Origin of the sequence: Variovorax terrae (genome assembly GCF_022809125.1) — a bacterium.
Lineage (GTDB): Bacteria > Pseudomonadota > Gammaproteobacteria > Burkholderiales > Burkholderiaceae_C > Variovorax_A > Variovorax_A terrae.
In genome coordinates, this window is the sequence record NZ_JALGBI010000002.1 from 576,937 (window position 1) to 690,118 (window position 113,182).

Here is a 113,182-nt window from a genome sequence, read left to right on the forward strand (position 1 = left end):
GCTCCTGACCACGCCGGCGTAGCGCGACACCTCGCTGCGCACATAGCTGTCGAAGGCCTCTCGGCTGCGCGTGTCGGGCTCGGCGCCGAGGTCGCGCAGCCGCTTTTCCATCTCGGGCGTGCGCAGGATGGCGGCGAAGGCCGCGCCGAGCTTGTCCAGCACGGGCGCGGGCAGGCCCGCGGGCGCGAAGATGCCGAACCAGGCGCTGACCTCGTAGCCCGGCAGGCCGCTTTCGCCCACCGTGGGCACCTCGGGCAGCAGCGCGCTGCGCTGGGTGCCGGTGACCGCGATGGCCTTGAGCTTGCCGGTGCGGATGTTGGGCACGGCCGTGCTCTGCAGGTCGAACATCAGCGGCACATGGCCGGCCAGCACGTCGGCCAGCGCGGGCGCGCTGCCGCGGTAGGGCACGTGCAGCAGCTTCACGCCGGCCGCCGAGGCCAGCAGCTCGCCCGCCAGGTGGTTGGAGGTGCCGGGGCCGGCCGAGGCGTAGCCCACCGCGCCCGGCATGGCCTTGGCCTGCGCGATCACCTCGGCCACGCTGCGCATCGGCGCGGCCGGGTTGGCCACCAGCACGAAGGGGATGGAGGCCAGCGGCGACACGGTGGCGAAGTTCCTGAGCGGGTCGTAGCCCACCTTGGTCATGGCCGGGTTGATGGCCTGCGAGCTGACGGTGCCCAGCAGCAGGGTGTGGCCGTCGGGTGCGGCGTCGGCCACCGCCTTGGCGCCGATCGCGGTGCCGGCGCCGGCCTTGTTCTCGACCACCACGGTCTGGCCGAGCTGGTGGCCGAGCCTTTCACCGACCATGCGGGCCAGGATGTCGGCGGAGCCGCCGGGCGGGTAGGGCACGACCAGGGTGATCGGGCGGCCCGGCAGCGGCGTCTGGGCAGCGGCCGCGCAGGCCAGCAAGGCCAGGGCCGCCGCGCTGGCCCGGCCCCGGTGCAGAAGGCTCGACAAAGAGATCATGAAAGGCTCCGTGGGGTGGGAATGGCTGCAGAGGGGCAGAAAGCGCGGGGATGGTTTCTCATGGGAGGGCCAGCGGCGCCGCCTGGTCCACCTCGCGCACCTCGGGAATCTCGACGCCGTAGGGCGCGATGTCCTCGCGGATCTGGTCGAGTGCGCGCTTGATGATGGCGATCTCCTGGTCGGGGTGGGTCGCGCCCAGGCCGTATTCGGCGGCCAGCGCCCGGTTGCGGCCGGCGCGCGCGCGCTCCTCGGGCGGCAGGTTGACCACGGCGTAGACGCCGTTGAGCAGGCTGCCGCGCAGCTTCTTGGCGACCTTCTCGCCGATCAGCCGGCGCTCGGCCGCCGAGAGCGAGGAGAAGAAGCGCCGCATGATGATGCGGCCGAACTGGATGTGCCGCGCCTCGTCGCGCAGGATCAGCTGGCAGGCGCTGCGGATCGAGGCGAAGCGCGCGTTCTCGTAGCGCGCCTGCAGCAGCTCGCCCGAGAGCTGCTCGAACAGCGTGTTGACGGCCAGCCCCGCGTAGAAGCTCATGGCCTTCTCGTCGCTCTCGTCGTGAAAGCGCGGGATCACCTGCTTGAAGTAGTCGGCGCGCGGCTCGTCCTGGTAGCCGGCCAGGCCCTGGGCGATCAGGAACGAGGCCTCGTGGTGGCGCAGCTCCTCGGCGATGAAGTTCACGATGTGCTGCTTGATCTCGAACGGCTGGTGCGAAAAGATCGCCTCGCGCAGCCGCTCGGCGCCGTAGGGGATGGCGCCATGCTCCATCCAGGCGCGCAGGCTCCACCACTCGGCGCCGGCGGCGCGCACCTCGGCGGGAAGATCGGCCGCCGCGAGGTCCGAGAAGTCGATGTCGCGCGGGTCCCAGGCCAGCTCGCGCGACTGCTGGCACAGGCGCCAGGCCTCGGGGTATTCGAGTTCCGAGCGGATCGGGTAGGGGTTGGGCACCGGGGTGAGTTCTTCCAGAAGCGAGGCTTGCATCGGCGTGTTCCTGCACAGGTCATCGGGGGCCGCGGCGTGGGGCGGGCCGTCTCCGCCGCGGCGCGCAGCCTCGGCGTTGGACCCATGCTCGGGGAAGGCCGAGGCTCAGTCAAATACCATTTGCAGGGGCTGGTGATAGCATCTTCGTATCACCGGGCCGATCAAGGAACTCGCATGGACCTGCGCCAGCTTCGCCAGTTCGTCGCCGTGGCCGAGGAGCGCAGCTTCCGCCGCGCGGCCGAGCGCCTGCATGTCTCGCAGCCGCCGCTGAGCGTGGCGGTGCAGCGGCTCGAAGCCAGCCTGGGCGTGACGCTGCTGGACCGCTCGCGCCACGGCGTGCGTGTGACGGCCGCGGGCGAGGCCTTTCTGCGCGAGGCGCAGCGCACGCTGCACCATGCGCAGGTGTCGATGGACGTGGCGCGCCGCGCGGCGGCCGGTAAGTTCGGCACGCTCGGCCTGTCGTTCGTGCCGAGCGCGGGGCTGGAGGTGGTGCCCCGACTGCTGCGCGCCTTTCGCCGCGACTACCCCGACGTCAAGCTGGTGCTGCATGGTGCCACCACCTCGCAGCAGATGGAGGCGCTGGTCAGCGGCAGCACGGACCTCGGCGTGGTGGTGCCGCCGCTGTACGACGCGCAGGATTTCCGGGTGGAGAGCTTTGCCGAGCAGGAACTGGTGCTGGCCGTGCCGCAAGACCACCCGCTTGGCGGGCAGAAGCGGGTGCAGCTGGCCAGCCTCGCGGCGGAGAGTTTCGTGGGCTTCACCTTCCAGGAGGGGCCGGGCTTCGAGAGCGTGGTGGTGGCGGCCTGCCGCGAAAGCGGCTTCATCCCGAACTTCGTGCAGGTGGCCTCGCAGATGCAGACCATCCTCGCGCTGGTGGCCAGCGGCCTGGGCGTGGCGCTGGTGCCGCAGGCCATGCGTTCGGTGCAGATCGGGCAGGTGGCCTACCTGCAGGTGCGCCGTGGCCGCGCGCCGGTGCGCTACCAGCTCGGGCTGGCCTACCGGCCGTCCAACGACAACCCGGCGCTGCATGCCTTCGTCGCCATGGCGCAGCGGCTGGCCCGCTGAGGCCGGGCGCGCTCAGGCCGGCGGCGTCAGCACCGTGGGCTGGCCCAGCGGCTCGGTCTGCGGGTAGTCGCGGCTGAAGTGCAGGCCCCGGCTCTCGTGGCGCGACTGGGCCGAGCGCACGATCAGCTCCGCCACGGTCACGAGGTTGCGCAGCTCCAGCAGGTCGCGCGTGACGTGGAAGTTGGCGTAGAACTCCTGGATCTCGCCCTGCAGCAGCGCGATGCGGTGCGCCGCGCGCTCCAGCCGCTTGTTGGTGCGCACGATGCCCACGTAGTCCCACATGAAGCGGCGCAGCTCGTCCCAGTTGTGCGAGATCACGACCGATTCGTCGGCGTCCGTCACCTGGCTGTCGTCCCAGGCGGGCAGCGCCGGGGGCGTGGGCAGCGCGGTGGCCAGGATGTCCTGCGCGACCGAGCGCGCGAACACCATGCATTCGACCAGCGAGTTGCTGGCCAGCCGGTTGGCGCCGTGCAGGCCGGTGTAGGCGGTCTCGCCGATCGCGTGCAGGCCGGCCAGGTCGGTGCGGCCCTGCAGGTCGGTGTGGATGCCGCCGCAGGTGTAGTGCGCGGCCGGCACCACGGGAATCGGCTGCTTCGAGATGTCGATGCCCAGCTCCAGGCAGCGCGCATAGATGTTGGGGAAGTGCTGCTGGATGAAGGCCAGCGGCTGGTGCGAGATGTCCAGGTGCACGCAGTCCAGGCCATGCTTCTTCATCTCGTAGTCGATCGCGCGCGCCACGATGTCGCGCGGCGCCAGCTCGGCGCGCGGGTCGTGGGCTAGCATGAAGCGCGTGCCATCGGGCAGCAGCAGCCGCCCGCCCTCTCCGCGCACCGCTTCCGAGATCAGGAAGCTCTTGGCGTGCGGGTGGTACAGGCAGGTCGGGTGGAACTGGATGAACTCCATGTTCGTCACGCGGCAGCCCGCGCGCCAGGCCGCGGCGATGCCGTCGCCGGTGGCAGTGTCGGGGTTGGTGGTGTAGAGGTAGACCTTGCCGGCGCCGCCCGTGGCCAGGATGGTGTGCGGCGCGCGGAAGGTCACGACCTGGTCGATGCGCTCATCCAGCGCGTACAGGCCCAGGCAGCGGTTGATCGGCAGGCCGCGCTTCTTGCCGGTGATCAGGTCCACCAGCGTGTGGTGCTCGAACAGCGTGATGTTGGGCGTGCGCCGCACGTGCTCGATCAGGGTCTTCTGCACCGCCGCGCCCGTGGCGTCGGTCACGTGGGCGATGCGGCGCGCGCTGTGGCCACCTTCGCGCGTCAGGTGCAGCTGGCCGTCTTGCAGTGAGAACGGCACGCCCAGCTCGCGCAGCCAGGCGATGCTCCCCGGAGCATGCTCGACCACGAAGCGCGTGGCCGCGGGGTCGGACAGGCCGGCACCGGCCACCAGGGTGTCGTCCACGTGCGAGTCGAAGCTGTCGCCCTCGTTCAGCACGGCGGCGATGCCGCCCTGGGCCCAGCCGCTGGAGCCGTCGGCCATGGCACGCTTGGTGAGCACCGCCACGCGGTGGGTGGGGGCCAGGTGCAGCGCGGCCGACAGGCCGGCCAGGCCGCTGCCGACGATCAGCACGTCGAAATCGCGGTGCGGGGAGGGGGAGGGTTTCACGGGGGATGACTTCGTTACCGCCGCCGCTGCCGGGCTGGCGGTCGGCTAGGTGGGAGTGAAGGCCAGGCGCACGTAGATCGGCGCGAAGGCCTCGGCCTGGGTGATGTCGATCAGGGTTTCCTTGGCGAGTTCGAGCATCGCGATGAAGGTCACGATCATCACCTGGACGCCGCGCGCGGGGTCGAACAGGCTCTCGAACTCGATGAACTTGCGGCCCTGCAGCGCGCGCAGCACGATGCTCATGTGCTCGCGCACGCTGAGCTCTTCGCGGGTGATCTTGTGGTGCTGCACCAGCTTGGCGCGCTTGAGGATGTCGCGCCAGGCCTCCTGCAGGTCGGCCAGGTGGACGTCGGGAAAGCGCGGCTGCAGCGACTGCTCGATGTAGACCTGCGCGCGCAGCACGTCGCGGCCCAGCTGCGGCACCTCGTTCAGGCGCGCGGCGGCCAGCTTCATCTGCTCGTACTCGAGCAGGCGGCGCACCAGCTCGGCGCGCGGGTCTTCGGGCTCCTGGCCCTCGGCCGTCTTCTTGGGCGGCAGCAGCATGCGCGACTTGATCTCGATCAGCATGGCCGCCATCAGCAGGTATTCGGCCGCCAGCTCGAGGTTGTGGCTGCGGATCTCGTCCACGTAGGTCAGGTACTGGCGCGTCACGCCGGCCATCGGGATGTCGAGGATGTTGAAATTCTGCTTGCGGATCAGGTAGAGCAGCAGGTCCAGCGGGCCCTCGAAGGCCTCCAGGAACACTTCCAGCGCGTCGGGCGGGATGTAGAGGTCGGTCGGCAGCGCGAACAGCGGCTCGCCATAGAGCCGGGCCAGCGCCACCTGGTCCACCACCTCGGGCATGCCCGGCGCGAGCGGGGCCTCCGCGGGCGCCAGATCGGCGGTGTCGGTGGGGGAAGTCATGAAATCGCTATCAAATCAATAGCATGAAATGTCCACGGGACGAGGACATCTGCCATTTTTGATGGCTGTCAGGCATGGGTCTGGTAGACGTAGGGCTGTTGCGGCACTTCGGCCTCGCGGTACTCTTCCCAGGCGCTGCGGTCCACGCTCTTGTCCCACAGCAGGGCGCGTCCGGCGCGCTGCTGGGCTTCCAGGTCGGGCTTTTCGGCCTTGAGCTGCTCGATGAACTGGGTGACTTCGGACTGGTAATGGGGGCGGCGGAAGATGGACATAAACTGGACCTCGTTTGCTCAATTTTACCGGGGCCACCATGTGGACGAGGATTTGCACCATGGGATTGATTTCTGCGCTGCTGGGACTGGTGGGCTGCGACCCCCAGCGCATCAGCGAACTGGAGGAGGGCGTTTCCACCGAAGCCGACGTGCGCGCGCGCTTCGGCGAGCCCGAAAAAGTCTGGGACGAGCCCGGCGGCGCCCGCACCTTCGAGTACAACCGCCAGCCCGCCGGCCACAAGAACTACATGATCACCATCGGCGCGGACGGCAGGATGAGCGCGCTGCGCCAGGTGCTGACGCCCGAGAACTTCGCCCGGGTGCAGCCCGGCATGACGCTGGACGAGGTGCGGCGCAGCCTGGGCAAGCCGATGAAGGTCACGCCGTTCCTACTGAAGAACGAGACCCACTGCGACTGGCGCTACGCGGACGGCCCGAACCAGGCCGACGCGAAGATCTTCACCGCGGTGTTCAATGCCGAGCTGCGGGTGGTTTCCACGCAGTCGGTGCTCGACACCACGCCCGGGCAGGGCAACAGCGGGCCGTAGCGCCAGCGGGAAATTTATAATCGGCCCATGCATCGCCCCGTATCGCACCGACGCCTCACGCCCTGGACGTGGCTGGTGCTGCTGTTGGTGCTGCTGCAGGTGCTGGGGCCCCTGGTGCACGGCCATTTCGGCGCGTCGCGGCTGGCGGGCTGGCATGTCCACCTGAGCAAGGCGCCGACCTACCAGGCGCCGCGCAGCGCCGAGGCGGCGGCAGCAGTTCCTTCGTCGCCCGGCGATGCCTCCGAGGGCGCCGCCGTGAGCGTGGAGCCCGGGCTGCGCGCCGTGTTTGCCTCTCCCGCCATCTTCCTCGCGCTGGCGCCCGCGTTCTTCGCCGTGCTGGCCCTGCTGCCCGGCCTGTACCTGGCGGCGACGGCGCGGCGGGCCGCCCGGGTTCGGCGCGTGCTGTTCACGCCGCGTTCGCGCCCGCCCAACGCGCCGCCGCCCGCGCTGGCGCCTCCCGTTTTCTCCTGAGCTTTTCGTGAGTCCGCGCGGCTCCCTGTGACGGGGCGCCGCGGTCGTTTTGCTTTTGTCAGGAGTTTTTCATGTTGAAGTCTCTGGCGCCCCTGTGGGCGCTGCCTTGGCTGGCCTGGTGCTGTGCCGGCCAGGCCCAGACCGTGGCGCCGCCTGCGCCCCCCGCCGAACTGCGCATCAGCGCCGCCCAGAGCCAGGCCCTGGGCATCGCCCTGGTGCCCGCCAAGGCGGTGCAGAACCTGGTGGTGGCGGCCACCGGCCGCGTGCAGCCGGCCCTGGGCGCGCAATCCGCCGTCGCCGCCCCGTTTGCCGGCGCGGTGTCGCGCCTGCTGGTGGCGCCCGGCAGCGCCGTGCGGGCCGGCCAGGCCCTGGCCCACTTCAACAGCCCGGACTGGTTTGAAGCCCGGCGCGCCCAGGCCGAGGCGCGCGCCCAGGCCGATCTGGCCGAAGGCACGCTGCGCCGCGATGCCGCCCTGTACGAGGAAGGCATCATTCCCGCGGCCCGCTGGCGCGCCGCGCAGGCGCGCGTGCAGGAAACCCGCGCCGCGCTGCTGGCGCGCACCCAGGTGTTGCAGGGCAGCGGCATCCAGGCCGCAGCGCAGGCCCAGCCCGTGCTGGTGGCGCCGGCCGCCGGCACCGTGATCGAAGTCAATGCTGTGGCCGGCCAGCGTTTCGCGGCCGGCGACACCCTGTTCCGGCTGGCCCAGGGCCAGCAGCTCGAGGTGGAAGCCCTGCTGCCGGCCACCGCGGCGCTGCCGCGTGCCGGCGACGCCGCGCTCATGCCGACCCACGAGGCCGCCGGCACGGTGCTGGCCGTGGTGCCCGCGCTCGACGGCTCGGCCACGCAGCGCGTGCGCATCGGCGTGACCCAGGCCGGCCGGCTGCAGGCCGGCCAGTCGGTGCCGCTGCAGCTGCGCCTTGCCGCGCCGTCCCAGGCGCTGCCCGCGGGCCAGGCCCTGGTGCAGGTGCCGGCGCGCGCGGTGTTCCAGTGGCGCAACCAGCCGGCCGTGTTCGTGGCCTCGGGCGACACGGTGCGCCCGGTGGCCGTGCGGCCCTGGTCGGCGGATGACGACACGGCAGTGGTGCAAGGCGCCCTGGGCGCCGGCAGCCGCGTCGTGGCGACCGGCATCGCGGCCCTCAAGGGCCTGCTGCAGGGAGAGCCATGATGCTGAACCGATGGATGGAGGCCAGCCTGCGCCAGCGCTGGCTGGTGCTGGCGCTCGCCCTGGCGGCGGCCGTGATGGGCGCGCTGGCCTACCTGCAACTGCCGATCGACGCGTTTCCCGACATCTCGCCGACCCAGGTCAAGGTGATCCTCAAGGTGCCGGGCATGACGCCGGAAGAGGTGGAGCAGCGGGTGGCCACGCCGATCGAGATCGAGATGCTGGGCATCCCGCACAAGCGCATGGTGCGCTCCATGGCCAAGTACGGCATCGTCGACGTGACCATCGATTTCGACGAGGGCACCGATGTCTACTGGGCGCGCCAGCAGGTCAGCGAGCGGCTGGCCGGCGTGATGCGCGAGTTGCCGCCCAGCGCCGCGGGCGGGCTCGCGCCCATCGCCACGCCGCTCAGCGAGATGTTCATGTTCACGCTGGAGGGCGAGGGCCATTCGCTGGCCGAGCGCCGCCGCGTGCTCGACTGGGTGATCCGGCCCGCTTTGCGCACCCTGCCGGGCGTGGCCGAGGTCAACGCGCTGGGTGGCGAGGTGCGCAGCTACGAGGTCATTCCCGACCCGCAGCGCCTGGCCGGCCGTGGCGTCACGCTGGCCGAGCTGCGCCAGGCCCTGCTGGCGAACGCGCGCAACGACGGTGCCGGCCGCCTGGACAGCGGCGAGGAGGCGCTGGCGGTGCGCGTCGAGGGCGGCATCCTCGGCACGCAGGACGCGGCGCAGATCGTGGTGGCGCAGCGCGAGGGGCGTGTCGTCACCGTGGGCGATGTCGCCACCGTGCGCCTGGGCGCGGCCACGCGCTATGGCGCGGTGACGCGCAACGGCACCGGCGAGACCGTGCAGGGCCTGGTGCTGGGGCTGCGCGGCGCCAACGCGCGCGAGGTGGTCGCAGCGGTCGGGCAGCGCCTGGCCGAGCTGCAGCCGCAGCTGCCCCCGGGCCTGCGCATCGAGGTGTTCTACAACCGCGGCGACCTCGTGGAGCGGGCCGCAGGCACGGTGCTGCGCGCCCTGCTGGAGGCCTGCGCGCTGGTGGTCGTGATGCTGTACCTGTTCCTGGGCGGGCTGCGGCCGGCCCTGGTGGTGGCGGTGACGCTGCCGCTGACCCTGCTGGTCACGTTCTTCCTGATGGGCCGGGTGGGGCTGACGGCCAACCTGATGAGCCTGGGCGGCCTGGTGGTGGCGATCGGCATGCTGGTCGACGCCGCCGTGGTGGTGGTGGAGAACGTGGAGGCGCGGCTGGCCCAGGAGGCGCAGGCCGTCGCGGGCCCGGTGCCGCGCGCCCGGCTGCTGGCCCTGGTGGGCGAGGCGGTGCGCGAGGTGGCCGTGCCGGTGCTGTCGGGCGTGGCCATCATCGCCATCGTGTTCCTGCCGCTGCTGTCGCTGCAGGGGCTGGAGGGCAAGCTGTTCGCGCCGGTGGCGCAGACCATCGTGCTGGCGCTGGCGGTCTCGGCCGTGGTGGCCTTTGCCGTGGTGCCGCCGCTGTGCGCCGTGCTGCTCAAGGCTCACGGCGCCGAGCCGCCGTGGCTGATCCGCTGGCTGCAGCGCGGTTTTGCGCGGCTGCAGCAGGCCAGCTTCGCGCACCCGCGGCCGGTGTTCGGCGCCGCGGGGCTGCTGCTGGCCGCGGCCGCCGTGCTGTATGCGCTGACCGGCAAGACCTTCATGCCGACGCTGGACGAGGGCGACCTGATCGTGCAGCTGCAGAAGCTACCCTCGATCTCGCTGGGCGCTTCCACCACGCTCGACACCCGGGTGCAGCAGGCCCTGCTGGCCGGCGTGCCGCAGGTGCGCTCGGTGGTGGCGCGTGCCGGTGCCGACGATCTGGGGCTGGACCCGATGGGCTTCAACGAGACCGACACCTTCCTGGTGCTCAGGCCCAAGGAGGAATGGGGCGGCAGCAAGGAGGACATCATGGACGGTGTGCGGCGCGTCATGGCGCAGTTCCCCGGCGTGGCGTACAGCTTCACGCAGCCGATCGAGATGCGGGTCTCGGAAATGCTGACCGGCAGCCGCGGCGACGTGGCGCTCAAGCTGTTCGGCAACGACCTGCACCAGATCGACCAGGCCGCGCAGCAGGTGGCCGCGCGCCTGCGGCAGCTGCGCGGCGCCAGCGAGGTGATCGCGCCGCGCAACGAGGGCATGCAGTACCTGTCGCTGCGGGTGGACCGGCTGGCCGCGGGCCAGGCCGGCTTCAGCGCCGACCAGCTGCAGGAGACGCTGCGCAACCAGATCGAGGGCGAGACCCTGAGCCTGATCGCCGAGGGCGTGGTGCGCACGCCGCTGGTGCTGCGCGGCAGCGAGCAGGTGCGCGAGGCGCCGCAGAACCTGGGCGCGCTGGTGGTGCGCTCGCCAGCGGGCCAGAGCTGGCCGCTGTCCAGCCTGGCGCAGTTGCGCCAGACCGAGGGGCCGGTGCGCATCGACCACGAGAACGGCAGCCGCTTCGCCGTGATCCAGATCAACGTCGAGGGGCGCGACCTGGCGGGGTTCGTCGAGGAGGCCCAGGCCGCCGTGGCCACGCTGGGCCTGGCCCGCGAGATCCGGCTCCAGTGGGGCGGCCAGTTCGAGAACCAGCAGCGCGCCGCCGCGCGGCTGGCGCTGGTGGTGCCGGTGGCGCTGGCGGCGATCTACGCGCTGCTGTTCCTCACCTTCCGCTCGGCGCGCCAGGCCGCGCTGGTGTTCGCCAACATCCCGTTCGCGCTGGTCGGCGGCATCGCCGCGCTCAAGCTTTCGGGCGAGTACCTGTCGGTGCCGGCCTCGGTGGGTTTCATTGCGCTGCTGGGCATCGCGGTGCTCAACGGGCTGGTGCTGGTGTCGTACTTCAACCAGTTGCTGCAGCAGGGCGAGCCCATGCACCGCGTGGTACGCGAAGGCGCCCGGCGCCGGCTGCGGCCGGTGCTCATGACGGCCGGTATCACGGCCCTGGGGCTGATTCCGCTGCTGTTCGCCAGCGGGCCGGGCTCGGAGATCCAGCGGCCGCTGGCCATCGTGGTGTGCGGCGGGCTGGTGACCTCGACGGTGCTCACCCTGCTGCTGCTGCCCATGCTGTTCGAGCGATTCGGGCGGCCGCCACCAGACCGTGACCATTCGCTCCCCGTCGATTCCCAGGAGGTGCAGGCATGAACACGCTGTTTGTCATGCGCCGTGCTGTGGCGGCGGTTGTGGCCTGGCATGCGGCTCAGGCCTGGGCCCAGGCGGGGCTGCCCGACGAAGCCGCGGTGCGCCAGGCGCTGGAGAACCATCCGGCGATCGCCAGCGCCGATGCCGAGCGCGCGTCGCAATCGGCCCATGCCGACGCCCTGCAGCGCGGGCCGCACGAGTTCGTGCTGCGGGCCACGCCGCAGCGGCGCATCGTGCGCAATCCGCAGGAGCGCTTCACCGAAGGCCAACTGATGATCGAGCGCCCGCTGCGCCTGGGCGGCAAGGCCGCCGCCGATGCCGCGCTGGCCGAGGCCACGCGCGCGCAGGCCGGGGTGGCGCTGGAAGATGCGCGCCATGAGCTGGCACGCGAGCTGCTGCAGCAGTGGTTCGCGGCGCTGCGCCTGCGCATCGAGTGGCAGGCCCAGTTGCGCGCGCAGTCCCAGGCGCAGGCGCTGGCGGCCGCCGTGGAGGCCCGGGTGAAGCAGGGCGATGCGGCGGCGCTGGACCTCGCACTGGCGCGCGCCGACCTGGAGCGTGCACGCGCGGCCGGCCTGGCGGCGGCTGCGGCGGCCCGGGCCGGCGAGGCCGCCCTGCAGGGCCAGTTCCCGGGGTTGCGGTTGCCGCCGCCGGACGCTGCGCCGGGCGAGGCGCAGCGCCTGGGCGAGCTGCTGCCGCGCGAGGCGCCGGGGTCGCCGCAGGACCTGGGCCCGCGCTATGTGCAGGCGAGCCACGAACTGCGGCTGGCCCGCGCGGACTACGAGCGGCTGCAGCAGCAGGCCGTGCGCACCGGCCTGGAGCGCCGTCCCGATCCCACGGTCGGCGCCTTCATGTCGCTCGAGCGCGCCGGCGCGGAGCGCGTGATCGGCGTCAGCCTGTCGATTCCGCTGGGCGGCGGCTACCGGGACGCGCAGGCGGCGGCGGCCGAGGCCGATGCGCGCGCCGCCCAGGCGCGCCACCAGCGCGTGGAGCGCAAGGTGCAGGCCGAGTTCGAGTCCCTGTGGGCGACGCTGCAGGGTGGGCTGGAGTCCGCCCGGGCGCTGCAGGAGGCCAGCCGCCAGCAGCAGGCCGCGCTGGCCCGCATGACGCGCGCCTATGCACTGGGCGAGGCCGGGGTGGCCGAGCTGCTGGCGGCGCAGCGTGCCGGCGATGACACCCGCCGGCAGGCGGATGTGGCCACGGTGGAGGCGCTGCACGCGTACCACCGGCTGCAGCTCGACCTGCACCGGTTGTGGGATTTCGACTAGGCCCGGCTCAGGCCGGCTGCGCCGCCAGCCTGGCGGCGAAGCCGGTGCGCTCCATCAGCGAGCGCGGCTGTTCGTTGAGGTGCAGCAGGTGCAGGGTGCCGCCGTGCTGGTGGATCACCTTGAGCAGTTGCTCCAGCGCGTCCAGCCCGCTGGTGTCCAGCGAGATCAGCTGCGCGGCATCGAGCTCGACCCGCAGCGGCGCGGGGGAGGTTTCCACTGCCTGCACCACCGGGTCGATCTTGGCCACCGCGCCGAAGAACAGCGAGCCGTAGAGCCGGTAGGTGACGGCGCCGTCCGAGCGCGCGGTCTCGCGCACCTGGAACAGCGAGCTCATGCGCCGCACGAACAGCGCGCAAGCCAGCAGCAGGCCCACCTCCACTGCCACCGTGAGGTCGAACACCACCGTGAGCGCGAAGGTGCCCAGCATCAGCATGCGGTAGTGGCTCGAGTAGTGCCGGAGCCGGCCGAACGCGTGCCATTCGCCCATGTTCCAGGCCACGAACAGCAGGATGCCCGCGAGCACCGCCAGCGGCACCGCCTTCGCCAGCGGCGCAGCCACCAGCACGATGGCCAGCAGCGCCAGCGCGTGCACCATGCCGGCCACCGGCGAACTGCCGCCCGAGCGGATGTTGGTGACGGTGCGCGCGATGGTGCCGGTGGCCGGCATGCCGCCGAAGAACGGCACCACGAAGTTGGCCACGCCCTGGGCCATGAGCTCCTGGTTCGGGTCGTGGCGCGTGCCGGTGGTCATCTGGTCGGCCACGCGCGCGCACAGCAGCGACTCGATGGCGCCCAGCAGCGCGATGGTCAGCGTGGGGGTGACCAGCAGCTTGACGGTCTCCCACGAGAACGCGGGCAGGGCGAAGGCGGGCAGGCCCTGCGGAATGCCGCCGAAGCGGCTGCCGATGGTCTCCACCGGCAGGTCGAGCGCCCAGGCCAGCAGCGTGAGCGTGGCCAGCGCCACGATCGGGCCGGGGATGCGGCCGGTGGTGCGCACCGCGCGGTGCATGCCCGGGATCGGCAGGTTGAGCGCCTGCTGCAGGCGCGACTGCTCATGCCACAGCCGCGGCCAGACGAACAGGCCGAGCAGGCAGGCCGCGCCCAGGCCCAATGCGTACAGGTTGAGGCTGTGCAGGTGCAGGGCCAGCGTGTGGATCTGCGAGAAGAAATCGGCCGGCATGTGCTGGATGTCCAGGCCCAGCAGATCCTTGAGTTGCGACAGCGCGATCAGCACCGCGATGCCGTTGGTGAAGCCGATCACGATGCTCACCGGCACGTAGCGCACCAGGGTGCCGAGCCGGAAGAAGCCCATCAGGAACAGCAGCACGCCGGCGCAGGCGGTGGCGATCAGCAGGTTGGCCAGGCCGTAGCGCTCGACGATGCCGTAGACGATCACGATGAAGGCGCCGGCCGGTCCGCCGATCTGCACGCTGGAGCCGCCCAGGGCCGAGATCAGGAAGCCCGCGATGATCGCCGTCCACAGGCCGGCCTCGGGCTTGAGGCCCGAGGCGATGGCGAAGGCCATGGCCAGCGGCAGCGCGACGATGCCCACGGTCAGGCCGGCGCCGATGTCGCGCGCCAGCCGCTCGCGGTCGTAGCCGCTCAGCGCCTTGAGCAGCCTGGGCCGGAATTCGAAAGAAGGGGAAAACATGAAACCTCCGGGGTTGAACTGAACAGAAAACGGTTCAGTGCAGCTCCGGAGGCCCGCAATGGTGCAGCCGCGTGATGAACAGGCGCCGCCGCGACAACAGCAGCGGGCCGAACGGGGGGTGGTGCAAAGGCATGACTGGCTGCAGTGTACGCTTGCGCCCATGCTTGGTACAGTGGCGCTGCAGGCGCTGGAGTGGCCTGATGGAGGGCTTGATGATCAGTGACGGGATGGGATGTCGGCGGTTCGTGGCCTTCCTGCTGGCGGCCTGCCTGTGCCTGCTGGCCCAGGCTGCCTCCGAGCCGGCCCCGGCCTGGCCCGGTGTGCAGGTGCCGGCCACCTACTGGGTGGACGATTCGGGCCAGCTCAGCCTGGACGAGGTGCTGCCCCGCTTTCAGCACGGCGACGCCCGGCCGGTCGACCCGGACAAGACCCTGCCCACCGGCGAAGGGCATGCCGTCTGGTACCAGCTGCAGCTGCCCGACGTGTCCAGCCCCCGGGCTGCGATCCTGACCGTGCCGCATCCGGGCATGGACGGGGTGGATCTGTACCGCCCCGACAGTGCGGGAGGCTGGCAGGTGGAGCGCGCCGGCGACATGGTGCCGGTGGCGCGCTGGCCGGTGCGCTACCTGCACCCCGCGTTCAAGTTCGTGCTGCAGCCGGACGAAACCCGCCCCACCTACCTGCGCGTGCAGCACAGCCATCCGATCGGCGTGCGCTGGCTGCTGTGGGATGCGCACAGCTTCGACGAATCGAGCAAGCTGTGGCACATGCTGCTGGGTGGCTACGTGGGGTTCATCGTGCTGGTGGTGGTGCTCAGCTGCACCAACGCGGTGTCCTGGCGCGATCCGATTCATCTGTACTACGCGGCCTATGTGGTGGTGCTCGGCCTGGGGCAGCTCTCGCTCACGGGGCTGGCCGGCGAGTATTTCTGGCCGCACAACGCCTGGTGGAACGACATCGCCTCGGTGGTGCTGCCGATGATGGCGGCGGTGCTGGCCAGCCTGCTGCTGCGCGAGCTGGTGGCCGAGCGCGGCTCGCGCCTGCTGACGCGCCTGCTGCTGTCGGCCGGCATCGCCGGCGCCCTGATCTCGCTGGGCTTTCTGGTGGTCGGGCGCGACCCGTTCTTCCTCCTCTCCAATATCTTCTACCTGCTCACCTTCGTGCTCACGCTCGGCACGCTGGGCTGGTTCGCCTGGCGCCGTCCGCGCGTCGGGCTGTGGGTGCTGGCGGGCTTCCTGATGCTGATCGTGGGCTCGATGTTCTCGATCCTGCGCAATCTGAGCGTGCTGCCCATGACGTTCGCAACCCAGTTCGGAGCGCAGATCGGCGCCGCGCTGGAGATCCCGCTGCTGCTCACCGGGCTGTACTTCCGCAGCCGCGAGCGCCGCGACAACCAGGTGCGCCTGGGCGCGCTGTCGCGGGTCGACCCGCTGACCGGGGTGGCCACCCACCGCGTGCTGGTGGAGCGGCTGGAGCACCTGCTGCAGCGGCATCACCGCGACCCGACCATCGGGGCCGTGCTGCGCGTGCGCGTGAGCAACGGCCCGGCGATCCGGCAGGAGCATGGCCTGGAAGGCGCCCAGGCCGCGCTGGTCAAGGCCGGTGCCTGCGTGGCCCGCTGCGCGTCCGAGGGCGACACCGTGGCGCGCCACCGCGATGGCGACTTCGTGCTGATCCTGGAGGGGCGCGTCACGCGTGACCAGGCCTCCGAGGTCGGGCAGAGCATCATTGCCCGGGGCCTGGCCTACAGCCGGCGCCTGCCGCCGGGCGTGACGCTGGCCCTGCACGTGGCCTATGCCTGCGCGCCGCTGCCCGGCGACAACGCCGAGGAGCTGCTCGACAGGCTGGATGAGACGCTGGACGAAATCGCGCAGCATCCCGCCCGGGCGCTGCGCTTCGCCGGCGAGGCGGCGCAGGTCGTGATGCTGCACCGGGCCTGAAGCCCGGCCGCCGGGGCCGCCGTTCGAGGCCGACGGCGCGATGCGTTCTCAGCGCACCCGCATGCCCGGCTCGGCGCCGGGCCAGGGGTTCAGCACGTGGATACCCGGCCGGGCCTGCTCGTCGGCGTGGCTGGCGGCCAGCACCATGCCTTCGCTGAGGCCGAACTTCATCTTGCGCGGCGCCAGGTTGGCCACCATCACCGTGAGCTTGCCGACCAGGTCTTGCGGCTGGTAGGCGCTGGCGATGCCGCTGAACACGTTGCGGGTCTTGCCTTCGCCCACGTCGAGCGTCAGGCGCAGCAGCTTGGTCGAGCCTTCCACCGCCTCGCAGGCCACGATCTTCGCGATGCGCAGGTCGATCTTGGCGAAATCATCGATGGTGATGGTGGGGGCGATGTCCTCGCCGCCGGGTGTGAGCTTCTCGGGCTCCGGCGCGGCCGGCGGCTCGAACAGCGCGTCGAGCAGCTTCGGGTCCACGCGCTGCATCAGGTGCTCGTATTTACTGACAGCGTGGCCGGCCCCCAGCGGCGTGGCGGCGTTGGCCCAGTCGAGCGCGGCGCAGTTCAGGAACTTCTCGGCCTCGGCGGCCAGCGCGGGCAGCACGGGCTTGAGGCAAGCCGTCATGACCTTGAAGGCTTCCAGGCATTCGGAGCAGACTTCAGCGGCTTCGGCGGTCTTGCCTTCCTTGACCAGCTTCCACGGGGCGGCGCCGTCGAAGCGCAGGTTCACCTCGTCGGCAAAGGCCATGATCTCGCGCAGCGCCTTGCCGTATTCGCGGGCTTCGTACAGCGCGCGCACCTGGGCAACCAGTTCCACGGCCTTGGCGTTCGCGGGCGTGGCGAGCAGCTTGCCCTCCGGCACGAATTTCACCGCGCGGCTCGCGATGTTGACGTACTTGCCGATCAGGTCGCTGTTGACCCGGGCCATGAAGTCCTCGGGGTTGAAGTCGATGTCTTCGTTGCGGCCGTTGAGCTTGGCCGCCAGGTAGTAGCGCAGCCATTCCGGGTTCATGCCCAGGCTCAGGTACTTGAGCGGGTCCAGGCCGGTGCCGCGGCTCTTGCTCATCTTCTCGCCGTTGTTCACGGTCAGGAAGCCGTGCACGAACACCTTGTTCGGCACCTTGCGGCCGCTGAAGTGCAGCATCGCGGGCCAGAACAGCGTGTGGAAGGTGATGATGTCCTTGCCGATGAAGTGGACCTGCTCCACGGCCGGGTCGGCAATGAAGGCGTCGTAGTCCACGCCGATCTTGCCCAGGTAGTTCTTGAGCGAGGCCAGGTAGCCCACCGGCGCATCCAGCCACACGTAGAAATACTTGCCCGGCGCGTCGGGGATCTCGATGCCGAAGTAGGGCGCGTCGCGGCTGATGTCCCAGTCGCCCATCGCGGTCTTGCCATGCTCGTCGGGCCGGAGCCATTCGCTGATCTTGTTGAGCACCTCGGGCTGCACCGCGCCGCTGGTGGTCCAGCGGTTCAGGAATTCGAGGCAGCGCGGGTCCGACAGCTTGAAGAAGAAATGCTCGGAGCTTTTGAGCACCGGCGTCGCGCCCGACAGCGCCGAGTAGGGGTTGATCAGGTCGGTCGGGCTGTAGACCTTGCTGCAGACCTCGCAGTTGTCGCCGTACTGGTCCTTGGCGTGGCAGTTGGGGCACTCGCCCTTGATGAAGCGGTCGGGCAGGAACATGTTCTTCTCGGGGTCGAAGAACTGCTCGATGGTCTTGCTCGAGATCAGGCCGTTGGCCTTGAGGTCGCGGTAGATCTGCTGCGCCAGCTCGGTGTTCTCGGGGCTGTCGGTGGAGTGCCAGTTGTCGAAGCGGATGTGGAAGCCGTCCAGGTACTCCTTGCGGCCGGCCGCGATCTCGGCCACGAACTGCTGCGGCGTCTTGCCGGCCTTCTCGGCCGCGATCATGATCGGCGCGCCATGCGCGTCGTCGGCACCCACGAAATGCACCGTGTGGCCCTGCATGCGCTGGAACCGCACCCAGATGTCGGCCTGGATGTACTCCATGATGTGGCCGATGTGGAACTTGCCGTTGGCGTAGGGCAGGGCGGTGGTGACGAAAAGCTGGCGGGGTGCGGGCATGGTGTTTTTCCGGGGGAACCTGCGATTTTATGGGTTGTGGCTACACTGCACCCGGAACAGGAAATAGGACTATGCCCACTCAGGAACAGTTGTTGCAGGCCCTTCAGGCCGTCACGGACCCGAACACGGGCAAGGATTTCGTCAGCACCAAGGCCCTCAGGAACCTCGCGGTCAGCGGGGGCGACGTGTCGTTCGAGGTGGAACTGGGCTACCCGGCCAAGAGCCAGATCCCGGCCCTGCGCCGGGCCCTGATCGCCGCGGCCAAGGGCGTGCCGGGCGTGGACAACGTCTCGGTGAACATCGGCACCCAGGTCATTGCCCACTCGGTGCAGCGCGGCGTCCAGCTGATGCCCAATGTGAAGAACATCATCGCCGTGGCCTCGGGCAAGGGCGGCGTGGGCAAGAGCACCACCGCGGTCAACCTGGCGCTGGCGCTGGCCGCCGAGGGCGCCAGCGTGGGCCTGCTCGATGCCGACATCTACGGCCCGAGCCAGCCCATGATGATGGGCATCGACGCCCGCCCCGAGAGCGAGGACGGCCAGACCATGGAGCCGCTGGAAAACTACGGCGTGCAGGTGATGTCGATCGGCTTCCTGGTGGCCCAGGACGAGGCCATGATCTGGCGCGGCCCGATGGCCACCCAGGCGCTGGAGCAGCTGCTGCGCCAGACCAACTGGAAGGACCTCGACTACCTGATCGTCGACATGCCGCCGGGCACCGGAGACATCCAGCTCACGCTCTCCCAGCGCGTGCCCATGACCGGCGCGGTGATCGTCACCACGCCGCAGGACATCGCGCTGCTCGATGCCAAGAAGGGCATCAAGATGTTCGAGAAGGTGGGCGTGCCCATTCTCGGCATCGTCGAGAACATGGCGGTGCACGTGTGCAGCAACTGCGGCCACGTGGAGCACATCTTCGGCGCCGACGGCGGCAGGAAGATGGCCGCCGAGTACGGCATGGACTACCTCGGCGCGCTGCCGCTGGACCTGCAGATCCGCCTGCAGGCCGACAGCGGCAAGCCCACGGTGGTGGCCGATCCCGACGGCGAGGTGGCCGGCATCTACAAGGCCGTGGCGCGCCAGGTGGCGGTCGGCATCGCGGCCAAGGCCAAGGATTTTTCCGCAAAGTTCCCGACCATCACCATCAGCAAGAACACCTGAGGGCGGCGCCCCGCCGTTCGCGCCATGAACCAGCTTGCTCCGCTGCGCTACCTCGTGGCCCTGAGCGAGCACCGCCACTTCGCGCGGGCCGCCCAGGCCTGCCACATCACGCAGCCGGCGCTGTCCAACGCGCTGCGCGCGCTCGAGAAGGAGTTCGGCGTCGCCATCGTCAGGCGCGGGCGCACCTACGCCGGGCTCACGCCCGAGGGCGAGCAGGTGCTGGCCGCGGCCCAGCGCATGCTGCACGAGCACGAGTCGCTGCAGCAGGCGCTGCGCGGCAGCGCGCAGCAGCCCGTGGGGCGCCTGCGGCTCGGCGTGGTACCAACCGCGCTGCCGGTGGCCGCGCGCTTTGCTGCCCAATTGCGCGCGCTGCACCCGGGCATCGTGCCGGTGGTCAGCTCGCTGAGTTCGCAGGAGATCGAGGCCGGGCTCGACAGCCTCGCGCTGGACCTGGGCCTGGGCTTCACCGAGCGGGTGCACCCGCGCGCCGGCCGCGCCGCGCCCTTCGCGGTGCTGCCCCAGTACACCGAGCAGTATTTCCTGCTGCGCCGCGCCGCGCCGGCGCACGCGCGCTTTCGCCTGGGGCCGCCGCTGCCGTGGCGCGAGGCCGCGGCGTTGCCGCTGTGCCTGCTGACGCCCGACATGCACAACCGCAGCATCGTCGACGCGGCCTTCGCGCGCGCCGGCGTGGCGGTGGCGCCGGCCATGGAGACCAACTCGGTGCTCACGCTGGCGCTGAGCGTGCAGGCCGGCGAGCTGTGCAGTGTGCTGCCCGGGGCGCTGGTGGCCGCGGTGCGCGGCCACGGCGGGCTGCAGGCGCAGCCGCTGGTGCGGCCCGAGGTCGGCACGCCGGTCGGCTTCATGCTGCCGGCGCAGGCCCGGCCGGCGCGCGTGCTGCAGGCGGCGCTGGCGTTCGCGCAGGAGCCGCGCTGGCTCCATGATGCGGCGCAGCACAGCGGCGCCCTGCAGCCGGCCGGCTGAGAGGCCGAGATTCAGCGGCTGAATCAGCCGATACAACGATTCAATTTGACGCCCCGCACGGGCCGCACGACAGTTCCAACCTATGAACGACATTGCACAAGCCCCGGTGGTGGGGCGGGCCACGCCGGACGAGTTGCGCGCCCGCATCCGCCGCAAGAGCCAGCTCAAGGGCCGCCAGCCCGAGGACCGCGCGCGAGAAGAGGTGCGCACCCTGGTGAGCGCCGAGGCGCTGGCCCGGCGCGACCTGCTGATCGAGAACCTGCACGCCCTCAACGACCACTACCGCGGCCTGCACGAGCGCCACCTGGTGGCGCTGGCGGCCGAGATGAACCTGCCGATGGCCGAGGTCTACGAGGTGGCGAGCTTCTACCACCACTTCGAGATCCTGCGCGGTGACGCGCGGGCGCCGGGCCTGACCGTGCGGGTCTGCGACAGCCTGGCCTGCGAGCTGGCCGGCGCGCAGGACCTGCTGCAGCGCCTGCCCGCGCTGCTGGGCGGGCGCGACGTGCGCGTGCTGGCGGCCCCCTGCCTGGGGCGCTGCGAGCAGGCGCCGGCCGCGGCGGTGCAGCAGCGCGCGGTGCCGTTCGCCACGGTCGAAAAACTGCTTGAAACCCTGGATTCAGAGGGAAAAGTGCCTGATGTCCAGGTGCAGCGGTCGTTTGCAGCTATCAATTTTGTAGCGTCCGAGTTGGCGCAGCGCAGCGTCCCGCCCGCGCCGGACCCGGTGCAGGCGCTGCCCGGCTGCACGGACTACGCCACTTACCGCGCCCACGGCGGCTACGCGCTGGCGGCGGCCGTGGTGAACGGCGAGGAAGACGCCGAGACGGTGCTCCGGGCCATGGAGGATTCGGGCCTGCGCGGCCTGGGCGGCGCGGGCTTTCCCGCCGGGCGCAAGTGGCGCATCGTGCGCGAGCAGCCGGCGCCGCGCCTGATGGCCGTGAACATCGACGAAGGCGAGCCCGGCACCTTCAAGGACCGGACCTACCTCGAGCGCGACCCGCACCGCTTCCTCGAAGGCCTGCTGATCGCGGCCCAGGTGGTGGGCACCGAGGCCTGCTACGTTTACCTGCGCGACGAATACCACGACTGCCGCCGCCTGCTCGAGCGCGAGCTGCAGCGGCTGCAGGCCGACCCGCCGTGCGCGCTGCCGCGCATCGAGTTGCGCCGCGGCGCCGGCGCCTACATCTGCGGCGAGGAGTCCGCGATGATCGAGAGCATCGAGGGCAAGCGCGGTGAGCCGCGCATGCGCCCGCCCTACATCGCGCAGGTCGGCTTGTTCGGGCGGCCCACGCTGGAGCACAACTTCGAAACCCTGTACTGGGTGCGCGACATCGTCGAGAAAGGCCCGCAGTGGTTCGCCGGCTTCGGCCGCCACGGGCGCCAGGGGCTGCGCTCGTTCAGCGTGAGCGGGCGCGTGAAGCGGCCCGGCGTCAAGCTGGCGCCGGCCGGTATCACGGCGCGGGAGCTGATCGACGAGTACTGCGGCGGCATGCTCGACGGCCACCAGCTCTACGCCTACCTGCCCGGCGGCGCCTCGGGCGGCATCCTGCCGGCGCGGCTGGCCGACGTGCCGCTGGACTTCGACACGCTGCAGCCCCATGGCTGCTTCATCGGCTCGGCCGCCGTCATGGTGCTAAGCCAGCACGACCGCGCGCGCGATGCCGCGCTCAACGTGATGCGCTTCTTCGCGCACGAAAGCTGCGGCCAGTGCACGCCCTGCCGCGTCGGCACGGCCAAGGCGGCGGCGCTGATGCAGGCGCCGCGCTGGGACCGGGCCACGCTCGACGATCTGGCGCAGGTGATGGGCGATGCCTCGATCTGCGGCCTGGGCCAGGCCGCGCCGAATCCGATCCGCAGCGTTCTCCAGTATTTTCCGCAGGAGGTCGCATGAACGCCCCCGCCTCATCGGCCGAGCTGGCACCGCAGAGCGTCGATTTCACGCTCGACGGCCGGACGCTGCAGGCCTTCGAGGGAGAAACCATCCTGAAGGCGGCCCGGCGCCACGGCGTCGACATTCCGCACCTCTGCTACCAGGATGGCTACCGCCCCGACGGCAACTGCCGCGCCTGCGTGGTCGAGATCCAGGGCGAGCGCACGCTGGCGCCGAGCTGCTGCCGCACGGCCACCGCCGGCATGCAGGTGCAGGCCCGCAGCGAGCGCGCGCTCCGGAGCCAGAAGCTGGTGGTCGAGATGCTGCTGTCCGACATGCCCGACGAGGGCTACCGGTGGATCGACGGCGACGCCGCGCAGCCCCACGGCGAACTCAGCGCCTGGGCCGCGCGGCTCGGCATCGCGGTGCGCCCCGAACTGCGCGCGCTGCGCCGCGAGCCGCCTGCGGCCGATGCGTCGCACCCCGCGATGGCCGTCAACCTCGACGCCTGCATCCAGTGCAACCGCTGCGTGCGCGCCTGCCGCGAGGAGCAGGTCAACGGCGTGATTGGCTATGCGCTGCGCGGCGAGCACAGCCAGATCGTGTTCGACCTCGGCGACGCCCTGGGCGAGAGCAGCTGCGTGGCCTGCGGCGAATGCGTGCAGGCCTGCCCCACGGGCGCGCTCAGCCCCAAGACCCGGATCGGCTCCCAGGTGGTGGACCGGCAGGTCGATTCGGTCTGCCCGTTCTGCGGCGTGGGCTGCCTGCTGACCTACAACGTCAAGGACGAGCGCATCGTGAGCGTGGACGGCCGCGACGGCCCGGCCAACCACGGCCGGCTGTGCGTCAAGGGCCGCTTCGGCTTCGACTACGCGCACCATCCCCAGCGCCTCACGAAGCCGCTGATCCGCCGCCCCGGCGTGCCCAAGGACCCCGGCGCCGCGCCGCGCCCGGGCGACTGGGGCGCGGTGTTCCGCGAGGCGAGCTGGGACGAGGCGCTGGCCCTGGCCTCGGGCGAGCTCGCACGCCTGCGCGACACCCATGGCAAGAAGGCGCTGGCCGGCTTCGGCTCGGCCAAGGGCAGCAACGAGGAGGCCTATTTGTTCCAGAAGCTGGTGCGCACCGGCTTCGGCAGCAACAACGTGGACCACTGCACGCGGCTGTGCCACGCCTCCAGCGTGGCGGCGCTGCTCGAGGGCGTGGGCTCGGGCGCGGTCAGCAACCAGGTCAACGACGTGGCGCACTCCGACCTGATCTTCGTGATCGGCTCCAACCCCACGGCCAACCACCCGGTGGCGGCCACCTGGATGAAGAACGCGGCGCAGCGCGGCGCGAAGATCGTGCTGGCCGATCCGCGCGTGACCGACATCGGCCGGCACGCCTGGCGCACCCTGCAGTTCAAGGCCGACACCGACGTGGCCATGCTCAACGCGCTGATCCACGCCATCATCGAGGAAGGCCTGGCCGACGAGGCCTTCCTCCGCGAGCGCGCCAGCAACTACGAGGCGCTGCGCGAGAACGTCCGCGGCTACAGCCCCGAGGCCATGGCGCCGATCTGCGGCATTGCGGCCGAGACGCTGCGCGAGGTGGCGCGCGCCTACGCCACGGCCCAGGGCGCGATGATCCTCTGGGGCATGGGCGTGAGCCAGCATGTGCACGGCACCGACAACGCGCGCTGCCTGATCGCGCTGGCCACGGTGGCGGGCCAGATTGGCAAGCCCGGCTCGGGCCTGCACCCGCTGCGCGGCCAGAACAACGTGCAGGGCGCGAGCGACGCCGGGCTGATCCCGATGATGTTCCCGAACTACCAGCGCGTGGACGACGCCGGCGCGCACCAGTGGTTCGAGCAGTTCTGGGGCATGCCGCTGGATCGGGCGCCCGGCTACACCGTAGTCGAGATCATGCACAAGGCGCTGGCGCCCGACAGCGATCCGCACAAGGTGCGCGGCATGTACATCATGGGCGAGAACCCCGCCATGAGCGACCCCGACCTGAACCACGCTCGCCATGCGCTGGCCAGCCTGGAGCATCTGGTGGTGCAGGACATCTTCATGACCGAAACCGCCTGGCTGGCCGACGTGGTGCTGCCCGCCACGGCCTGGCCCGAGAAGACCGGCACCGTGAGCAACACCGACCGCATGGTGCAGCTCGGCCGGCGGGCCGTCGCGCCGCCCGGCGAGGCGAAGCCCGATCTGTGGATCATCCAGCAGCTCGCGCAGCGCATGGGGCTGCGCTGGAACTACGAAGGCGAGGAGTCGGGCGTGGCCTCGGTCTACGAGGAGATGCGCCAGGCCATGCACGCCGCGATCTCGGGCATCACCTGGGAGCGGCTGCAGCGCGAGTCCAGCGTCACCTACCCCTGCCTGGACGCGGACGATCCCGGCCAGCCCACGGTCTTCATCGACCGCTTCGCAACCGCCGACGGCCGCGTGAAACTGGTGCCGGCCGACATCATCCCGGCCGCCGAGCGGCCCGACACGGACTACCCCTTCGTGCTGATCACGGGGCGCCAGCTCGAGCACTGGCACACCGGCAGCATGACGCGGCGCGCCAGCGTGCTCGACGCCATCGAACCGATGGCCACGGCCTCCATGAACCAGCAGGATCTGGACACCCTGGGCCTGGAGGCCGGCGACGTGATCACCGTGCGCTCGCGCCGTGGTGAGGTCGCCATCCATGTGCGGCGCGACGACGGCACCCCGTGCGGCGCCGTGTTCATCCCGTTCGCCTACTACGAGGCGGCCGCCAACCTGATGACCAACCCGGTGCTCGACCCGTTCGGCAAGATCCCCGAGTTCAAGTATTGCGCGGTGTCGGTGCAGCGCGGCGGCGTGCCCGTGCGCGCGGCGGGCTACGGCGCGGGGGCGGTGGCCTGACGCGGGGGCATTTGCGGGGGCGGTAGTACAGTGGGGCCATCATGACCTCGCCCCATCCCTCCGTCCAGGTTGCCGTGGTGATGCGCCAGGAGCGCATCCAGGGCGCCATGAGCCGCTGGCAGACCTGGCGCTGGGTGCTCGATGACGTGGTGCCGCAGGAAGACGCCTTCGGCAGCGAGCCGCGCTGCCTCTACCGCGACGAGCACGGGCAGCGCTGGCTGCATCCGGGCTTCACGGTGGAGCTGTTCAGCGACGATGCCGAGGGCTATTACCTCAACGCCACCACGCCGGCCCCCTGCTGGTTCGTGCTGTGGCGCATGGAAGAAGAAGCGGCGCTGTCGGACGAACCCGTGGCCCGGCCCCAGATCGTGACGCTCAGCTACCACGACGCGGGGCGCTGGCTCGATGCCCAGGAAACGGTGGAGCAGGTGCCCGCGCCGGCCGCCGTCGTGGCCTGGCTGCAGGCCTTCGTGGACGAGCACCATGTGCCCGAGCCCAAGCGGCGCCAGCGTCCGCAGAGCTTTAAGCCGCTGCTCGACCGCTTCGGCAATCCGGCCTCGGTGACGACGGCCAAGAAGTACGGCGGCGGTCATGGCTGACGGATTCCTGGGACGCTGGTCGCGCCGCAAGCAGGAGGCGCGCAGCGGCCAGGCCGCGCCTGAGGAGACCCTTGCGCCGCAGGCCCCCGAGGCCGTGCCGGTGCAGCTCTCGACGAGCGGCAGCGCGCCGCCGGCCGCACCCGCCGCAGAACTGCCGGCCGCCGCGCCGGCCCTGACGCTGGACGACGTGCAGGCGCTGACGCCCGCCTCCGACTTCAAGGCCTTTGTCGCACGCGGCGTGGCGCCCGAGGTGCGCAATGCCGCGATGAAGAAGCTGTTTGCCGATCCGCATTTCAACGTGATGGACCGGCTCGATGTCTACATCGACGACTACTCGCAACCCGACCCGCTGCCGCTGGCCGCGCTGCGCCAGATGGCGAGCGCCAAGGCCCTGGGCCTGGTGGACGACGAGGCGCCGGCGAAAGACCCCGAAGGCCCGGATGCTGGGGTTGATGCCCAGACACTCCCGGCCCCGGACGTGGCACAGTCGGGGGTATGCAATGAACTTCCTAGCCCGCTGGTGAATCCTGTTTTGCCGGCAAGCCAAGACCACGATGCCCACGCTGATTTGCGACTGCAACCAGACGATGCCGCTTCAGCCCCGAGCGATCGGCGAAGCGCTTCATGAAGACCTGACGCTGCATTCCACGCTGTGCCGCCGCGAGGCCGGCGCCTTCCAGAAAGCCATCCAGTCGGGCGACGACGTGGTGGTGGCCTGCACCCAGGAAAAGCGGCTGTTCGCCGAACTGGCTACCCAGACCGAGGGCGCGGTGTCGGCGATCAGGTTCGTCAACATCCGCGAGACCGGCGGCTGGAGCCGCGACGCCGCCAAGGCCGGCCCCAAGCTGGCCGCGCTGCTGGCGGCCGCCCACCTGCCCGAGCCGGAGCCGGTGCCCACGGTCACCTACAAGAGTGCAGGGCGGCTGCTGATCGTCGGCCGGCTGGATGAGGCCGAGCGCGCGGCGGACCTGCTGGGCGAGGGGCTGGATGTGACGATCTTTTCCCTGGGCGGGCAGGGCGCGCAGGAGCGCCGCTACCCGGTGCTGGGCGGCACCGCGCCCCGCCTCACGGGCTGGCTCGGGGCCTTCGAGTTCAGCTGGTCGAACGACAACCCGATCGACCTCGACCTGTGCACCCGCTGCAATGCCTGCGTGGCCGCATGCCCGGAGGGCGCCATCGGGCTGGACTACCAGATTGACGGCAGCCGATGCACTGCCCATCGCGATTGCGTCAAGGTCTGCCAGGTGGCCGGCGCCATCGACTTTGAGCGGGCGCCGCGCAGCCAGCGCGAGCCGTTCGACCTGGTGCTGGACCTCGGCGCCACGCCGTTGATCGACCTGCACGCGCCGCCGCAGGGTTATTTCCGCGGCACCGAGCCTGCCACGCTGATCCGCCTGCGCGACGGCGTCGGCGAGTTCGAGAAGCCGAAGTTCTTCGTCTACAAGCAAAAGCTCTGCGCCCACAGCCGCAACGAGCAGGTGGGTTGCAACGCCTGCATCGACGTCTGCTCGGCGCAGGCCGTCAGCAGCGACAAGGCGCGCCAGCAGATCCAGGTGAATCCGCACCTGTGCGTGGGCTGCGGCGCCTGCACCACGGTCTGCCCCACCGGCGCGCTGACCTATGCCTACCCGCGTGCCGGCGAGCAGGGCCTCAAGCTCAAGACCTTGCTGTCCACCTATGCCGGCGCGGGCGGGCGCGATGCCGTGCTGCTGCTGCACAGCCAGGAGCGCGGCCGGGCCCTGGTGGAGCAACTGGGGCGCGCCGCGCAGCTCAAGCTCAAGAAGGTGCAGGGCGTGCCGGCCAACGTGATCCCGGTGGCCTTGTGGCACACCGCCAGCACCGGGCTGGACCTGTGGCTGAGCGCACTCGCCTTCGGCGCCTCGCAGGTGGCGGTGCTGACCACGGACGAAGAGGCTCCCGCCTACCTGGCTGGCCTGCAAGCCCAGATGGCGGTGGCTCAAGCCCTGCTCAGCGGCCTGGGCTACGGCGGCATCCATCTGCGGCTGCTGCGCGCGAACACGCCCGAGGCGCTCGATGCGGCCTTGCAGGCGGCCGCGGCGGCGCCGGCCCAGGGCCCGCGCGTGCCCGCGCGGTTCGCCGTGGCGCAGGAGAAACGCAGCACGCTGGACCTGGCGCTGGACCACCTGGTGGCGCAGGCGCCCGGCCAGCCCGCCGAGCAGATTGCACTGCCCGCGGGCCCCGCCGGCCTGGGCGCGCCGTTCGGCACGCTGGAGATCGACAAGAACGCCTGCACCCTGTGCCTGAGCTGCGTGAGCGCCTGCCCGGCCAGCGCCTTGCAGGACAACCCGCAGCTGCCGCAGCTGCGCTTCATCGAGAAGAACTGCGTGCAGTGCGGCCTGTGCGCCAGCACCTGCCCCGAGCAGGCGATCACCCTCCGGCCGCGCCTGCTGCTCACGCCGCAGCGCAAGGAGGCCCGGGTGCTCAACGAGGCCCAGCCCTATGCCTGCATCCGCTGCGGCAAGCCGTTCGGCACGCTCAAGGCGGTCGAGGCGATGGTCGGCCGGCTGTCGGGCCATGCGATGTTCCAGGGCGCCGCGCAGGACCGGCTGCGCATGTGCGGCGACTGCCGGGTGATCGACCTGCACACCGCACAGAACGAAACCCGGATCACCGACCTATGACGCAACGCCCTCCCGTCACCTCGGCGCTGGACGAAGAAACCGCGCGCGCCGAACTCTACGGCCTGCTGGCGCTTCTGTACTACGCACCGCCGCCGGCCTCGCTGCTGGCGCAGCTGCGGGTGGCGGCCACCGAGGCCCCGGCCGCCGGCGCCTTTCTCGAAGAGCCCTGGCGCGCCCTGGTGGCCGTGGCGCGCGACATGGCGGACGAGGCGGTGGCGCGCGAATACGACGCGCTGTTCGGCGGCGTCGGCAAGCCCGAGGTCTACCTGTTCGGCTCGCACTACCTCAGCGGCTTCCTCAACGAGAAGCCGCTGGCGCAACTGCGCGGCGCGCTGGCCGGCCTCGGCCTGGCGCGCGACGAAGCCATGCCCGAAACCGAGGACCATGTGGCCTACCTGTGCGAGGTGATGCGCTATCTCATTGCCGGCGACGAGGTGGAGGTGGCCAACCTGGCGCGCCAGCGCGAGTTCTTCGGCGACCACCTCCAGCCCTGGATCGTGCCGATGTGCAATGCCATCGCCGCCCATCCCAAGGCCCGCTTCTACGCTGCGCTCGCGGTGTTCACACGGGCCTTCGCCGAGGTGGAGTCGCAGGGCTTCGACATGCTGGACTGATCCGGCGCGGGCGGTGCCTCGCGGAGTTGATACTTTTCGGTACAAAAAGCCAGCCACTGGCCACGAACCCATGTTTACCCTAGGTGCGGCAGGCCGGGTTTTCCGGCCCCGCCCATTGCGGCCAGGGCCGGGCTCGACTAGAGTAGCTGAAGTAAGTATGCAAATCAGTTCATAAGCAGCCAGCCCCTCCTGGAGACCAGCATGCAGGACAGCCAGCCCCAACCCTCCCGGCGAGGGTTCTTCGTCGGTGCCGCAGCCGCAGGTGCTGCCGCCGCAGCGGTGACCGCCTTGCCCCGCATCCAGGCGCCCGCGCCGGTAGAGCCAGAACCCCGGCCGGCGCCTGAAAGAGGCGGCGGCTACAGCCTGACGGACCACGTCAAGCGCTACTACAAGACCACCCTCGTTTAACTTCCCGGAGCGCGGCCATGTTGCTCACCAAGAAAACCGGCAGCGTCCACGGCGACGGGGCCTCGTCCGCGTTCGTGCACAGCCTGCGCCGAGGCCTGTCGCAGGCGCTGCCCACCATGGACCGGCGCGCCTTCCTGCGCCGCTCGGGCCTGGGCGTCGGCGTCGGCATGGCCGCATCCCAGCTCACGCTGGTGAAGAAGGCCCAGGCCGCCGAACGCCCCTACGTGGGCCTGGGCAACGGCAAGATCGAGGTGCGGCGCACGGTCTGCAGCCACTGTTCGGTGGGCTGCGCGGTCGACGCCGTGGTGGAGAACGGCGTCTGGGTGCGCCAGGAGCCGGTGTTCGACTCGCCCATCAACCTCGGCGCGCACTGCGCCAAGGGTGCCGCGCTGCGCGAGCACGGCCACGGCGAGTTCCGCCTGCGCTACCCGATGAAGCTGGTCAACGGCAAGTACGAGCGCATCGGCTGGGATCAGGCGCTCAACGAGATCAGCGCCAAGCTGCTGGAGCTGCGCAAGGCCAGCGGTCCCGATGCCGTGTACTGGGTCGGCTCCTCCAAGCACAACAACGAGCAGGCCTACCTGCTGCGCAAGTTCGTGAGCTTCTGGGGCAGCAACAACTGCGACCACCAGGCCCGCATCTGCCACTCCACCACGGTCGCCGGCGTTGCCAACACCTGGGGCTACGGCGCGATGACCAATTCGTACAACGACATGCAGAACAGCAAGTGTGCGATGTACATCGGCTCCAACGCCGCCGAGGCGCACCCGGTGAGCATGCTGCACATGCTGCACGCCAAGGAAACCGGCTGCAAGCTGATCGTGGTGGACCCGCGCTTCACCCGCACGGCCGCCAAGGCCGACGAGTACGTGCGCATCCGCTCGGGCTCGGACATCCCGTTCCTGTTCGGCCTGCTGTACCACATCTTCAAGAACGGCTGGGAAGACACGAAGTACCTCAACGACCGCGTCTACGGCATGGAGCAGGTCAAGGCCGAGGTGCTTGCCAAGTGGACGCCCGACAAGGTGCAGGAGGCCTGCGGCGTGGACGAGGCCACCGTGCTCAAGGTGGCCACGATGATGAGCCAGAACCGTCCGAGCACGGTGGTCTGGTGCATGGGGCAGACGCAGCACACCACGGGCAATGCGATCGTGCGCGCCTCGTGCATCCTGCAGCTGGCGCTGGGCAACGTGGGCAAGTCCGGCGGCGGAACCAACATCTTCCGCGGCCACGACAACGTGCAGGGCGCGACCGACGTGGGCCCGAACCCCGATTCGCTGCCCGGCTACTACGGCCTGGTGGAAGGCTCGTGGCGGCATTTCGCCAAGGGCTGGGGCGTGGACTTCGACTGGATCAAGGGCCGCTATGCCTCGCCCGCGATGATGGGCAAGCCCGGCATCACGGTCTCGCGCTGGATCGACGGCGTGCTGGAGCAGAACGAGCTGATCGACCAGGACTCCAACCTGCGCGGCGTGTTCTTCTGGGGCCATGCGCCGAACTCGCAGACGCGTGGCCTCGAGATGAAGCGCGCCATGGACAAGCTGGACCTGCTGGTGGTGGTGGACCCTTACCCCTCGGCCACGGCCGCCATGGCGGCGATGCCGGGCAAGGCCGAGGACCTGAACCCCAACCGGGCGGTCTACCTGCTGCCGGCCGCCACGCAGTTCGAGACCAGCGGTTCGTGCACCGCGTCCAACCGTTCGCTGCAATGGCGCGAGAAGGTGATCGAGCCGCTGTGGGAAAGCCGCAGCGATCACATGATCATGCATCAGTTCGCCGAGAAGCTGGGCTTCGCCAAGGAGCTGTCGAAGAACTACAAGATGCAGAAGGTCAAGGGCATGGACGAACCCATGCCCGAGGACATCCTGCGCGAGATCAACAAGACCTGCTGGAGCATCGGCTACACCGGCCAGAGCCCGGAGCGCCTGAAGGCGCACATGCGCAACATGAACGTGTTCGACGTCAAGACGCTCAAGGCCCAGGGCGGCAAGGACAAGGACACCGGCTACGACCTCGCGGGCGACTACTTCGGCCTGCCCTGGCCCTGCTACGGCACGCCGGAGCTCAAGCACCCCGGCTCCCCCAACCTGTACGACACCTCGAAGCATGTGATGGAAGGCGGCGGCAACTTCCGCGCCAATTTCGGCGTGGAGCGCGATGGCAAGAGCCTGCTGGCCGAGGACGGCTCCTATTCCAAGGGCGCCGACATCACCACCGGCTACCCGGAGCTGGACCACATCCTGCTCAAGAAGCTGGGCTGGTGGGATGAGCTGACCGAGGCCGAGAAGCCGCAGGCCGAAGGCAAGAACTGGAAGACCGACAACTCGGGCGGCATGATCCGCGTCTTCATGCAGAACCACGGCTGCCACCCGTTCGGCAACGCCAAGGCACGCGCGGTGGTGTGGAACTTCCCCGACCCGATTCCGCAGCACCGCGAGCCGCTGTACGGCACGCGCCCGGATCTGATGGCGAAGTACCCGACACACGACGACAAGAAGGCGTTCTGGCGCCTGCCCACGCTGTACAAGACGATTCAGCAGAAGAACATCGCCGACGGGCTCGACAAGAAATTCCCGCTGATCATGACCTCGGGGCGGCTGGTCGAGTACGAAGGCGGCGGCGAGGAAACGCGCTCCAACCCCTGGCTGGCCGAGCTGCAGCAGGACATGTTCATCGAGCTCAACCCTAAGGCCGCGGCCGACCGCGGCATCCGCAACGGCGAGCAGGTCTGGGTCCGCACGCCGACCGGCGCGCAGCTCAAGGTGATGGCGCTGGTGACCGAGCGCGTCGGCCCCGACACGGTGTTCATGCCCTTCCACTTCTCGGGCCGCTGGCAGGGCGCCGACCTGCTGGCCTACTACCCGGCCGGCGCGGCGCCAATCGTGCGCGGCGAGGCGATCAACACCTCGACCACCTATGGCTACGACAGCGTGACCATGATGCAGGAAACCAAGACGACGATCTGCAACGTCGAGAAGGCCTGAGGCCAAGGAGACCGCAATGGCACGAATGAAATTCATCTGCGACGCCGAGCGCTGCATCGAATGCAACGGCTGCGTCACCGCCTGCAAGAACGAGAACGAGGTGCCCTGGGGCGTGAACCGCCGCCGCGTGGTCACGCTCAATGACGGCGTGCCCGGCGAGAAATCGATCTCGGTGGCCTGCATGCACTGCTCGGACGCGCCCTGCATGGCGGTCTGCCCGGTCAACTGCTTCTACCGCACGGAAGAAGGCGTGGTGCTGCACGACAAGGACGTCTGCATCGGCTGCGGCTACTGCTCCTACGCCTGCCCGTTCGGCGCGCCGCAGTTCCCGGCCCAGGGCACTTTCGGCGTGCGCGGCAAGATGGACAAGTGCACCTTCTGCGCCGGCGGCCCGGAAGTCCACGGCAGCGAGGCCGAGTTCGAGAAATACGGGCGCAACCGCCTCGCCGAAGGCAAGCTGCCGGCCTGCGCCGAGATGTGCTCGACCAAGGCCCTGCTGGCCGGCGATGGCGACGTGGTGGCCGACATCTTCCGCAACCGCGTGGTCCAGCGCGGCAAGGGCGCCGAGGTCTGGGGCTGGGGCACGGCCTACGGCTCGAAGCAGGCCGGCCAGCCGGGCGGAGCCAAATCGTGAGCCGCGCACTGCTTATGGCGGCGGCCCTGCTGGCGCTGGCCGCCTGTACCGAAAAACCGCAAACCGCCGGGGGCGGCCACCATGGCGCCCCGGCCTATGCCGGCACCGGCAGCAACTTCACGGCTGCCGGCTGGAAGCCCGGTGACAAAACCAGCTGGGAACAGGAAATCAAGGCCCGGATGCAACGCGGCCAGAACGAGTACAACAAGACAAACTGAGCTGGAGTCCTTATGAAACAAGCGATGGCAGCTATTGTTTTGGTAGCAAGCAGCGTGCTGGCATCGGCTTGGGCGCAATCCGTGGCCGCGCCGGCCACGGATGCGAAGGCGCCACCGGCAGGGGCCGCACCGGCAGCGCCTGCTGCAACGGGCGGCATCCAGGGCCAGAATATCTTCGAGGTCAAGCCAGACGCCAGTTCCGAGCCAAATTATGCGAGCCAGACCAATGCCGAGCGTGCCAAGGTGCAGCCCGGCAACAACGCGCCGATGTGGCGCCAGGTCAACTCGGGCACCGCGGGCTACAGCAGCCTGCCCATGCGCGAGGCGCCCGAGGCCGGCGTCCTGATCCAGCCCTTCGTGCAGTACCCGGGCTCGCGCCTGACCAATGCCGGCGAGGCCTGGCGGCAGGTGCGCAACCAGTGGATCATTCCCTACGGCGGCTCGCTGCTGCTGATCGTGGTGGTGGCGATCGGCCTGTTTTATGCCACCAAGGGCCCGATGGCGCTGCACGGGGCGAAGACCGGCCGCGTGATCGAGCGTTTCACCTATTTCGAGCGGGCTGCCCACTGGGTCAATGCCATCGCGTTCAGCGTGCTGGCGATCTCGGGGCTGGTCATGGCCTTCGGCAAGTTCTTCCTGCAGCCGGTGATCGGCGGCGCGCTGTTCGGCTGGCTGGCCTATGCGCTGAAGACCCTGCACAACTTCGCGGGCCCGCTGTTCGCGGTGTCGCTGGTGGTGGTGTTCTTCACCTTCCTGCGCGACAACCTGCCGCGCCGCGAGGACCTGACCTGGCTGCTCAAGGGCGGGGGCATGCTGTCGGGGCGCGAGGTGCCGTCGCACCGCTTCAACGCTGGCGAAAAGCTGGTGTTCTGGGGCGGCGTGTTCGCGCTGGGGATCGTGGTGGTGGGCTCGGGCTTCATGCTCGACAAGCTGATTCCCGGCATCGACTACACGCGCGGCGTGATGCAGGTGAGCCACATGGTCCACGCCACGGCCACCGTGCTCATGATGGCGCTGTTCCTCGGGCATATCTACCTCGGCACGATCGGCATGGACGATGCCTACCAGGGCATGAAAACCGGCTACGTCGACGAGACCTGGGCCAGGGAGCACCACGAGCTCTGGTACGACGACATCCAGGCCGGCAGGATTCCGGCCCAGCGCAGCGCGGAGGGCGCGCAGGCAGCCGGCGGCGCGCCGGTGCAGGTTTGAGGGGACACCATGAAGACGCTTGCAATTTCCGTCCTGTGCGCACTGGCCGCCACCGCCGCGCTGGCCAAGCTGCCGCCCCTGAGCGACGAGGCCAAGGCCAAGGCGGCCGAAGCCGCGGCCAAGACCGCCTGGAGCGGCAAGGTGGACGCCTGGCAGCTCTGCAAGGCCCAGGACCAGGTGGCGGCCTCCTATTTCAAGGCCGCCAAGGCCCAGGGCAAGGAGGCCAAGCCGCCCGCGGCCACACCCGCCTGTGCCGATCCCGGGCCATTCGCCTACGTGCCGCCCGAGGCCAAGCCGCCGGCAGCGCCAGTGGCTCCGTCGCCGCCGGGCAAGATGCCCTGAGCTGCGAGGGCTTCCCCCATGCTGAGGGGCTGGCCCAAGGCCACGCCGCGCGGCGGCCCTGCGTTTTGCAGTAGTCTCGCCCCATGCATCTGCCCGCACTGACCCAGGCGCGCGCGCCGCTGACCCGCGAGATCGACGTGGTCAACGAGCATGGCGAGCGCGAGACGATTTCCATTCCCGCCGAGCGAGCGCTCACCGTCTACGTGGACAAGCAGGAGCTGGTGACGCTGATGACCCTCGGCGCCTACCCCGAACTGCTGGTGCTGGGCTATCTGCGCAACCAGCGGCTGGTGCGGTCGGCCGGGCAGATCGAGTCGATCACGGTCGATTGGGAGGTCGGCGCCGCGGCCGTCAAGACGCGCTCGGGCATCGAGCGCCTTAAGGAGCGCACGGCCCGGCGCGTCATCACCACCGGCTGCGGCCAGGGCAGCGTGTTCGGCGGGCTGATGGATGAGGTCGATGCCATCCAGTTGCCCGAGGCCGTGCTGACGCAGGCGCAGCTCTACGGCATCGTCAATGCGATCCGCCTGCAGGAGAGCACCTACAAGTCGGCCGGCTCGGTGCACGGCTGCGCCCTGTTCCGCGGCGAGGAGATGCTGATCTTCGTGGAGGACGTGGGCCGCCACAACGCGATCGACACCATCGCGGGCTGGATGTGGCTGCAGGACGAGGCCCCCGCGCCCGGCGCTGAGAGGCCCTCGCCGGCTGCCGGCATGCAGGGCGGCGACAAGGTGTTCTACACCACGGGACGGCTCACCAGCGAGATGGTCATCAAGTCGGCGCAGATGGGCGTGCCCGTCGTGGTCTCGCGCAGCGGTATCACGCAGATGGGGCACGAGGTCGCGCAGCGGCTCGGCCTGTGCGCGATCGGCCGGGCGACGAACCGGCACTTCCTCTGCTACTCGGGGGCGCAGCGCCTGCGGCTGCAGCCCGAGCTGGCCGGCGCCAAGCTGCGCGCCGCGGCCTGAGACCGTCAGAGCGTTCTGGGAGAGCGTGACAGGCCCTGAAGCCCCGGGGCCTGGCAGGCCAAGTGATTTGAGCTAAGGTAGCGCCCATGAAGACTTCCTCCTGGCGCCTGGGTTGGCGCACGCTGTGGCGCGACCTGCGCGCGGGCGAGTTGCGCCTGCTGATCGTGGCCGTGACATTGGCCGTGGCCGCGCTGACGGCGGTCGGCTTCTTTGCCGACCGGCTCAAGGGCGGCCTGCAGCGCGATGCGCGCCAGCTGCTGGGCGGCGACGCCGTGGTGTCCAGCGACAACCCGACACCGCAGGCCTTCATTGACCGCGCCCGCGCGCAGGGGCTGCAGGGCGTGACCACGATCGGTTTCCCCACCATGGGGCGGGCCAGCGATGCGCAGGGCGGCGCCAGCAAGCTGGTGGCGCTCAAGGTGGTGGAGGCCGGCTACCCGTTGCGCGGCAACCTGAGCGTGGCGTCCGAACCCGGCTTGCCCGGCGCGGCCACGCGCGACATCCCGGCGCGCGGCGAGGCCTGGATCGATGCGCCCCTGCTCGATGCCCTGGACCTGAAGATGGGCGACTCGCTGCTGCTGGGCGATGCGCAGTTGCGCATCGGCCGCATCATCGTGGTCGAACCCGACCGCGGCGCCGGCTTCATGAGCTTCGCGCCGCGCGTCATGATCAACCGTGGCGACCTGGACGCCACCCATCTGGTGCAGCCGGCAAGCCGCCTGACCTGGCGTTTTGCCGTGGCCGGCCCCGAGCGGGAGGTCAGGAGCTTTTCCCTGTGGGCGACGGAGCAGGCCAAGCAGCCCGAGGTGCGCGGCGTGCGCGTCGAGTCGCTGGAAGGCGGCCGCCCCGAGATGCGGCAGACGCTGGACCGCGCCGAGAAATTCCTCAACCTCGTGGCGCTGCTGGCGGCGCTGCTGAGCGCGGTGGCGGTGGCGCTGGCCGCGCGCGGCTTTGCGGCCAACCACCTGGACGATTGCGCCATGCTGCGCGTGCTGGGGCAGAGCCAGCGCACCATTGCGCTGAGCTATGCGTTCGAGTTCGCGCTGATCGGCCTGTTCGCCAGCGGCCTGGGCGTGGCGCTGGGCTTCGCCGTGCACTACGTGTTCGTGGCCTTGCTGGCCGGCCTCGTGGAGGCCGCGCTGCCGGCGGCGAGCCTGTGGCCGGTGGCGTTCGGCCTCGGCATCGGCCTCACGCTGCTGTTCGCCTTCGGCCTGCCGCCGGTGCTGCAGCTGGCCCAGGTGCCTCCGCTACGCGTGATCCGCCGCGACGTGGGCGGCCTCAAGCCCGCCTCGCTGGCGGTGCTGGGCATCGGCGTGGCCGGCTTTGCGGCGCTGCTGGTGGCCGTGAGCAGCGACCTGATGCTGGGCCTGATCGCCGTGGGCGGCTTTGCCGCGGCGGTGGCGGTGTTCGCCTCCCTGAGTTGGCTGGCGGTCAAGCTGCTGCGCGCGAGCGTCAACGAGGCCACGGCGCCGCGCTGGCTGGTGCTGGCCACGCGCCAGATCTCGGCGCGCCCGGCCTATGCGGTGGTGCAGGTCAGCGCGCTGGCGGTGGGCCTGCTGGCGCTGGTGCTGCTGGTGCTGCTGCGCACCGACCTCATCAGCAGTTGGCGCCAGGCCACGCCGCCCGATGCGCCGAACCGCTTCGTCATCAACGTGATGCCCGAGCAGAGCGATGCCTTCCAGCGGGCACTGCGCGACGGCGGCGTGAAGAAGTTCGACTGGTACCCGATGATCCGCGGCCGGCTGGTGGCCGTGAACGGCAAGACCGTCACGCCCGACGACTATGCCGAAGACCGCGCCAAGCGGCTGGTGGACCGCGAGTTCAACCTGTCGAACAGCGCCGCGCAGCCGCCGCACAACGAGATCGTGGCCGGCCGCTGGGCGCCGGAGGAGGCGGGCGCCATCAGCGTGGAGGAGGGCATTGCCAAGACGCTGGGCCTGCGCCTGGGCGACACGCTGCGCTTCGACATCGGCGGCCAGCAGATGGATGCCAGGATCACCTCGCTGCGCAAGGTGGACTGGGGCTCGATGCGCGCCAACTTCTTCGTGATCTACCCGGTGAGCCAGCTCGAGAACGTGCCCGCCACCTACCTGGGCGCGTTCAAGGCGCCCGACACCAAGGGCTTCGACAACGCCCTGGTGCGGGCTTTTCCCAACATCACCAATGTGGACATGACCAGCACCATTACCCAGGTGCAGCGCGTGCTCGACCAGGTGATTCGCGCCGTGGAGTTCCTGTTCGGCTTCACGCTGGCGGCCGGCCTGGTGGTGCTGTTCGCCGCCGTGACGGCCACGCGCGAGGAGCGCGCGAGAGAGTTCGCCATCATGCGCGCGGTCGGCGCCCGGGGCAGCCTGCTGCGCCAGGTGCAGCGCGCCGAACTGGCGGGCGTCGGCCTGCTGGCGGGTTTTCTGGCCAGCCTCGTGGCCATGGCGGTGGGCTGGGCCCTGGCCCGCTATGCCTTCGAGTTCACCTGGACCGCCTCGCCGCTGGTGCCCGTGGCGGGCGCGCTGGCGGGCGCCGTGCTGGCGCTAGCCGCCGGCTGGTGGGGCCTGCGCGAGGTGCTGCGCCGCCCCGTGGTGGACACCTTGCGGCGGGCCGCTGAATAAAGGTTTGGGAGTTGGTTGCTATGAATTGAATAGCATGAAATGACCGCCCGACAAGGACATCGACCACTTTTCATCATGAATCTGCAAGAAAAACCGCCTTTTGCCACGCCCTTCGAATGGATCGGGGGCGAAGAGCGCGTGCGCCTGCTGGTGGACCGCTTCTACGACCTCATGGACCTGGAGCCCGGCTACGCCGCCCTGCGCGCCGCGCACGGCAGCACGCTGAGCAACGCCCGCCAGCGCCTGTTCTGGTTCTTGTGCGGCTGGCTGGGCGGCCCGCAGCACTACACCGAGCGTTTCGGGCATCCGCGCCTGCGCGCGCGCCACCTGCCGTTTGCCATCGGCATCAGGGAGCGCGACCAGTGGCTGGGCTGCATGGACCAGGCCATGGGCGAAACCGGCGTGGACGAAGCGCTGCGCGCGCGGCTGCGCGAGAGCTTCTTCCAGACGGCGGACTGGATGCGCAACCGGGGCGAGCACCACGAGCAGGCCGCCAGCGCCTGAGGCTGCCGGCTGACGCGCAGGCGATCCGCCTGGCTGGGCGGTCTGCGGTACACCCCTTCCGAAGAGCCCTCGCGGCCGAGCCTGCCTCGGCAGGGGGGGGGGGGGCCATTGCGCCTGATCTATCGCCATCCGCCGCGGGCCGCTTGCCTCCAGCCGGAGCCGGGATGGCTCGATCTCAGCTATTTTTCAAGAAACCTGATTGCATGCTGACTTGATTCAGTCAAGCCCCTGAGTGAACCGTTTGGCGGTCAAGAAGAACCGCTTGTCTGGTTTCTGATGTTTCGGGGCGTTTGTCCTTTAAATGGAAAAATTACCCATTTATACTTTTTGACATGACTGCCCGTGGCGCCCACCTCTTTTTTCGAGAATCCATGCGCGAAGACGACGATCCGCGGGGCGTGACCAACGACCCCTCTTTTCTTCCCGGCCGGTCCGTGGATGTGCAGGCGCAGACCGTGATGCGGCCGCTGGTGACCTGGCTGCTGCGCTCGGGCGTGGGCTACGCCGAATTTGCGCGAGCCCTGAAGCCGCTGTTCCTGGAATGTGCGCAGGCTGAGCTGGCCCAGATCGGCGGCAAACAGACGGACTCGGCGATCAGCCTGCTGTCGGGCCTGCACCGCAAGGACGTGCGGGAGCTGCTGGCCCGGGGGCCGTCCGAGGCTGCGCCGGAGCTGCCGTCCGTGGGACGTTCGACGCCGGCCAACGAGGTGGTGACGCGCTGGCTGGTCAGTGGCTGGCCGGAGGCGCTGCCTTTCGTCAGCCCCGACCCGGGGCTGGAGCCGTCTTTCACCGAGCTGGTCCGCTCCGTGTCGCGGGACACCCATCCCCGCTCCCTCCTGAAGGAGTTGCTGCGGCTGGGCGTGGCCGAGGAGGCCGACGGCCTGGTGAGCCTGCGGCGCCAGGCGTTCGTGCCCGATGCCAAGCACGAGGAGGCGCGCCAGCTGCTGGCCGAAAGCGTGGCCGACCACCTTGCCGCGGGCGTGCACAACCTCACGGCCCCTGGCGCCAAAAAATTCCTGGAGCAGAGCGTTTTCGCCGACGGATTGAGTGCCGAGTCGGCCCGGGCGCTGGAACAGCTGGCCAACGGCCTGTGGCGCGATGTGCTGAAGGCCATGGTCGAGGCGGCCGTGCCCCTGTGCGAAAAGGACGAGCCTCGGGGAGGCAGCCACCGCATCCGGCTCGGCATGTTCTGCCTGAGCGCGCCGATGCAGCCGGCCGCAGCCGATGGGCCGGAGGCTGAGCCGGCAGCGCCCGCTGCGCGGTCTGAGGGGGAAGGGGTGGCGCCATGAGCGCGGTCTACTTCCTTTGCCATGGCATCGAGGCCATCGCGCGGCGCTGGCCGGTGTGGACGCGGTTCGGCGCCTGGCTGAGCCTGGCGGCGGTCGTGCTGCACGGCTGCGGCGGCGGCATGACGACCGCGGGCGTGGGCAGCGGCGGCAGCGGCCTGGCCGAAGGCACGGTCAGCGGCTTTGGCAGCGTGATCGTCGATGGCGTCGAGTACGACGACTCCGGGGTGGCGGCGCAGGCCGCGGATGGCAGCGGCGGGTTGCGCACGGCCGATCTCAAGCTGGGTCAGCGGGTGCGGCTGGTGTACAACGACAGCCGGCAGATCGACAGCATCCAGGTGCTGCCGCAGCTGGTGGGGCCGGCAAGCTCTGCGATCGATGACCATGGCTGGATGCAGGTCATGGGCCAATGGGTGCGCGTGGTCAAGAGCCAGCAGGATGCGAGCCGCAGCGGGCCCACCGTGCTGTCCGGCTATTCGGAAGCCGATCGCATCATGGCTGGCGACGAACTCGAGGTCCATGGCACCTGGGTCTACGACGAACGCAAGGCCAGCCACGTGCTGGTGGCCACGCGGGTGGAGAAACTGGCGGCGCCGGCCGACTCCGTCCAACTGGCCGGGGTGGTGCGCGGGCTCACGGACGGCAGCTTCCGTCTGAATGCCAGTAACGGCACGCTGGTGCAGCCCAGCCAGCCACTGCCGCCCGCCTTGGCCAACGGGCAGGTGGCGCATCTGTGGGTGGCACGCGGGCGGCTGGGCAATGCCGCCCTCGATGCCACGCGGGTCGAGAGCGTCGTGCTGGATCTCCAGGAGGTGGCCCGGCACGCGCAGGTGATCCTCAGCGGGCTGGTCGCGGGTTACGACCCCGCCACCCGCGTGGTGGAGATCCAGGGCATGCGCATCCGGCTGGCGCCGGGGCTCCAGGTCGACGAGGCCGCTCTGGCCCGCGGCGAGTTCGCCAGCCTCAAGGTGAGCCAGGCCGACAACATGCTGGTGGCCAGCGACATGACTCTGCGCAGCGCGGCGGCGGGGGGGCTGGGGGCCACGGTGGAGGTCAAGGGCGAGGCCAGCGGCATCGACTGGACTGCCGCCACCGTTGGCTTTATCCTGCGCGGCGTGGCCATCCAGGCCGCCAGCGCCGTGGTGGACGCCTCTTGCCGCGCCATGCCCGCCGATGTCCGTCGGCGCGTGGAAGTCAGGGGGCAGAGCGAGGCGCCGGGCCGGCCGGTGACCGCGTCGCAGGTGACATGCAGTTCCGATACAGCGGGCAGTGCCGGCCACACAGGCAACCCGCTGCAGCCTCGGGCCATGCTGGGAATGCCCGTTCCTTCACTGGCTTGAACACCATGAAAACCCTTTGCACGCACCGACCCGAACGCGGCTTCACCCTGATCGAGGTGATGATCGTCGTGGCGGTGATCGGTATCCTGAGCGCGATCGCACTGCCGGCCTACACCGACTACATCATCCGCGGGCGGATTCCGGAGGCCACGGCGAATCTCGCGACCAAGCAGGTCAAGATGGAGCAGTGGTTCCAGGACAACAAGAACTACTACGCCACGGGCACCACGTCGACCTGTGCCATCGGCGCCTCGGACACCACCTCGAGCAAGTATTTCTCGTTCAGCTGCGTGGTGTCCTCCACGGCGGCGACCTACACCGTCACCGCCACGGGCACCGGCTCGATGAACGGCTTTGTGTACACCGTCACTCAGGACGGCAGCAAGGCAACCCCTGGCGTGCCGGCCAAATGGACCAGTTCCACCAACTGCTGGATCACCAAAAAGGGGGGCGTGTGCTGACGCAGCCGACCCGGCCGATCCGAGCTGCGCGGCGGCGTGCGCCGTCGCGCGGTTTCAGCCTGATCGAGCTGATGGTGGGGGTGACGCTGCTGGCCATTGCGCTGACGATGGCGGCGCCGTCTTTTTCGGAGTGGATCAGGAACACGCAGATCCGAAGCACGGCGGAGTCCCTGCAGAATGGCCTGCAGTTCGCGCGGGCCGAAGCCGTGCGGCGCAATACGGCGGTGCGTTTCCAGTTGACCAGCTCCCTGGACAATGCCTGTGTCCTGTCCACCACAGGAACCTCCTGGGTCGTCAACCTGACCTCGTCGACCTCGCCGGCCACGCAGTGCGCCACCGCCTTGAGCGACAGCACCACCCCGTTTCTCCTGCAACTGAGCCCGACTGTCACGACCGCGTCGAGCATCAGCATGACGGCTTCGCAGTCGGCCGTCAGCTTCAACGGTCTGGGCCGCCAGGTGGCCACCACCAATCCGGCCCTCAACGTGGCAACGCTGACCATCCAGGTTGGTTCCTCCCAGGGGAGCTGCCTGGCGGGCGGGGGCACGCTGCGATGCCTGAACGTGATGGTCATGCCCGCAGGCCAGATCCGCATGTGCGATCCGAGCCTGACCAGCACCACCACCAACAACGATGCCATGGCCTGCTGAGATGAAGCACATGCACGCCCACGCCGTCCGCCGTTCTGCGTTTCGCCAGCAAGCCGGCATCATGCTGCTGGAGGCGCTGGCCGCGATCCTGATCTTCTCTGTGGGCATCCTCGCCGTGATCGGGCTGCAGGCGGCCTCGGTCAAGCAGGCCGCGGCGGCCGAGTTCCGCTCCATTGCAGCCTTGCAGGCCAACGATCTGGTCAGCCGCATGTGGATCAGCGACCACACCGCGGCCACGCTGCAGACAGTCTACGGTAGCAGCGGCTCCGGCGCGGGCTACGCCAGCTGGCTGGCTCATGTGAAGGCCTCGGGCCTGCCGGGCGTGTCGTCGGTGTCTCCGACGGTGGTCTTTGGCGATGGCGTGACGGCGCCGGCCAACCAGGTGACGATCACCGTCAACTGGATCGCGCCGGGAGAGACCACGGCGCACAACTATGTCGTCATCGCCCAGGTGAAGTAGGAGAAGGCCTTGACTTCGAATCCCATTCGCCATCCGCACCGAGCCCGCGGCTTCAGCTTGATCGAGATCATGGTGGGCCTGGTGATCGGCATGCTGGCGGTCGTCATTATCATGCAGATCTTTGCCTCGTCGGAAGCCAGCAAGCGGACCACCACGGGCGGGGACGATGCGCAGATCAACGGCACGATCGCGCTTTATGGCCTGGAGCGCGACATCCGCGCGTCCGGCTACGGCCTGAGCACCTACAACCTGCTGGGCTGCAGCCTGAGCTACACACCGAGCGGCGAATCCGCGGCCGTCACGCTGAGCGCCATCGCCCCGACCACCATCAATCCCGCCACCAGCCTGGTGCCTGCGGGCGATGCCAGCACCGACACCCTGCTGGTGATGTATGGCAACTCCAACAGCCCGTCGGAGGGCGATGTGATGATCGCGGCCTCCACGGCCGGCATCTACCAGGTTTCGGTGCCGGCGCCGCCCGCCTTCAATGCGGGCGACTATGTGATTGCACAGGTGGCCACGCGCCCCTCACCCTGCAACCTGACGCGCGACAAGATCGCCAGCATCACGGGCTCCAGCCTTGCGGTGTCGCCGGGCACGGCCGGCATGGCGATCAACAGCATCGTCTACAACCTCGGCCCGGCGCCCGTGGTCCGGGCCTACGCCGTGCGCAACGGCAACCTGACCGTCTGCGACTACATGGTCTACAACTGCGGCAGCACCAGCTACACCGGCACCCTCAACTCGGCGGTATGGGTGCCGATCGCCAGCAACATCGTCAGCCTGCGCGCTCAGTATGGGCGCGATGCATCGACGGGTGCCACCATGCTCGGAGCCGTCAGCACCTACGATCAGATCACGCCCGGCAGCGCGGCCGACACCAGCGGCCTCAGCGTGTTCTGCAGCTGGGCGCGCGCGCTGGCGGTGCGCGTGGCGGTAGTGGCCCGCAGCGCGCAGTACGACAAGGCCATGCCGACCGCGGCGGCTCCGCTTTGGGACGGCTCCACCGTCAACGCGACCAGTCCGACCAACCCGACGGCGGTCACCATCGACCTGACCGGCAACACCAGCTGGCAGTACTACCGGTACAAGCCCCTGCAGACCACCATCCCCTTGCGCAATTCGATCTGGCAGGGCTCGCAGCCAAGCTACCAGGGGGGGGCCGGAGGATGCTGATCCATCGTCATGCGCAGGCAAGGCCCGGCCCGGTGCGCCGGCAGGGCGGCGTGGTGCTGGTGCTGGCCCTGATCGTGCTGGTGGCCCTGACGATGGCCGCCGTCGCCCTCACGCGCTCGGTCTACACCTCCAACATGATCGCGGGGAACCTGGCGTTCCAGCAGTCCGCTACCAACTCGGCCGATGCCGGCGTCGAGGCCGCGGTAACCTGGCTGCAGACCAACAATGGTGCCGCCAGCTCCACCACGGCAACCACCTGCAGCACCAGCGTCGGCAGCACGGTCCTGGCCTGCGACCAGGCCAGCTATGGCTACATTGCGCACCGGCAGGACCCCGCCAGCGGCACGACCTGGGCCGACTTCTGGACCAATACCCTGACGGCGAGCGGCAGCAACTATTCCAAGACACTGCCCGCCGACAGCGCCGGAAACACGGTGTCCTACGTCATCCAGCGCATGTGCACCGGTGCCGGCGATGCCAGCAACACCAGCATCGACTGTTCTTCCTCGCCTACATCGAGTGGCGGCACCTGCGCCGGCGGCAGCAGCTGCGACGCCCAGCGGGTCAACCTGTTTTCCACCAGCCAGGTGTATTACCGCATCACGGTGCAGGTGCTGGGGCCACGCAACACCCGGAGTTATGTGCAGGCCATGGTGGCCATGTAGCCACCGGACGCGGCGCACCCCTGTCCGGTCTGAGCAATGAACAACAAGGCCAGCATGCATTCGAGAGGTTTCCCATGACGAACAAGTTCAAACTCAAGCCTATCTGTTATGCCTGTGTTTGCTGCATCACCTGGCTGTCGATGGCCAGCCCGGCGCATGCGGGCCTCACCGACCTGGCCAGCGCACCGCTGGAAACCTCAACCTCGGTGCTGGTGAAACCGAACATCTTCTACGTGCTCGACGATTCGGGCAGCATGGGCTGGGACTACCTGCCCGACTGGGCGAACAGCACCGACGTGACGCTGGGGCGCAATGGCGGCTACAACGGCGTCTACTACAACCCCGCGACGACCTACACGCCCCCGACCAAGTACGACGGCAGCAGCTACAACAGCATGACCTCGGCCAACAGCACGGCGTGGACCAAGGTTCCCTACGATGGCTATGGCGTGCAGATAGCCGGGGAGCGGCCCGAAAACATCCTGACCACGTCCAGCTCGGGCACCACGCAGAACCTGATCGGCAACGCCTACTACTACACCTTCATCCCGGGCGAATACTGCACCGCGCTGAACCTGAAGACCTGCAACACCCAGACGGCGGCCTCGACCACCTATCCCTATCCCGCCAAGCTGCGCTGGTGCAGCGATGCCCTGCGGTCGAGCTGCCAGGCCAGCCGCATCGAGACGGCCCCCACGGGCGGAACGACCTACACCTACGCCCGCTACCCGGGCTACAGCGCGGGTGCCTCCGCGACACTGACGCTGAGCGGCAGCAGCTCGACCGCGGTCAGCGGCATCACGGTCAATGGGGCGCAGATTCTTTCGGCGGCCACCTCGGCCTCGTCCACCGCCAGCACGGTGGCCAGCTCCATCGTGACGAGCATCAACGCCTGCACCAGTGCCGTGACCGGGAGCTGCACTGTGGCCGGCTACAGCGCCACGCGCAGCGGCAGCACCGTGACGATCACGGCGCCGGGTTCCCTGGGGGCGATCACCTACACACCGGTGGTGACCAAGTCCGGCTCCATGGCGATCACGCCAGCGGCCTTCGCCAACGGCGTTCTGGCGCCGGGCTCCAATGTGCTGACCACCCTCGTGTCGACGACCAACAGCTATGCCTATCCCGGCACCGCGGCCAAGGCCAGCACCCGCACCGATTGCGCGGGCACCACCTGCACCTATGCCGAGGAGATGACCAACTACGCCAACTGGTGGGCCTACTACCGCACCCGCATGCAGATGACCAAGACGGCGGCCAGCCTCGCGTTCTCGGTGCTGACCACGAGCTACCGGCTGGGCTACATGAGCATCAACAACAACACCGGCAGCGATTTCCTGAACGTGTCGGACATCACCACCACCAGCAGCGGGCAGAAGGCCGCCTGGTACACCAAGTTCACCAGCGCCAAGATCGGCAACAGCACGCCGCTGCGCATCGCATTGTCGACCGCCGGCCGCTACTATGCGGGCAAGTTGACCAAGGTGAACACTGTCAGTGCGACCGATCCGATGCAGTACGCCTGTCAGAGAAACTACTCGATCGTTTCGACCGACGGCTACTGGAACGAGACCGCCAGCGCCAGCACGGTCACCCAGATCGACGGCAAGACGGCCATCGGCGATCAGGACGGCAGTGAATCGCGCCCCTACTACGACGGGACCGCGACCGCCAATACGCTGGCTGATGTGGCCGAGTACTACTATGCGACCGACATCCGTGCGTCGGCGTTCTCCAACACTACCAACGCCAACAACGTCGATGTGTCCAGCAACAACGTGGCAGACAAGCAGCAGCGCATGTACACCTCCACGGTCGGGCTCGGGGCCTCGGGCTACATGCTGTACCAGTCGAACTACGCCACGGCCAAGAGCGGTGACTTCTACGACGTGTCGCAGGGCACGCTGGCCAGCACCACGGCTGCCAGCAACGGCACCTGCAGCTGGCAGACCTCGGGCAACTGCAACTGGCCGGCGCCGGTCAGCGACACCCAGACCACGATCGATGACCTCTGGCACGCCGCCGTCAACGGCCGGGGCACCTACTACAGCGCGGCCAATCCGGCCGACCTGAAGAGCGGCCTGAGCAGCTTTCTGCAAAGCGTCACGGCCGCGACCAGCAACGCCGCCGCGGCGACCACCAGCAACCCGAACGTGGCTTCCGGCGACAACTATGTGTTCAAGTCCACGTTCCGCTCGGTCAACTGGTATGGCGAGCTGGCGCGCTACACGATCGACACCACCTCGGGCACGCTGTCGCCCAATGCAGACTGGTCCGAATCGGGAACGGCCTATGCTAATGCCACGGCCCAGACCTACACGCCGCCGCTGCTCGACAACATGGCCTACACCTCGCGCGCCATCTATACTTATGACCCGACCAACACCACCAGCTCCCTGATCCCGTTCCAGTGGACCTCGCTGACGACGGCGATGCAGGGGTATTTCAAGATCGGAACTTCGGCGATCTCATCCCTCTCGCAGCTTTGTGCCGTGGGCACTGCCTGCCTGCCGAGCGCGGCCCAGGTCGACAGCACGACGGCCGGTTCGAGCACCGGCGCCGGGGGCATCAACCTCGTCAATTTCCTGCGCGGCGACCGCAGCAACGAAGGGCCCGATGCCTCCACCTACTACTATCAGCGGACCCATGTGCTGGGCGACATCGTCGACTCGCAGGCGGTCTACATCAAGGCACCGCTGTTCAGCTATGCCGATACCGGCTATGCCACCTTCAAGAGCAACAATGCCTCGCGCCAGGGCACGGTCTATGTCGGCGCCAATGACGGGATGCTGCATGCCTTCAATGCGACGACGGGCGCCGAAGCCTGGGCCTACATCCCGTCGATGGTGCTGCCGAGCCTCTACAAGCTGGCGGACAAGAACTACAGCGCCAACCATGTCTATTTCGTGAACGCCACGCCGCGCCAGGGGGATGTCTATTTCGACAGTGCCTGGCACACCATCCTCGTGGGCGGCCTGGCCGCCGGGGGGCGCGGGTTCTACGCACTGGACGTGACCACGCCGTCCAGCCCCAAGGTGCTGTGGGAGTTCACTTCCGACACCACCAAGGGCACAGGCTACACGACCGACGCCGACCTGGGCTATTCCTATGGAACGCCCGCCATCACCAAGCTGTCCGACGGCACCTGGGCCGTCCTGGTGACCTCGGGCTACAACAATGTGTCACCGGGTAGCGGCCACGGCATCCTGTGGGTACTCAACGCCAAGACCGGCGCCGTCATCAAGAAGATCGACACCGGGGTGGGAAGCTCCAGCACCATGACCGGCTGCACCGCGGCGCCTTGCCCCAGCGGCCTGTCGAAGATCAGTGCCTATGTGAACAACGGGACGAGCAACAACACGGCGTCGCGCGTCTACGGCGGCGACCTGTATGGCAACGTCTGGCGTTTCGATATCGGCAGCCTGACCGCCAGCGGCGGCACCGCGACCGTGCAACTGCTGGCGACGCTGGCCGACGCCAGCGGCAACCGGCAACCCGTGACGGCCCGGCCCGAGCTGGGCAACAACAACGGCAACGTCATCGTGTACGTCGGCACGGGCAGCTACCTGGGCCTGACCGATGTGAGCAACACCAATGTGCAGTCGATCTATGCGATCAAGGACCCCCTGACGACCAGCACTGCCACCGGCGGGATCTACGGCAGCCCGCGCTCAAGCACCTGCACCGCGACGACCAAGACCGCCTGCTTCGTCAAGCAGATCCTGACAGACAGCGCGGGCGTTCGGACGGCGGCTAGCAGCGTGAGCTACGGCGTGGATTTCAGCAGCATGAACGGGTGGTTCGAAGACCTGCCGGAAAGCGGCGAGCGCGCCTACACCGATCCGGATCTCCAACTGGGCACGCTGGCCTTCACCTCCAACATCCCGAGCACCTCCAGCGCCTGCAGCATCGGCGGCTCGAGCTACATCAACTACCTGGACTACAAGACCGGCCTGGCCGTCTCGGGCACCAACAACGTGGGAACCCTGCTGTCCAATGGCACCAGCACCGCGCTGGCCAGCGCAGCCACCCTGGTGCGCCTGGCCAATGGCAAAGTGATAGCGATCACCAACCTGTCGGACGGCACGACCGCGACGACGACGGCGCCCATCAGCGCCTCGGCCACCAGCACGCGGCGCATTTCCTGGCGCGAACTGATCACGGGGCAGTAAGCCCGCCAGACCCGGGCGACGGCTTTCAGGGAAGCGAAGGCTTGAGCAGCACCACCAGCGCCCCCGCCCCGCCCTCGGCGGGGCGCGCCTGCACGAAAGCCAGCACCTCGTTTTTCTGGATCAGCCAGCCCTGCACCATGCTTTTGAGCACCGGCGTCCTGCCGGGCGAGCCCAGGCCCTTGCCGTGCACCACGCGCACGCAGCGCAGGCCCTGGCGGTGCGCCTCGCGGATGAAGGCGGCCAGCGCCTCGCGCGCCTCGTCGCGGCGCAGGCCGTGCAGGTCGATCTGGCGCTGGATGCTCCAGTCGCCACGACGCAGCCGGGCGGTGACGTCGGTGCCGATGCCGGGGCGGCGAAAACTCAGCGCGTCGTCGGTGTCGAGCAGCGTGCTCACGTCGAATTCGTCGCTGATGGCCTCGCGCAGCACACGCTGCTCATCGAGCTGCCGCTGCACCGGGATCGGCGCGGGCTGCTCGCGCGCCAGCCGTGCGCGGCGGCCATCCGGCAGCGGCGTGACGGCGCCTACTGCTTTGGAGAACAGGTTCTTTTCGGCCTGGCTGCGGCGCTCGGCCTGCCGGCGCGCCGCAAGCTCGGCCACCTGCCGGGCTTCCTGCGCGGCGAGGGTTTGCCGCAGCAGCTTGAGCTCGGCCAGCGAAGCGACCCGGACGGGCGCCTTGCCATGCGCCTTCACAGCAGGCCCTGCTCGGCGAAGGACATCGCCTGGCCGGGCGCAACGATCACGTGGTCCAGCACCCGGACGTCCACCAGCGCCAGTGCGGCCTGGAGGGTGCGCGTCAGCGCTTCATCGGCGCGCGAAGGCTGCACCGTGCCGCTCGGGTGGTTGTGGGCCAGCACCACGGCGGCGGCCTGGCGGTGCAGGGCGCGCAGTACCACTTCGCGCGGGTACACGCTGGTCTGCGTGAGGGTGCCGCGAAACAGCTCCTCCAGCGCGATGAGCCGGTTCTGCGCGTCGAGGAACAGCACGGCGAAGACTTCGTGCGGCTTGGCCGCCAGGTGCAGCTGCAGGTAGTGCTGCACGGCCCGGGGCGTGTCGAAGACCTCGCGTTCCTGCAACTGCTGGGCCAGCGCGCGGCGTGCCAGTTCGAGCACGGCCACCAGTTCGGCGCGCTTGGCCGGGCCGCCCAGGCCCTTGATGCTTCGCAGGTCCTCGGCGCTGGTGTGCAGCAGGCCGGCCACGCCGCCGAAGGTGTCCACCAGCTCCTGCGCCAGCGCCAGCACGCTCTTGCCGGCCATGCCGGTGCGCAGCAGCAGGGCCAGCAGCTCGGCATCGCTCAGGGCGCCGGGGCCGCGCGTGAGCAGTTTTTCGCGCGGGCGCGCATCGGCGGGAAGGTCTTTCAGGGCCATGGTCGGGCGCGGGAAACCAGGGTTTCTACAATGGAGGCCAGTTTATCGGTACTTTCATGCCCACCATCCAACCCGGTTCCTTCCTGACCCTGCACTACCGCCTGGCCGGGCCCGGCGGGGACATCATCAATACCTTCAACGACAAGCCGGCCACGCTGTCGCTGGGCACCGGCGAGCTGTCGCCGGCGGTCGAGCAGCGCCTGCTGGGACTGGAGGAGGGCGCGCGTGCGCGCTTCGACCTCCCGGCTGGCGAGGCCTATGGCGAGCGCAACCCCGACATGCAGCAGTGGGTGGCGCGCAAGCTGCTCAACGAGCTGGGCGATCCCGACGAGCAGTACCAGGCGGGCGACGTGGTGCAGTTCCCCACGCCCGACGGCCTGGGCTCCTATGCCGGCGCGGTGCAGCAGGTGAAGGCCGACGCGGTGCTGTTCGACTTCAACCATCCGCTGGCGGGCCAGCCGGTGACGTTCGAAGTCCACGTGATTGGAGTGCTGTAGCCATGGCCGCCCCCAACGACAAGCGCGCCGACGGGCTGGCCCCCGGGGTCAGCGAGGTCATCCTGGCCGAGCCGCGCGGCTTCTGCGCGGGCGTGGACCGGGCCATCGAGATCGTCGAGCGCGCGCTGCAGAAGTTCGGTGCGCCGATCTACGTGCGCCACGAAATCGTGCACAACACCTATGTGGTCAACACGCTCAAGGGCAAGGGCGCGATCTTCATCGAGGATCTGGCCGACGTGCCCGCGGGCGCGACGCTGGTGTTCTCGGCGCACGGGGTGAGCAAGGTCGTGCAGGCCGAGGCGCAGGTGCGCGGCTTCCAGGTCTTCGACGCCACCTGCCCGCTGGTGACCAAGGTCCATGTGGAAGTGGCCAAGCTCGCCAAGGAAGGCTACGAATTCATCATGATCGGCCACAAGGGGCATCCCGAGGTCGAGGGCACCATGGGCCAGCTGTCCAGCGGCATCTACCTGGTGGAAGACGTGGCCGACGTGGCGCGCATCGAGCCGGCGCAGACGCAGCGCCTGGCGGTGGTGACGCAGACCACGCTGAGCGTGGACGACGCCGCCGAAATCACGGCGGCCGTGGTGGCGCGCTTTCCCGACATCCGCCGGCCCAAGCAGCAGGACATCTGCTACGCCACGCAAAACCGGCAGGACGCCGTCAAGCTGCTGAGCCCGCAGGTGGACGTGCTGATCGTGGTGGGCAGCCCCACCAGCTCCAACAGCAACCGGCTGCGCGAGCTGGCCGCCAAGCTCGGTACGCCGGCCTGGATGGTGGACGACGCGGCCGAGCTGCAGCCGCAGTGGCTCGCAGGCAAGGCCCGTGTCGGCCTGACCGCCGGCGCTTCGGCGCCCGAGGTGCTGGTGCAGCAGGTGATCGAGCGCGTGCGGGCCCTGGGCGCGGTGTCGGTGCGCCGCATGGACGGCATCCAGGAGACCGTCAAGTTCCCGCTGCCCAAGGGGCTCAAGCTCGACGCCGCTGACGGGGCACCGCCGCCGGAGCACCTGCATTGAATCGCTCTGAAATTGATAGCGCCTTACATCGACTGGACGCGGACTTCGGCGTGTTTTTGCGTAAAACTCCGCTGTGGAAGCTGTCCGGCGCCGCGCTTGGCCTGGACTGCGCCGAGATCTGGCTCAAGCTCGAGCATCTGCAGGTGGGCGGCAGCTTCAAGGCGCGCGGCATGCTCAACCGGCTGCGCGCGCAGCCGATTCCCGCCAGCGGCGTGATCGTGGCCTCGGGCGGCAACGCCGGCATCGCCACGGCTGCCGCCGCCCGGGCGCTGGGCGTGCCCTGCGAGGTGTTCGTGCCCGTGGTGTCGCCCGAGGCCAAGCAGGCCCGCCTGCGCGCACTGGGCGCGCGCGTGGTGGTGACGGGCGCGGCCTATGCCGAGGCGCTGCAGGCCTGCCTGGCGCGCCAGCAGGACACCGGGGCGCTGCTGACCCATGCCTATGACCAGCCCGAAGTGGTGGCCGGCGCCGGCACGCTGGCGCAGGAGATCGAGCAGCAGGGCGGCTTGCCGGATTCGGTGCTGGTGAGCGTGGGCGGTGGCGGGCTGGTGGCCGGTATCGCGGCCTGGTTCGAGCAGCGCGTGCGTGTGGTGGCGCTGGAGCCCGAGCTCGCGCCCACGCTGTACCGGGCGCGCGAAGCCGGGCAGCCGGTGGACGTGGCAGTAAGCGGCGTCGCCGCCGACTCGCTGGGAGCCGGGCGCATCGGCGGCATTGCCTGGGAGGTGACGCAGCGCCATGTGAAAGACGCCCTGCTGCTGTCCGACGAGGCGATCCGCGCGGCGCAGCGCTGGCTCTGGAAGGAGATGAAGCTGGCCGTCGAGCCCGCTGCGGCCCTGCCGCTGGCCGCGCTGCAGACCGGCCGCTACCGGCCGAGGGCCGACGAAAAGGTCTGCCTGATCGTCTGCGGCGCCAACCTCGATCCGGCCACCCTGGCCTGAGCCGCTGGCCGGGCCGGAATCACGGCCCGGGGGAGGCGGTTTCGCAATTCACCATCCAGCCCAGGCCGAACTTGTCGACCAGCATGCCGAAATGCGCTCCCCAGAACGTGGTGGCAAACGGCATGGTGACCATGCCGCCGGTGGCGAGCGCCTTGAACACCTTCTCCCCGCGCGCCGCATCGCCGGGGATGTTGACCGACATCGAAAACCCCGCGTGGCCGGCGAACGGCTGGCCCGGCATGCGGTCGCTGGCCATGAAACGATGGCCGCCGGCCTCGAACGTGGCGTGCATCACCTTGTTCTTCCATTCCGAGGGGAGCTGCGTCTCCATCGGCGAGCCGGCGTAGCGGTGCAGGGTGACGATCTTTCCATCCAGGCATTGCTGGTAGAACGCCAGCGCGGTCTCGCAGTTGCCGTCGAAGAAGAGGTAGGGTTCGATCTGCATGGTGTCCTCCGGATGGGGCGATGCTAAACCCGAATCCCCCCGCAGGCAAAACCGCGGCGATCGCTCCCCTTAAAATTCGGGGATGCTTGATATCACTTTGTTACGGAAAGACCTGGACTCGGTCGTGGCGCGGCTCGAAACCCGCAAGCGGCCGCAGGCCTTTCTCGACGTGGACGCCTTCAGGGCGCTCGAGGCCGAACGCAAGACGATCCAGTCTCGGACTGAAGAACTGCAGGCGCAGCGCAATGCCCTGAGCAAGCAGATCGGCCAGCTCAAGGCCAAGGGCGAGTCCACCGACGCCGTGATGGCCCAGGTGGGCGCGATCAAGGCCGAACTCGACGGTTCGGCCGCACGGCTGGAACAATTGCAGCCCGAATTGCAGACGCTGTTGCTGGCCGTACCCAACCTGCCGCACGAGAGCGTGCCGGTGGGCGCGGACGAAACCGGCAACGTCGAGGTGCGCCGCTGGGGCACGCCGCGCAGCCCGGACTTTGCGGTCAAGGACCATGTGGACATCGGCACGCCGCTGGGCTTGGACGCGGAAACCGGCGTCAAGCTCGCGGGCTCGCGCTTCACCTTCATGCGCGGCCCGGTGGCGCGGCTGCACCGCGCCCTGGCGCAGTTCATGCTCGACGTGCAGACGCAGGAGCACGGCTACACCGAGTGCTACACGCCCTGCATCGTCAACCCCGAAACCCTGCGCGGTACGGGCCAGCTGCCCAAGTTCGAGGCCGACCTGTTCGCGGTGAAGAAGGGCGGGCAGGAAGGCGAGGGCGAGGCCTTCTACCTGATCCCGACCTCGGAAGTCACGCTCACCAACACCGTGCGCGACGAAGTCCTGGCCGAGTCCGAGCTGCCCATCAAGCTCACGGCGCACACGCCCTGCTTCCGCTCCGAAGCCGGCAGCGCGGGCCGCGACACGCGCGGCATGATCCGCCAGCATCAGTTCGACAAGGTCGAGATGGTGCAGATCGTCCACCCCGACAGGAGCTACGAGGCATTGGAAGACATGACGCGGCATGCCGAGGCCATCCTGCAGAAGCTCGGCCTGCCCTACCGTGTGATGGCGCTGTGCACCGGCGACATGGGCTTTGGCGCGGCCAAGACCTACGACCTGGAAGTCTGGCTGCCCGCGCAGAACACCTACCGCGAGATCAGCTCGGTCTCCAACTGCGAAGCCTTCCAGGCGCGGCGCCTGCAGGCCCGCTTCAAGAACGCCCAGGGCAAGAATGAACTGGTGCACACGCTCAACGGTTCCGGTCTGGCCGTGGGACGCACGCTGGTGGCGGTTCTGGAGAACTATCAGAACGCGGACGGCTCGGTGACCGTGCCGGAAGTGCTGCGCAACTACATGGGCGGCGCCGAGGTGCTGCGGACCTGATATAGAATACGCAATTCGACAGGAGAGATGGCAGAGTGGTCGAATGCGCCGGACTCGAAATCCGGTATACGGTTATACCGTATCTAGGGTTCGAATCCCTATCTCTCCGCCAGTCTGTTAATAAAATCAACGACTTATAAGAGTTTTTGATTTTTGTACCACATAGCATCCCAAAAAAAGCCGCCTCGATGAAGGCGGCTTTTTTATGTCTCATCATCCGAGCGAAGCTCCAGTTCATACCTCACTCCGGCCGCATGTCGAAAGCGTTCAGTGTGCAGGTTGCCAGCGCGTAGTAGCCGAGGATGCCGACGACCTCGATGCTCGATCGGTAACTCAAGACCTCGCTGGCCGAGCTGTTTGCCAAATGGCGGACTTGCGGCCTGGCCATACCCCGGTCTGCCACGCCCGCAGCCAGTCCACTAGGAACTCGGTGAATGCTTCAGCAGCGGGCGGCATCGCACGAGCGGTAGGGCGATAGACGCACACCTGGCGAATCGTCTCGGGCTTGGTGACGCGCCGCATCACCAGGCCCAGCCGTTCCGCCAGCACACCGACGTAGGCCGGCGCGAGCGTCACGGACAAGCCTTCGGCAGCGAGGCCGAGGGCCGTGGACACGTTGTCGACGACGTGCACAGGCCGCACACGCTCTCCTTCGGGCGCATTGACATGCATCTGTGCCACGCTGCGCTCATGGTCGCGGCCAGCCGCCACCAGCGCCACATCGTGCAACTGATCCCAGTGCAGCACCTTGAGGGCGGCCAGGGGATGCGTGGGAGCGCACCAAAGGACCCAGGGACTGTCGAAGACCATCTCGCGCGCCACGCCGGCGCCGGGCGCACGATCCGGCCCCACGGCGAGGTCAACATCGCCCGTTGCCACTGATTCGGCCAGCGCGTCCACCGCGGTGTCGCGGATGCGAATCACCACCTTGGGGCGCTGCTCGCCAAAAGCCCGGATCGCCGCCGGCAGGACCGAGCCGGCCAGAACGAGCGGCGCGCCGACCCGCACCACGCCCGCGGCGCGGTTGCGGACGTCGGTAGCCGCGGACTCGGCAAGCTGCACGTGGCGCAGAACGGTCTCGGCTGAAGCCAGGAAGTCGCGCCCCGCGCTGGAGAGGTTGACTTTGCGCGTGCTGCGGTCGAACACGCGAAAGCCGATGGTGGATTCCAGTTCGGCAACCAATTGGCTTACGGCAGAGGCGGTCATCCCGAGCCGCTCGCTGGCTGCCGCGAAGCTACGCATGTCCGCGACGGCAACAAAAGCTTCGAACTGGCGCAGGGTAATTCGGGTCAGCGGCATTCCGCGATTATCAACTTCCGCTTAGTAATTGGCCAGAATCGATCGTTTGTCCTTAAGAGGGCCTTTGGTGAAACTTGACCGAAACCAAGAACTCCCAAGGACAGCCCCATGCTCGGCCCCGAAGTACATGCCGCACTTGCCCGCGAACTGCAGGAGTCCGAGCGCACCGGCGTGCAGCTGCGGCAGTTCTCGCTGCGTCATCCCGGCATGACGATCGAGGACAGCTACGCCATCCAGCGCGCCTGGATGGACCTGAAGCGCGCGGCCGGGCGCACCGTCATCGGCCACAAGATCGGCCTCACCTCGCGCGCGATGCAGATCGCCTCGCAGATCACCGAGCCCGACTACGGCACGCTGCTGGACGACATGCTGGTGCAAAGCGGCGCCGAGCTGGAGGCTGCGCGTTTCATCGTCCCGCGCTTCGAGGTGGAGTTCGCTTTCATCCTCGCCAAGCCACTGAAGGGACCGGGCGTGACGCTGTTCGACGTGCTCAACGCCACCGACTATGTCACGCCGGCGCTGGAGCTGATCGACGCGCGTATCGAACAGGCCGACCGCGAGACGAAGGCGCCGCGCAAGGTGCTGGACACGATCGCCGACAACGCCGCCAACGGGGCCATCGTTCTGGGCGGGCGGCCGATGAAGCCGGACGCGGTTGACTTGCGTTGGGCTGGCGCGCTGCTGTTCAAGAACGGCGTGATCGAGGAATCCGGGCTGGGCGCAGCGGTCCTCAACCATCCGGGCAACGGAGTGGCCTGGCTGGCCAACAAGCTGGCAGCCCACGATGAAGGCCTGGCTGCCGGTGAGATCGTGCTGGGTGGCTCGTTCACGCGTCCGGTGGCCTGCGCCGCCGGCGACGTCTTCCACGCCGACTACGGCCCGCTCGGTGCCATCGCAGTGCGCTTCGTCTGAATCCGTGCAATGAAGACGCCCGAAAACACATTCAAGTCCGCTCTGGCCCGCGGGGATCTGCAGTTGGGCCTGTGGCTGGCACTGGCCGACGCCTATGCCGCCGAACTGTGCGCCGGCTGCGGTTTCCATTGGTTGCTGATCGACGGCGAACATGCGCCGAACGATTTGCGCAACATGCTCGCGGCGCTGCAAGCGGTGGCACCGTATCCAAGCCACCCGGTGGTGCGCATTCCCAAGGCCGACGACACGCTCATCAAGCAGGTGCTGGAGTTGGGTGCAACCACACTGCTCGTGCCCATGGTGGAGTCGGCCGACCAGGCGCGGCAACTCGTTCGCGCGATGCGCTATCCGCCGCAGGGCATCCGCGGCGTCGGCAGCGCCATCGCGAGGTCGGCGCGCTGGTCGCGCTACCCGGACTACCTGCACGAAGCGAACGAACGAATGTGCCTGCTGGTGCAGGTGGAGACCCACGAAGCGCTCGCGCGCATCGAGGAGATCGCGGCGGTCGAAGGCGTCGATGGCGTCTTCATCGGGCCGGCCGACCTGTCGGCTTCCATGGGCTTGATCGGCCAGCCCGCGCATCCCGAAGTGAAGGCCGCCATCACGGAGGCGTTGCACCGCATCGCCCACGCAGGCAAGGCGCCGGGCATCCTGTGCGCGGACGAGGCGCTGGCCCGCCACTACATCGAAGCCGGCGCGCGCTTTGTCGCGCTCGGCGTGGACACTTCCCTGCTGGTCAAGGCCGCCACCGGCCTGGCGTCTCGCTTTGCCGGTGCGGCGCCCGAAGCGCGAACCTTGGCGGCGTACTGAGCATGGCCGAGCCTAACCTCGAAACATTGCGTGCCGCGTTCGCCGGCCGCCTTCTCGTCGATGCGGCCGACACCGCACCCTTTCTCACGGACTGGCGGCGCAAGTGGACTGGCCGTGCGCTGGCTGTGGCACAACCGGACACCGCCGCCGGCGTTGCGGCGGTGCTGGCCTGGTGCCATGTTCACGAAGTGCCGGTGGTTCCGCATGGCGGCAACACCGGCCTGTCGGGCGGCGCCACGCCCGATGCGAGCGGGCGCGCGCTCGTACTCTCGCTGGCACGGCTGAACCGCATCCGCAGCATCGACCCCGTCAGCAACACGCTGGTCGCGGAAGCCGGCGTCACGCTGCAGCAGGTGCAGGACGCCGCGCGCGAAGCCGGGCGGCTGTTTCCGCTGAGTTTGGCCGCCCAAGGTACCTGCACCATCGGCGGCAACCTGGCCACCAACGCAGGCGGTGTGCAGGTACTGCGCTACGGCAATGCGCGCGAGCTGTGCCTGGGCCTGGAAGTCGCCACGCCGCAGGGCGAGATGTGGGGCGGCCTGCGTGGCCTGCGCAAGGACAACACCGGGTATGATCTGCGCGACCTGTACATCGGCAGCGAGGGAACGCTGGGCGTCATCACTGCTGCGACCCTCAAGCTGTTCCCGCTGCCTGCCGCGCAGGTGGTCGCGTTCGTTGCCGTGCCCGCGCCCGGCGCAGCGCTCGCGTTGCTGCAGCTCGCCCAGGCGCAGCTGGGTTCCGGCCTCACCGCCTTCGAGCTGATGAGCGAGCAGTGCCTCCGCTTGGTGGAAAAGCATGTGGCGGCGGCGCGCCGCCCGCTCGAGTCCGTCTCACCCTGGTATGTGCTGCTGGAAGTGAGCGACAGCCAGGACGAAGCGCATGCCGCCGCGGCCATCGAAGGCCTGCTCGAATCCGCGCTGGAGCAGGATCTGGCCACCGATGCCGCGCTGTCCGCCAGCGGCGCGCAGTTCAAGGCGCTGTGGGCGCTGCGCGAGGACATCTCGGAATCGCAGGGCGCCGAAGGCAAGACCATCAAGCACGACATCTCGCTGCCGATCGCGCGCATCCCCGAGTTCATCGAGCGCACCGGCGCTGCTATAGAAAACGGGTTCCCTCAGCTGCGCCTGGTGGTGTTCGGCCACATGGGCGACGGCAACCTGCACTACAACGTTTCGCCTGCCGAAGGTTCGCGCGGCGACGATCAATTCGCGGCGCTCGAAGCGCCGCTCAATCGCCTGGTGCACGACGCGGTCGCTGCTTTCAACGGCTCGATCTCCGCCGAGCACGGACTGGGCGTGCTGCGCCGCGACGAAGCCGCGCGCTACAAGAGCCCGGTGGAGTTGCGCCTGATGCGCGCGGTCAAGGCCGCGCTCGATCCCAAAGGACTGATGAATCCCGGCAAGGTACTTGTCAATGATTCGATGGAAAGACTATGAACTCACCCTTGCTTGACGTTGTCGACGTTGCTGTTTCACCGGACCATTACATTGGCGGCCTCAGGGTCGCCTCTGCCGAAACCTTCGACCTGTTCTCTCCGATCGACCAGAAGCCGCTGGGCCGTATCGCCGAAGGCACTGCAGAACATGTGGACGCCGCGATCCGCGCCGCGCTGCAGGCCTTTCCAGCCTGGAGCGCGATGACTGCGGCTGAGCGCAAGCCCTATCTCGACCGCTTCGCGCAAGAGATCGGCAAGCGCGCCGATGCCTTCTGCGCGCTGGAGAGCACAGATGCCGGCGTACTGCTCTCGCGCATGCGCCATGGTGTGGTACCGCGCGCGATGCTCAACATCACGTGGTTCGCGCAGCACGCCCTCACGCTGCAGGACCGGCCGATGGATACCGACCAGGCGCACCACATCGTGAGGCACGACGCCGCCGGCGTGGTCGTTGTCATCACGCCCTGGAACGCGCCGTTGATGCTGTCCACATGGAAGCTGGGCCCGGCGCTGGCGGCGGGCAACACCTGCATCCTGAAGCCGCCCGAGTGGGCGCCGCTCACCTGCTCGCTGTTGGCCGATGCCGCGCACGCGGCCGGGCTGCCGCCCGGCGTGTTCAACGTGGTCCAGGGTTCGGGCGCGAATACCGGAGCCAAGTTGGTGAGCGACCCGCGCATCGCTCGGGTATCGTTCACCGGCAGCGTGACCACCGCGAAGTGGATTGCGCAGGCCGCGGGCGCCAACCTCGTTCCGTGCAGCCTGGAGCTGGGCGGCAAGAGCCCGTTCATCGTGCTGGAAGACGCCGACCTGGACAACGCTGCGGCCACCGGTGCGCTGATGTACCGCAACGCCGGCCAGGTCTGCCTGGCGGGTACGCGCTTCCTGGTGCACGAGAAGGTTGCGGAGAAGTTCATCGCCGCCATGCGCGGCTATGTCGAGAAACTGAATGTAGGCGACCCACGCGACGAGGCCACCGAAGTCGGCCCAATCATCCATCCGCGCCAGGTGGACCGGGTGATGGGGTTCATCGATCGCGCGAAAGCGGATGGCGCGCAAGTCCTGTGGGGCGGCGCAAGGCATGCCTACGGCGCACAGTACATCCAACCAACCATGGTGACCCACCTGGAGCAGGACGACGAGATCGTGCAGAACGAGGTTTTCGGGCCCGTGCTCACGCTGCAGACCTTCTCGGACGACGAGCAGGCCGTGCAGATGGCCAACGGTACGGACTACGGCCTGGGCGGCGTGTGCTACGGCGAAACCCGGCACGCCACCGAGGTCGCGCAGCGGGTGCGCACCGGCTTCATCTGGGTCAACAGCTTCGGCATCCGCGATCTGGCCGCCCCCTTCGGCGGCATCAAGCGATCGGGCGTCGGGCGCGAGGGCGGCGACTGGAGCTTCGAGTTCTTCTGCGACGTGAAGGATGTGGTCGTTCCGAAGAAGCCCTTCCGCGCCAGTTTCAGCCACCGCTAGATTTCAAGAGAGGAGCCACCATGGGAAAAATCGTCGGCGCGGCCATCGTGTCGCACCACCCCGGCCTGATGCAATGCGAGGAGTTTCGCGTCTACATGGGCGCGGGGGCGGATTCGGATCTCATTGCCGGCTACGGCCGATTGCGCAAGAAAATCGAAGCGGTGAAACCGGATGTCGTGATGATCTTCGATTCGCACTGGTTCACCACCGGCTACCACCTGGTGGACGCGGGTGAGCGCTACAGCGGAACCTACATCTCGGACGAAATGCCGTGGTACCTGCACGGCGTGCCCTACGACTACCGCGGCCACCCCGAGCTGGCGCTGGCCATCGAGGCCGTGTCGCGCGAGCGGGGCGGCTACAACCGCGCCATCCGGCATCCGGAGTTGGGACGCCACTACCCCACCATCAACCTGGTCAAGCAGCTTCGGCTGGAAACCATGGACTTGCCGGTGGTCGCCGTCAGTTCGTGCCAGAACTGCGACTGGGAGCAGTTCCTCCCATCGGGTGAGGCGATCGGCGAGGCGATCCGGCGCAGCGACCTGCGCGTGCTGCTGTTGGCTTCCGGTGCGCTGAGCCACAAGTTCAACGGCATCGACTGGAAACCCAGGAACCCGCGCATCTACCACGAGAGCAATGTGTCGCGGCCAGAGAACATCGAGAGCGACAAGCAGGCCATCGCACTGATGAAGGAGGGCCGGCATGACCTGATCCTCGAACGTTGGGATGAGGACTACCGGCGCAAGCCCTGGGAAGCCTTCGGCGCGCACTACCTGCAGATGCTGGGCGCGCTGGGCGGCACGGCCTGCCGCTTCAAGGGCGAGACGCTCTCCGACTACGAAAACGCCCGCGGCACGGGCAACATCCATGTGTGGTTCGAAACGCAGCCACACCTCGACACGCAGGATGCTCGCGGCCTCAGCGAGTACACCCCCATCGTCACGGCATAACCCGGATCACCCATGAAGTTTGACTTTCCGCTCAAAGAATTGCCCGCCGTCATGCGCGGGCCCCGCATGGAGCGCCGCCGTGTGCTGGTCGGCGGCAGCGCCTTCTGGGGCACGATGATCGATGAGGGCGCCGAGGCAGGTTGCCTGCGGCTCGACGACGGCCGGCGGGTGGACCCGGATACCCTGCCCCATCTGCCTCCGGTGAGTCCGAGCAAGATCATTGCCGTGCACATCTCGTACAGCTCGCGCAGCCTGGAGACGCGCAACAAACCCCGGCCGACGGAGACGCCGACCTACTTCACCAAGCCACCGACTTCGTTGAATGGGCATCGCGGCCAGATCCTCAAGCCGGCCGATTGCAAGTACCTCAACTACGAAGGTGAGTATGCGGTGGTCATCTCGCGCACCTGCCGCAATGTGACCCCGGATGAAGCGTGGGACTTCATCGAGGGTTTCTGCCCCGCGCTTGATATGGGTCTGCAGGATTTTCGCGACACCGACCAGGGCTCCATGCTGCGCGTGAAGGGTGCGGACACGCTGCTGCCCATCGGGCCGGGGATCGTGCGCGGCGTGAACCTGTTCGAGCAGACGCTGCGCACCTTCGTCAATGGCCACATCGTGCAGGAGGCGCACATCGGCGAGGAGACGGTCTGGGGGCCGCACTACGTCATCGCCGACATCGCGCGCCACATCACGCTGGAAGCGGGCGACGTCATCCTGATGGGCACGCCTTGCCACTCGCGCTCGGTCGATCCGGGTCAACTGGTCGAATGCGAAATCACCGGCATTGGCCGCATCGGCGGGACCGTGACCGCGATCCCCGCGCCGCGCGCGAGCGCGCTGGGCGTGGGTCACCAACCCACCGACTCGCCCGAGGTGCGCCGCGTGGCGCTCGGCTTCGATGAGCGGGTACCAGAACATTTCAAGGAGGCGCTGCGCCTTGCGAAAGAGGCGCATCAATGAAGGTCTGCATCGTCGGCGCCGGTGCGATCGGTGGATTCATCGGCACCCGCCTCGCAGCGGCCGGGCAGGCCGAGGTCAGTGCGGTGGCGCGCGGCGCCACGCTGGAGGCGTTGCGCCGGCACGGCTGGCGCATGAACACGGCGGCCGGGCTGGTGCAAGCGCCCGCGAACGCGAGCGACGACGCGGCCGCGCTAGGCCCGCAGGACCTTGTTGTCATCGCAGTCAAAGGGGCGGCTCTCACTTCGGTCGCGCGCGGCATTGCCCCGCTGATCGGTCCGAACACGCTGGTGCTGCCAGCCATGAACGGTGTGCCCTGGTGGTTCTGCCATGGCGTGGCGGGCTTTCCCGGCGGCGCGCTGCAGAGCGTGGACCCCGGAGCCGAGATCGAAATAGCCATCCCTTTTGGGCAGGTGCTGGGTTGCGTGGTGCATGCCAGCACCTCGACGCCCGAGCCCGGCCTGGTACAACACAAAATGGGCCAGGGCCTGATCGTGGGCGAAGCCAGCGGCGGCAGAAGCGAACGGGCGCAGCGCGTCGTGAACCTGCTCTCAGGTGCGGGTTTCGACGCCACGCACTCGGCCGATGTGCGCTATGACATCTGGTACAAGCTGTGGGGCAACATGACCATGAACCCGGTGAGTGCCATCACCGGCGCCACGGCCGACCGCGTCCTGGCCGACCCGCTGGTGCGGGGCCTTTGCTCCGCGGCGATGGCCGAAGCCCAGGCGATAGGCGCGCGCATCGGCTGCTCCATCGAGCAGGATGCGGAAGCCCGCCATGCGATCACCGCCAAGCTAGGCGCCTTCAAAACGTCCATGCTTCAGGACACCGAGGCAGGCCGCCCCATCGAGCTGGACGCCATCGTCGGCGTGGTGCGCGAGATCGGGCAGCGGCTGGATATCGCCACACCACACACCGACGTGCTATTCGGTCTTGCCCGACTTTTCGCGCGCGTGCGCGGCCTTTACCCAAAGGAAGATTGATAGCCAGCTCTGCGGTGAAGACAGCAGAGACGGTACGACGCGGCAAGCTGCCTTGACGTTCCTGTATCAAGTGCCAATGGAATATAGAGGAATACAGAAAGGGCGACACCAACCATTCGAACTGTTGGGTTTTCGTCGCAGTCCCTGGCCCGGCGGAATTCCCGGAATCCAATGACCGTACCCAGGTTCGGTCCATTGTGGATGCGTACAAGCCTCGTGCATGGCAGCAATGCAGTACCCTCGATCGTCGTGTGCAAGGGGACGCCCAAGCCAACTATGTGGACGACATGCCATCGAAGCTTGGTCAGGCATGGTCGTGGCACGAGCGTCAGGCGGGCCAAAATGCGCAGTATCGGTTCGAGATCCGCTAGATCTGGCTTGGCCCCCATGCAACCGGGCTGACGCTGTGCTGGGCGGTACTTCAGCTCTGCCGGTCAGAGGCCGGCATCGCTGCCGGGTCCATCCAAAAGGCTCCCCACAGGTTTCCGTCGCGGTCAGCGAGGTCACGGCCGTACATGAAGCCCAGCTCCTGCACAGGGTTCACGTCGGCCTGCCCCCCGTGGGCCGCAGCGGCATTGTTCATCGCATCCACGGCGTCGCGGCTGTCCAAGGCCAGCGAAAGCATCACACCGGTGGACCCGTGCGGCGGGAGCGGCCGATCCGTGAACGTGCGCCACTTGGCGTGCGTGAGCAGCATCGCGTAGATCGCCTCGCTCCACACCATGCAGGCGGCGGTGTCGTCGCTGAATTGCGGGTTTTGCTGGAATCCCAGCGCCTTGTAGAAGGCGATCGAGGCTTGAAGGTCGGTGACTGGGAGGCTGACGAAAATCATCTTGGTCATGGCGTTTCCTTGGTGGCGGCGTCCTGAGCGTGGACGCTTCACCAGTACGACGAACGACCATAGCCTGAATCGACACGGTGACCCGGGGCCATGCCCCAGGCCTTCAGTGAACCCGCGTCTCTTGGCGGCTGTGCCCCTCGGCTTGCACGACCCTTGCAGGGACGAACGGTACGGAAGCCTGAGACAGGGGCAGTCGATGCGCCGCTGCACCTGCGCAGCGCAAGGGCTCACGGCAAGCGCCTTACTCCGGATAGGCTTCGACGTTGATCGATAACCTGACTTCATCGGCGATGGCCGGCACGCCGAATTTCATGCCGAAATCCGTGCGTTTCAAAGTACCCACGGCGTCAGCGCCGCACATGGGTTTCTTGGTGAAGGGATGAGGGCCGCATTTGAATGCCGTGACGGAGAGCTTGAGCGGGCGAGTCACCCCCAGCAACGTCAGGTTTCCGTCGATGCTTTCAACGGCGTCGCCCTTGAAAACGAAGCGGGTCGACTTGTAGCTCATCTCGGGGAATTCGGCGCTGTTGAAAAAGTCGGACCCGCGCAAATGCTCATCGCGCGAGCGTGTTCCGTCGCTGCGCCGGGCGTCGCCCGACGAAACGGATGCCGTCGCGATCCTGACGTCCAGCGAGCCCGATTTCGCCGCCTCGTCGAGCACGATGCGCCCGGTCATCTTGTCAAAACGGCCCTGGATCGTCGACATGCCGAGGTGGTTGACCGCGAAGCTCGGAAACGAATGCAGGGCGTCGATGGCATAGTTCTGCGGCGCCGCGCTGGCGGTGGACGCCAGGAAAACGGCTGAAAGTGCGAGTGAAGAGCGCAGCATGGTGAGAATCCTTTGCAATCTGAAGTGAAGGGGAATGAGCCGCCAGGCTGAGGTGGGCAGCCTCAGGAGGCTCGCGCGGTCCACAGCGAGATGAACACAGCGAGCAGCATGGGAATGGATGCCGTTGCGGTGGCAACGAAGCTGCGCAGCCAGAAGGCGCGGCCTGGCATGGTCTTGATGCGTGCGCAAGCCGGAACGGCCAGCATCGGCAGGAGGCCGTACCAGGGAAGCGAGCCTGTTGCAACGGCCAGCGTGCCCACCAGGCCCGCGGCCACATGGGCGGGCAGCGCCAGGGTGTGGCCGGTGGGGGCGCTTTTGGGCTTGAGGGCCAGCACAAGCCAGGCGGCTCCCGCACCCGCCGCGGTGGCGATGCCCAGTTGAGCCAGCAGTGCGGAAGCGCCCGCGAGCGCCAGGGCGCCGCTGCCGAGACCGAGGACCAAGGCTGAAGCCGATGCGGGCGCCGCGTCTTCTTCCGAAGCGACGGCGGTATAGGCCAGCGCTGCCACGAAAAGCGCGGCCGCGGCTCCAGCAAGCAGCGCCGTGGCGAGCTCTTGCTGTTGCAGCACACGCCATGCAACCCATATGGCAGACAGGCCTGCCGCACCGGCGAGCCCCATGCGCAGCCTCCCCGGGGCGATACGCGCCGCCAGCAACTCCAGCGGAACGATCAACGCAATCAGCAGCATCTCAATCGTGATCAGCTTCTGGAGGGAGGTTGATGCCGTGAATGAGAAACCGATCGTCAGCGCGACGGCGAGGGTAAAGGCAGCGCCGGTGGCCAGCCCGAGAAAACGCGTCCGGGACAACGGCCAGGCGACTGCCAACGCTGCGAGGAAAGGGGCGACACCCGCCTGTATGGCGGGATGGTCGAGCAGTTCGTTCATGCCGCCGTCAGCCCGCGTCGGCGATCAGGCCGGCCTGTTCAATACCCGCAATGGCGCATCGCTCGTCGTTGTCCGGTATGTCGCCGCTGATCCCCACGGCGCCGATGACAGCGTTGTCGGTGCCGCGCACCAGGACGCCGCCGGGCACCGGGACCATGCGGCCTTCGGAGACGGCATTCAGTGCGTTGTAGAACCCAGGGTGGGCTTCCGCGCGCTGGGCCAGCACACGGCCGCCCAGCCTCATTCCCAGAGCGCCCCATGCCTTGCCGACAGCAATCTGCGGGCGCAAGATCCCGGAAGCATCTTCGCGCTTGAACGCGACCAAGTGCCCGCCCGCGTCCAGCACGGCGACGGTGAGCGGCTTGAAGTTCGAGCGACGGCCGAGCACCAAAGCGGCGTCGACGATCGTTGCGGCGGATGAAAGGCTGAGGCTGGACACGGCAATCTCCGGAATGTTTTCGCTGGACATGGATTCAGACGGTGAGCGCCATTTCGCGCTGGATGATGCGGCTCGCGAAGCGCCACACACCGTCCGTGTCCTGGACGAAGGTATCGAACAGGTCATTGATCCGGACATGTGCGTCTGCATCCGCCCCCAATTGCTCGAAGGTCATCTGGATCGCCGTGGTATGCACCAAGTTGCCTTCGATCCGGTCCACGCGCAGGTTCGACCAGATGTGCCTGACTTTGCGCTCGGGATTGAGCGCGCGCCGGTAGCAGTCGTCCGCTATCTTCTGCCGCCCGATCAGGTCTTGTCCGCCAACGCGCAGCGTTCCGTCTGAAGTAAACAGCTGCGAGAGTGCGTCGCCATCGGCTCTGTCGGCATGCCATGCGAAGTCGCTGAGCATGCGCTCGATGCTGGGGATATCAAACAGTGCCATCGTCGGTTCCATCCACGGTTTCGAATTCTTCGGTGCTGTCTTCAGGGACAACGATTGGCGGCAAGCCCATCAGGAAGATGACCAGTTCCGAGTGGGCCCTGATCGTGGCTTGCTCGCCCGGTTCGATCTGCACGGCGTCGTACTCGCCGATGGGCTCGCGGCCTGCCTCACCGCTTCCCTGGGTCACGAACAGCAGCCGCCGCGCGCTGTCGTGCACCGAAGTCCAATCGCCTCCAGCTTCGATGCGCACCATCTCCACCCAGACGCCACGCTCGGAAAACGCGCCGAGAAACTTCTTGCGGGTTTTGGGGGTTTCCGGCGTGGGAAGCCAGTTGAACCGCTGCGGGTCGGCAATGACGACTTTGGGGTAGCGCGGCATCGGGTACTTCAGGCGCTCGCCAAAAACATGTTCCCAGATGACGTTGAGGCCCCATTCCATTCTGCCGTCCGGATGGCGGTAGTTCGGCCCGACGAATTCCCCGGTCTTCGCCAGTTCCGCGCGGGCTGCCAGCCGCTGGCCCATGCTCATGAAGCCGCAGCCTGAGGCGCCTCCAAACTGCAGGACCAGCTGCAGCCGTTCCCCCGGAGGCGTCTTGCCCAGTGGATCGTCCTGCGGTCCGTAGGGCATGCCCTCGGCGAAATAGCCGACCTGGCCTTCTTTCTGCTTCAATCCGTCGCCGATATTCATGTCGCCGCGCAGCGGCAGCCGGATCTGGTCGAAGTTGTGCCGGTGGCGCGGCATGTGAAAGTCGCCGTCCTGTCTGCCCAGCACCAGCATGAAGTTGTCGCGTGAGGATGGATCGCCTTCCAGGCAATACTGAAAGACGAGGTTGCCGCTGGGATGGTCCTTGTGCCAGTCCGAAGGGGAGAAGCGTTTTGTTTTCATATCTATTCGTGTGATGGCTGTGTCGTTGGAGTGCTGAAAAAATCCGAAGGACTCAATCGGCGCGTATGCCCGCGGCCTTGATGACGGCGCCCCACCGGTCGCTTTCGGCGGCCACCAGTCTCTTGAATTCCTCGGGTGTTCCCGGTGTTGGCTGCAGGCCGGACTCGGCGAAGCGTTTTTGCACGTTCGCATCGAGCATCGCCCGCCGCAACCCGGTGTTCAACCGGTCGACGATCGCAGGCGGCATGCCGGCCGGGCCGAGCAGGCCGTGCAGCGTGAAGGCAAGCATGTTCTTCAGGCCCAATTCGGTGAACGTGGGAACATCGGGAATGGTGGCGATGCGCTGGGTCGCGGTGACGGCCAGCGGGCGCACTTGTCCTGCGCGGATGTTCTGCAACCCGATGGTGAGGTCCATCATCATGCATTCGACCTGGCCGCCAATCACATCCTGGATGGCAGGCGAGCCGCCCTTGTAGGACACATGCGTCAGCTGGATGCCCGCGCTGCGCTGCAGCAGCTCCATCGCGATGCGGTGCAGCGATCCACTGCCTGCGGACGCGAAGTTCACCTTGCCGGGGTACTTCTTTGCATACGCGAGAAACTCCGCCAGGGTTTTGGCGGGAAAAGCCGGATTGACGACCAGGGTGACCGGAACCTGCCCGATGGCCCCGATGTACGTGAAGTCCTTGTCCTTGTCGTACGGAAGCTTGGCGTACAAGTGCGGGTTGAACAGCAGCGTGGAATTCTCGGCATTCATGATCGTGTAGCCGTCCGGCTTGGATTGCATGAGCGCGCTGACAGCGATGTTCCCGGAAGCGCCCGGCCGGTTGTCCACCACCAGCGGTTGCCCGAGGCCGGGCTGCATGCCTTCGGCCAGCCCGCGCACCACGGCATCGGTGGCGCCTCCCGCAGGAAAGCCCACGATCCATCGGATGGGTTTGGTGGGATAGCTTTCCTGGGCCATGGCCGGCCGGATCATGGTCTGTGCGAGGGCCGCGGCCAGGCTCGCGGCGAAAGTACGTCTTTTCATCGTTTTCATAAGTGTTTCCAGATGGGCGGTGCCCTAGTCGTCCGAGGTGTAGCCGGTTTGCTGGACGACCGGAGCCCAGCGCTCCAGATCCGTCTTGATGAGCGTGGCAAAGCGGTCTGAGGGCAAGGTGAACGATTCCATCGCCATCTTGGCAAGCGTCTCGCGCGTGTCGGGCGCTTTGAACGCTTCAGCGATGGCCGTGTTCGTTGCCGCAACGATGGATTCCGGTGTCTTGGCCGGGAGGAACAGGCCAAACCAGGTCATGGACTCCAGCATCGGAAACCCGGCCTCGCGGAATGTGGGCACGTCAGGGGCAAACCGGGAGCGGGCGGGACTCGATACCGCGAGAATCCGTGCCTTGCCGGCCTGGGCAAACGGCAACTGCTCGCCCAGCACGTTCACGCTGGCCGCAATCTGCCCGGCAACCATGTCCTGCAGTGCGAGGATCGAGCCGCGATAGGGAACGTGCGTCAGTTCAAAGCCCGCAGCCTGCGACAGCAGCCAGCCTGTGAAGTGCAATGTGCTTCCGGCGCCGGACGTGCCGTAGGTTGCCCTGGTCGGATTCGCTTTCGCCCATCGTACAAAGTCGCTCAGCGTTCGAACCTCGGCAGGCACCGAAGGGCCTACCGCGAAGCCCAGCGGCACCATCGAAAGCGCCGTCACGGGCTGCAGGTCGATCAACGGCCGGTAGGTCAGCTTGCGATAGACGTGTGGATAGATCGTCATCATGGCGTCGGGGGTGACCAGCATGACGCTGCCGTCGGCCGGAGACTGCCGCACGTTGTCGACCGCAAGCCGGCCGCCGGCGCCGGCGCGGTTGTCCACCACATGGGGGACGCCGGACTGGCTCAGTTTGGTGGCGACGAGACGCGCCACCACGTCGGCCGCGCTTCCTGGCGGAAAGCCGACGCAGACACGCACCGCTGCCCGTTGTGCCCGTGCAGCCGTGCCCTGGATGCCTGTGAGAAGGCCCGCCAATCCCCCGGCCATGTGTCTGCGTGTGATCATGCTGGCTCCTTCAAAAGCTGTGGCGAATGCCGAGATCGATGCCGGTCGCCTTGGCATTCGCGACACCGGCGATCGGCGCACTTCCTCCCACGGAGAAAGCGGCGCCGTTGTGGTTGTTCACCCGCGCATAGGTGGTGTACACCGCCGTGCGCTTCGACAGGTTGTGAACGTAGCCAATCGCGAGCTGTTCGGCATTCGCTTGTGCGGCATTGTTCCGTTTCGTTTTGATCAGCGACACTGGGATGTAGCCCACACCCAGCGGAATGGTTGCGCCAAGGAGATAGCTGCTGTTGCGGCTATTCGGCAGCCCGGTCTGGGCGACGGTGTAGGAGGCCATGAGGGTGGCGAAACCGAAGTTCCAGGACATGCCGCCATTGGTCAGGGTGAAGTCCTTGTTGGCCAGGTTGTTCGTCTTTGAATACGCAATGGCGCCATTGAACGGGCCGGTGGCATACCCAGCCCGGAAGCCGTAGTACTTTCCATCGGACGCGGTGGCTGTTCCCGAGGGGTTTTCGCCGAGTGCGTACTGGAGCTGGCCGTACAGACCCTGCGCGCCGGCGGGATGCGGGGCGTTGTACAGGTATTGGATCGAATTCGAGTTGCGAACGACATTGACGCTCGGCCCGCTCGTGCCTGCAAACAGCAGGTTGCTGGCGGACGCCGCACCTTGCATCGCGAACGGATCGAACACCGCGAAATTCCAGAACGTGGGAACATAGTCGCGGCCAAGCCGCAGTTCACCCCAGGGTCCGAGGAGGCTGACCGTCGAGCGCCTGTTGAATGTCAGGCCTTGATTAGCGGGCGTCGTGCCGGTGGCCTGGTTGTTGGTGTTGGTGGTGCCTCCCGTGCCGCTGTCCGCCGCAAACTCGGATTCAAGCCAGAAGCCCGCAGCCAGTCCCCCGCCCAGATCTTCAAGGCCTCGAAAGCCGATGCGGCTGGCGGCCAGGCCGCCACTTCCAAGCCGCGTCACCGTGGTTCCTCCATCGACCGAGTAGCGGTTGATGGCGGCATCGACCACGCCGAACAGCGTCACGCTCGACTGTGCGATGGCCAGGTTGGCGGTGAATCCGGCCAGGAGGACCGGTACATATTTCTTCATCTTGTCTCCTTGTTGTGAGTGAAGGCCTGCTCGGCCCTGATCCCTGTGCTTCTTATGCTTGACTCGAGGCGTTGCCTCTCCAGCCGGACGCGCTTTTCAAGTTCTTCCGGTGTCCCGGGCGCTGCCGGCAAGTCGTTTTCTGTGACATTCCTCGTGGCCTCTGGCGGCGGGAATCCCGTCTTCATTGGCAAAAGAAACCATCTTCATGTCCCCATATCCGTGTCATATATATTCGTGCGCGGCATGTCATGCAGCCATTTGCAGGCTCTGCCGTGTTCGGTGAGGCACCTGGCGGCCAACCAGCGCACACCAGGAGAATCAAGCCGTTACGATAGTCAGACACAGACACCGGGGCAACGTGAAGAACCATCTAAGCGATATCCACAGAATGCATATTGGCAGGCTCGACCTGAACTTGCTGCGTGTTTTCGACGCCGTCTACCGTACGCGCAGCGTCAGCCGCGCGTCCGAGGACCTGGGCCTGTCCCAGCCGGCGGCCAGTCAGGCCATTGCCCGTCTGCGGCTGGTTCTCAAGGACGCGCTGTTCGTGCGGGTACAAGGCGGGGTGGAGCCGACACCGAAAGCGCAGCGGCTGGCCACCGCCGTCCGGCTGGCCATCTCCACGCTGGAGAACGCACTCCTGGAGGCCGAGGAGTTCGATGCACGGTATGCGCGAAGGACGTTCCGGCTCCACCTCACCGACACGGGTGAGGCGCTGTTTCTTCCGCGTCTGGTCACCGAGCTGGCGCAAATCGCGCCCGGCATGGGAATACACAGCTCCGCTGTTCCGCACGACGAAATCGCTGCTGACCTGGACAACGGCCGCATCGATTTCGCCATCGGCTTTCTGCCGATGGTGGCGGGAACTCAAAGCGTGGAGCTGATGCGGGATCGGTACACCGTGCTGCTGCGGCAGGGACACCCATTTGCAACGCGAGTCTTGGCAAAGGAAGAAGCGGCCACAAAACTCTCCGAAATTGATTTCGTGGCAGTGGTCCGTCCCCACTCGGAAACCATGTTTGGCATGCTGCTTCCGGGCATGGAGCAGCGCGTCAAGCTCACCGCCTCACACTTTCTGGCCTTGCCGGACATCGTGCAGGGAACGGATCTGGGCGTCGTGGTGCCGCGGCGGATTGCGCACAGATTTTTCTTTCCTTTTGGCACCTATGAGACGGTCGATCCGGAGTTTCCGGACATTGTCGTGTCGCTGCACTGGAGCAAACGTTTCCAGCACGATCCGGCGCACGAGTGGATGCGCGCGCTGCTGATGCGCCTGTATGCGGAAGCACCGGCGCCATCTGTTTCAGGCGTGTGAGCGGCGTAAAACGCACGCCGGCCAACAACGGAAGGAATTGCCGGCTTGCGCTGATGCCGGCCACCCGAATGGGGCGCGTCGCAGCGGCATTCTGCACCAGCAGCGTCGCCGGCCCTCTCCTGGACGGCCTCCGGCCGTTGCGCCCGGCTCGACCAAGAACATCAGCGGTCAGCGGGGCCCCGAGATGAAGCAGCCTCAGAAGGGCCCTCAGTGATACTTCGGCACGAAGGCCCATGTGGCGATGGGCGCGCGCCACAAGCCCATCCGCCGGGTTATGACCACCTTGGGCAGGTGTCCACCATGGGTTCGATCCCTGCTTGCCTGATGGACCACCGGCATTTCCCAGCCGCCGAGGCCTTGATCAGGTCTCCACAAAGTTGCCGTGGTCAGCCGGCATCTGCTACTGTGTCCTGTGTACGCTATCGAACAGATGGCGCAGCGCAGGCGTCCTTACCTGGGCTTGCTCATGCCGAGTGCCTTGCGGCCAGCCTGCAACGAAAGGCTTGAGCGATGGATGCATTTCCCACGAACACGCCCGAGAAATCAAGGCAAAACCAGTTGCTGGCTGCGCTGCCTGACGCGGAATGGCTGCGCTGGCAGCCCCAATTGGAACTGGTGGACCTTTCTCTTGGGCAAGTGCTGTACGAATCGGGCGCCAAAATGCCTTATGTCTACTTCCCCGTCGATGCGATCGTGTCGCTGCTCTACGTTCTGGAAGATGGCGCCTCCGCTGAAATTGCCGTTGTCGGATTCGAAGGGGTGGTGGGTATTTCTATTTTCATGGGAGGTGGTACCACTCCCAGCCGGGCGGTGGTGCAAAGTGCGGGCATGGGGTTCAGATTGCGCGCAGACGCCATCAAGAGCGAATTCGACCGCTCGGGGCCGGTGATGCACCTGATGTTGCGATACACCCAGGCGCTGATCACGCAAATGGCTCAGACGGCCGTCTGCAATCGGCACCACTCGCTGGACCAGCAGCTCTGCCGCTGGTTGCTGCTGAGTCTGGACCGGCTGCAGGGCAACCAGCTGCTGATGACGCAGGAACTCATTGCCAACATGTTGGGCGTGCGGCGGGAAGGCGTGACCGAAGCGGCGCTCAAGCTGCAGAAAGCTGGCTTGATCAGCTATGCACGTGGACACATCAGCGTGTTGGACCGCCCTCGCCTGGAGAAGCGGACCTGCGAATGCTACGGGGTTGTGAAGAAGGAGTACGACCGCTTGCTGCCTCCATCAAAGGCCTCTTGACACGACGGAAGGCTGTATGTGCGTTGGCAGACAGTCGACATGCCTTGCGCGGCTCACACTGGGAACAACTCATCCAGGCGCTCGCGCCTGAGATGGGCTTCATGGCGCCATTCCTGTCGGGTGACGCGTATAGCCAGTGAGAAATTGCCCATGGCCCGGCCCGAGAATCATTTGATACATCAGTTACCGAAAGCCGCGCGTCGGCATCTGCTGAATCAGTGCGAGCCGTTCGAGTTGACGTTGTTCTCCGAACTCAGCGAGCGCGGCAAACCCTTGAGCCATGCCTACTTTCCCTTGGAAGGGTTCGTCTCGCTGGTGATTGATGTGGACAGTCACCCGGCGCTGGAAGTCGGCATGGTGGGGCGCGAAGCAATGCTCGGATCCGAGTTGATTCTTGGGCTGGCGAAAACCCCCTGGCGCGCGCTGGTGCTGGGGGCGGGCAGCAGCTGGCGCATCGGCGCCGAGGCATTGCGCAAGGAAAGTGCTTTCAGCCCCGAGCTTCAGCAGGTGCTGAAAACCAGTCTGCTGGTACGGCTGTATCAGCAGACGCTGGCCTTGGCCTGCGAGCGTTTTCACATGATCGGCCCTCGCTTGGCGCGCTGGCTGCTGATGAGCCAGGATCGCGCGCAAGCAGGCAGCTTCCATGTCACCCAGGAGTTCATGGCGCTGATGCTTGGTGTGCGCCGCGTCGGCGTATCGATGGCCGCTGGCATCTTCCAGCAGAATGGCCTGATCGAGTATCACCGTGGCGAGCTGAAGGTCCTGAACCGCCCGGCATTGGAAGCCCATGCCTGCAGCTGCTATGACGCCAACAAGAGGCTCTATGCTGAGCTGACGGGACGAAAGCGTTGACCGGCGGCAGCTTGGCCGTTGCCGAGTGAGTCAGCCGTGCAGCGGGTATCCGGGAGGCTTCGTTGCGGGCTCCCTTTGACGTCGCTGGCCCGTCTTGTTCCCCGACGGGTGCAGTGGGTCATTGTTGGAGCTTCTGCCTTTGTCGAACGCGCTGGGCGTCTCCTTCATCGCGGTTCACTGCGCCATCAAAGTTCTTGCTGGTCACAACGATGTTGTTCTGGCGATCGGCCTTGTCGGCCGAGACACTCTGGATGCTCATGCTGCTGTCCACTTTCACGACACCTTGAACATTGCTTGCCACAAAAACGGCCAAGTCAATTTGAATCTGATCGTCTGCCCTGCCGCTGAGCAGGACTTTCCCTTGGTGGGTTTCCACACCAATGTTCAGGCTGCGCACGTCGGGGGCCGAGAGTAAAGCCGCCATGACGCTGGCAGTCAAGACGCTGTCATCTACAACGGCTCGTGCTGTCGTGATCGGCGGCGCCAAAGCCGCCGACTCTTCGAACTTGCTGCAGCTCTGGGTCAGGAAAAAAATAAGCACTGCGGATGAAGTGACGAGGAAATGGAATGGGATTCGAACAAGCATCGGAAGTCTCTACATGCGGTGGCCATCGGTTGATTGCCTTTGCAGAGCACTGTCCGATTTTTTCCGCCTGCTGTCTGTTCGGAACCGTACTTATCGCCGACGCCTCTTTTCCAGACCCATTTGGGCCCTGTGTGCTGGCGTACAGACAGCCGATCTTCGGGCATGCAGACTCGCAGATATGGACGGGCGCATGGGGCCAGCGATCACGATTGCAAAGGCCATCGATTTCGCCAAGTGCAACATGCGACTCAAGTAACGGCGAACCGGGAGATGGCGCAAATGATTTCCCGGTGCCGCGAGATTGCCGGTATACGGATGAGATCGGCAAGCAGATATTCAATCCATTTTCAACACAGAGGTATCCAATGAAGACGATCAATAAACTAGTGGCCAGTACGCTGGTCGCGGCAGGGCTGCTCAGCTTGGGCGGCTGTGCTGGAATGTCCACTCGAGACAGGAACACCGCAATCGGCGCTGGCGCAGGTGCTGTCGGAGGTGCCGTCCTCACGGGCGGCAGCACTCTCGGAACAGTCGGTGGCGCAGCGGTCGGCGGCCTCATCGGCAACGAAGTCGGTAGAGACAGAAGATAACGCAGCAGTGCAGGATGGACGAGATGCCGGCCATGTCGGGCCGGAGTTTCAAACTTTCAGAACAGATAGCCAACTCAATGTTCTCTTCAGCATATCCTCCCTTGCCGCCATCGGTTCCGTCGGAATGGTGGTGATCCGCCATATGCATTGATCACGGGGAATAGGCATGCGCAATTGATCGTTCGGCAGCTGAACCTTGCCGTCGCATCATCATGCTGCTGATCTACGCGATCGCAGCAACGCTTGCAGTGGGCGAACACAACCGATACAACCTGCCGCCACGGCTCTCTGCTTGGCTGGAAGGTTTCGAGTGAAACCCGTTTTGCTTCAGATTTGCCGCAACGCAGAACGGTCACGATTCATCCCTGAGTTGGAGATCGCTGTCGATGTCTGTCGCTGAATGGTCCTTGTTCGTTGGTGTGCTGCTGATCATGATGGTGCTGGCGAGCACGCTGCTGGGCCGGCTGCCTTTGAGCAGTGCGATGATCTACCTGGTGCTGGGGTGGCTGTTGGGCCCCGGCGCCATGAATGTATTGCGTCCCGAGCCTTTTCTGAATTTTGATGCATTGCAAAAGCTCGCCGAAGTCGCGCTACTGATTTCGCTGTTCGCCGTGGGGCTCCGGCTGGGCGTTCCGCTGAGCGATCGCCGCTGGCTGCTGCCGCTGCGCCTGGCGTTTGTCTCGATGGCTGCCATGGTGGCGATGATCGCTGCCATCGGTGTCTGGATGCTTCACCTGCCGCTGGGTGCTGCAGTGTTGCTGGGTGCCATTCTTGCGCCTACCGATCCCGTTCTGGCCTCCGGAGTGCAACTGGATGGCGGCGCGCATCCCGACCAGATTGGCTTCAGCCTCGCAGGCGAAGGCGGTCTCAACGACGGCGCGGCGTTTCCGTTTGTGATGCTGGGGTTCGGGCTGCTCGGCTTGCGTGAGCAGGGTCCCGGTTTGGTACGTTGGTGGGGCATCGATCTCATATGGGCGACCGTCGGTGGTGTCGCGATTGGCGGAGTGCTGGGGGCGGCGACCGGGCGTCTCGTCGTTTACTTGCGCAGCCGTCATGGCGAAGCGGTCGGGCTGGACGTGTTCCTGGGGCTTGGGCTCGTCGGCATGGCTTATGGGGTTGCCCAGCTCAGTTTGGCTTCCGGATTTCTAGCCGTCTTTGCAGCCGGCCTGGCGTTGCAGCGGGTTCGGGAGCAGCCGAAGCCGCACACGAGGCCGTTGGCCGCTGCTGTCGGCGCGGAAGGCCATTCATACGAAACGCTCGCCACACACTCACACCATGCGAGTGCCACCATGCGGGACTCCGTCCAGGGCTTCAATGAACAATTGGAGAAACTTGCCGAGCTGGCGATGGTACTGATGGTGGGTGCGTTGCTGGCCTATGCCAAACCTCTGCCGGCCGTTTGGTGGTTTGTTCCACTGATGCTTCTGGTGCTCAGGCCTCTGTCAGTCGTTGTGGCGATCGCAGGCGAGCGTCTGACCACACCGCAGCGCGCCATGATCGGCTGGTTCGGCATTCGCGGCGTCGGCTCGGTCTTCTACGTTTTGCTTGCACTGAGTCAGGGCGTCACAGGCCGCATTGCCGATACCCTGATCTCGTTGACGTTGTGGACCGTAGCGGCGTCAATCGTCGCGCACGGATTGACGTCGCAACCACTGATGCACTGGTACCTGGTCTGGCGCAAGCGGCGGTTGAAAAAGTGAACTGCAAGAAATTGCATCCCATGAAGCCGTCTTCGCGTCTAGCCATCGGCCAAAGTTTCGCCTTGAGCGATAGGCTGTGACTGGTCAGAGCCAATGGCCTCGTTTTCATGCAGGCGAAATGGGGGCAATGCCCGGTTTGAGCAGAGCCGTTGCCGGCAACGCTTCACATCCAGAAAGCTGCGGCATTTCAGCCCACTCTCCGCTATGCGTCAAAGTCCGATGCTATTAAAATAATAGCGTCAGGCCGCTTGTCATATGCCGTTGCTGAAAGGTTTCTTGCTAGACTCGCGCGCATGAATCCGCCGGATGCTCCTTCTTTTCCTGCCGATGCCGCCCAGCAGGACTGGGTCGAATCCCGGCTGATCACGGCCATCATGGACAACGCGGGCTCTGCGCTGGCGGCCATGGCGGCCACCATCCCCGTGATCGTCGTGCTGCTGTACCGCGAGGCCTGGCTGCCTGGCCTGCTGGCCTGGGCAGGGGCGGCCACGGGCATCTGCCTGCTGCGGCTGGCCATGATCGCGCGCTACCGGCGCCACTATGCGGGCACTACCGGGCCGCGGCTGCTGGCGTTCTGGCAGCGCTGCCTGTGGGCGTGGCCGGCCAGCGCGTTGATCTGGGGCGGCTCGATGCTGCTGTATTTCGGCCGCGGCCAGACCGAGAACGAGTTCGTCTGCATGATGGTGCTGGTCGGCATGGGGGCCGCCTCGGTGAGCGTGCTGTCGGCCAGCCTGCGCTGCTTCTACCACTTCACCAATGCGCTGGGCGTGACGGTGACGACGCTGCTGCTCTACGACCTGCTCGTCATGGACCCGTTCAACAACGACCTGCGCGACTACGCCATGCTGGTGCTGGTGCTGGTGTTCTGGGGGCTGATCCGCGTCGGCGGCAAGCGCTTTCACCGCGTGCAGCGCAGCAGCCTGGAACTGCAGTACCACAACAACCAGCTCATCGAGTCGCTGACCCGCCAGACCCAGACCGCGCTGGATGCGGTGGGCATCAAGAACCGCTTCCTGGCCAGCGCGGCGCATGACATCCGCCAGCCGGTCCATGCGCTGGGGCTCTACGCCGACTGGCTGAGCAGCGAGCCCGAGCTGGTGCGCGAGATCGCGCCCAAGATCGTCGAATCCACCAAGGCCGTGAACGCGCTGTTCGATTCGCTGTTCGACCTGGCGCGGCTGGACTCGGGCAAGATTCGCATCAACATCGAGCAGATCGACGTGGCCAAGCTGCTGCGCGACCTGGAACTGCAATACCGGCCGCTGGCCGAGGCCAAGGGCCTGCGGCTGCGGCTGCACGTCGTGCCGGGCCAGGCCACATCCGACCCGATCCTGCTGCAGCGCATTCTGGGCAACCTGATCGCCAATGCGGTGAAGTACACGGCGCGCGGCGGCATTCTCGTGGCCTCGCGGGTGACCCGGCGCGGCATGCGCATCGAGATCTGGGACACGGGCGTGGGCATTGCGCCGGAACACCAGCGCGAGATTTTCCGGGAGTTCTACAAGGCACCGCCCAGCCATGCGGGCACCGAAGACGGCTTCGGGCTGGGCTTGTACATCGTCTCTCGCCTCTCCAACATCCTGGGCCATCCCCTGCGCATGAGTTCGCGCCCAGGGCGAGGCACGGTGTTCCGGCTGGCGCTGGAGGGGACGGACGCGGCGCAGGCCGACGCGCGGGCCGTGGCCTCGCTGGCTCAGCTCGTCAACAGGCCGTGAGTGCGGGCGTAGTAGATGGTCTGCGTGCGGCTCTTGACGCCCAGGCGGCGGAACAGCCGCCACAGGTGCACCTTTACGGTGTGCTCGCTAATGCCCAGCTCGTCGGCGATTTCGCGGTTCGACAGGCCGCGGTCCAGCATCACGATCAACTGCTTCTGGCGCTTGGACAGCTTGTTGTCGGTGGGGGCCAGTTCCTCGAAGCCGCCATCCGCGTTCAGCAGCGCGCGCAGCGCGGCGCCGATCTCGCTCGCGCCCGATGATTTCTCGATATAGATGTCGGCGCCGGCCTCGATGCATTGCTCTTCGGCATCGGCGGCCGGCGAGGCCGACAGCACCGCCAGCGGCGTGTCGGGATAGAGGTTCTTGAGTTGATGCACGCCGGAAACCCCGGTGGTGTCGGGCAGCTTGAGATCCAGGCAGAACAATTCGGGGGCGCCATGGGCCTTGACGGCGGCATCCACGCCGCCCAGCCGGTCGAGTTCCACCACGTTGGCGCCGGCGCGCAGGCGGCGCAGCAGCATGACCACGGCTTCACGCATCAGGGGGTGATCGTCGATGACATAGAGACTCATGGGAAAAACCTGATCTTTCGTCGAATGGGTTTGGGGTTGAAGGATACCTGCGAATGCCGGAGTCCTGTCGGAAGCCGGCACGCGCTGTGCGGGCTTCAGGCCGCGGCCTGGGCCAGCTGCCGCAGCGCCGCCGCCACGGCCTCGGGGGCCACGCCGGCCAGCGGCTGCAGCCGGGCCTGCAGCGCTGCCAGGGCGGCGGCGCCGTCTTTCTGAAGCTGGGCGATGGCCTGTCCCGCGTCCCGCGGCGAGTCGAAGCCCTGGCTTTGCAGCAGCAGCAGGCCCTGTGCATCGAGCAGCTTGAAATAGAACTTGCCGTCTTGTTCGCGGTACTGCTTGAAGGTGGGCAGGCCGGTCTTGCCGGCCTTGGCTCCCTGCGGCTTCGCGCTCTGCGCGCCGAGGTTGCGCAAGCCGACGGCCTGGCGCAGCTCGGCGATGAAGGCGCTGGACAGCTCGCGCGCCCTGGCCGCACCGGCTCGCAGGGTGTTCTCGATCCTGGCCGGATCGTTGACCAGCGATTCGTAGTGCGCGCGCATCGGCGCGATCTCGCGGTCGATGCGCTCGAACAGCAGTTGCTTGGCATCGCCCCAGGCAATGCCTTCGGCGTAGGCCTTTGCCAGCGCCGCCGTTTCCTCGGTGCTGGCAAACGCCTGGTAGATCTGGAACAGGGCCGAACCTTCGGTGCTCTTGGGCTCGCCCGGCGCACGCGAATCGGTCACGATGCCGGCGATCTGCTTGCGCATCTGCTCGCGCGGGGCGAACAGCGCGATGGTGTTGTCGTAGCTCTTGCTCATCTTGCGGCCATCCAGGCCGGGCAGGGTGGCCACGGATTCCTCGATCGCCGCCTCGGGCAGCACGAAATGCTCGCCGTAGAGGTGGTTGAAGCTCTGCGCCATGTCGCGCGCCATCTCGATGTGCTGGATCTGGTCGCGCCCCACCGGCACCTTGTGGGCCTTGAACATCAGGATGTCCGCGCCCATCAGCACCGGGTACATGAACAGGCCCGCCGTCACGTCGGCGTCGGGGTCGTGGCCGGCCGCCAGGTTCTTGTCGACCGAAGCCTTGTAGGCGTGCGCGCGGTTGAGCAGCCCCTTGCCCGTGACGCAGGTGAGCAGCCAGGTGAGCTCCGGGATCTCGGGGATGTCGGACTGGCGGTAGAAGAGCACCCGCTCAGGGTCCAGGCCCGCGGCCAGCCAGGTGGCGGCGATCTCCAGCGTCGAGCGCTGGATGCGCGAGGGCTCGTCGCACTTGATGAGGGCGTGGTAGTCGGCCAGGAAGTAGAAGCTCTGGACGTTCGCGCTGCGGCTGGCGGCGACGGCGGGACGGATCGCGCCCACGTAGTTGCCCAGGTGCGGCGTGCCGGTGGTGGTGATGCCCGTCAGGACGCGCAGGGAAGGGGAGGCAGGGGAACTCATGGCGATAGCGGGTTCAGCGGAACAGGGAGGCCAGCGGGCCGAGCATCAGGTTGAGCACGGCGTAGCCGAGCGACATCAGCGGGCGCAGCCAGTAGGTGCTCACGATGCCGGCGAGCACCAGGCCCATGACGATGAAGAAGCCCCAGGGCTCGATGCGCGCCACGACCTGGGCCTGCTTCCAGGGCAGCAGGCCGACCAGGATGCGGCCGCCGTCCAGCGGCGGCAGGGGAAACAGGTTGAAAGCCCACATCACCAGATTGACCAGCACCCCGGCATGCGCCATTTCCAGGAAGAAGCGCTCCTGCACGCCCAACCCGCTCATCAGCACCAGCAGCACGGCCCAGACGATGGCCTGAACGAAGTTGGAGGCCGGGCCGGCCAGGGCCACCCAGACCATGTCGCGCTTGGGGTTGCGCAGCTGGCCGAAATTCACCGGCACCGGCTTGGCATAGCCGAACAGAAAGGTGCCCGAGGTGGCGAAATACAGCAGCAACGGCATCAGGATGGTGCCGACCGGGTCGATGTGCTTGATCGGGTTGAGCGTGACGCGCCCCAGCATCCAGGCCGTGCTGTCGCCGAAGTGGCGCGCGGCATAGCCATGGGCTGCCTCGTGCACGGTGATGGCGAACAGCACCGGCAGGGCGTAGATCAGAACGGTCTGGATGAGATTGGAGATGTCCACTCGCCGATTGTCTCAGACAGCGCCGGGCTGCAGGCCCAGGGGTGCCAGATCGCCGCGCCCCTGGCGCAGCAGCACCGGCTCGCCGCCCCCGCCCATGGGGGTGAGGTCGATCACGGTGGTGGGTTCGGAAGGGCAGGCGCCGGCATCGATGACGGCGGCCACTTGGTGCTCGAAGCGCTCGCGGATGTGCTGCGCGTCGTTCAGCGGCTCGCGCTCGCCCGGGGCGATCAGCGTGGTGGCCAGCAGCGGCGCGCCATGCAGCGTCAGTAGCGCTTGCAGCACCCGGTGGTCGGGCACGCGCAGGCCGATGGTCTTGCGCTGCGGGTGGCTCACGCGGCGCGGCACTTCCTTGGTGGCTTCGAGGATGAAGGTGTAGGGCCCCGGCGTGGCGGATTTGAGCAGGCGGTACTGCTTGTTGTCCACCATGGCGTAGCTGGCGAGTTCGCTCAGGTCGCGGCACAGCAGCGTGAGGTGGTGCTTGTCGTCCACGCCGCGGATGCGGCGCAGGTGGTCGACCGCGGCCTTGTCGTCGAGATGGCAGGCCAGCGCGTAGCTGGAGTCGGTGGGCACCGCCGCGATGCCGCCGCGCTCCAGCAGCGTGCAGGCCTGCTTGAGCAGGCGGTGTTGCGGGTTGTCGGGGTGGATCTCGAAGTATTGGGCCATGGTGCTTGCCTCAGGCTTCTGCAGGTTCGAACACGATACGGCTTTCGCGCACGGTCAGCCAGCCGCCCGCGGCGCCGCACACCGCGATCAGGGCGATGCCCAGCAGCGACCACTGGTCGGGCATGTGCGAGAACACCAGCCAGCCGCCGAGCATGGCAAATCCGATCTGGGCGTAGAGAAAGGGCGTCAGCGTGGCGGCGGGCGCGCGTGCATAGGCCAGGATCAGCAGGAAATGCCCCACCGTGGCCATCAGGCCCATCAGCATCAGCGCGGCCCACAGCAGTGGCGAGCCCAGCGGCGTCCACACGAACGGCAGGGCCAGCGAGATGACCAGCGTGCCGACCCAGCCGGTGTAGAAGTGCATGGTGACCGGGTCCTCGGTCTGGGCGAGCTTGCTGGTCAGCACCTGGAACCAGGCGTTGCTGGCCACCAGGCCCAGCGGCAGCAGCAGCGTCCAGTTGAAGTCGCTGCCGCCGGGGCGGATGATGATCAGGGTGCCCGCGAAGCCGCCGGCCACCAGCAGCCAGCGCAGCGGCGACACGCGCTCGCCGAGCGTGGTGGCGGCCAGCAGCGTGATCGCCAGCGGCGTGATCATCACGATGGCGGTGAACTCGCCCACCGGCATGTACTTGAGGCTGAAGAACGAGAACAGGCTGGTCAGCAGCAGCAGCAGGCCGCGCAGGCACTGGTATTTCGGGTGGGCCGTGCGCAGCACCGCCAGCCCGCGCAGCGGCAGCACCACGGCCGTGGTGGCCACGGCCTGGAAAAAGTAGCGGAACCACAGCGCCATGAGCACCGGCACGGCGGCGCTGACGTACTTGGTGGTGGTGTCCAGCGTGGCGAAGCAGGCCACGGCCGCTACCACGAGCGCGATGCCCGCCAGGGCCGACGGCTGCGACGCGTGCCGGCTCACTGGATGCGGTCCGCCACGAGTTCCCAGACCGGCGTGAGCTCGCCGGGCAGGTAGGGCAGGCTGCCGAGGTCGGCATGGCTTTCGTCGGGGCTGTGGAAATCGCTGCCGCGCGAGGCGGCCAGGCCAAACTCGCGCGCCGTGGCGGCGTACTTCACGTACTCCGCCGGGGTGTGGCTGCCGGTCACCACCTCCACCGCCTGGCCGCCATGGGCCTTGAATTCGGTGAACAGCGCGTATTCCTCGTTGGCCGTGAAGCGGTAGCGCGCCGGGTGGGCGATGACGGCGACGCCGCCGCCCTGCGTGATCCAGGCCACGGCATCGCGCAGGCTGGCCCAGCGGTGCGGCACGTAGCCGGGCTTGCCCTCGGTCAGGTATTTGCGGAATACCTCGGAGGTGTCCTTGCAGATGCCGCTTTCCACCAGGAAGCGTGCGAAGTGGGTGCGCGAGATCAGCTCGGGGTTGCCCACGAAGCGCAGCGCGCCTTTGTAGGCGCCGGCAATGCCGACCTTGGCCAGCTGGGCCGACATCTCCTGCGCTCGCTGGCCGCGCCCGCCGCGCGTGGCCTGCAGGCCCTGGCGCATGCGCGGATCATCGGGGTCGAAGCCCAGGCCCACGATGTGCACGGTTTCACCCGCGAAGGTGACCGATATCTCGGTGCCGGTGAGGTATTTCATGCCGTGGGCGCGGGCTGCGGCCGCCGCCCGGTGCTGGCCGCCGATCTCGTCGTGGTCGGTCAGTGCCCACAGCTCTACCCCGTTGGCCGCGGCGCGCGCGGCGAGCTCTTCCGGCGTCAGGGTCCCGTCGGAGACGACGGAGTGGCAATGCAGGTCGGCGTTGAGAATGGAGGGCACGCACCGATTTTAGGCTTTATGGTCCGGGCCTGCTGCGCGCGGCAGGCCGACCCTGCGCCATCAGCCGCGGCGCAGGTCGGTGAAGGCCGAGAACTCCCAGCGCCGCAGGCCCACGATCATCGTGAAGCCGTCGCGGTACTTGGGGTCGATCTTCTGGTCGGCCAGGTGCTGGGCCGCGAAGTCCTGGCCGATGCGCGCGATGCGCTCCACGAAGGCCGGGGCCACGGCCTCGTTGATGTTGCCGTGCACCATCAGCAGCGTTTCGCCCTCGCGGTCGAAGCGGCCGCCGAAGTATTCGCCGACCACGTGCGTGAGGAAGAACTGCCGGATCGGCCCGTCGCCGCGCCAGCGGAAGGTCTTGGCGACCTTGAGGCGGTAGCGGTTGAGCGGCCTGAGCTCGATCACGCCCAGCCGGTCGAGCTGGGCCAGCCGGGCCGTGCATTCGGCCTCGGTGATCCGGTAGGTCTGCACCATCTGCTCGAAGGCCCAGTAGCTGAGCACGCAGATGGCCACCAGCAGCAGCTTGGGGTCCCTGCTGACCGCGAGCTCCTGCTCGTAGGTCAGCTCGCTCATCAGCGGCGTGGCCTGGGTCACGCGGCGCGACAGCTCGGCGAAGTCGGTGTTGAGCAGGCGGCACAGGTCGTCCACCCGCGTGAGCGGCATCTCCTTCTTGCTGAACATGCGCTTGACGCTGGATTCGCTCATCTCGAGCGCCGCGGCCACGTCGGCATAGGTCTTGTCCTGGGCCTTGAGTTCCTGCTTGAGAACGTCGATCAGCAGCGATGTGTCGGCCACGGCTCCTCCGGTGGGTCATGTTGTGCGGCAAGACGGTTGCGCCTGCGAGACCGCATCATAAAACCGATAATGGCCGCATGAAGTTCGACTACGCCAACCCCTACACCACCACCCGCCTCCCTGTTTTCGCCCGCAACGTGGTCTCCACGTCGCACCCGCTGGCGGCCCAGGCGGGCCTGCGCATGCTGCTCAAGGGCGGCAACGCCGTGGACGCGGCCGTGGCCGCCGCCGCCGCGATCACGCTCACCGAGCCGGTCAGCAACGGGCTGGGCAGCGACGCGTTCTGCATCCTGTGGGACGGCAAGGAGCTGCATGGCCTCAATGCTTCGGGCCGCGCCCCCGCGGCCTGGACGCCGGATTATTTCAAGCGCAAGTACGGCACCGACGCCCGGACGCCGCCGAAGCGCGGCTTCGACGCCGTGACCGTGCCCGGCGCGGTCGGCAGCTGGGTGGCCCTGAGCGAGCGCTTCGGCAAGCTGCCGTTCGCCGACCTGCTGGAGCCGGCCATCGAGATCGCCGAGCGCGGCTACCTGCTGCCGCCGGTGGTGCAGCAGAAATGGGCGGCGGCCACGCCCGAACTGCAGGGCCTGCCGGGGTTTGCGCAGTCCTTCCTGCCCTGGGGCCGGGCGCCGCAGGTGGGCGAGCTGTTTCAGTTCAAGGCGGCCGCGCGCGGGCTGCGGGCCATCGCCGAGACGCGCGGCGCGGCGTTCTACGGCGGCGAGATCGCGCAGGCCATCGAGAAGTTCTCGGCCGCCCATGGCGGCAGCCTGCTGGCGAAGGATTTCGCGGCCTACCAGCCCGAGTGGGTCCGCCCGATCGGCAAGGACTACCGCGGCTACACGCTGCACGAGATTCCGCCCAACGGCCAGGGCATCGCCGCGCTGATCGCCCTGGGCATCCTCGACCAGTTCGACGTGGCCGGGCTGCCCGTGGACGGGGTCGATTCCCAGCACCTGCAGATCGAGGCCATGAAGCTCGCCTTCGCCGACGTCTACCGCTACGTGGCCGAGCCATCGTCGATGGAGGTGACGGCCGAGCAAATGCTCGATGGCGCCTACCTCGCTTCCCGTGCCAGACTGATCGACATGAAGAAGGCACAGGATTTCGGCGCCGGCAACCCGGTCAAGGGCGGCACCATCTACCTCACGGCGGCCGACGAGAACGGCATGATGGTGAGCTTCATCCAGAGCAACTACATGGGCTTCGGCTCGGGCTGCGTGGAGCCCGGCTTCGGCATCAGCCTGCAGAACCGCGGCCACGCGTTCAGCCTGGACGCCGGCGGCCTCAACCCGGCCAACCTGGTGGCGCCGGGCAAGCGGCCGTTCCACACCATCATCCCGGCCTTCCTCACGAAGGACGGCCAGCCCGTGATGAGCTACGGCGTGATGGGCGCCAACATGCAGCCGCAGGGCCACATGCAGACCCTGGTGCGCATGCTCGACTACGGGCAGAACCCGCAGACCGCCTGCGATGCGCCGCGCTGGCGCTACAACGCGGGGCTGGAGATCAACGTGGAGCAGCAGATGGACCCGGCCACGGTGCAAGGCCTGGTGCAGCGCGGCCACCAGGTGGAGGTCATCAACGACTCCTACCAGGACTTCGGCGCCGGCCAGTTCATCTGGCGCGCGGGCGACCCGAAGGTCGAGGGCTACGTGGCGGCCAGCGATGCGCGGCGCGACGGGCAGGCGGTGGGCTTTTGAGTGAGGTTTCAAAGGAAAATATGCCGGATGTCCGCGTCGCGCGGTCATCGGTAGCTACAAAAAGCATAGCGCCCGGCCTGCTGCTCGCCTCCGTGGGGGCGATTGCCTTCAGCGGCAAGGCGATCATCGTCAAGCTCGCCTACCGCTATGGCGTCGATGCGGTCACCCTCATCATGTACCGCATGCTGTTCGCGCTGCCGATCTTCGCCGTGATGGCCTGGTGGGCCAGCCGCGGCCAGCCCGCGCTGACCCGCCGGGACTGGCTGGGCGTCGTGGGCCTGGGCGTGACCGGCTACTACCTCGCGAGCTTCCTCGATTTCGCCGGCCTGGCCTACGTCAGCGCCAGCCTGGAGCGGCTGATCCTCTACCTCAACCCCACGATCGTGCTGCTGCTGGGCTGGCTGGTCTACGGCAAGAAGATCCGGCTGGGCCAGGTGACGGCCATGGGCATCAGCTACGCGGGCGTGCTGCTGGTGTTCGGCCACGAAGCCAGGCTGCAGGGCAGCCATGCGGCGCTGGGCACGCTGCTGGTGTTTGCCAGCGCGGTGAGCTATGCCGTCTACCTGGTCTACAGCGGCGAGCTGGTGCAGCGCTTGGGCTCGCTGCGCCTGGTGGGCCTGGCCACCACGGTGGCGTGCCTGTGCTGCATCGCGCAGTTCCTGGTGCTGCGGCCCATGAGCGCGGCCTTCGAGGTGGCGCCGCAGGTGATCTGGCTGTCGGTGCTCAACGCCACACTGTGCACCGCCGTGCCGGTGCTGATGGTGATGATGGCGATCGAGCGCATCGGCGCCAGCCTGGCCGCGCAGACCGGCATGATCGGCCCGATGTCCACCATCCTGATGGGTGTGCTGATCCTGGACGAGCCGTTCACCGTCTGGGTGGCGGCCGGCACCGTGCTGGTGATTGCCGGTATCTTCGTGTTCAGCCGCACCGGGCGGCGCTGATCACTTCTTCTTCGCGGGCTGGCTGCGTGCGGGCGCCGCCGCCGGTGCGGCGGGGCGGCTGGCCGCCGCCAGCACCTCCATGCGCTGGGCCACGGTGACGGCCGGTTTGCCCGACAGCGCATCGAGCCGGTGGCCCATCGCGAGTTCGATCTGGTCGAGCCGCAACTGCGTGGGCGGATGCGTGCTGAGCGAGAGCGCGAACAGCGGGTTGTCGGGCGTGGCGCTGCGCAGCTGCTGCAGCACCGACACCAGGCCGTAGGGATCGAACCCGGCGCGCGCGGCCAGCGCCACGGCGGTGCGGTCGGCCTCGAACTCGTCGTCCTGGTCGAGGCCGCGCGCGTACAGGTCGCGGCCCATCGCGAGCAATTGCGACGACAGCGCACCGCCGACCCCGCCGCCCACCTGCGAGCCGATCACCTGCGTGAGCAGCCCGGCGCGCGCGGTCTTGTTCATGGCCTTGAGGTGGTGCCGGCCCGTCACATGGGTGATTTCGTGCGCCAGGATGCCCGCGAGCTCGGCCTCGTCGGCCGTGCGGTCAACCAGGCCGCGGGTCACGAACACGTAGCCGCCCGGCGCGGCGAAGGCATTGAAGCCCGGGTCGTCCAGCACCGCGAAGGTCCAGGGCAGGTCGGGGCGCGGAGACTGCAGGCTGATCCAGCGTCCGAGCTGGTTGACGTAGCGCTGCAGCGGCAGGTCCGGCGACAGCGGCTTGCTGCCCAGCAGCACGGCCGAGAGCTGGCGCCCGATCTCGATCTCGCGCGGCTCGTCGATCTGGTCGAGCGACTGCGACAGCAGCTTGATCAGCTCGCCGGCGTTGGCGGCCTGCCCGGCGGCGGCCGGGGCCGCGCCGCCGCCCAGCATCTGGGTCAGGGCGCCGGCCGCATTGGCGGGCTGAGGGGCCGCGGGCGCGGCCGGCTGGCCGGGCCGGATCAAGGACTGGAACAGGTTGAGGGCCTTGGCCGCGTCCTGGTTCTGCGCCGGTGCCGGGGCGCTGCCGGCCAGCAGCGCGGCCAGCGCCAGCAGGCGCAGCGTGGCCCGGCCGGCCGGGGGAGCGGTGATGGCGTGCAGCAGGCTCATGGCATCTCCGGGTTGCCGGGCGCGCCGCCGCGCTGCGTGGCGGCTCGCGGCGCGGCCGGGATGGGCAGCGGCTCCACGGCCTGCGCCGACAGGGCGGCCAGGCTGGCGAACTGGCGGGCCTGGCCGGCGTCGAGCCGCAGCGCCTCGGCCTGGCCGACGGCGGCGAGGTTGGGCTGGGCCTGGGCCAGGTCCTCGGCCCCGAGGCCGCGGATGCCCACGGTGGAGGTGGCGGGCGAAGCCAGGGGCGCCTGCGCGCTGCCCTTGTTGAAGAAGTTGGTGATGCTGCGCAGCGCGCCGGTGGCGGCATTGCCGCCCGGGGCCGCGCCGCCGGCGGCGCCGAGGTCGAACATGTGGACCCAGCCGGTGGCGCCCTGCGCCGTCTTCACCTGGACCCAGGCCCCCTGGCGCTCGCCCTGCCGCGTCACTGGCGTCTGCGCCGCCAGCGTGGCGAGGCTGCGCGAGGCGTCGCCGGGAGCCTCCCGCAGCTCGGCCGGCCGCTTGACCACGATGGCCTCGCCCTGTGCCTGCGCCGCGCCCAGGCCGGCCGCGAGCAGGCAATAACCCAGCCATTTCATCATGTCGGTTCCTCCACGTATCATCTTCTGCGTGATCAGCGACTCAGAACGGGGATTCTATGGATTTGGGCATTGCAGGCAAATGGGCGCTGGTGTGCGGCGCCAGCAAGGGATTGGGCTTCGGCTGCGCGCAGGCGCTGGTGCGCGAGGGCGTGAATGTGCTGATCGTGGCGCGCGGGGCCGAGGCGCTCGAGGCGGCCGCTGCTAAATTGATAGCAGACAATGGCCGCCCCGCGCCGACCTCCGTGCAATTCGTGGCTGCAGACGTGACCACCGCCGAAGGCCGGGCCGCCGTCTTCGCGCAGCGCCGGGACTTCGACATCGTGGTCACCAACGCCGGCGGCCCGCCGCCCGGCGATTTCCGTGACTGGGACCGCGAGGCCTGGATCAAGGCGGTGGACGCCAACATGCTGACGCCGATCGAGCTGATCAAGGCCACGGTGGACGGCATGGCCGCGCGCGGCTTCGGGCGCATCGTGAACATCACGTCGAGCGCGGTCAAGGCGCCGATCGACATCCTGGGCCTGAGCAACGGCGCGCGTAGCGGCCTCACGGGCTTCGTGGCCGGCGTGGCGCGCAGCAGCATCGCGGGCCGCGGCGTGACCATCAACAATCTGCTGCCGGGCAAGTTCGACACCGACCGCCTGGTGGGCACCTTGAAGGCCGCCGCACAGAAGAGCGGCAAGCCCCTGGAAGACATTCGTCGCGCGCAGCAGGCCCAGATTCCGGCCGGGCGCTACGGCACGCCCGAGGAGTTCGGCGCGATCTGCGCCTTCCTGTGCAGCGTGCACGCCGCCTACGTCACGGGCCAGAACATCCTGCCTGATGGCGGGGCCTACCCGGGAACTTACTGAGCCGGGCAGAACCTCCTGCCGAGAGCCGGCCGGCCTCACGGAAAAAATGAGGCAGCGCCCAGGCTGCCTCTTGTCTGATTCCCGTGTGCGCTAGCTGGCGCGCGAGGACGTGGGCACCGGGCCCAGCGGCTTGCCGCCGGGGCCGTCCTTGAAGGTCTGCCAGGGTTCGGGCGCAACCTGGGAGACGCCCGGCTTGCCGTAGTCGCACACGCCGCCCGGGAACACGGCCGCCAGGCGGTTCCACTGGGCGTCGGTGAACGCCACGAAGTAATCCGAACGCACCAGCGGCTTGAGCTGGCACTGCATGATGTCGCTCGTCAGCGGTTCGCCGGCGGCCGTGCGCGTGTCGCGGTACACCGGCCATTCGTCGAGCGTGGGCGAAGCGACCGTGGCCGAGCCGGTTCCCGTGGTGCTGGCCGCCATGCTGGGCGAGGGGCCGAGGTTGCAGTACGAGGTGTCGGTGCTCCAGACGCCGAGGTCCGAGCGCCAGCATGAATCCACCGCGGCGGTCGGCTTGTTGCCCAGGACCTTCTGGCGCAGCGTCTTGCCGGTCTTGTCGGCTTCCACGTTGGTCAGCCACTGGTTCATGGTTTCAAAGGCCCGGTCGGCCAGGTTGGCCGGCGCGGTCTTGTAGCGCCAGATGATCTGGTTGCCGTAGTCGCCGAACTCCTTGAGCAGGCGGTTGCGGATCACCCAGGCGCGGAAGTCGTAGTGCTCTTCGGTGATGTTGAAGTCGCGCCGGTCGATGATGGCCACCTCGCCGAGGTAGCGCGCATGGGCCACGCGCCCGGAGCGGTGCGTGATGTCCACGGCGCCCGGGTCGGCCTTCATGCGCGCGGCCTGCCACTGGCCGTTGATGTCGTAGCCGCCGATCTGCTCGTTCAGCGTGACGAACTTCTCGGGCGTGATCCGGCCGCCGTTCAGCGCGTTGAGCCCGTACTGGATGCCCGTGTTGTCCTGCGGGGACCTGGCGTAGCCGGTGGCGTCGCGCGGGCCGAAGATCGCGATGTTGAAGTCCTGCAGCGTGCATCGGATGCCGGCCAGGTTGGTCAGCGACCAGGTGCTGGTCTGGCCGCCGCAGCCCTGGTCGCCGATCGTGGGGTCCATGTAGTAGGGCTGGCGGCTCGCCATGTTGATGCTGGCCGGCCCTTCGCAGACCTGGTTCCACCGGTGGCCGTTCACCGCCGTCTTCTCGGCCACGCCGAAGGCCGTGGTGCTGGTTCCGTCCTGCGTCGTGTAGAAGCGCTTGAGCAGCCCGCAGTCGGCGAATTCGCGGCCCGGCGTCCAGGTGTCCTGGAAGGTCTGGGTCGGCAGCATGCCCTGGATCAGCCCGGGGTAGTTGGCGCTGTGCAGGTTCTGCTGGTGCGCGCCGCCGGAGCCGCCGTCCGACATCGTGAAGCGGATCTCGCCGTAGCGCTTGGCGATGTACTCCTTCATCATGATCACGGTCTCGGCCGAGGTCACGTCATTGCAGTGGCTGCCGTAGTTCGTCATCTCCGACGAGGCCACCATGAAGCCGCGCCGCAGGGCGCTGTCGTCCATGACGCTGCCGGGGCTGACCTGGGTGCGGCCGTACTCGCAGCCCGAGCCGAATTTCCAGAACAGCTTGTGGTTCCATGAGGGCGAGGCCTCCCAGGGCCTCCAGCCCTTGGTCGGGTCCGAGGGGCTGGCGAGATAGGCGATGTCGTACTTGCCGCGGTTGATGACGCCGCGCTCGATCCGCACGATGTAGGGCAGGGTGACGCCGGCATCGGTGGTGATGCTGGCGATGGCCGCCGCGGCCGGCGGCGAGTTCGGGTCATAGGTGGCGAACGAGCCGCCCAGCGTGCGGTACTGGTAGCGGTAGACAGGCGCCGCGATGTTGCACTGGTCGTCGACCGGGTCGCCAAGGTCGGGGTTGGTCAGGGTCGGGCTGGCGACCTTGGTCGTGCATGTCCAGGGCTTGACCTGCGGGCCCGAGATGAGCGGGCCGCCGATCGGGTAGTTGGTGAGCTCGATCTTCGCGCCGTCCTTGCCCGGCACCCTGGCACGCAACTGGTTCTTGCCGACCTTCAGGCCCGAGATCAGGCCGTAGTAGCGGCCGTCGGCGCGCAGCGCGAAGGCGGCCGTCACGTCCTTGCCGTCCAGGTCCACCTGCAGGCTGGCCACGGCGACGCCGGCCGGCGCGAGCAGTTGCACCAGCGCGTCACCGCCGGACACGAGATCGGCGCGGCCGGACAGCACCCGGAGCTCGGGGATGGGGCCGGGGGTCACCGTGGTGCCGCCGCCGGGTGGGCCGGCGGGCCCCGGGCTCAGGCCGTCGCTCCCGCCGCAGGCGGCGAGCAGGGCGGCAGCCACCGCGGCCACCGTGAGCCCGCATGCCAGCCGTCGGCGCGCGGGCGTGCCATGCATTTGCAAATTCAGCAAGTTCATCATTGTTGTCTCCTGTTATTCATTCGATGCCGGCCAGGGGCGCGCCTGGCGCACCAGGCGCAGCCATCGGCCGGATCGTGAAGAGGGGTGGCAGGGGCACCCGAGGCGCTCCTGCCGGGGGCTACTTAAGTGCAGGAAAAGTTCGCTGCGTCGTCCGTGCTGCCCGAGCCTTTGTAGACGGCCTTCTTGGGGTAGGCGCACAGCGGCCGTGTCCGCGTTACCGTGCCGCTGCTGACGCGGGAGGCGATCACGCTGTCGGGGGCCACGCCCTTGTCCACCCAGCGGTCGAGCGCCATCAGCAGGTCGTTCTGCGCGGTGGGCGTCGGGGCCGCCTGCCCGCCGTTGCCGAAGACGTTGGGGCCCGAGCCGCCGCTGCAGTGCCCCATGCCGGGCGCCAGGAACATGCGGAAGAACTTGTCGGTCTCGGCCTGCGAGCCCTGCAGCGTCTTGACCTTGTCGTAGTAGGCCACCGTGTCCAGGATGCTGACCACGGGATCGGCCCAGCCCTGGTAGGTGATGAGCTTGCCGCCGCGCGCCTTGAAGGCCGCGATGTCGGGGTTGGTCTGGTCCATCATGCCGCCGACCTTGGCGGCCGAGAACGCCATGTCGCGGTTGTAGTCGAAGGTCCAATGGTCCCAGGCCGGGTTTTCATAGACCCACAGGCGCCAGAAATCGGCTCGCGTGGGTTCCGTGGTGCCCCAGTAGCTGGACCAGCCGGATTCAGTGCCGACCACGGGGCCCGGGTAGATCAGCGCATTGGTGGCGGGGTTCTTCGGCCCCTGGTAAATCTTCTTGGCGGCCGCCACCTGGGGCGCCGTGAGGCAATTGGGCGCGTCGGCGCCCGGGCACTGCAGCGCGTCGATGTTGAACACGGCGCTGGTGCAGGCGCGCGGGTCGTCGATCACGCCGTCGGTCACGCCATCGAGCGAGTCGCAGGCCGCGATGGCAGAGCTGGTCAAGAGCTGCGCCTTGGCCGTGGTGAGCACCAGCGTAGTCGAGCCGGTGGGACGGTTGGACTGGTAGCGCCAGAGGAACTCGGCATTCAGCGCCACGCGGTTGTTGCCCGGTGCGCCGGCGATCACGCCGTCGAAGTCCTGCGGGTACTTCTGCACTTCGGCATAGGCCTGGTGGCCGCCGGTGGAGCATCCGTAGTAGTAGGCGCGCGAGGCCTCCTTGGCCTGCAGTTCCGCGATGATCTTCTTGCCCGGCGCGGTGATGGCGTTGATGGAGCGCGTGCCCCAGTCGATGATCTTTTCCGGATGGCTGATGCCCCAGAAGAAGTCGATGCTGGTCTGGTGGCCGGTGTCGCCGCCCAGCGTGGCGTAGCCCTGGCGCATCGCGTAGGCCATGTCGCCGTAGCTGAGGGCGTTGCTGTAGCCGCCGTTGCCGGTGGCCACCAGCTTGCCGTTCCAGGCGCTGCCCTGCGGGACCCAGACCTCGAAGTTGATGAGCGAGTCGCTGGTGGGCGTGGCCTGCGCCTTCACGAGGCAGAAGGCGGGCAGGTTGGCCAGGCCGCTGAAGCTGCCCGTCGGCGTGTAGGTGCCTGCGGGGATGGACGTGACCGAGGTGATCTTCGCGTTGCTCAGCTGGAGGCTGGCCAGGCTGCTCGCGTCGCAGGCCTTTGGTGTCGCCACGATGGCCTCGGGCCCCGTGGCGGGAGGGGGAGGGGTTCGGCGGCTGCCCAGGCCGTCCCCGCCGCCGCCGCAAGCGGCCAGCATGCTGGCAGCCGCCACGGCGGCCAACCCCAAGGTTCTTCGCCATCCTCGATACCGATCTTCCCAACGCGTCTGTAGATTCATCATGTCTCCTGTTGAATGGTTTCCGGCTCTCACAAGCGCATGGCCCTGGCAGGGCCGATGGCTTGGCGCGAGCGGAGTTTAGGAAGGCGTGATGCGCAAGAGAAATGGATTTTTTGGATCGATTGATCCAAAGCTTGGATGCAAGCGCGCATCCTATGGGGAGATACCCTAGGTCGCGATTTTCTTGCGGGAGGCCCGGCCGGGCGAGGACGCCTTGCCGTCGGGGCGCCTCTCGATGGCCAGGTCGTACAGGGCCTGGGCGGCGACCGACAGGCTCCGGTCGGCGCGGCTGACGAGGTAGATCTTGCGGGTCAGGCCCGGCACGTCCAGCGGGCGCGTCATGAGGTTGGGGTGCTGGAAGTGGAACAACGTCAGGGCCGGCACGACGCTGATGCCCACGCCGTTCTGCACCATGCCCATGACCGTCGCCAGGTGCTCGACTTCGAGCACCGTGTTCATCTGCAGCGGGTGCAGCAGGGCATCGAGGTGCTGGCGCACGCTGCTGGAGCGCGCGAGGTGCACGAAGGGGTGGTTCAGCAAGTCCTTGGGGCGCAGGGTCTTCTGCCGGGCCAGCGCGTTGTCTTTGCGGCAGACCAGGTGGAACTCGTCCGAGCAGAGCATCCTCGTGGCCAGTTCCGCGGTGTTGGTGCCCCCGGCCGCCAGCGCGAAATCGACCTTGCCCAGGCGCACTAGGTCGAGGCACTGGTCGGACAGCGTGTCGGTCAACGAGATCTCGATGCCGGGGTACAGGCGCCTGAATTCGGCAAACACGCCCGGCAGCCAGCCGGCGGCCAGCGAGGGCAGGGCCGCGAGGGAGACGCGGCCCTTGCGCCGCTCGACATGCTCGGTCAGGTCGTCGAGGATGTGGTCCATGTCGTCCAGCAGGCGGCGGGCGGATTCCGCGAACAGCTGGCCCTCGGTGGTGAGCTGCACCTTGCGGGTGTCGCGGTCGAACAGGCGCGTGCCGACGCCGTCTTCCAGCGCGCGGATCAGGGCGCTGAAGGCCGGCTGCGACAGGTGGCACTGCTCCGCCGCCTTCGTGAAATTTCTTTCCTCATTCAGCGCCACGAAGGCACGTAGCTGCTTGCTGGATAGATTCATTTGAAAAGCAGATGAATTGATCGAAGTTTTCTATTTCACAGATAGTGAGGGCAACTATACAGTGCGAGGCTCGCATGGCAAACCACACAGACACTTCCCGCTTGCTGATTGGCTGCGCGGCCGGATTCTCGGGCGACCGGACCGATGCCGCAGGCCCGGTCGTCGACACCCTGATCGCGATGGGCGGTCCCGCCTTCCTCATCTTTGAAACGCTGGCGGAGCGCACGCTCGCCCTGGCGCAACTGCGCCGGCGCGAAGACCCGCAAAGCGGCTACGAACCCTTGCTGGAAGACCTGTTGCGCCCGGTGCTTGAGCGCTGCATGGCCCATGGCATCCGCATCGTGAGCAATTTCGGAGCCGCCAACCCGGCTGCCGCGGCGCGCCGGATCCGCCAACTCGCCCGATCCCTGGGCATGCCGGCGCCGCGGATCGCCATCGTCCGCGGCGACGATCTGTCGGAGCCGGCGCGGCGGGGCTGGCTGCGCGAGCGCCTGGGCGCGGCGCTCGATGGCGTCGAGGTCGTGAGCGCGAATGCCTACCAGGGGGCCGAGGCGATTGCCGCCGCCCTGGACGCCGGCGCCCAGATCGTGGTGGCCGGCCGCGTTGCCGATCCCTCGCTGGCCGTCGGCCCGGCCATGTCGCACTTCGGCTGGCGCAACGACGACTGGGACCGCCTGGCCCAGGCCACCATGGTGGGCCACCTGCTCGAGTGCGGGGCCCAGGTGTGCGGCGGCTACTTCGCCGACCCGGGCTACAAGGACGTGCCTGATCTGCACGCCATCGGCTACCCCATCGCCGAGTTGTTCGAGGACGGGCACTGCGTCATCGGCAAGGCGTTCGATACCGGCGGCGCCGTGACCCTGGCCTCGGTCAAGGAGCAGCTGCTGTACGAAGTGCACGATCCGGCGGGCTATCTGACGCCGGACGTCGGCGCCGACATCACCGGCGTCACGCTGCAGGAGGATGGCCCCGACCGCGTCCGCATGACCGGCGTGCGCGGCCATCCGCGCCCGCCGACGCTGAAGGTGAACGTCTGCTACGAAGGCGGCTGGCTGGCCGAGGGCGAGATTTCCTACGCGGGCCCGCGCGCCGAGGCGCGCGCCCGGCTGGCCGCGGATGTGCTGCGCCGGCGGCTGCAGGGCCTTGAGTTGCGGTGCGACCTGATCGGGGCGCTGAGCGTGTTCGCGGACGACGCGGGCCGGCTGCTGGCCGGCACCCCGCCAGGCGATGCGCTCGACGTCCGCCTGCGGGTGGCCACGGCGCAGGCCGACAAGGCACAGGCCGAGCGGCTGGTGCGCGAGGTCACGGCGCTCTACACCTGCGGCCCGGCCGGCGGGGGCGGCGTGAGAACCCGGGTCACGCCCCGGCTCAAGCTGCTGTCGGGGTACATCGCGCGCGCCGAGCTGCCTTCGGGTTTCGAGATGCTGGAGGACGGCGCATGAACGACGACATCACGGTGCCGCTGTACCGCCTGGCCCATGGCCGCACCGGCGACAAGGGCGACCGCTCCAACATCAGCGTGATCGCCTGGCATGCCGAGCTCTATCCCTTGCTCGTGGCGCAACTGACCGAGGCAGCCGTCGGGGCGTGCTTTGCCTACCGCCGCCCGTCGGTCGTGAAGCGCTACGAGCTGCCCCGGCTGCATGCGATGAATTTCGTGCTGGACGATGTCCTGGACGGCGGCGTGAACGGCTCGCTGAACCTGGATGCGCACGGCAAGGCGCTGTCCTACATGCTGCTCGACTTTCCCGTCCGGGTGCCCCGGTCCTTGATGCCCCGGCTCAAGGACTGACGGCATCCACCGCCTGTCCGATTCACCCACCATCAGGAGACAACCATGACATTCAATCGAAGAACCCTGCTCGCCGCGTCGCTCGCCGCCGCATCCGCCATGCCGCATGCGGCGATGGCGCAGTCTTTTCCCGACAAGCCCATCACGTTTGTCGTGCCGTTTGCCGCCGGCAGCGCGACAGACCAGATCGCGCGCGCCATCGGCCAGAGCGTGTCGGTGGAAACGAAGCAATCGGTCGTGATCGACAACAAGGCCGGGGCCAGCGGCTTCATCGCCTCGTCGCAAGTCGCCAAGGCGGCGCCGGATGGCTACACGGTGCTGATCACCACCAACACCACGCATGCGGCCAACGAGCACCTGTACAAGAAGATTCCCTACGACCCGGTGAAGGACTTCGCGCCGCTGACGGCCCTGGGCAAGGGCGGCCAGATCATGGTGGTCAACCCGGTGCTGCCCGCGAAGACCGTGGGCGAATTCATCGCGCTGGCGAAGAAGGAGCCCGGCAAGTACAGCTTCGGCAGCGGCAGCTCGTCGAGCCGGATGGCGGGCGAGCTGCTGCAGCAGATGGCCGGCATCAAGCTGCTGCACGTGCCCTACAAGAGCAACCCGCTGGCGGTGACCGACCTGCTGGGCAACCAGATCAACATGATGATCACCGACACGGCCACCGGGCTGCCCCAGGTCAAGGCGGGCAAGCTGCGCGCGCTCGGCATGTCCAGCAGCAAGCGCTCGCCGCTTGCGCCCGACGTGCCGACCATCGACGAGGCCGGCGTCAAGGGCTACGAGATGGGCTACTGGTTCGCCGCCTATGCGCCGGCCGGCACGCCGGCGCCGGTGGTCAAGCGGCTCAACGAGCTGCTGGTCAGGGCGGCGCGCGGCGAAGCGGCCAGGACCTCGTTCTACGAGCCCACCGGCACCGAGGTTTTCACCACCACGCCAGAGGAACTGGGCAAGTTCCAGGCCAGCGAGTCCCAGAAGTGGGCCCACATCATCAAGGGCGCGGGCATCGACGCCGAATGACCCGGCGCGCTACCGCCGCGACGACACCACGATGCCGCCCACGATCAGCACGAAGGCCACGCCGTGGTACAGGTGCGGCACCTCGCCCAGCAGGGTGGCCGAGAGCAGGGCGGCGAACAGCGGGGTGAGGTTGTTGAAGAAGCCGGCCACGGCGGGGCCGGCCTGCTGCACGCCCAGGCCCCAGCAGCGGTAGGCCAGGATGGCGGGGCCGATCGCGATGTAGGCGAGCACGGCCGCCACGCCCCAGCCAAGCTCGATGTGGGTCTGGCCCAGCGCCCATTCGCCGGCTGCGAAGGCGCCCGACCAGCCCAGCCCGAACACCATCTGCGCCACCAGGAAGGCGGCCCAGCTGCCGCGGATGGCCGGCGGGTCGTCGGGCTGCGCGAGCTGCCAGCTGTAGACCGCCCAGGCCAGCGCAGCCAGCAGCACGTAGAGATCGCCGGGCACCAGCCGCAGCGTCGCCAGGGCCGACCACTCGCCGCGCGTGAGCACGACCAGCACGCCCAGCAGCGACAGCGCCGTGCCCAGCCACTGCCGACCGACGATGCGCTGGCCATAGAACAGGCGGCCCACGGCCAGCATCCAGACCGGCGTGCTGGCGGCCACCAGCGTCACGTTGAGCGGCGTGGAGGTCTTGAGCGCGAGGTACTGCAGCGCGTTGTAGCAGCCCACTCCCAGCAGGCCCAGCAGGGTGTAGCGCCGCCAGTGGCGCCACAGGCCGCTGGCGGGCTTCAGCACCCAGGGCGCCAGCGGCAGCAGCAGCGCCAGGGCCAGCAGCCAGCGCAGGAAGTTCAGCATCATCGGCGACACCTGGCCGGCCAGGGCGCGCCCGGCCACGGAATTGCCGGCCCACAGCAGAGGCGGCAGGGTGAGCAGGAGGGCGGTGGCGGGCGTGAGGCGTGGGGACTGCATGGGGCGACACTCTAGCGGGTTGGGGCCGCGCGCTGCGCCGCAGGGGCTCCATGGCCGTGCCGCGCACGGGTTTTCGCGCGGCCGGGCGCTGCAGCCGGCGCCGATTGGTGGCACGATGGCGGCCTTCCCGCACTGCCGCGCAAGCCCCCTTTCCGACCTTCCCGTTCCAAGGAGATTGACATGACACGAGCCGTCCGCATCGACCAGCCCGGAGGCCCCGAGCAACTCAGAATCGTCGACGTCGCGGTCGGCGAGCCCGGCCCCGGCGAGATCCGCATCCGGCACCACGCGGTGGGCCTGAACTTCATCGACGTCTACCAGCGCAGCGGCCTGTACCCGTTTCCCATGCCGCTGCAGCTTGGCATGGAGGCCGCGGGCGTGGTCGAGGCCGTGGGCGAGGGCGTCACACACCTGAAGGCCGGCGACCGCGCCGCCTATGCGGCCAACCCGCCCGGCAGCTACAGCGAGGCGCGCGTGATGCCGGCCAAAAATGTGTGCAGGCTGCCCGACGCCATCAGCTTCGAGACCGGCGCGGCCATGATGCTCAAGGGCCTCACGGCGCAGTACCTGCTCAAGAAGACGCTGCCCGTGGGCGGCCTGCAGGCGGGCGACTTCGTGCTGTTCCACGCGGCCGCCGGCGGCGTCGGCCTGATCGCGAGCCAATGGGCCCGCGCGCTGGGCTTGCAGCTCATCGGCACCGCCGGCTCGGACGCCAAGTGCGCGCTGGCCCAGGCCAACGGCGCGGCCCACGTCATCAACTACAACACCGAGGACTTCCTGGCGCGCGTCAAGGAGATCACCGGCGGCAAGGGCGTGAAGGTGGTGTACGACTCGGTCGGCAAGGACACCTGGGACAAGTCGCTCGACTGCCTGCAGCCGTTCGGCCTGATGGCCAGCTTCGGCAATGCCTCGGGGCCGGTGCCGCCGTTCGCGCCCGGCATCCTGGGCGCCAAGGGCTCGCTGTACGTGACGCGCGCCACGCTGTTTTCCCACATCGCCACGCGCGAGAGCACGCAGGCCATGGCCGACGACCTGTTCGCCGCCGTGACCAGCGGCCAGGTGAAGATCCACATCGACCAGCGCTACCGGCTCGAGGACGTGCAGCAGGCCCACCGCGACCTGGAAGCGCGCAAGACCACCGGCTGCACCATCCTCACGCTGTGAGCGCGCCGCTCCCCGTGCCGCTCGACCCGGGCTGGCTGGCCGCGCTGCGCGCCGAAACCTGCCGGCCGCCGGTGCGCGCACGCCTGCCGCTGCTGGCCGGCACGGCCGCCATCGGTTCGGTGGAACCGGATTTTTTGAGTCAAATCGGCCCGATGTCCAGGTCGGGCGGTCGTTGGGTGCTACAAAAAGAGGAGCGCTCTGAGGGCTGGGCCTGGTGCCTCCAAGGCGACGTCACCGCCAGCCTCGCGCAGGTGGCGCAGGCCTTGCGCGAGGCAGGCCTGGCCCAGGCCTGGCGCGACGAGCAGTTGGCCGTGCCTGACGCCCAGGGCCGCGTGCTGGGCACGGTCGAGCGCGGCGTGGTGCGCCCGCTGGGCATCGCCACGCGGGCCGTGCACCTGGTGGGCCAGGCGCCCGATGGCCGCATCTGGGTGCAGCAGCGCTCCCTGAGCAAGGCCAACGACCCGGGCCGCTGGGACACGCTGATGGGCGGCATGGTGTCGGCCGGCGACACGCTGGAGTCTGCGCTGGCGCGCGAGACCTGGGAGGAGGCCGGCCTTGCGCTCGAGGCGCTGCAGGCCCTGTCCTGGGGCGGCCGGGTCGGCATCCGCCGCCCGTCCGACCGGGACGAGGACCCCGGCTACACCGTCGAGGAAATCGACTGGTACCGCTGCACCGTGCCCGACGGCCTGGCGCCCGACAACCAGGACGGCGAGGTGGCGCAGTTCCGCCTGCTGGCGCCGCGCGAGCTGGCGCTCTGGCTGGAACGCGATGAATTCACGGCCGAGGCCGGGCTGATCCTGGCCGCCGCCCTCGGACACTGAGCGGGCGGGCCGCGTCAGCCCAAAGCGTTCTTCCACACCGTGTCGAACGCCTGGCAGAACGCCTTCTGCACCACCGACAGCGGCCGGTAGCGGTGGCGGATGATGCTGACGCCCAGCCGCTCGCGGGCCTGGAAGGGCCGCACCACCAGGCCGCGGATGGCCTGGTCCGCGACCGCCACCGCCGCCTGGTCGACCACCGCGATGCCGTTGCCCGCCTGCGCGAACCAGCAGGCCGTGGCGGCCGAGCGCACCTCCATGTCGATCTGCAGGCGCGGGCCGGCCGCGCCGTAGGAGCGCTGCAGGGTCTGGCCATAGAGCGTGCTGGCGGGCGAGGCGATCACGCGGTGCCCGACCAGGTCCTGCGGCCGGATCAGCTGGCGCGCCGCCAGCGGGTGGCCCTCGGGCATCACGCAGGCCAGGCCGCACTGGTAGCTCTTGACGGTGACCAGGTTGGGGTGCTCGTTGGGCAGCAGGCAGACGCCCAGGTGCACCGACTGGTCGAGCAGGGCGTCCACCATGATCGAGGGCACCAGGATCTCCACCCGGGTCTTGAGCTGCGGGAACTGCGCGTACAGCAGCGCCATGGCCTGCGGCGCGAGATAGGGCGCCAGACTGGCCGACACGGCCAGCCGCAGCGAGCCGTCGCTCGGGTGGGCCAGGCCGCGCGAGACATCGCGCACCCGCTCCAGCCCGCGCCACAGGATTTCGATTTCCTCGTAGAGCTGCTGCGCCTCGGGCGTCGGCACCAGCCGGCCCCGGACCCGCTCGAACAGCGTCAGGCCGCTGTGGCGCGCCGCCTGCGCCAGCAGCTTGCTGATGGCCGGCTGCGAGACGTGCAGCAGCTGCGCCGCGCCGCTCACGCCGCCGGTCAGCATGACGGCCCTGAAAACTTCCATGTGGCGCAGGTTCATCGGGACTCCGTGGGGATGGCTGTTCGAGGGCCTCGATTGTCGTGCAGGCACATAACCCAAGGTTAAGTCCTGCGGAACTCTTTTCATTTGCGGCGGATCGGGCGCGGCCCAACAATCGCCGCATGGATGAACAAGCCGCCTGAAGCGGTACCGGGCCGCACAGCGCCCCAGGAGACAAAGCATGACCATCACCACCGAGGTTCCCCCGCAGGCCCTGGCGCGCCGGCTGCTGCTGCAGGGCCTGGCGCTGGCCGCGCTACCCGCCGGGCTGGCGCGGGCCCAGGGCTTTCCGAGCCGGCCCGTGCGCCTGATCCTGCCGCAGCCGCCCGGCGGCGCGGCCGACCGCCTGGCCCGCCTGATCGCCGAGCGGCTGGAGGCACGCTGGAAGCAGCCGGTGGTGCTGGACAACAAGCCGGGCGGCGGCGTGGTGATCGGCACGCTGGCCACGGTGCGCAGCGCGCCCGACGGCTACACGCTGGCCCTGCTGGGCAGCTCGCTCAGCATCAACGCCGTGCAGCGCAAGGACCTGCCCTACGACAGCCTGAAGGACCTGCAGCCGGTGACGCGCGTGGGCTACTACACGGTGGCCCTGATGGCGCCGGCCAGCTTCCCGGCCCAGGACATCAAGGGCCTGATCGCGCTGGCCAAGGCCCGGCCCGGCCAGCTGTCGTTCGGCTCGAACGGCATCGGCACCTCGGCCCAACTGGCCGGCGAGATGCTGAACCACATGGCCGGCATCGAACTCCAGCATGTGCCCTACAACGGCGCGGCCAAGATGTACACCGACATGATCGGCGGGCAGATTCCGCTGGGCTTCGCGGTCGCCAGTTCGGCCGAGAGCTTCGTCAAGGCCGGCCAGCTCAAGGTGCTGGGCGTGACCAGCAGCCAGCGCAGCCCGCTGTACCCCGCGTGGCCGGCCATCGCCGAGACCCTGCCGGGCTACGAGGCGGTCAACTGGGCCGGCTTCGTGGCGCCCGCGGGGCTGCCGCGCGATCTGCTGCAGCGCATCGGCGACGACCTGCTGGCTGTGCTGCGCGCGCCCGAGATGGCGAAGGCGCTGGCCGACATGGGCATCGAGCTGGCGCCGCAGCCCGCAGCCGAGTTCGAGGCTTTCATCCGCAGTGAGGTGGCGCGTTTCGCCGCCGTGACCAAGCCGCTGGGCAGCCGCCTGCAATGACCCCGAGACCTGGATACTCCCGATGAACACCGACAACTCTTCACCCACCTATCAACTGAACCGCCGCATCCCGGCGGACGAGGCCTACGACCTCGTCGTGGCCGGCGGCGGGCCGGCCGGCACGGCCGCCGCGGTCTGCGCGGCGCGCCTGGGCCTCAAGACCCTGCTGGTCGAGGCCACGGGCTGCCTGGGCGGCATGGGCACCTCGGGCCTGGTGGCCTCGTTCGGGCCGGTGTCCGACGGCGAGCGCATGCTGGTCGGCGGCTTCATGAAAGAACTGCTCGAAACCATGCAGGCGCGGCAGGCCTTCGGCCCGCATGTGGTGCAGGAATTTCTGGACGCGCAGCTCAACCGCTGGGTGCCGTTCAAGCCCGAGAGCCTCAAGCGCATCCTGGACGAATTCGCGGTGCAGGCCGGGGTGGAGATCCGCTTCTTCACCCGCGTGGTCGAGGCCGAGGTGCAGGGCCACGAGGTGCGCGGCGTGGTGCTGAGCAACGTGGAGGGCCTGCGCTACGTGCCGGCCAAAACCTTCGTCGACGCCACCGGCGACGCCGCCCTGGCGGCGCTGGCGGGCGCCGAGTGCAAGGTGGTGCTGCGCGACACCGACACCGTGGCACCGAGCACCCTGTGCTCGCTGTTCGCCGGCGTGGACTGGTCGCACCCGGACTACGGCAGCGACTGGCGCGGCATCGACGCGGTGAAGAACCGCACCAAGACCGAGCTGCTGCCGCAGGCCATCGCCGACGGGCATTTCAGCCAGGAAGACCGCTTCATGCCGGGCATGAACAAGATCGGCGAACACAGCGGCGCGCTCAACGGCGGCCATGTGTTCAATCTCAACCCGCTGTCGATCCGCAGCCTGTCGGACGGCATGGTATTCGGCCGCAAGCTGGCCGTGGAATACGCCGAGTTCTACCGCCAATACGTGCCGGGCTGCGAGCAGGTCGAGCTGCTGGCCACGGCGCCGGTGATGGGTGTGCGCGACTCGCGCCGCATCGTCGGCGAGTTCGAGCTGACCATCGAGGACTTCCGCGAGCGCCGCCAGTTTGCTGACCAGGTGGCGGTCTACAACCGGCCGACCGACGTGCACCCGACCAACACCTCGCGCGAGGAGTACGAGCGCTTCCTCAAGGATTTCCACGGCAAGGACAACCTGGGCCTGGGCGGCAGCGTCGGCATTCCCTACAGCATCCTGGTGCCGCGCGGCTGGAACAACCTCTGGGTGGCCGGGCGCTGCCATTCGAGCGACACCAAGGTGCACGGCTCGATTCGCGCGCAGTCGGCGGCCTACCTGATGGGCCAGGCGGTGGGCACGGCGGCCGCGCAGTCGGTGCGCACCGGCCAGCCGGCTTGCGACCTCGACACGCGTGCGCTGGTGGAGACCCTGCGCGGCGCCGGCGCCTACCTGCCGCAGGCCCGCCTGTCAGCCAGCATGACGCGCTGAGCCAGGTGCCCGCATGGCGGGGAGGTCCACCGGCACGGTGGCCACCACGTCCCGGATCAGGTTCCAGACGGTTTGCACCACGGGCGCCAGCGCCCGGTTGCGCCGGTGCACCAGCATGACGTCGCGGTCCACGCGCGGCGTCAGCGGCCGCACGCACAGCGCGCTCAGCTCGGCCGCATGCAGCGCCAGCGCCGGCAGCACGGTGATGCCGAGCCCGGCCTCGACCATGCGGAACGCGGTGGTGGGGTGGCCCAGCTCCTGCACCACCTCGCAGCGCACCTGGTGGTTCGCCAGCGCCAGGTCGATCAGGCGGCGGCTGCCCGAGGCGTGGTCCAGCAGCACCAGCCGCTCGCCCGTGAGCTCCCGCCAGGGCACGCTGCGGCGCCGCGCGAAGCGGTGGCCGGGCGGGCAGACCAGGCAGAAGGGCTCGGACAGGATCACCTCGCCGTGCAGGTCTTCGGGCGAGCCCGGGTCGATCACGAGGCCGAAGTCCACCTCGCCGGCGCGCACGCTGCCCAGCACGTCCTGCTGGATGCGGTCCAGCAGCACCAGCTGGATGCCGGGGTGGCTGCGCTGGCATTCGGCGATGCAGGCCGGCATCAGGTTGGCCGACAGCGTGGGGCTGCTGGCCACGCGCACCTTGCCGCGCCGCTGCGTGGCCATGCCCTGCACGTCGGACAGCGCGATCTCCAGCTCATCGAGCAGGCGGTCCAGGCGGCCCGCCAGGCTGCGCCCGGCCTCGGTCAGCTCCACCTCGCGCGTGGTGCGGTTCACCAGCTTGAGGCCGAGCTGGCCTTCGAGCTCGTGGATGCAGCGGCTCACGGCCGGCTGGGTCAGCCCGATGCGGTCGCCGGCACGGCTGAAATTGCGGCTGTCGGCCACGGCTTGGAACACGCGGAGCTGGCGCAGCGTCACATTCATGATTTGAAATCATATATCCATCAGAGAAATCCATTTCTCTTTTCAATCGGGCAGGGCTCCAATAGCTTCATTCGCTCCTGTCCTGCGGGGGCGCCAAGGAGTTTTCGCCATGTCCCGCCCGCGTTTCCTGCCCGACAACTTCACCCTGGCCCTGGTGGCCACGGTCACCCTGGCCAGCCTGCTGCCGGCGCGCGGCGGCGTGGCCCATGGCTTCGAGACGGCGACCACGGTGGCCGTCGGCCTGCTGTTCTTCCTGCATGGCGCCAAGCTGTCGCGCGAGGCCGTGATCGCGGGCGCCACGCACTGGCGGCTGCACCTGCTGGTGTTTGCCAGCACCTTCGTGCTGTTTCCGCTGCTGGGGCTGGCGCTCAAGCCGCTGCTGGCGCCGCTGGTGACGCCCGAGCTGTACCTGGGCGTGCTGTTCCTGTGCGCGCTGCCGGCCACGGTGCAGTCGGCGATTGCCTTCACCGCGATGGCGCGCGGCAACATGCCGGCCGCCGTCTGCAGCGCCTCGGCCTCGACGCTGCTGGGCATCTTCGTCACGCCGCTGCTGGTCAACCTGCTGGTGGTGCAGCATGGCGCCGGTGCCTCCGGTTCGTTCGACTCGATCCCGCGCATCATGCTGCAGCTGATGGCGCCCTTCATCGCCGGCCAGTTGTTGCGGCGCTGGATCGGCGGCTGGATCAGGCGCCGCGCCGCGGTGCTGCGCTTCGTGGACCAGGGCTCGATCCTGCTGGTGGTCTACACGGCCTTCAGCGCGGCCGTGATCGAGGGCCTGTGGAAGCAGGTGCCGCTGGCGGCGCTGGCCGGCGTGCTGGTGGTCTGCGCGGTGCTGCTGGCGCTGGCGCTCACCGTCACCACCTGGGCCAGCCGCCGGCTCGGCTTCGACAAGGCCGACGAGGTGACCATCGTGTTCTGCGGCTCCAAGAAGAGCCTGGCCAGCGGCATTCCCATGGCCAAAGTGCTGTTCGCCTCGCACGCGGTGGGCGCCATCGTGCTGCCGCTGATGCTGTTCCACCAGATGCAGCTCATGGTCTGCGCGGTGCTGGCGCAGCGCTATGCGCGCCGCGCAGAAGACGCCCCCGCAGCGCGGGCCAGCGCCGCCGCGGGCTGAGGCTTCGGCTGGCTTGCCGGGGGGTCAGCGCTCGGCCTGCTCGGCCAGCGCCGGCTGGCGCAGCCGGTTGGGCGCCAGGGCGCCGGCGGAGTCGAGGATCGGGTAGGCGATCGAGCAGATATGCGAGTTGATGCGCTTCAGGTCGCTGATCAGGTCGATGTGCAGCGAGCTGGTCTCGATGCTCTGCACCGTGTTGTCGGACAGCCGGGCCAGGTGCGTGCTGGCGTAGGCGCGTTCCAGGTCGCGAAAGCGCGCCTTCTCTTCCAGCAGCTTCTGCGCATCGCGCACCGTGCCGTTGAGGAACACGCTCATGCCCAGGCGCAGGTTGTCCAGCAGGCGCGCGTGCAGCTCGGTGATCTCGGCCATGCCGGCCTCGGAGAAGCTGCGGTCCTTCTTGATCTTCTTGTCCTCGATGTCGATCAGCACGCGCTCGATGATGTCGCCGATCTGCTCCATGTTGATGGTGAAGCTGATGATGTCGGTCCAGCGCCGGCTTTCTTCCTCGGCCAGCGCCTCGCGCGAAATCTTGGTGAGGTAGTACTTGATGGACGAGTACAGCTCGTCGACGGAGTCGTCCATCTTGCGCAGCTCCTCGGCCAGCCGCAGGTCATTGGTCTTGATGACGGTGAGCACGCCGTTGAGCATGGTCTCCACCACGTCGGCCTGGTGCATGGCCTCGCGCGCCGCGCACGAGATCGCCAGCGACGGCGTGGACAGCGCCGACGGGTCCAGGTGCTGCAGCCGCATCTGCGAGGGCGGCTGCTCGGGTTTGGGCAGCAGCTTCTGGACGCCGCGCGCCACCAGTTGCGTCAGGCCGATGAAGCCCAGGCTGATGGCCACGTTGAAGGCCAGGTGGAACAGCACCACGGTGCTGGTGGCGTCTGCCAGCATCGGCTGCACGTGGCGCAGCCACAGGCCGATGCAGGGGGCGAGCAGCGCCACGCCCAGCAGCTTGAAGAACAGGTTGCCCACCGTGACCTGGCGCACCTCGACCGGGGACTTGGCGGTGGTCAGCACGGCCAGCAGGCCGCTGCCGAGATTGGCGCCCAGCACCAGGCCCAGCGCCACGTCCAGCGGGACGGCGGAGGCCGCCGCCAGCGCGGCGATCAGCAGCACCACGGCCAGGCTGGAGTAGGCCGCGACCGCCAGCACGGCGCCCACGGTGATTTCGAGCAGAACGTCGCTGCCGAGCGAGGACAGCAGGGCCCGCACCGCGGGCGCGGCCACCAGCGGCTCGGTGGCGTCCACCACCAGCCGCAGGGCCAGCAGCATCAGGCCCAGGCCGATCAGCACCCGCCCGATGCGCCCGACGGTGGCGTCCTGGCGCGACAGGAACAGCACCACGCCGACGAAGATGAACAGCGGCGAGAGCCAGGACAGGTCGAACGAGAAGAACACCGACATCAGGGCCGTGCCCACGTCGGCGCCGCGCATCACGGCCAGCGCCGCCGGCAGGGTGATCAGGCCCTGGCCGACGAAGGAGGAGGTCATGAGCGAGGTGGCGGTGCTCGACTGCACCAGCGCAGTGACGCCGATACCCGACAGTGCCGCGGTGAACCGGTTGCCCATGCTGCGCGCGAGGATGCGGCGCAGGTTGGCGCCGAAGACGCGCAGCACGCCGGTGCGAACGAGATGGGTCCCCCAGACGAGCAGCGCGATCGCTGCCAGAAGATTCAACAGATGCTTCATCTGTGAAGGACTATACCCTCATGCCTCTGCCGTTTCGACCGGGCCACCCCCGGTCAGGCCCGCGGCTTGGCCGGAGGACGGCCACGGCTAGTCGATCCGGGCATTGGACGCCTTGACGACTTCGCGCCACTGCGCCACGTCGGCGGCGATGTAGCGCGCGTAGTCCTCGCCCGATTTGACGCGGATCATGACGCCCTGGGTCGCGAAGCTGGCCCGGATCGCGGGCGATTCGGCCACCCGGGCCAGCTCGGCGGCCAGCTTGTCGACGACCGGGCGCGGCACGCCGGCGGGGGCCACGAGGCCGAACCAGGAGCGGACCTCCGCGCCGTTCACGCCGCTTTCGCGCAGCGTGGGCACATCCGGGTACGAGGCCAGGCGCTCCGGCGCCGTGGTGGCCAGCACCTTGAGGCGGCCCGCCGCGACCTGCTGGGCCACCTCGACTGGAACGGCAAACATCAACTGCGTCTGGCCCGCCACCAGATCGACGATCGCCGGGCCGCCGCCCTTGTAGGGCACGTGCACGAGGTCGGTCTGGGTGCGCAGCTTGAACAGTTCTCCCGCCAGGTGCGGGACCGTGCCGTTGCCGGCGGAGGCGAAGCTCAGTGTGCCGGGCTTGGCCTTGGCCAGGGCGATCAGCTCCTTGACGGAGTTGGCCGGCACGGAAGGGTGGGCCACCAGGATGAACGGGGCTTCGGCCAGCAGTGCAACCGGCGTGAAATCGCGCTGCGCATCGTAGGGAAGCCGGGGGTACATCACCTGCGAGATGCTGAACGGCGTGGGAGCGAACAGCAGCGTGTAGCCGTCGGGCGCGGCCTTGGCGACGAAGCTGGTGCCGATGGTCGTGCCCGCACCGGGCTTGTTGTCGATCACGACGGGCTGCTTGAGCTGCGCCGCCAGCTGAAGCCCGACTTCGCGTGCCAGCACATCCGTCGCGCCGCCCGGCGCGAACGGCACCACCAGCGTCACCGGCCGGGCCGGATAGGCGGCCTGCGCCAGGGCGGCCGAGGCAGCGAGCAGTGCCGGCAGAAGGAGCATGGATCTGCGGTTCATGGGTGAATCTCCAGTAAAAGCGGTTGGTGATCGGAAGCGTGGGTGTCTGCCTGGACGCCGAGGGTGCGCACCTGCGGCGCCAGATCGCTCGAGACGAAGATGAAGTCGAGGCAACGTTTCGGTGCGGCCGGGTCGTGCTGCCCGACGGTTGGCAGGTGGGGCTGGCGGGGATGCACCAGGGGCCACGCATCGACGTAGGCCGGCACGTCGGCCTGGAGCGCCTGGAGGCGGGCCACGGCGGCGTCTTCCGGCGTGCAGTTGAAATCGCCCGTGAGGATGGCACGCTGTCCGCTCGGCCGGGTTTCGAAGGGGCTGCCGATCTTGTGGGCCTGGACCACGTCCGCCGCGTGGCTGCAGGCGTCCGCGTGGACACGGCGCAGCATGTCGATCTGGGCCTCGCGCTGGCGTGCCGAGTAGTACTCCAGGTGCGTGGTCGTGACGCGCAGCGCGCCGTCCGGCGCCAGCAGCACGGCTTCGAGCGCCAGGCGCGGCATGGTCGGAAGCGTGGGCTCGGCGGGCCAGGGCAACTGGTGGCGCAGTACCTGCAGCACCGGGTAGCGCGAAAAAATCATGTTGCCGAAGCGCTGCCGCCCGAGGCCCGGCGTCTCGCGGTCGACCGCCACGCCGTCGATCGCGCGGTACCCGGGCAGCAGGGCCTGCAGCGCATCGAACTGGTTGCTGCCGTCATTGCCGGGTAGGCCGGGGTAGTTGTCGGTGACTTCCTGCAGGCACAGCACATCGAAATCCGCCATGTCCCGCGCAGTGCGGACGATGCGGGGCAGGTCGACGCGGCCATCCATACCCAGCCCCCATTGGATGTTCCAGGTGATGAGCTTCATGCGGCCGGCTCCGGTTCACGGGCCAGGGCCGCAGCGGCGGGCGCCAGTTGCAGCGCATGGCGGATGGCGTGCCAACTGGCCGCGTCGGGGGCGGACAGCAGCCCGCCGGTGCGGCGCCGGGGGTCGTAGGGCTGGCCGTCCAGGTGCGCGCAGTAGCCGCCCGCTTCCTCGTGCAGCAGCACGCCGGGGGCATGGTCCCAGGGCGCCAGCTTGTGGTACAGCGCGAAATCGTAGTGGCCGGAGGCGATGAGCCGGTATTCCTGCGCCGCGCAGCGGTAGGCCGCATTCGACGCGAAGGCCGTGAGCCCGACCGCCACCCGCGAGCGCGCGGGCTCGTCCAGATTCAGCCAGAGGCCGCAGCCCTCCATCTCGGAGACGGGGCGCGCCTTCGCGGCGCGCAGCCGTTCGCGCCGCCCATCGCGGTGGCGGACCCAGGCGCCGCCGCCACGCCGTGCCATGGCCCAGTCGCGGCCCACCGGGTCGCAGATGACGCTGGCCAGCACGCGGCCCCCGGCCAGGAAGGCCACCATGACGCCGAACAGGCTCAGCCCCGAGGCGAAATTGCGGGTGCCGTCGACCGGGTCGACCAGGATCACCAGGCCGCTCCCGTCCAGGGCCTCCAGCAGCCCCTCGTCGCGCGCCACGGCTTCCTCGCCGATCACCAGCGCGCCTGGAAACAGGGCTGGCAGCCGCGCCGTCAGCAGGCGCTCGGCGGCCTCATCGGCCACCGTCACGAGGTCGATCGCCGAGCTCTTGGCGCGCACGTCCTGGGGGCCGAGCCGGCGAAAGCAGGGAAGGATGGCCTCATCGGCGACCGCCAGCATCAGGTCGGCCGTGGCGTCCAGTTGTTCGAGGGTAGGTGTCATGAAAAAAAAGCGGGGCAGGCCGGTGGAGTCAGAGGCGCCGCCTGGCCAAGGTTTCGGGTTGATGAATCATATGATTATTAAATGTTCATATGATAGATATTTACCCTAGGCCCCCGGGAGACGGCCGGCGGGCGATTAGGATCAGCGCATGCGACGTACCCGAGCCAGCCAACCGCCCCCCGCCGCCGCCGTGCCGCCGGTCTCCGAGGACCTGGACCACCAGCGCCTGCTGACGCGGGTGGCGTGGATGTACTTCATGGAGGGGCGGCGCCAGGAGGACATTGCGCAGGCCCTGCACCTGAACCGCATGCGCGTCAACCGCCTGCTGACGATGGCCCGCGAGTCCGGCGTGGTGCGCATCGAGATCGATTCGGCCTCGCGCCCGCTGGTGGAGCTGGAGGCGCAGATGCGCGAGCGCCATGCGCTGAAGCGGGCGTTCATCGTGCCGGACGCCGGGGGCGACGAGCGGACGCTGGGCAACATCGGCGCGACCCTGGGCATGTTCCTCAACGACCTGCTGGAAGACGGCATGACCGTCGGGACGCACCGTGGCCGCACCTGCTACTCGCTGTTCCAGGGCCTGCGCGCCGCCAGCTACCCGGCGCTGTCGGTGGTGTCACTGCAGGGCGACCTGACGCCGACCGGGCAGGTGCTGCCGCAGGAGGTGGTGGCCCGCCTGGCCGTGACCCTGGGCGCGTCCTGCCACTACCTGGCGGCACCCACCTATGCCCGCGACGCCGCGGAGCGGGACATCCTGAACGGCCTGGGCATGGTGCGCAGCGTGCTGGCGCTCGCCAGGACATGCGATGTGGCGGTGTTCTCGCCCGGCGCCCTGGTGGCCTCGCAAAAGCGCATCCTCAAGCACCTGATGACCGACCGGGAGCTGGACGACATCCTGGCGCTCGGCGGCGTGGGCTCGATCCTGGGGGTGATCTTCGATGCCTCGGGGCGTGAAATCGACCATGACATCAACCAGCGCCGGATCGGCCTCGACCTCGACACCCTGGGCCATATTCCCGAGGTCGTCATGGTGGGGCTGGGCCCGGAGAAGGTGGACGTGATGCGGGTCGCCCTGCGCCGGGGCGGCATCACGACCCTCGTGACGGACGAGGGCACGGCGCGCGCCATCCTGGCGCAGGAGCCGCGCGCTTAGCGCGCCCGCCGCACCCGCAGCAGCTCGTCGAGGATCAGGCAGGCCGCGCCCAGCGTGATGGCGCTGTCGGCCAGGTTGAAGGCCGGGAAGTGGCGTCCGGCGAGGTGGAAGTCCAGAAAGTCCACCACGTAGCCGTGCAGCAGGCGGTCCACCACATTGCCCACCGCGCCGCCCAGGATGCAGGCCAGCGCGAAGGAGAACAGCTTCTGCCCCGCATGCGAGCGCAGCATCCAGACGATGAACAGCGCGGCCGCCACGCCGATGGCGGTGAAGAACCAGCGCTGCCAGCCCGAGGCCGCGGCCAGGAAGGAGAAGGCCGCGCCGGTGTTGTGGGCCCGCACCACGTTGAAGAAGCTGGTGACGTAGGTGGCGTCGCCCAGGCGGTAGTAGCCCAGGATCAGCACCTTGGTGAACTGGTCGGCGATCAGGATGATGAGCGCCAGGCCCAGCCAGGGCAGCCAGCTGCCGGAGGAGGATGAGCGGGCCATCAGGCGAACTTCCGGTCTTCGCCGGCGCCGAACAGGTTGCTGGTGCAGCGGCCGCACAGGGTGGGATGGGCCGGATCGCTGCCCACGTCGTCGCGGTAATGCCAGCAGCGCTCGCATTTCACGGAAGAACTGGCGGATGTCCTGATCTGCAGGTCGTTTCCTGCTATCAAATCAATAGCGGATGTGATGAAGACGAACTTCAGGTCGTCGCCCAGGCTGGCCAGCAGCGCATGGTCGTCGGGGCCGGCCTGCAGCGCCACGTTGGCCTGCAGCGAGGAGCCCACCTGGCCGGCGGCGCGCAGGGCTTCGATGTCCTTGTTCACCTGGTCGCGGATCTCGCGCAGGCGGCTCCACTTGGCCAGCAGCGCCTCGTCGGGCGCGTCAAACGCGGTGTAGGTCTCGAAGAAGATCGACTCGGACCGGCCCGCCAGCTTCCAGGCCTCTTCCGCGGTGAAGCTCAGGAACGGCGCCATCCAGCGCAGCATGGCCTGGGTGATGTGCCACAGCGCGGTCTGGGCGCTGCGCCGCGCCAGCGACTTCGGCGCCGTGGTGTAGAGGCGGTCCTTGAGGATGTCGAGGTAGAACGCGCCCAGGTCTTCCGAGCAGTAGACCTGCAGCTTGGCCACCACGGGGTGGAACTCATAGACCTCGAAATGCGCGAGCACTTCGGCCTGGAACTGCGCGGCGCGGCTGAGCGCGTA

General features: G+C 68.3%; 103 protein-coding genes and 1 tRNA gene (2 of these 104 running past the window's edge). 62 read left to right on the forward strand and 42 right to left on the reverse strand.

Features of this window, described 5'->3' with window-relative positions:
- Together MMF98_RS18205 and MMF98_RS18210 are read right to left on the reverse strand one after the other, a co-directional pair.
- Positions 1–963: the 5' portion of a tripartite tricarboxylate transporter substrate binding protein gene (locus tag MMF98_RS18205; protein WP_243308256.1), read on the reverse strand. It extends 18 nt beyond the left edge of the window; the window shows 963 of its 981 coding nt (coding positions 1–963); the start codon lies at positions 961–963; the stop codon falls past the left edge of the window.
- Between the two features lie 58 nt (positions 964–1,021).
- The gene (locus MMF98_RS18210; protein ID WP_243308258.1) at positions 1,022–1,939 is read right to left on the reverse strand and encodes a diiron oxygenase; all 918 of its coding nucleotides are present in this window, start codon (positions 1,937–1,939) and stop codon (positions 1,022–1,024) included.
- 174 nt (positions 1,940–2,113) lie between these two features.
- On the opposite strand from MMF98_RS18210, the gene MMF98_RS18215 reads away from it, so the two are divergent.
- On the forward strand, positions 2,114–3,004 hold the full coding sequence (locus tag MMF98_RS18215) for a LysR family transcriptional regulator (RefSeq protein WP_243308260.1): 891 nt from the start codon (positions 2,114–2,116) through the stop codon (positions 3,002–3,004).
- Positions 3,005–3,016: 12 nt separating this feature from the next.
- Here the strand turns inward: MMF98_RS18215 and nadB are convergent, their stop codons facing one another.
- The 3 genes from nadB to MMF98_RS18230 form a co-directional block, all read right to left on the reverse strand.
- Entirely contained in the window at positions 3,017–4,606 is a 1,590-nt protein-coding gene (gene nadB, locus MMF98_RS18220) for an L-aspartate oxidase (protein ID WP_243308262.1), read from the reverse strand.
- Between the two features lie 45 nt (positions 4,607–4,651).
- Positions 4,652–5,509, reverse strand: coding sequence for a segregation and condensation protein A (locus MMF98_RS18225; RefSeq protein WP_243308264.1), 858 nt, complete (start codon positions 5,507–5,509; stop codon positions 4,652–4,654).
- 68 nt (positions 5,510–5,577) lie between these two features.
- Complete coding sequence (locus MMF98_RS18230; protein ID WP_243308270.1) at positions 5,578–5,781, reverse strand: DUF3460 family protein; 204 nt, start codon at positions 5,779–5,781, stop codon at positions 5,578–5,580.
- A 59-nt stretch (positions 5,782–5,840) separates the two neighbouring features.
- Here MMF98_RS18230 and bamE point away from each other — a divergent pair, with 59 nt between their 5' ends.
- The 5 genes from bamE to MMF98_RS18255 all read left to right on the forward strand — a co-directional run bounded on the left by bamE (position 5,841) and on the right by MMF98_RS18255 (position 12,350).
- Positions 5,841–6,329, forward strand: a complete 489-nt coding sequence (bamE, locus tag MMF98_RS18235; protein WP_243308271.1) for an outer membrane protein assembly factor BamE domain-containing protein — start codon at positions 5,841–5,843, stop codon at positions 6,327–6,329.
- Positions 6,330–6,356: 27 nt separating this feature from the next.
- On the forward strand, positions 6,357–6,800 hold the full coding sequence (locus tag MMF98_RS18240; protein ID WP_243308272.1) for a hypothetical protein: 444 nt from the start codon (positions 6,357–6,359) through the stop codon (positions 6,798–6,800).
- A 71-nt stretch (positions 6,801–6,871) separates the two neighbouring features.
- Complete coding sequence (locus MMF98_RS18245; protein ID WP_243308273.1) at positions 6,872–7,966, forward strand: efflux RND transporter periplasmic adaptor subunit; 1,095 nt, start codon at positions 6,872–6,874, stop codon at positions 7,964–7,966.
- Positions 7,966–11,088, forward strand: a complete 3,123-nt coding sequence (locus tag MMF98_RS18250; protein ID WP_243308691.1) for an efflux RND transporter permease subunit — start codon at positions 7,966–7,968, stop codon at positions 11,086–11,088. Before MMF98_RS18245 ends, MMF98_RS18250 begins: the two co-directional genes overlap by 1 nt.
- On the forward strand, positions 11,085–12,350 hold the full coding sequence (locus MMF98_RS18255; RefSeq protein WP_243308274.1) for a TolC family protein: 1,266 nt from the start codon (positions 11,085–11,087) through the stop codon (positions 12,348–12,350). The genes MMF98_RS18250 and MMF98_RS18255 overlap by 4 nt, the downstream gene beginning before the upstream one ends.
- Positions 12,351–12,357: 7 nt before the next feature.
- Here the strand turns inward: MMF98_RS18255 and MMF98_RS18260 are convergent, their stop codons facing one another.
- A complete protein-coding gene (locus tag MMF98_RS18260) occupies positions 12,358–14,001 on the reverse strand; it encodes a SulP family inorganic anion transporter (RefSeq protein WP_243308275.1) in 1,644 nt (547 codons plus the stop codon).
- Positions 14,002–14,213: 212 nt separating this feature from the next.
- On the opposite strand from MMF98_RS18260, the gene MMF98_RS18265 reads away from it, so the two are divergent.
- Positions 14,214–15,941: a sensor domain-containing diguanylate cyclase gene (locus MMF98_RS18265; protein ID WP_243308280.1), complete on the forward strand. Its 1,728-nt coding sequence runs from the start codon at positions 14,214–14,216 to the stop codon at positions 15,939–15,941.
- Positions 15,942–15,989: 48 nt separating this feature from the next.
- Here the strand turns inward: MMF98_RS18265 and metG are convergent, their stop codons facing one another.
- The gene (gene metG / locus MMF98_RS18270) at positions 15,990–18,020 is read right to left on the reverse strand and encodes a methionine--tRNA ligase (RefSeq protein WP_243308290.1); all 2,031 of its coding nucleotides are present in this window, start codon (positions 18,018–18,020) and stop codon (positions 15,990–15,992) included.
- 71 nt (positions 18,021–18,091) lie between these two features.
- Here metG and apbC point away from each other — a divergent pair, with 71 nt between their 5' ends.
- The 25 genes from apbC (at position 18,092) to MMF98_RS18400 (ending at position 48,848) form a co-directional block, all read left to right on the forward strand.
- Positions 18,092–19,180, forward strand: a complete 1,089-nt coding sequence (gene apbC, locus MMF98_RS18275) for an iron-sulfur cluster carrier protein ApbC (protein WP_243308292.1) — start codon at positions 18,092–18,094, stop codon at positions 19,178–19,180.
- Positions 19,181–19,204: 24 nt separating this feature from the next.
- Complete coding sequence (locus MMF98_RS18280; protein ID WP_243308294.1) at positions 19,205–20,161, forward strand: LysR substrate-binding domain-containing protein; 957 nt, start codon at positions 19,205–19,207, stop codon at positions 20,159–20,161.
- Between the two features lie 82 nt (positions 20,162–20,243).
- A complete protein-coding gene (locus MMF98_RS18285; RefSeq protein WP_243308296.1) occupies positions 20,244–22,052 on the forward strand; it encodes an NADH-ubiquinone oxidoreductase-F iron-sulfur binding region domain-containing protein in 1,809 nt (602 codons plus the stop codon).
- On the forward strand, positions 22,049–24,907 hold the full coding sequence (gene fdhF / locus MMF98_RS18290) for a formate dehydrogenase subunit alpha (RefSeq protein WP_243308298.1): 2,859 nt from the start codon (positions 22,049–22,051) through the stop codon (positions 24,905–24,907). The genes MMF98_RS18285 and fdhF overlap by 4 nt, the downstream gene beginning before the upstream one ends.
- Before the next feature lie 41 nt (positions 24,908–24,948).
- Positions 24,949–25,506 (forward strand): DUF3305 domain-containing protein, encoded by a 558-nt coding sequence (locus MMF98_RS18295; protein WP_243308300.1) that lies wholly within the window; start codon positions 24,949–24,951, stop codon positions 25,504–25,506.
- Positions 25,499–26,134, forward strand: coding sequence for a DUF3306 domain-containing protein (locus MMF98_RS18300; protein ID WP_243308303.1), 636 nt, complete (start codon positions 25,499–25,501; stop codon positions 26,132–26,134). Before MMF98_RS18295 ends, MMF98_RS18300 begins: the two co-directional genes overlap by 8 nt.
- Positions 26,061–28,148, forward strand: coding sequence for a 4Fe-4S binding protein (locus MMF98_RS18305; protein ID WP_243308304.1), 2,088 nt, complete (start codon positions 26,061–26,063; stop codon positions 28,146–28,148). Before MMF98_RS18300 ends, MMF98_RS18305 begins: the two co-directional genes overlap by 74 nt.
- Positions 28,145–28,762 (forward strand): TorD/DmsD family molecular chaperone, encoded by a 618-nt coding sequence (locus MMF98_RS18310; RefSeq protein WP_243308306.1) that lies wholly within the window; start codon positions 28,145–28,147, stop codon positions 28,760–28,762. The genes MMF98_RS18305 and MMF98_RS18310 overlap by 4 nt, the downstream gene beginning before the upstream one ends.
- 201 nt (positions 28,763–28,963) lie before the next feature.
- Positions 28,964–29,170 carry a twin-arginine translocation signal domain-containing protein gene (locus MMF98_RS18315; protein WP_243308309.1) on the forward strand — a complete coding sequence of 69 codons (207 nt, stop codon included), beginning with the start codon at positions 28,964–28,966 and terminating at the stop codon, positions 29,168–29,170.
- 17 nt (positions 29,171–29,187) lie between these two features.
- Positions 29,188–32,154: a formate dehydrogenase subunit alpha gene (locus tag MMF98_RS18320; RefSeq protein ID WP_243308310.1), complete on the forward strand. Its 2,967-nt coding sequence runs from the start codon at positions 29,188–29,190 to the stop codon at positions 32,152–32,154.
- Positions 32,155–32,170: 16 nt separating this feature from the next.
- A complete protein-coding gene (gene fdh3B, locus MMF98_RS18325) occupies positions 32,171–32,788 on the forward strand; it encodes a formate dehydrogenase FDH3 subunit beta (protein ID WP_243308311.1) in 618 nt (205 codons plus the stop codon).
- Positions 32,789–32,802: 14 nt separating this feature from the next.
- Positions 32,803–33,006, forward strand: coding sequence for a hypothetical protein (locus MMF98_RS18330; RefSeq protein ID WP_243308693.1), 204 nt, complete (start codon positions 32,803–32,805; stop codon positions 33,004–33,006).
- 12 nt (positions 33,007–33,018) lie between these two features.
- Positions 33,019–34,218 carry a formate dehydrogenase subunit gamma gene (locus MMF98_RS18335; protein ID WP_243308312.1) on the forward strand — a complete coding sequence of 400 codons (1,200 nt, stop codon included), beginning with the start codon at positions 33,019–33,021 and terminating at the stop codon, positions 34,216–34,218.
- Between the two features lie 9 nt (positions 34,219–34,227).
- Positions 34,228–34,560 (forward strand): hypothetical protein, encoded by a 333-nt coding sequence (locus MMF98_RS18340; RefSeq protein WP_243308313.1) that lies wholly within the window; start codon positions 34,228–34,230, stop codon positions 34,558–34,560.
- An 83-nt stretch (positions 34,561–34,643) separates the two neighbouring features.
- A complete protein-coding gene (locus MMF98_RS18345; RefSeq protein WP_243308314.1) occupies positions 34,644–35,528 on the forward strand; it encodes a formate dehydrogenase accessory sulfurtransferase FdhD in 885 nt (294 codons plus the stop codon).
- An 86-nt stretch (positions 35,529–35,614) separates the two neighbouring features.
- Entirely contained in the window at positions 35,615–38,134 is a 2,520-nt protein-coding gene (locus MMF98_RS18350) for an ABC transporter permease (protein WP_243308316.1), read from the forward strand.
- Positions 38,135–38,209: 75 nt separating this feature from the next.
- Positions 38,210–38,638 carry a group II truncated hemoglobin gene (locus tag MMF98_RS18355; RefSeq protein WP_243308318.1) on the forward strand — a complete coding sequence of 143 codons (429 nt, stop codon included), beginning with the start codon at positions 38,210–38,212 and terminating at the stop codon, positions 38,636–38,638.
- A gap of 332 nt (positions 38,639–38,970) precedes the next feature.
- Positions 38,971–39,927, forward strand: a complete 957-nt coding sequence (locus tag MMF98_RS18360) for a DUF6502 family protein (protein ID WP_243308320.1) — start codon at positions 38,971–38,973, stop codon at positions 39,925–39,927.
- Positions 39,924–41,264: a hypothetical protein gene (locus MMF98_RS18365; protein ID WP_243308322.1), complete on the forward strand. Its 1,341-nt coding sequence runs from the start codon at positions 39,924–39,926 to the stop codon at positions 41,262–41,264. The genes MMF98_RS18360 and MMF98_RS18365 overlap by 4 nt, the downstream gene beginning before the upstream one ends.
- 5 nt (positions 41,265–41,269) lie before the next feature.
- On the forward strand, positions 41,270–41,725 hold the full coding sequence (locus MMF98_RS18375) for a type IV pilin protein (protein WP_279343718.1): 456 nt from the start codon (positions 41,270–41,272) through the stop codon (positions 41,723–41,725).
- Positions 41,674–42,375, forward strand: coding sequence for a GspH/FimT family pseudopilin (locus tag MMF98_RS18380; protein WP_243308323.1), 702 nt, complete (start codon positions 41,674–41,676; stop codon positions 42,373–42,375). Before MMF98_RS18375 ends, MMF98_RS18380 begins: the two co-directional genes overlap by 52 nt.
- Before the next feature lies 1 nt (position 42,376).
- Positions 42,377–42,835, forward strand: coding sequence for a type IV pilus modification PilV family protein (locus tag MMF98_RS18385; RefSeq protein ID WP_243308324.1), 459 nt, complete (start codon positions 42,377–42,379; stop codon positions 42,833–42,835).
- Positions 42,836–42,844: 9 nt separating this feature from the next.
- The gene (locus tag MMF98_RS18390) at positions 42,845–44,011 is read left to right on the forward strand and encodes a PilW family protein (protein ID WP_243308326.1); all 1,167 of its coding nucleotides are present in this window, start codon (positions 42,845–42,847) and stop codon (positions 44,009–44,011) included.
- Complete coding sequence (locus MMF98_RS18395; RefSeq protein WP_243308328.1) at positions 44,005–44,676, forward strand: pilus assembly PilX family protein; 672 nt, start codon at positions 44,005–44,007, stop codon at positions 44,674–44,676. The genes MMF98_RS18390 and MMF98_RS18395 overlap by 7 nt, the downstream gene beginning before the upstream one ends.
- A 74-nt stretch (positions 44,677–44,750) precedes the next feature.
- Complete coding sequence (locus tag MMF98_RS18400; protein WP_243308330.1) at positions 44,751–48,848, forward strand: PilC/PilY family type IV pilus protein; 4,098 nt, start codon at positions 44,751–44,753, stop codon at positions 48,846–48,848.
- A gap of 25 nt (positions 48,849–48,873) precedes the next feature.
- On the opposite strand, the gene MMF98_RS18405 is transcribed toward MMF98_RS18400, so the two are convergent.
- Together MMF98_RS18405 and radC are read right to left on the reverse strand one after the other, a co-directional pair.
- Positions 48,874–49,539, reverse strand: coding sequence for a Smr/MutS family protein (locus tag MMF98_RS18405; RefSeq protein ID WP_243308331.1), 666 nt, complete (start codon positions 49,537–49,539; stop codon positions 48,874–48,876).
- The gene (radC, locus tag MMF98_RS18410; RefSeq protein ID WP_243308332.1) at positions 49,536–50,213 is read right to left on the reverse strand and encodes a RadC family protein; all 678 of its coding nucleotides are present in this window, start codon (positions 50,211–50,213) and stop codon (positions 49,536–49,538) included. Before radC ends, MMF98_RS18405 begins: the two co-directional genes overlap by 4 nt.
- 56 nt (positions 50,214–50,269) lie before the next feature.
- Between radC and MMF98_RS18415 the strand changes: the two genes are divergently transcribed.
- The 3 genes from MMF98_RS18415 to MMF98_RS18425 are packed head-to-tail and all read left to right on the forward strand — an operon-like array spanning position 50,270 to position 52,658.
- Positions 50,270–50,710, forward strand: a complete 441-nt coding sequence (locus MMF98_RS18415; protein WP_243308333.1) for an FKBP-type peptidyl-prolyl cis-trans isomerase — start codon at positions 50,270–50,272, stop codon at positions 50,708–50,710.
- Between the two features lie 2 nt (positions 50,711–50,712).
- Positions 50,713–51,723, forward strand: coding sequence for a 4-hydroxy-3-methylbut-2-enyl diphosphate reductase (ispH, locus tag MMF98_RS18420; RefSeq protein ID WP_243308334.1), 1,011 nt, complete (start codon positions 50,713–50,715; stop codon positions 51,721–51,723).
- Positions 51,720–52,658, forward strand: a complete 939-nt coding sequence (locus MMF98_RS18425) for a threonine/serine dehydratase (protein ID WP_243308335.1) — start codon at positions 51,720–51,722, stop codon at positions 52,656–52,658. Before ispH ends, MMF98_RS18425 begins: the two co-directional genes overlap by 4 nt.
- A 19-nt stretch (positions 52,659–52,677) precedes the next feature.
- Here MMF98_RS18425 and MMF98_RS18430 read toward each other — a convergent pair whose 3' ends face one another.
- Positions 52,678–53,103, reverse strand: coding sequence for a VOC family protein (locus MMF98_RS18430; protein ID WP_243308336.1), 426 nt, complete (start codon positions 53,101–53,103; stop codon positions 52,678–52,680).
- An 82-nt stretch (positions 53,104–53,185) separates the two neighbouring features.
- Here MMF98_RS18430 and serS point away from each other — a divergent pair, with 82 nt between their 5' ends.
- Positions 53,186–54,484: a serine--tRNA ligase gene (gene serS, locus MMF98_RS18435; RefSeq protein ID WP_243308337.1), complete on the forward strand. Its 1,299-nt coding sequence runs from the start codon at positions 53,186–53,188 to the stop codon at positions 54,482–54,484.
- Between the two features lie 21 nt (positions 54,485–54,505).
- Positions 54,506–54,596 (forward strand) — tRNA-Ser (locus MMF98_RS18440).
- 221 nt (positions 54,597–54,817) lie between these two features.
- On the opposite strand, the gene MMF98_RS18445 is transcribed toward MMF98_RS18440, so the two are convergent.
- Complete coding sequence (locus MMF98_RS18445; RefSeq protein WP_243308338.1) at positions 54,818–55,783, reverse strand: LysR family transcriptional regulator; 966 nt, start codon at positions 55,781–55,783, stop codon at positions 54,818–54,820.
- A 108-nt stretch (positions 55,784–55,891) separates the two neighbouring features.
- Between MMF98_RS18445 and hpaH the strand changes: the two genes are divergently transcribed.
- From hpaH to MMF98_RS18480, 7 genes are read left to right on the forward strand one after another with little or no spacing between them, the layout of a single operon-like run.
- On the forward strand, positions 55,892–56,695 hold the full coding sequence (hpaH, locus tag MMF98_RS18450) for a 2-oxo-hept-4-ene-1,7-dioate hydratase (protein WP_243308339.1): 804 nt from the start codon (positions 55,892–55,894) through the stop codon (positions 56,693–56,695).
- Positions 56,696–56,704: 9 nt separating this feature from the next.
- Entirely contained in the window at positions 56,705–57,505 is an 801-nt protein-coding gene (gene hpaI, locus MMF98_RS18455) for a 4-hydroxy-2-oxoheptanedioate aldolase (protein ID WP_243308340.1), read from the forward strand.
- A gap of 2 nt (positions 57,506–57,507) precedes the next feature.
- A complete protein-coding gene (locus tag MMF98_RS18460) occupies positions 57,508–58,941 on the forward strand; it encodes an FAD-binding oxidoreductase (RefSeq protein WP_243308341.1) in 1,434 nt (477 codons plus the stop codon).
- Complete coding sequence (locus tag MMF98_RS18465) at positions 58,938–60,413, forward strand: aldehyde dehydrogenase (protein ID WP_243308342.1); 1,476 nt, start codon at positions 58,938–58,940, stop codon at positions 60,411–60,413. Before MMF98_RS18460 ends, MMF98_RS18465 begins: the two co-directional genes overlap by 4 nt.
- Before the next feature lie 20 nt (positions 60,414–60,433).
- Positions 60,434–61,363: a DODA-type extradiol aromatic ring-opening family dioxygenase gene (locus tag MMF98_RS18470; RefSeq protein WP_243308343.1), complete on the forward strand. Its 930-nt coding sequence runs from the start codon at positions 60,434–60,436 to the stop codon at positions 61,361–61,363.
- 12 nt (positions 61,364–61,375) lie between these two features.
- On the forward strand, positions 61,376–62,326 hold the full coding sequence (locus MMF98_RS18475; RefSeq protein ID WP_243308345.1) for a fumarylacetoacetate hydrolase family protein: 951 nt from the start codon (positions 61,376–61,378) through the stop codon (positions 62,324–62,326).
- A complete protein-coding gene (locus MMF98_RS18480) occupies positions 62,323–63,309 on the forward strand; it encodes a 2-dehydropantoate 2-reductase (protein WP_243308350.1) in 987 nt (328 codons plus the stop codon). Before MMF98_RS18475 ends, MMF98_RS18480 begins: the two co-directional genes overlap by 4 nt.
- A 421-nt stretch (positions 63,310–63,730) precedes the next feature.
- Here the strand turns inward: MMF98_RS18480 and MMF98_RS18485 are convergent, their stop codons facing one another.
- The 9 genes from MMF98_RS18485 to MMF98_RS18525 form a co-directional block, all read right to left on the reverse strand.
- On the reverse strand, positions 63,731–64,150 hold the full coding sequence (locus MMF98_RS18485; RefSeq protein WP_243308351.1) for a VOC family protein: 420 nt from the start codon (positions 64,148–64,150) through the stop codon (positions 63,731–63,733).
- A gap of 241 nt (positions 64,151–64,391) precedes the next feature.
- A complete protein-coding gene (locus MMF98_RS18490) occupies positions 64,392–64,979 on the reverse strand; it encodes a YceI family protein (protein WP_243308352.1) in 588 nt (195 codons plus the stop codon).
- Positions 64,980–65,041: 62 nt separating this feature from the next.
- Positions 65,042–65,863 (reverse strand): hypothetical protein, encoded by an 822-nt coding sequence (locus tag MMF98_RS18495; RefSeq protein WP_243308353.1) that lies wholly within the window; start codon positions 65,861–65,863, stop codon positions 65,042–65,044.
- Positions 65,864–65,870: 7 nt separating this feature from the next.
- Positions 65,871–66,332 (reverse strand): GlcG/HbpS family heme-binding protein, encoded by a 462-nt coding sequence (locus tag MMF98_RS18500; protein WP_243308354.1) that lies wholly within the window; start codon positions 66,330–66,332, stop codon positions 65,871–65,873.
- Between the two features lie 4 nt (positions 66,333–66,336).
- Positions 66,337–66,744, reverse strand: a complete 408-nt coding sequence (locus tag MMF98_RS18505) for a nuclear transport factor 2 family protein (RefSeq protein WP_243308355.1) — start codon at positions 66,742–66,744, stop codon at positions 66,337–66,339.
- Positions 66,731–67,630 (reverse strand): pirin family protein, encoded by a 900-nt coding sequence (locus tag MMF98_RS18510; protein WP_243308357.1) that lies wholly within the window; start codon positions 67,628–67,630, stop codon positions 66,731–66,733. The genes MMF98_RS18505 and MMF98_RS18510 overlap by 14 nt, the downstream gene beginning before the upstream one ends.
- 52 nt (positions 67,631–67,682) lie before the next feature.
- Positions 67,683–68,660, reverse strand: a complete 978-nt coding sequence (locus tag MMF98_RS18515; RefSeq protein WP_243308358.1) for a Bug family tripartite tricarboxylate transporter substrate binding protein — start codon at positions 68,658–68,660, stop codon at positions 67,683–67,685.
- 33 nt (positions 68,661–68,693) lie between these two features.
- Positions 68,694–69,668 carry a tripartite tricarboxylate transporter substrate-binding protein gene (locus MMF98_RS18520; protein ID WP_243308359.1) on the reverse strand — a complete coding sequence of 325 codons (975 nt, stop codon included), beginning with the start codon at positions 69,666–69,668 and terminating at the stop codon, positions 68,694–68,696.
- Positions 69,669–69,678: 10 nt separating this feature from the next.
- Positions 69,679–70,767, reverse strand: a complete 1,089-nt coding sequence (locus MMF98_RS18525; protein ID WP_243308360.1) for a porin — start codon at positions 70,765–70,767, stop codon at positions 69,679–69,681.
- Between the two features lie 358 nt (positions 70,768–71,125).
- Here MMF98_RS18525 and MMF98_RS18530 point away from each other — a divergent pair, with 358 nt between their 5' ends.
- The 3 genes from MMF98_RS18530 (at position 71,126) to MMF98_RS18540 (ending at position 74,179) form a co-directional block, all read left to right on the forward strand.
- On the forward strand, positions 71,126–72,082 hold the full coding sequence (locus tag MMF98_RS18530; protein WP_341481316.1) for a LysR family transcriptional regulator: 957 nt from the start codon (positions 71,126–71,128) through the stop codon (positions 72,080–72,082).
- 510 nt (positions 72,083–72,592) lie between these two features.
- Positions 72,593–73,327 carry a Crp/Fnr family transcriptional regulator gene (locus MMF98_RS18535; protein ID WP_243308361.1) on the forward strand — a complete coding sequence of 245 codons (735 nt, stop codon included), beginning with the start codon at positions 72,593–72,595 and terminating at the stop codon, positions 73,325–73,327.
- A 150-nt stretch (positions 73,328–73,477) separates the two neighbouring features.
- Complete coding sequence (locus MMF98_RS18540; RefSeq protein ID WP_243308364.1) at positions 73,478–74,179, forward strand: Crp/Fnr family transcriptional regulator; 702 nt, start codon at positions 73,478–73,480, stop codon at positions 74,177–74,179.
- Positions 74,180–74,297: 118 nt separating this feature from the next.
- Here MMF98_RS18540 and MMF98_RS18545 read toward each other — a convergent pair whose 3' ends face one another.
- On the reverse strand, positions 74,298–74,765 hold the full coding sequence (locus MMF98_RS18545) for a BON domain-containing protein (protein WP_243308365.1): 468 nt from the start codon (positions 74,763–74,765) through the stop codon (positions 74,298–74,300).
- Between the two features lie 365 nt (positions 74,766–75,130).
- On the opposite strand from MMF98_RS18545, the gene MMF98_RS18550 reads away from it, so the two are divergent.
- From MMF98_RS18550 to MMF98_RS18560, 3 genes are all read left to right on the forward strand, one after another.
- Positions 75,131–75,355, forward strand: a complete 225-nt coding sequence (locus tag MMF98_RS18550; RefSeq protein ID WP_243308698.1) for a glycine zipper 2TM domain-containing protein — start codon at positions 75,131–75,133, stop codon at positions 75,353–75,355.
- Between the two features lie 386 nt (positions 75,356–75,741).
- A complete protein-coding gene (locus MMF98_RS18555; protein ID WP_243308366.1) occupies positions 75,742–77,055 on the forward strand; it encodes a cation:proton antiporter in 1,314 nt (437 codons plus the stop codon).
- A 293-nt stretch (positions 77,056–77,348) separates the two neighbouring features.
- On the forward strand, positions 77,349–78,770 hold the full coding sequence (locus MMF98_RS18560; protein WP_243308367.1) for a sensor histidine kinase: 1,422 nt from the start codon (positions 77,349–77,351) through the stop codon (positions 78,768–78,770).
- Here MMF98_RS18560 and MMF98_RS18565 read toward each other — a convergent pair.
- From MMF98_RS18565 to MMF98_RS18595, 7 genes are all read right to left on the reverse strand, one after another.
- Positions 78,749–79,342 (reverse strand): response regulator transcription factor, encoded by a 594-nt coding sequence (locus MMF98_RS18565; RefSeq protein WP_243308369.1) that lies wholly within the window; start codon positions 79,340–79,342, stop codon positions 78,749–78,751. The genes MMF98_RS18560 and MMF98_RS18565 overlap by 22 nt on opposite strands.
- Positions 79,343–79,437: 95 nt before the next feature.
- On the reverse strand, positions 79,438–80,754 hold the full coding sequence (locus MMF98_RS18570; protein WP_243308371.1) for a tryptophan--tRNA ligase: 1,317 nt from the start codon (positions 80,752–80,754) through the stop codon (positions 79,438–79,440).
- Between the two features lie 13 nt (positions 80,755–80,767).
- A complete protein-coding gene (locus MMF98_RS18575) occupies positions 80,768–81,436 on the reverse strand; it encodes a site-2 protease family protein (protein WP_243308374.1) in 669 nt (222 codons plus the stop codon).
- A 12-nt stretch (positions 81,437–81,448) separates the two neighbouring features.
- Positions 81,449–82,099, reverse strand: a complete 651-nt coding sequence (locus MMF98_RS18580) for an L-threonylcarbamoyladenylate synthase (protein WP_243308376.1) — start codon at positions 82,097–82,099, stop codon at positions 81,449–81,451.
- 10 nt (positions 82,100–82,109) lie between these two features.
- Positions 82,110–83,012, reverse strand: a complete 903-nt coding sequence (locus tag MMF98_RS18585; protein ID WP_243308377.1) for a DMT family transporter — start codon at positions 83,010–83,012, stop codon at positions 82,110–82,112.
- Positions 83,009–83,863 (reverse strand): 3',5'-nucleoside bisphosphate phosphatase, encoded by an 855-nt coding sequence (locus MMF98_RS18590; RefSeq protein WP_243308378.1) that lies wholly within the window; start codon positions 83,861–83,863, stop codon positions 83,009–83,011. The genes MMF98_RS18585 and MMF98_RS18590 overlap by 4 nt, the downstream gene beginning before the upstream one ends.
- Positions 83,864–83,923: 60 nt before the next feature.
- On the reverse strand, positions 83,924–84,658 hold the full coding sequence (locus MMF98_RS18595) for a helix-turn-helix domain-containing protein (protein WP_243308379.1): 735 nt from the start codon (positions 84,656–84,658) through the stop codon (positions 83,924–83,926).
- Between the two features lie 77 nt (positions 84,659–84,735).
- Here MMF98_RS18595 and MMF98_RS18600 point away from each other — a divergent pair, with 77 nt between their 5' ends.
- Positions 84,736–86,358, forward strand: a complete 1,623-nt coding sequence (locus MMF98_RS18600) for a gamma-glutamyltransferase family protein (protein WP_243308380.1) — start codon at positions 84,736–84,738, stop codon at positions 86,356–86,358.
- A gap of 20 nt (positions 86,359–86,378) precedes the next feature.
- Entirely contained in the window at positions 86,379–87,302 is a 924-nt protein-coding gene (locus tag MMF98_RS18605; protein WP_243308383.1) for a DMT family transporter, read from the forward strand.
- Here MMF98_RS18605 and MMF98_RS18610 read toward each other — a convergent pair whose 3' ends face one another.
- Positions 87,303–88,379, reverse strand: coding sequence for a M48 family metalloprotease (locus MMF98_RS18610; protein ID WP_243308385.1), 1,077 nt, complete (start codon positions 88,377–88,379; stop codon positions 87,303–87,305).
- Positions 88,376–88,957: an SH3 domain-containing protein gene (locus tag MMF98_RS18615; RefSeq protein ID WP_243308386.1), complete on the reverse strand. Its 582-nt coding sequence runs from the start codon at positions 88,955–88,957 to the stop codon at positions 88,376–88,378. Before MMF98_RS18615 ends, MMF98_RS18610 begins: the two co-directional genes overlap by 4 nt.
- A gap of 56 nt (positions 88,958–89,013) precedes the next feature.
- Here MMF98_RS18615 and MMF98_RS18620 point away from each other — a divergent pair, with 56 nt between their 5' ends.
- Positions 89,014–89,808 carry an SDR family oxidoreductase gene (locus MMF98_RS18620; RefSeq protein ID WP_243308387.1) on the forward strand — a complete coding sequence of 265 codons (795 nt, stop codon included), beginning with the start codon at positions 89,014–89,016 and terminating at the stop codon, positions 89,806–89,808.
- Positions 89,809–89,898: 90 nt separating this feature from the next.
- Here MMF98_RS18620 and MMF98_RS18625 read toward each other — a convergent pair whose 3' ends face one another.
- The 3 genes from MMF98_RS18625 to MMF98_RS18635 form a co-directional block, all read right to left on the reverse strand.
- Positions 89,899–92,220, reverse strand: coding sequence for a DUF6351 family protein (locus MMF98_RS18625; protein WP_243308388.1), 2,322 nt, complete (start codon positions 92,218–92,220; stop codon positions 89,899–89,901).
- Between the two features lie 125 nt (positions 92,221–92,345).
- Complete coding sequence (locus tag MMF98_RS18630) at positions 92,346–93,938, reverse strand: tannase/feruloyl esterase family alpha/beta hydrolase (RefSeq protein ID WP_243308389.1); 1,593 nt, start codon at positions 93,936–93,938, stop codon at positions 92,346–92,348.
- A gap of 249 nt (positions 93,939–94,187) precedes the next feature.
- Positions 94,188–95,120, reverse strand: coding sequence for a LysR family transcriptional regulator (locus MMF98_RS18635; protein ID WP_243308390.1), 933 nt, complete (start codon positions 95,118–95,120; stop codon positions 94,188–94,190).
- A gap of 74 nt (positions 95,121–95,194) precedes the next feature.
- Between MMF98_RS18635 and MMF98_RS18640 the strand changes: the two genes are divergently transcribed.
- From MMF98_RS18640 to MMF98_RS18650, 3 genes are all read left to right on the forward strand, one after another.
- Entirely contained in the window at positions 95,195–96,562 is a 1,368-nt protein-coding gene (locus MMF98_RS18640; protein WP_243308391.1) for an acyclic terpene utilization AtuA family protein, read from the forward strand.
- A complete protein-coding gene (locus MMF98_RS18645; protein WP_243308392.1) occupies positions 96,559–96,912 on the forward strand; it encodes an AtuA-related protein in 354 nt (117 codons plus the stop codon). Before MMF98_RS18640 ends, MMF98_RS18645 begins: the two co-directional genes overlap by 4 nt.
- A 99-nt stretch (positions 96,913–97,011) precedes the next feature.
- Complete coding sequence (locus tag MMF98_RS18650) at positions 97,012–97,932, forward strand: Bug family tripartite tricarboxylate transporter substrate binding protein (RefSeq protein ID WP_243308699.1); 921 nt, start codon at positions 97,012–97,014, stop codon at positions 97,930–97,932.
- Between the two features lie 9 nt (positions 97,933–97,941).
- On the opposite strand, the gene MMF98_RS18655 is transcribed toward MMF98_RS18650, so the two are convergent.
- Positions 97,942–98,844, reverse strand: coding sequence for a DMT family transporter (locus MMF98_RS18655; protein ID WP_243308393.1), 903 nt, complete (start codon positions 98,842–98,844; stop codon positions 97,942–97,944).
- A 180-nt stretch (positions 98,845–99,024) separates the two neighbouring features.
- Between MMF98_RS18655 and MMF98_RS18660 the strand changes: the two genes are divergently transcribed.
- Both MMF98_RS18660 and MMF98_RS18665 read left to right on the forward strand, forming a co-directional pair.
- On the forward strand, positions 99,025–100,008 hold the full coding sequence (locus MMF98_RS18660) for a quinone oxidoreductase family protein (RefSeq protein WP_243308395.1): 984 nt from the start codon (positions 99,025–99,027) through the stop codon (positions 100,006–100,008).
- Positions 100,005–100,829, forward strand: coding sequence for an NUDIX hydrolase (locus MMF98_RS18665; protein ID WP_243308397.1), 825 nt, complete (start codon positions 100,005–100,007; stop codon positions 100,827–100,829). The genes MMF98_RS18660 and MMF98_RS18665 overlap by 4 nt, the downstream gene beginning before the upstream one ends.
- A 14-nt stretch (positions 100,830–100,843) precedes the next feature.
- Here the strand turns inward: MMF98_RS18665 and MMF98_RS18670 are convergent, their stop codons facing one another.
- Complete coding sequence (locus MMF98_RS18670) at positions 100,844–101,740, reverse strand: LysR substrate-binding domain-containing protein (protein ID WP_243308399.1); 897 nt, start codon at positions 101,738–101,740, stop codon at positions 100,844–100,846.
- A 181-nt stretch (positions 101,741–101,921) separates the two neighbouring features.
- On the opposite strand from MMF98_RS18670, the gene MMF98_RS18675 reads away from it, so the two are divergent.
- Together MMF98_RS18675 and MMF98_RS18680 are read left to right on the forward strand one after the other, a co-directional pair.
- Entirely contained in the window at positions 101,922–102,917 is a 996-nt protein-coding gene (locus tag MMF98_RS18675) for a tripartite tricarboxylate transporter substrate binding protein (protein WP_243308401.1), read from the forward strand.
- Between the two features lie 22 nt (positions 102,918–102,939).
- Positions 102,940–104,361 carry an FAD-dependent oxidoreductase gene (locus tag MMF98_RS18680; protein WP_243308404.1) on the forward strand — a complete coding sequence of 474 codons (1,422 nt, stop codon included), beginning with the start codon at positions 102,940–102,942 and terminating at the stop codon, positions 104,359–104,361.
- Here MMF98_RS18680 and MMF98_RS18685 read toward each other — a convergent pair.
- A complete protein-coding gene (locus MMF98_RS18685; protein ID WP_243308406.1) occupies positions 104,341–105,282 on the reverse strand; it encodes a LysR family transcriptional regulator in 942 nt (313 codons plus the stop codon). The genes MMF98_RS18680 and MMF98_RS18685 overlap by 21 nt on opposite strands.
- Before the next feature lie 109 nt (positions 105,283–105,391).
- Between MMF98_RS18685 and MMF98_RS18690 the strand changes: the two genes are divergently transcribed.
- Complete coding sequence (locus MMF98_RS18690; protein ID WP_243308408.1) at positions 105,392–106,396, forward strand: bile acid:sodium symporter family protein; 1,005 nt, start codon at positions 105,392–105,394, stop codon at positions 106,394–106,396.
- 24 nt (positions 106,397–106,420) lie between these two features.
- On the opposite strand, the gene MMF98_RS18695 is transcribed toward MMF98_RS18690, so the two are convergent.
- The 4 genes from MMF98_RS18695 to MMF98_RS18710 all read right to left on the reverse strand — a co-directional run bounded on the left by MMF98_RS18695 (position 106,421) and on the right by MMF98_RS18710 (position 110,840).
- On the reverse strand, positions 106,421–108,085 hold the full coding sequence (locus MMF98_RS18695; protein WP_243308410.1) for a Na/Pi cotransporter family protein: 1,665 nt from the start codon (positions 108,083–108,085) through the stop codon (positions 106,421–106,423).
- Between the two features lie 87 nt (positions 108,086–108,172).
- Entirely contained in the window at positions 108,173–109,135 is a 963-nt protein-coding gene (locus tag MMF98_RS18700; protein WP_243308412.1) for a tripartite tricarboxylate transporter substrate binding protein, read from the reverse strand.
- Positions 109,132–109,974: an endonuclease/exonuclease/phosphatase family protein gene (locus tag MMF98_RS18705; RefSeq protein WP_243308414.1), complete on the reverse strand. Its 843-nt coding sequence runs from the start codon at positions 109,972–109,974 to the stop codon at positions 109,132–109,134. The genes MMF98_RS18700 and MMF98_RS18705 overlap by 4 nt, the downstream gene beginning before the upstream one ends.
- Positions 109,971–110,840, reverse strand: coding sequence for an inositol monophosphatase family protein (locus MMF98_RS18710; protein WP_243308415.1), 870 nt, complete (start codon positions 110,838–110,840; stop codon positions 109,971–109,973). The genes MMF98_RS18705 and MMF98_RS18710 overlap by 4 nt, the downstream gene beginning before the upstream one ends.
- A 148-nt stretch (positions 110,841–110,988) precedes the next feature.
- Between MMF98_RS18710 and MMF98_RS18715 the strand changes: the two genes are divergently transcribed.
- Entirely contained in the window at positions 110,989–111,993 is a 1,005-nt protein-coding gene (locus MMF98_RS18715) for a sugar-binding transcriptional regulator (protein ID WP_243308416.1), read from the forward strand.
- On the opposite strand, the gene lspA is transcribed toward MMF98_RS18715, so the two are convergent.
- Positions 111,990–112,481 (reverse strand): signal peptidase II, encoded by a 492-nt coding sequence (gene lspA, locus MMF98_RS18720; protein ID WP_243308420.1) that lies wholly within the window; start codon positions 112,479–112,481, stop codon positions 111,990–111,992. The two genes, MMF98_RS18715 and lspA, sit on opposite strands and share 4 nt — an antisense overlap.
- On the reverse strand, positions 112,481–113,182 hold the end of the coding sequence (gene ileS, locus MMF98_RS18725) for an isoleucine--tRNA ligase (RefSeq protein WP_243308421.1). Its footprint extends 2,133 nt past the window's final position; the window shows 702 of its 2,835 coding nt (coding positions 2,134–2,835); its start codon lies off the right edge, out of view; the stop codon is at positions 112,481–112,483. Before ileS ends, lspA begins: the two co-directional genes overlap by 1 nt.

Coding starts and splice junctions, on each gene's coding strand:
- MMF98_RS18215 (WP_243308260.1), top strand. CDS start 2,114: ATGGACCTGCGCCAGCTTCGCCAGTTCGTCGCCGTGGCCGAGGAGCGC.
- MMF98_RS18690 (WP_243308408.1), top strand. CDS start 105,392: ATGTCCCGCCCGCGTTTCCTGCCCGACAACTTCACCCTGGCCCTGGTG.
- bamE (WP_243308271.1), top strand. CDS start 5,841: ATGGGATTGATTTCTGCGCTGCTGGGACTGGTGGGCTGCGACCCCCAG.
- MMF98_RS18605 (WP_243308383.1), top strand. CDS start 86,379: ATGCCGGATGTCCGCGTCGCGCGGTCATCGGTAGCTACAAAAAGCATA.
- MMF98_RS18565 (WP_243308369.1), bottom strand. CDS start 79,342: ATGAGTCTCTATGTCATCGACGATCACCCCCTGATGCGTGAAGCCGTG.
- MMF98_RS18505 (WP_243308355.1), bottom strand. CDS start 66,744: ATGGCACTGTTTGATATCCCCAGCATCGAGCGCATGCTCAGCGACTTC.
- MMF98_RS18495 (WP_243308353.1), bottom strand. CDS start 65,863: ATGAACGAACTGCTCGACCATCCCGCCATACAGGCGGGTGTCGCCCCT.
- MMF98_RS18335 (WP_243308312.1), top strand. CDS start 33,019: ATGAAACAAGCGATGGCAGCTATTGTTTTGGTAGCAAGCAGCGTGCTG.
- MMF98_RS18305 (WP_243308304.1), top strand. CDS start 26,061: ATGCCCACGCTGATTTGCGACTGCAACCAGACGATGCCGCTTCAGCCC.
- MMF98_RS18330 (WP_243308693.1), top strand. CDS start 32,803: ATGGCGGCGGCCCTGCTGGCGCTGGCCGCCTGTACCGAAAAACCGCAA.
- MMF98_RS18395 (WP_243308328.1), top strand. CDS start 44,005: ATGCTGATCCATCGTCATGCGCAGGCAAGGCCCGGCCCGGTGCGCCGG.
- MMF98_RS18705 (WP_243308414.1), bottom strand. CDS start 109,974: ATGAAGCTCATCACCTGGAACATCCAATGGGGGCTGGGTATGGATGGC.
- MMF98_RS18225 (WP_243308264.1), bottom strand. CDS start 5,509: ATGACTTCCCCCACCGACACCGCCGATCTGGCGCCCGCGGAGGCCCCG.
- MMF98_RS18285 (WP_243308296.1), top strand. CDS start 20,244: ATGAACGACATTGCACAAGCCCCGGTGGTGGGGCGGGCCACGCCGGAC.
- MMF98_RS18480 (WP_243308350.1), top strand. CDS start 62,323: ATGAAGGTCTGCATCGTCGGCGCCGGTGCGATCGGTGGATTCATCGGC.
- MMF98_RS18645 (WP_243308392.1), top strand. CDS start 96,559: ATGAACGACGACATCACGGTGCCGCTGTACCGCCTGGCCCATGGCCGC.
- MMF98_RS18345 (WP_243308314.1), top strand. CDS start 34,644: ATGCATCTGCCCGCACTGACCCAGGCGCGCGCGCCGCTGACCCGCGAG.
- MMF98_RS18210 (WP_243308258.1), bottom strand. CDS start 1,939: ATGCAAGCCTCGCTTCTGGAAGAACTCACCCCGGTGCCCAACCCCTAC.
- MMF98_RS18700 (WP_243308412.1), bottom strand. CDS start 109,135: ATGAACCGCAGATCCATGCTCCTTCTGCCGGCACTGCTCGCTGCCTCG.
- MMF98_RS18400 (WP_243308330.1), top strand. CDS start 44,751: ATGACGAACAAGTTCAAACTCAAGCCTATCTGTTATGCCTGTGTTTGC.
- MMF98_RS18580 (WP_243308376.1), bottom strand. CDS start 82,099: ATGGCCCAATACTTCGAGATCCACCCCGACAACCCGCAACACCGCCTG.
- MMF98_RS18295 (WP_243308300.1), top strand. CDS start 24,949: ATGACCTCGCCCCATCCCTCCGTCCAGGTTGCCGTGGTGATGCGCCAG.
- MMF98_RS18365 (WP_243308322.1), top strand. CDS start 39,924: ATGAGCGCGGTCTACTTCCTTTGCCATGGCATCGAGGCCATCGCGCGG.
- MMF98_RS18615 (WP_243308386.1), bottom strand. CDS start 88,957: ATGATGAAATGGCTGGGTTATTGCCTGCTCGCGGCCGGCCTGGGCGCG.
- MMF98_RS18485 (WP_243308351.1), bottom strand. CDS start 64,150: ATGACCAAGATGATTTTCGTCAGCCTCCCAGTCACCGACCTTCAAGCC.
- MMF98_RS18550 (WP_243308698.1), top strand. CDS start 75,131: ATGAAGACGATCAATAAACTAGTGGCCAGTACGCTGGTCGCGGCAGGG.
- MMF98_RS18650 (WP_243308699.1), top strand. CDS start 97,012: ATGCCGCATGCGGCGATGGCGCAGTCTTTTCCCGACAAGCCCATCACG.
- MMF98_RS18555 (WP_243308366.1), top strand. CDS start 75,742: ATGTCTGTCGCTGAATGGTCCTTGTTCGTTGGTGTGCTGCTGATCATG.
- MMF98_RS18640 (WP_243308391.1), top strand. CDS start 95,195: ATGGCAAACCACACAGACACTTCCCGCTTGCTGATTGGCTGCGCGGCC.
- MMF98_RS18300 (WP_243308303.1), top strand. CDS start 25,499: ATGGCTGACGGATTCCTGGGACGCTGGTCGCGCCGCAAGCAGGAGGCG.
- MMF98_RS18355 (WP_243308318.1), top strand. CDS start 38,210: ATGAATCTGCAAGAAAAACCGCCTTTTGCCACGCCCTTCGAATGGATC.
- MMF98_RS18680 (WP_243308404.1), top strand. CDS start 102,940: ATGAACACCGACAACTCTTCACCCACCTATCAACTGAACCGCCGCATC.
- MMF98_RS18360 (WP_243308320.1), top strand. CDS start 38,971: ATGACTGCCCGTGGCGCCCACCTCTTTTTTCGAGAATCCATGCGCGAA.
- MMF98_RS18610 (WP_243308385.1), bottom strand. CDS start 88,379: ATGAGCCTGCTGCACGCCATCACCGCTCCCCCGGCCGGCCGGGCCACG.
- MMF98_RS18520 (WP_243308359.1), bottom strand. CDS start 69,668: ATGATCACACGCAGACACATGGCCGGGGGATTGGCGGGCCTTCTCACA.
- MMF98_RS18685 (WP_243308406.1), bottom strand. CDS start 105,282: ATGAATGTGACGCTGCGCCAGCTCCGCGTGTTCCAAGCCGTGGCCGAC.
- fdh3B (WP_243308311.1), top strand. CDS start 32,171: ATGGCACGAATGAAATTCATCTGCGACGCCGAGCGCTGCATCGAATGC.
- MMF98_RS18490 (WP_243308352.1), bottom strand. CDS start 64,979: ATGCTGCGCTCTTCACTCGCACTTTCAGCCGTTTTCCTGGCGTCCACC.
- MMF98_RS18710 (WP_243308415.1), bottom strand. CDS start 110,840: ATGACACCTACCCTCGAACAACTGGACGCCACGGCCGACCTGATGCTG.
- MMF98_RS18675 (WP_243308401.1), top strand. CDS start 101,922: ATGACCATCACCACCGAGGTTCCCCCGCAGGCCCTGGCGCGCCGGCTG.
- MMF98_RS18635 (WP_243308390.1), bottom strand. CDS start 95,120: ATGAATCTATCCAGCAAGCAGCTACGTGCCTTCGTGGCGCTGAATGAG.
- MMF98_RS18600 (WP_243308380.1), top strand. CDS start 84,736: ATGAAGTTCGACTACGCCAACCCCTACACCACCACCCGCCTCCCTGTT.
- MMF98_RS18315 (WP_243308309.1), top strand. CDS start 28,964: ATGCAGGACAGCCAGCCCCAACCCTCCCGGCGAGGGTTCTTCGTCGGT.
- MMF98_RS18570 (WP_243308371.1), bottom strand. CDS start 80,754: ATGAGTTCCCCTGCCTCCCCTTCCCTGCGCGTCCTGACGGGCATCACC.
- MMF98_RS18445 (WP_243308338.1), bottom strand. CDS start 55,783: ATGCCGCTGACCCGAATTACCCTGCGCCAGTTCGAAGCTTTTGTTGCC.
- MMF98_RS18525 (WP_243308360.1), bottom strand. CDS start 70,767: ATGAAGAAATATGTACCGGTCCTCCTGGCCGGATTCACCGCCAACCTG.
- MMF98_RS18465 (WP_243308342.1), top strand. CDS start 58,938: ATGAACTCACCCTTGCTTGACGTTGTCGACGTTGCTGTTTCACCGGAC.
- MMF98_RS18385 (WP_243308324.1), top strand. CDS start 42,377: ATGAAGCACATGCACGCCCACGCCGTCCGCCGTTCTGCGTTTCGCCAG.
- MMF98_RS18320 (WP_243308310.1), top strand. CDS start 29,188: ATGTTGCTCACCAAGAAAACCGGCAGCGTCCACGGCGACGGGGCCTCG.
- hpaI (WP_243308340.1), top strand. CDS start 56,705: ATGAAGACGCCCGAAAACACATTCAAGTCCGCTCTGGCCCGCGGGGAT.
- MMF98_RS18470 (WP_243308343.1), top strand. CDS start 60,434: ATGGGAAAAATCGTCGGCGCGGCCATCGTGTCGCACCACCCCGGCCTG.
- radC (WP_243308332.1), bottom strand. CDS start 50,213: ATGGCCCTGAAAGACCTTCCCGCCGATGCGCGCCCGCGCGAAAAACTG.
- apbC (WP_243308292.1), top strand. CDS start 18,092: ATGCCCACTCAGGAACAGTTGTTGCAGGCCCTTCAGGCCGTCACGGAC.
- MMF98_RS18245 (WP_243308273.1), top strand. CDS start 6,872: ATGTTGAAGTCTCTGGCGCCCCTGTGGGCGCTGCCTTGGCTGGCCTGG.
- metG (WP_243308290.1), bottom strand. CDS start 18,020: ATGCCCGCACCCCGCCAGCTTTTCGTCACCACCGCCCTGCCCTACGCC.
- MMF98_RS18625 (WP_243308388.1), bottom strand. CDS start 92,220: ATGAACTTGCTGAATTTGCAAATGCATGGCACGCCCGCGCGCCGACGG.
- MMF98_RS18670 (WP_243308399.1), bottom strand. CDS start 101,740: ATGAACCTGCGCCACATGGAAGTTTTCAGGGCCGTCATGCTGACCGGC.
- MMF98_RS18560 (WP_243308367.1), top strand. CDS start 77,349: ATGAATCCGCCGGATGCTCCTTCTTTTCCTGCCGATGCCGCCCAGCAG.
- MMF98_RS18265 (WP_243308280.1), top strand. CDS start 14,214: ATGATCAGTGACGGGATGGGATGTCGGCGGTTCGTGGCCTTCCTGCTG.
- MMF98_RS18510 (WP_243308357.1), bottom strand. CDS start 67,630: ATGAAAACAAAACGCTTCTCCCCTTCGGACTGGCACAAGGACCATCCC.
- lspA (WP_243308420.1), bottom strand. CDS start 112,481: ATGGCCCGCTCATCCTCCTCCGGCAGCTGGCTGCCCTGGCTGGGCCTG.
- MMF98_RS18695 (WP_243308410.1), bottom strand. CDS start 108,085: ATGAAGCATCTGTTGAATCTTCTGGCAGCGATCGCGCTGCTCGTCTGG.
- MMF98_RS18620 (WP_243308387.1), top strand. CDS start 89,014: ATGGATTTGGGCATTGCAGGCAAATGGGCGCTGGTGTGCGGCGCCAGC.
- MMF98_RS18230 (WP_243308270.1), bottom strand. CDS start 5,781: ATGTCCATCTTCCGCCGCCCCCATTACCAGTCCGAAGTCACCCAGTTC.
- MMF98_RS18375 (WP_279343718.1), top strand. CDS start 41,270: ATGAAAACCCTTTGCACGCACCGACCCGAACGCGGCTTCACCCTGATC.
- MMF98_RS18660 (WP_243308395.1), top strand. CDS start 99,025: ATGACACGAGCCGTCCGCATCGACCAGCCCGGAGGCCCCGAGCAACTC.
- MMF98_RS18380 (WP_243308323.1), top strand. CDS start 41,674: ATGGACCAGTTCCACCAACTGCTGGATCACCAAAAAGGGGGGCGTGTG.
- MMF98_RS18430 (WP_243308336.1), bottom strand. CDS start 53,103: ATGCAGATCGAACCCTACCTCTTCTTCGACGGCAACTGCGAGACCGCG.
- fdhF (WP_243308298.1), top strand. CDS start 22,049: ATGAACGCCCCCGCCTCATCGGCCGAGCTGGCACCGCAGAGCGTCGAT.
- MMF98_RS18250 (WP_243308691.1), top strand. CDS start 7,966: ATGCTGAACCGATGGATGGAGGCCAGCCTGCGCCAGCGCTGGCTGGTG.
- MMF98_RS18515 (WP_243308358.1), bottom strand. CDS start 68,660: ATGAAAAGACGTACTTTCGCCGCGAGCCTGGCCGCGGCCCTCGCACAG.
- MMF98_RS18655 (WP_243308393.1), bottom strand. CDS start 98,844: ATGCAGTCCCCACGCCTCACGCCCGCCACCGCCCTCCTGCTCACCCTG.
- MMF98_RS18630 (WP_243308389.1), bottom strand. CDS start 93,938: ATGCTGGCCGCTTGCGGCGGCGGCGGGGACGGCCTGGGCAGCCGCCGA.
- hpaH (WP_243308339.1), top strand. CDS start 55,892: ATGCTCGGCCCCGAAGTACATGCCGCACTTGCCCGCGAACTGCAGGAG.
- MMF98_RS18460 (WP_243308341.1), top strand. CDS start 57,508: ATGGCCGAGCCTAACCTCGAAACATTGCGTGCCGCGTTCGCCGGCCGC.
- MMF98_RS18260 (WP_243308275.1), bottom strand. CDS start 14,001: ATGTTTTCCCCTTCTTTCGAATTCCGGCCCAGGCTGCTCAAGGCGCTG.
- MMF98_RS18540 (WP_243308364.1), top strand. CDS start 73,478: ATGGCCCGGCCCGAGAATCATTTGATACATCAGTTACCGAAAGCCGCG.
- MMF98_RS18350 (WP_243308316.1), top strand. CDS start 35,615: ATGAAGACTTCCTCCTGGCGCCTGGGTTGGCGCACGCTGTGGCGCGAC.
- MMF98_RS18280 (WP_243308294.1), top strand. CDS start 19,205: ATGAACCAGCTTGCTCCGCTGCGCTACCTCGTGGCCCTGAGCGAGCAC.
- MMF98_RS18715 (WP_243308416.1), top strand. CDS start 110,989: ATGCGACGTACCCGAGCCAGCCAACCGCCCCCCGCCGCCGCCGTGCCG.
- MMF98_RS18415 (WP_243308333.1), top strand. CDS start 50,270: ATGCCCACCATCCAACCCGGTTCCTTCCTGACCCTGCACTACCGCCTG.
- MMF98_RS18500 (WP_243308354.1), bottom strand. CDS start 66,332: ATGTCCAGCGAAAACATTCCGGAGATTGCCGTGTCCAGCCTCAGCCTT.
- MMF98_RS18240 (WP_243308272.1), top strand. CDS start 6,357: ATGCATCGCCCCGTATCGCACCGACGCCTCACGCCCTGGACGTGGCTG.
- MMF98_RS18535 (WP_243308361.1), top strand. CDS start 72,593: ATGGATGCATTTCCCACGAACACGCCCGAGAAATCAAGGCAAAACCAG.
- ispH (WP_243308334.1), top strand. CDS start 50,713: ATGGCCGCCCCCAACGACAAGCGCGCCGACGGGCTGGCCCCCGGGGTC.
- serS (WP_243308337.1), top strand. CDS start 53,186: ATGCTTGATATCACTTTGTTACGGAAAGACCTGGACTCGGTCGTGGCG.
- MMF98_RS18475 (WP_243308345.1), top strand. CDS start 61,376: ATGAAGTTTGACTTTCCGCTCAAAGAATTGCCCGCCGTCATGCGCGGG.
- MMF98_RS18255 (WP_243308274.1), top strand. CDS start 11,085: ATGAACACGCTGTTTGTCATGCGCCGTGCTGTGGCGGCGGTTGTGGCC.
- MMF98_RS18340 (WP_243308313.1), top strand. CDS start 34,228: ATGAAGACGCTTGCAATTTCCGTCCTGTGCGCACTGGCCGCCACCGCC.
- MMF98_RS18310 (WP_243308306.1), top strand. CDS start 28,145: ATGACGCAACGCCCTCCCGTCACCTCGGCGCTGGACGAAGAAACCGCG.
- MMF98_RS18545 (WP_243308365.1), bottom strand. CDS start 74,765: ATGCTTGTTCGAATCCCATTCCATTTCCTCGTCACTTCATCCGCAGTG.